Below are 114776 nucleotides of genomic sequence, written 5' to 3' on the forward strand. Positions count from 1 at the left end.
CTGGGCCGTCCCCGTCGTCGACGAGGCGGGCAGCGCCCTCGACATCAGCGCCGGCTCGCCCACCGCCTCGGCCGAGAAGGTCGGAGGCGTCGGCGGCCAGTTGGTCAACGCCTCCGCCAGCCTCGGCGACAGCTACACGATCCATGCCGCCTTCGCCGCCGACGCGCTCTCCGTCGGACGCTGGAGGGTGCAGACCTGGCTGGAGCTGGGCGGCGAGCCGCAGATGCTCGACCAGTTCGAGATCCGGGTTCAGGAGGCCAACGGCTGAGAGGGTTTCAAGGCCCGTTCAAGGGCCGGAAAAGTGCTGACACTTTCCTTGCGCGCTTCGGCCAACAATTTTTGCGCGCTACACCGCGCTTGCGCGGGCTTGTCCTTGACCGGGGCGGGCGAGTCGCTCAGGCATCTTCAGCGAGAGACGGATCCGGAGGACAGGCGCGGGCCCTGTTCTCTGGTGAGTCAGGAGCGTCCTGCGCGTCTCCCGCGCGCCGCCCGCCCCAAGGCCCCCGTCCCCCACGCGCCCCCGCCCGCCCCGCGCCGCGGGCGAGCCCTTGCCCCCGGCGCGACGCCCGACGCGGCGCCCTCCTCGAACGAGCGACGGCGCGCCCCTGCCGCAGGGCGCGCCGCCTGGCCTCCCGTCCGCGGCCGCTCCTGGCGCCCCGGACATCCCCGCGGGAGGCCCCCCCTCGGAGGGGTCCCGACGGGTCACACCGTCAGGTGTCTGCGGACCTCCGGATCGTCCAGGCTCTCGGCGGGGCCGGAGTGCACGATCTCGCCGCGGTCCATGATGTAGATGTGGTCCGCGAGCTCCCGGCAGAAATCGAGGTATTGCTCGATCAACAGGATGGTCAGGCCGTGCTCGTCGCGCAGGAACTGGATGGCGCGGCCGATGTCCTTGATGATCGAGGGCTGGATGCCCTCGGTCGGCTCGTCGAAGGCGATCAGCTTGGGGCGCATCACCAGGGCCCGGCCGATGGCGAGCTGCTGCTGCTGGCCGCCGGAGAGGTCGCCGCCGCGGCGATGCAGCATGGTCTTGAGGATCGGGAACAGCTCGAACACGTAGTCGGGGATGGTGCGGTCTTTCGACGGCAGGCCCGCGTAGCCGGTCTGCAGGTTCTCCTTCACCGTCAGCAACGGGAAGATCTCGCGGCCCTGGGGGACGAGGCCGATGCCGGCCCGCGCCCGGTCGTGGGACGAGCGCTTTCCCAGCGCCGTCCCCTCGAAGGTGATCGAGCCGCCCGAGGGCGGGTGCTGGCCCACGATCGAGCGGATCAGCGAGGTCTTGCCGACCCCGTTGCGGCCGAGCAGGCAGGTGATCTTGCCCTGCTCGACGGTGAGGTTCACGCCGCGAAGGGCCTGGGCCGCGCCGTAGTGGAGGGTGACGTTCTCGACGGTCAGCATCTCAGCGCCCCAGATAGACTTCGATGACCTGGGGATCGGCCGACACGTGGTCGAGCGATCCCTCGGACAGGACATGGCCTTCGTGCAGGCAGGTGACCTTCACGCCGAGGTCGCGCACGAAGCCCATGTCGTGCTCGACCACCACCACCGAGTGATCGACGGCGATGTCGCGCAGGAGACGCGCGGTCTCCTCGGTCTCGGCGTCGGTCATGCCGGCGACGGGCTCGTCGACCAGCAGCAGCTTGGGGTCCTGGGCGAGCAGCATGCCGATCTCGAGCCACTGCTTCTGGCCGTGGGAGAGGAAGGCCGCCAGTTCGTTGCGGCGGCGCTCCAGGCGGATGACCTCGAGGATCTCGTCGATGCGCTGCCGGTCGGGCTTGTTGGAGCGGTAGAAGAGCGCGGGGATGCCGCGGCGCTCGCCCTTCAGCGACAGGAGCAGGTTGTCGGCGACGGTCTGCGTCTCGAACACCGTGGGCTTCTGGAACTTCCGGCCGATGCCCATCTGGGCGATGGTGGGCTCGTCGTGCTTGGTGAGGTCCACGTCGCCCATGAAGAAGACGTCGCCTTTGTCGGGGCGGGTCTTGCCGGTGATGATGTCCATCATCGTGGTCTTGCCGGCGCCGTTGGGGCCGATGATGGCGCGCATCTCGCCCTTCATCAGCACGAAGCTCAGCTCGTTGATCGCCTTGAACCCGTCGAAGCTGCGGGAGACGCCGTCGAGGTAGAGCAGCGTGTCCTTGCGGGCCGAGGGGACGGGGGCGTGCTTCGGCGGGGCCTTGGGGGCGGATTTCGGCTCTGCGGGGATCTTCACGGGGATCTCGGTCATGGCGCTCACTCCCCGGCGGTCGCGTCGGCGACGGGCTGGTCGGTTTCCTCGTCCTTGCCTTTCGGCGCCTTCGCGCGGCGGCCGAAGGCCTTGCGGATCAGGCCGGCGACGCCCTCGGGCAGGAACAGGGTGGTGAGGATGAAGAGGCCGCCCAGCGCGAAGAGCCAGTATTCGGGCAGGACGCCGGTGAACCAGGACTTGGCGGCGTTGACCAGGACCGCGCCGCCGATCGGGCCGACCAGGGTGCCGCGGCCGCCGACGGCGGTCCAGACCACCATCTCGATGGAGTTGGCCGGGGCGAACTCGCCGGGGTTGATGATGCCGACCTGGGGGACGTAGAGGGCGCCGGCGATGCCGGCCATCACCGCCGAGACGACCCAGGCGAACAGCTTGATGTTCTCGGGGCGGTAGCCGAGGAAGCGGGTGCGGGCCTCGGCGTCGCGGACGGCGCGCAGGATCTTGCCGTATTTCGAGCCGGTGATCGCGGCGGCGATCAGCAGGTTGAGCGCCAGGAAGAAGGCCGTGAGGAAGAACAGGGCGGAGCGGACCTGGCCCGATTGCAGGTCATAGCCGAGCACGTCCTTGAAGTCGGTCAGGCCGTTGTTGCCGCCGAAGCCCATGTCGTTGCGGAAGAAGGCCAGCAGCAGGGCGTAGGTCATCGCCTGGGTGATGATCGAGAGATAGACGCCGGTCACGCGGCTGCGGAAGGCGAACCAGCCGAAGATGAAGGCCAGCAGGCCCGGGACCAGCATCACCATCAGGCAGGCGAAGAGGAAGCTGTCGAAGCCGTACCAGAACCACGGCAGCTCCTTCCAGTTCAGGAACACCATGAAGTCGGGCAGGATCGGGTCGCCGTAGACGCCCCGGGTCCCGATCTCGCGCATCAGGTGCATGCCCATGGCGTAGCCGCCCAGCGCGAAGAAGGCCCCGTGGCCAAGCGAGAGGATCCCGCAGTAGCCCCACACCAGGTCCAGCGCCAAGGCGGCCATGCCGTAGCAGAGGTACTTGCCGTAGAGGGGGACCAGGTGGTCGGCGACATGGAACGGCGAGGAGGGCGGCACCGCCAGGTTCAGCACCGGCACCAGCACGCCGATGCCGAGGATCACCAGCATCGAGATGAGGATCACGGGGGACTTCAGACCCCCGGCGAGGAAACGTCCGAGGATCATTCGACCGCCCTTCCCTTCAGCGCGAACAGGCCGCGCGGCCGGCGCTGGATGAAGAGGATGATGAAGACGAGGATCAGGATTTTTCCCAATACCGCGCCCGCATAGGGTTCAAGGAACTTGTTGGCGACGCCCAGCGTCAGGCCGCCCACCAGCGTCCCCCACAGGTTTCCGACGCCGCCGAACACCACGACCATGAAGCTGTCGATGATGTAGCCGCGCCCGAGGTTGGGGGAGACGTTGTCGATCTGGCTCAGCGCCACCCCGGCGATGCCCGCGATGCCCGAGCCGAGCGCGAAGGTCAGCGCGTCCACCCAGGGCGTGCGGATGCCCATGGCGGAGGCCATGCGCCGGTTCTGGGTGACGGCGCGCATCTGCAGGCCCAGCGAGGAGCGGTTGATCGCGAACAGCAGCGCCACGAACACGAACAGCGCGAAGCACACGATCCACAGGCGCGACCAGGTGATCGACATCTCGCCCAGCTCGAAGGCGCCCGACATCCACGAGGGGTTGCCGACCTCGCGGTTGTTGGGGCCGAAGATCGTGCGCACCGCCTGCTGGAGGATCAGGCTGACGCCCCAGGTGGCCAGCAGCGTCTCCAGCGGGCGGCCGTAGAGGTGGCGGATGATGCCCCGCTCCATGATCAGGCCCACGAAGCCCGCGACCAGGAAGGCCAGCGGCAGGGCGATCAGGAGCGACCAGTCGAAGAGCCAGGGGAAGCTGTTCCGGATCGTCTCCTGCACCACGAAGGTGGTGTAGGCGCCCAGCATCACCATCTCGCCATGGGCCATGTTGATCACGCCCATCACGCCGAAGGTGATGGCGAGGCCGATGGCCGCCAGGAACAGGACCGAGCCCAGCGAGATGCCGTACCAGATGTTCTGGCCCGCCTGCCACATGGCGAGCCTGGTCTCGATCGCCTCGATGCCCTCGTCCGCGGCGTCGGCCATCTCGCCGGTCGCCTGGTTGCGGTAGCCCAGCAGCACGCCCAGCGCCGCCTGGTCGCCGCGCTGGGAGATGACCTCGATCGAGGCGCGGATGATCTCGGGATCGTCGGAGGAGGCGAGCTGGATCGCGGCGACGGCCTGCTCCAGCCGCCGGCGCACGTCGGGGTCCTGCTCGGCCGCGAGCGCGGCCTGGACGGGCTCGAGCTGCTCGGGGTCGGCGGCGGCGAAGATGGTGTCGGCGGCGGACATGCGCACGACCGGGTCGGCGGCGCGCAGGGTCAGCGCCGAGATCGTCTCGTCGATCATCGAGCGGATCGAGTTCTTGATCCGGATGCGCTCGAGGCGCGGGCCCTTCTCGGCGACCGTCTCGCCGGTGACCGGGTCGAGCAGCGCGTCGGCGCCCTCGATCACCACCGCCCCGTCGGGCGTGACCTTCAGCTCGTTCTCGCCCAGCGCCCTCAGCGCCCGGACGGCGAGCGGATCGCCGATCGCGCCCAGCTCCTGGATCGTCGCCTCGACGCCGGAGAAGCCGTCGGCGGTCGCGAATTTCTGAATGGCGGCGGAGACCTGCGCCTCGTCGGCGGAGGCGCGCTCGGCCGCCAGCGCGCCGAGCGCAAGCGTGACGGCGAGAGCGAGAATGCGAAGCAGCGGCATGGGGTGCGGCCCTGGATCAATCGGCCCCCGGGGGACGGCGCGGGGATGACGCGCCGGGGGCGGGCGGAGAGGGCGGGCCGAAGCCCGCCCTCCCACTGCTCGACGGGTTCAGGCGAGGGCGCTCACGAGCCCTTGCCGCCGCACTTGCCGGTGGCGACGTTGAAGTTCCCGCACTCCATGGGCTTGCGCCAGTCGGAGATCAGGTCCTTGGAGTCGGGCAGGAAGTCCGACCAGGCGTCGCCGGGAACCAGGCCCGGGGTCTCGTAGACGATCGAGAACTGACCGTCGTCCATGATCTCGCCGATCAGGACGGGCTTGGTGATGTGGTGGTTGGGCATCATCGCCGAGTAGCCGCCCGAGAGGTTGGGGACGGTCACGCCGATCAGGCTGTCGATCACCGCGTCGGCGTCGGTGGTGCCGGCCGCCTCGACGGCCTTCAGCCACATGTTGAAGCCGATGTAGTGGGCCTCCATCGGGTCGTTGGTCACGCGCTCGGCGCCGGCGAAGGTCTTCCAGGCCTCGATGAACTCGGCGTTGACGTCGGCCTCGACGGACTGGAAGTAGTTCCAGGCGGCCAGGTGGCCCTCCAGCGGCGCGGTGTCGAGACCGGCCAGCTCCTCCTCGCCCACCGAGAAGGCGACGACGGGGATGTCGGTGGCCGCGACGCCCTGGTTGCCGAGCTCCTTGTAGAACGGCACGTTGGCGTCGCCGTTGATGGTCGAGACCACCGCGGTCTTCTTGCCGGCCGAGCCGAAGGCCTTGATGTCGGACACGATCGTCTGCCAGTCGGCGTGGCCGAAGGGCGTGTAGTTGATCATGATGTCCTCGGGCGCCACGCCCTTGGCCTGCAGGTAGGCCTCGAGGATCTTGTTGGTCGTGCGCGGGTAGACGTAGTCGGTGCCGGCCAGCACCCAGCGCTCGACGCCTTCCTCGTTCATCAGGTAGTCGACGGCGGGGATCGCCTGCTGGTTCGGGGCGGCGCCGGTGTAGAAGACGTTGCGCTGGCTCTCCTCGCCCTCGTACTGGACGGGGTAGAAGAGGATCGAGTTCAGCTCCTCGAACACCGGCAGCACGGACTTGCGCGACACCGAGGTCCAGCAGCCGAAGACCACGTCGACGCCGTTGCCCGAGATCAGCTCGCGCGCCTTCTCGGCGAACAGCGGCCAGTCGGAGGCGGGGTCGACCACGACGGCCTCGAGCTGCTTGCCCAGCAGGCCGCCCTTCTTGTTCTGCTCCTCGATGAGCATCAGCATGACGTCTTTGAGCGTCGTCTCCGAGATCGCCATCGTGCCGGACAGCGAATGCAGGATGCCGACCTTGATGGTCTCCTGCGCCTGGGCCGAGAGGGCCAGGGTCAGGGTGGACAGGGCCGTGGCCGCGGCGAGCGCGGTCTTGCGGACGGAAATCATTGGCATCTCCCTCTGGTGGTCCCCGGATTGGGTTGCGTAGGCGCCGCCGCACCTGTTGCAAGCGCCGGGCCAAGTCGCGCCGGACCCGTCGGTTCATGGCGATTTCGCGACATCCACGCGGCAGGGGTTGGGCCCGCGCGGGCGGCGGCGCCGCCAGGCGGGATGACGCTTCGACGACGACGGATTAGCTGAGGTTGCGCAAAGGTTAGGCACTGTTCAGATTTCCGGCAGGTCAGCCGCCCATCGTATCGGCGCCGGGCGGGCCGGCGCCCTCCATCGCGATACGACGCAGGGTCGGCGCGCCCTCTTGCGCCGCGCGTGTTGCGGCGCAACACTCGGCCCGAAACGAAGGGGACCCCGCACCTTGGCCAAGACGCTGAAGATCGCCGTGGTGGAGCGCGACCGCGACCGCGCCGTGATGATCGTCGACGGGCTGCGCGACGCCGGCGACCACGAGGTGATCGTGATCGGGGACGAGACGGGCCTCTCGCGCCGCCTGTCGGAGATCAATCCCGACGTGGTGCTGATCGACCTCGAGAACCCGTCCCGCGACGTGCTGGAAGAACTGGCGCTGGCCTCCGGGCCGATGGAGCGGCCGGTGGCGATGTTCGTGGATCGCTCCGACCTGGCGCTGACCCAGGCGGCGATCGAGGCGGGCGTCAGCGCCTACATCGTCGACGGGCTCCAGAAACAGCGCATCAAACCGATCATTGACGCCGCGGTGGCGCGGTTTCAGATGTTCGCACGCGTTCGATCGGAGCTCGCCGCCACCAAGGCCGCGCTGGCCGAGCGCAAGACGCTCGATCGCGCCAAGGGCATCCTGATGAAGTCCCGCGGCATCTCGGAGGACGAGGCCTACGCGCTGATCCGGCGCGCGGCGATGGACCAGGGACGGAAGGTGGCGGAAGTGGCGCAGGCCCTGATCACGGCGGCGGAGCTGCTGAAATGAACCGCGACGCCATCGAGGTAGGGTTCATCCCGCTCGTCGACTGCGCGCCGCTGGTCGTCGCCAAGGAGATCGGTTTCGCCGAGGAGGAGGGGCTGGACCTGTCCCTGCGCAAGGCGCCGAGCTGGTCGAGCCTGCGCGACCGCCTGGCGCTGGGGGCGCTCGACGCGGCCCACATGCTGGCGCCGATGCCGGTGGCGATGAGCCTCGGGCTCGGCGGCATCCCCGCGCCGCTGGACGCGCTGGCGATGATTTCGGTCAACGGCGACGTGATCGGCGTCTCCACCGCGCTCGCCGCGCGGATGAACGCGCTGGGCGAGCGGCCGGGCTTCATGGACGCGCAGGCCGTGGGCCGGCGCCTGATCGAGGCCGCCGAGGGCCGCCTGCGCCTGGGCGTGCCGTTCCCGTTCTCGATGCACGCGGAGCTGCTCTACTACTGGCTCGACGCGCTGGGGCTGCGCTCGCCCCAGGAGCTCGACGTGCGCACCGTGCCGCCCCCGCAGATGGCCGAGGCGATGGCCGCGGGCGAGATCGACGCCTTCTGCGTGGGCGAGCCCTGGGGCTCGGTCGCGGTCGAGACCGGGGTCGCCGAGATCATCCTGCCCGGCTGCGCGATCTGGCGCTTCGCGCCGGAGAAGGTGCTCGCCGTGCGCCGCGGCTGGGCGGAGGAGCAGCCGGCGCGGGCCGAGCAGCTGATGCGCGCGGTCTGGCGGGCGGGCAAGTGGCTGTCGGATCCCGCGCACCGGCTGGCCGCGTCGGAGCTGCTGGCCCGGCCCGACTACGTCGACGTCCCCTCAGAGATCATCGAGCGGGCGCTGAACGGGCGCCTGGTGATCGCGGCCACGGGCGAGGAGCGGCGCGCCCCGCGCTTCGTCGAGTTCTTCGACGCCGCCGCCACCTTTCCCTGGCGCAGCCAGGCGGTGTGGATGGCGACGCGGCTGGCGGAGCGCAACGGGCTCGACCGGGCGGAGGCCGCGAAGGCCGCGCGGGCCTGCTTCCGCACCGACCTCTACCGGCGCAACCTCGGGCCCGCGGGCGCCGACCTGCCCGGCGCGTCGGAGAAGCTGGAGGGCGCGCTCGACCAGCCGACCGCCGTGGCCTCGGCCGCGGGGCGGATGATCCTGGGGCCGGACCTGTTCTTCGACGGCCGGGTCTTCGATCCCTCGGAAGCTGCGTGAAGCGCGCGCGCGTGGTCGCGGCCTACGCCGCCGCCTATCCCGATCCGATCCGCCTGCGGGCCGGCGAGGCGATGGTCCTGACCGGGGCCGAGGACCTGTGGGACGGCTGGCGCTGGCTGTGGGCGCGGGCCCCCGACGGGCGCGAGGGCTGGGTCCCCGACGACCTGCCCCGCCCCGGCCCCGTCGCCGCGCGCGACTACGACGCCCGCGAGCTGAGCTGCGAGGCCGGAGAGGTCCTGCCGGTCGAGGAGCTGCGCCACGGCTGGGCCCGCCTGCGCCGGGGCGAGGCGACGGGCTGGGTCCCCCTGCGCTGCCTGGAGGCGGCGGACCCGGACTGAGTGCCGGATTTCTGGGCGCCCGCTGATCCATGCCTCCTGTTTCATCCATGGAACCGCTTTTCGGCTTGCGCGACGCCTCGGATTCGCGCTAGATGGATCCCAGCGCAGGGCAATGGAGTCCGGCGCGCCACTCACCCAAAGCACGGGTAACGCGGGCAAGGCTGCTCGATCGTCTCGGACCTCTCTTCCGGTCCCGGGAACAGATCGTGCGGCCTTTTTTCGTTTTTCACCCCTGCCGACCGGCGACGGCGCGCAGGGGACGGACTGGAGACAGACCATGACCCTCGTGAAAGGCGCGGCCGCCCTCCTCGGCGCCGCCTCGCTCCTCCCTCTCGCCTCGCCGGCCGTCGCCGAGTTCCACGACGTCGAGAAGGACGAGCTGAAGTTCGGCTTCATCAAGCTGACCGACATGGCCCCGCTGGCCATCGCCTACGAGAAGGGCTTCTTCGAGGACGAGGGCCTGTTCGTGACGCTGGAGCCGCAGGCCAACTGGAAGGTGCTGCTGGATCGCGTGATCGACGGACAGCTCGACGGCGCCCACATGCTGGCGGGCCAGCCGCTGGCCGCCACCATCGGCTATGGCACGCAGGCGCATATCATCACCCCCTTCTCGATGGACCTGAACGGCAACGGCATCACCGTGTCGAACGAGGTCTGGGCGGAGATGAAAAAGCACATCCCCACCGGCGCCGACGGCAAGCCGGTGCATCCGATCCCGGCCAGCGCGCTGAAGCCGGTGATCGACAAGTACAAGGCCGAGGGAAAGCCCTTCAACATGGGCATGGTGTTCCCCGTCTCGACCCACAATTACGAGCTGCGCTACTGGCTGGCCGCCGGCGGCGTGAAGCCCGGCTACTACTCGCCCGAGAACGTCACCGGCCAGATCGACGCCGACGCGCTGCTGTCGGTGACGCCCCCGCCGCAGATGCCCGCGACGCTCGAGGCCGGGACGATCTACGGCTACTGCGTGGGCGAGCCGTGGAACCAGGCGGCGGTGTTCAAGGGCATCGGCGTGCCGGTGATCACCGACTACGAGATCTGGAAGAACAACCCCGAGAAGGTGTTCGGCATCACCGCCGCCTTCGCGCAGGAGAACCCCCAGACCGCCATCGCCGTGACCAAGGCGCTGATCCGGGCGGCCATGTGGCTCGACGAGAACGACAACGCCAACCGCGCCGAGGCGGTGGAGATCCTGAGCCGGCCCGAATACGTGGGCGCCGACGCCGAGGTCATCGCCGCCTCGATGACCGGGACGTTCGAGTACGAGAAGGGCGACGTGCGCGAGATCCCCGACTTCAACGTCTTCTTCCGCCACCACGCGACCTATCCCTACTACTCGGACGCGGTCTGGTACCTGACCCAGATGCGCCGCTGGGGACAGATCGCCGAGGCCAAGGCCGACGGCTGGTACGACGAGACCGCGAAGTCGGTCTATCGCCCGGACATCTACCTCGAGGCCGCAAAGTCGCTGATCGACGACGGGCTCGCCTCGGAGGCGGACTTCGACTTCGCCACCGACGGCTACAAGGCGCCCCAGTCCGAGTTCATCGACGGGATCACCTACGACGGCCGCGCCCCCAACGCCTATCTGGAGCAGTTCCCGATCGGCCTGAAGGGCGAGCAGAAGGTCGTCGGCTCCAACGTCGAGGGCTGAGCCCCGCCCCGTCCGGGGGGCGCGTTCCCCGCCCCCCGGCGCCTCGGGCCCCGGCCGCGCGCCCCTCGCGCGCGGCGCCCCGGCCCGAGGCCGCGTCCGACGGTTTCCCCCCTGTCCCCGTCGGACGCCCCCCGAGACGCACGGCACCCCAAAGGCACCTGGCGCGACGCGCGCCGCCTCATCTCGAAAGGCCCTTCCAGATGACCGCGATCCCCGACGCGAACCTCGAGCGCGACGCCGCCCGCGCGGAGCGCAAGGCGCGCCTGTTCACCCGGATCAACAAGGCCTCCGGCTGGCTCGACATCCTCGGCCTGAGCTTCCTGACCCCGCTGGCCAGGATCGCCGCGGGCGACGATCCCCGCGCGCAGGGCAAGGAGCTGTGGCGCCTGCTGGGCGTGCCGCTGGTCGCCATCGGCGCCTTCCTGCTGGCCTGGGCCTGGCTCGCGCCGCAGGTCGAGACCTCGCTCGGCGCCGTGCCCGGCCCGGTGCAGGTGTGGACCGAGGCGGTGGAGCTGAACGCGGACGCCGCGCGCAAGGCCGCCGACGAGGCCGACTTCTACGCCCGCCAGGACGAGCGCAACGCCAGGTTCGAGGCCGCCGGCAAGGCCGACCGCATCAAGTGGCGCGACTACACCGGGGCGCCGAGCTACTACGACCAGATCTGGACCTCGATCCAGACGGTGTTCTTCGGCTTCCTGATCGGCACGGCCGTGGCGGTGCCGATGGGGATCGTGATGGGGCTGTCGCCCTATGCGGCCGCGGGGCTCAACCCGCTGATCCAGATCTTCAAGCCGGTGTCGCCGCTGGCCTGGCTTCCGATCGTGACGATGATCGTCTCGGCGGTCTACGTGACCAACGACGGCCTGTTCTCGAAGTCGTTCCTGAACTCGGCGATCACGGTGACGCTGTGCTCGCTGTGGCCGACGCTGATCAACACCTCGCTGGGCGTCGCCTCGGTCGACAAGGACCTGGTGAACGTGGGCCGCGTGCTGAAGCTCTCGACCTGGACCAAGGTCACCAAGCTGATCCTGCCCTCGGCGCTGCCGCTGATCTTCACCGGCCTGCGGCTGTCGCTGGGCGTGGGCTGGATGGTGCTGATCGCGGCCGAGATGCTGGCGCAGAACCCGGGCCTTGGGAAGTTCGTGTGGGACGAGTTCCAGAACGGGTCTTCGTCCTCGCTCGCCAAGATCATGGTCGCGGTCTTCACCATCGGGATCATCGGCTTCCTGCTGGACCGGCTGATGTACGCGATCCAGTCGATGTTCACCTACTCGACCAACCGCTGAGCCCGAACTGGAGGACATGGCCATGACCCCCATTCTCGAATTCAAGGGCGTCTCCAAGGGCTTCGGCGAAGGGCTGAGCCGGGACGAGATCCTGACCAACATCAACCTCTCGGTGCGCGACGGCGAGTTCCTGGCGATCCTGGGCTTCTCGGGGACCGGCAAGACCACGCTGATCAACCTGATGGCGGGGCTGGAACATCCCGACCGCGGCGAGGTCCTGTTCGCCGGCCGCAGGATCGAGGGGCCGGGGCCGGAGCGGGGGCTGGTGTTCCAGTCCTACTCGCTGATGCCCTGGCTGACGGTGCGCGGCAACGTGAGCCTGGCGGTGGATGCGGTCCACAAGGGCAAGTCGCGCGCCCAGCGGACCGAGCTGGTCGAGAAGTATGTGCGCATGGTCGGCCTGGGCCATGCCTTCGACCGGCGGCCGGCGGAGCTGTCGGGCGGCATGCGCCAGCGGGTCTCGGTGGCCCGCGCGCTGGCGATGCAGCCGCAGGTGCTGCTGATGGACGAGCCGCTGTCGGCGCTGGATGCGCTGACGCGGGCCAATCTGGCCGACGAGATCGAGCGGATCAGCCAGGTCGAGAAGAAGACCGTGGTCCTGATCACCAACGACGTGGACGAGGCGATCATCCTCGCCGACCGGATCGTGTGCCTGAACCCCGACGGGACGCTGGGCGCGCAGTATGACGTGACCCTGCCCCGGCCCCGCGACCGGGCGGCGATGAACCATGACGAGGCCTTCAAGCGCCTGCGCGGCGAGGTCACCCAGTACCTGATGGACGTGGGCATCAATGCGAAGTCCGCCGAGACGCGGAGCCTGCCCAACGTGACGCCGCTCCACGCCCTGCCCAGCGCCTATGCGAAGGCGGCGGCGGAGACGAGTTCGGACGAGCGCTATCTGCAGTATTCGCAGCTCCACAAGATCTATCCCACGCCGAAGGGGCCGCTGACGGTGGTCGAGGATTTCGAATTGACCCTGAAGAAGGGGGAGTTCGTCTCGCTGATCGGCCATTCCGGCTGCGGCAAGTCCACGGTGCTGACGATGACGGCGGGGCTCAACGACATCTCCAAGGGCGCCATCGTGCTCGACGGGCGGCATGTCGAGGGCGCGGACCCCGAGCGGGCGGTGGTGTTCCAGAGCCCCAGCCTGTTCCCCTGGCTGACCGCCAAGCAGAACGTCGCGGTGGGCGTGGACCGGGTCTATCCCAAGGCCAGCCAGGCCGAGCGGCAGGACGTGGTGGAATACTACCTCGAGCGGGTGGGGCTGGGCGACGCGATGGACAAGCCCGCCGCCGAGATGTCGAACGGCATGCGCCAGCGGGTGGGGATCGCGCGGGCCTTCGCGCTGTCGCCGAAGCTGCTGCTCCTCGACGAGCCCTTCGGAATGCTGGACAGCCTGACGCGCTGGGAACTCCAGGAAGTGCTGATGGAGGTGTGGTCGCGCACCCAGGTCACCGCGGTCTGCGTCACCCATGACGTGGACGAGGCGATCCTGCTCGCCGACCGGGTGGTGATGATGACCAACGGTCCCCGCGCCACCATCGGCAGGATCATGGAGGTCGACCTGCCCCGCCCGCGCACCCGCAAGGCGCTGCTGGAGCATCCCGACTACTACCGCTACCGCGAGCAGCTGCTCTCGTTCCTCGAGGAATACGAGCATGGCCGCAAGCCGGCGGCAGCCCCGGCCCCCTCCTCGCCGCGGAGCGAGGCCGCGTAAGCGGCCCCTCCCGTCCCCAAGGAGAGACGAGATGCTCACCCCCTCCCCGGCGGATGCGGCGCAGGCGGCCATGGCCCCCCTGCCCGCCGACCGCCCCTTCATCCGGGCCACCGAGGTCTGGGTCCCCGACGCCCACGGCGCGCGGCTGCGGCTGGCCTCTGGGCTTTACGGCGACATGGCGGAGTTCGCCGCCGTCTCCGGCGCCGAGAGCTTCGGCGTCGCCGAGGGCCTGCCCGGCAAGGCCTGGGCCGAGGGCCGGCCGGTGGTCCTCAAGGGCTTCCGCGGCAGCTACTTCAAGCGCACCGAGGCGGCCGAGGCCGCCGGCCTGACCGCCGCCGTCGCGGTCCCCGTCTTCGCCGGCCGCACGCTGAAGGGCGTGGTGGTGTTCCTGTTCGGCGACGACGCCGCGCATGTCGGCGCGGTCGAGGTCTGGCGCGCCTCCCAGGAGCCGGGGGCGGTGATGCGCCTGCTCGACGGCTACTACGGCGCCGCCGAGCATTTCGAGTGGATCAGCCGGCGCAGCCAGTTTCCCCGCCGCGCAGGCCTGCCGGGAACGGTCTGGGCCAGCGGCTCGGCGGCGCTGTTCCGCAACCTGGGGGCCAGCCACCGCTTCATCCGCGCCGAGGGCGCGGCGCAGGCGGGACTGACCACCGGGCTGGGCCTGCCCGTGCCCTCGCCGACCGAGAGCGCCTATGTGCTGACCCTGCTCAGCGCCCTGGGCACGCCCATCGCCCGGCGCTTCGAGATCTGGGAGCGCGAGGGCGACGGGCCGGCCGCGCTGGTCGACGCGGTCGGCGACGGGGGCGAGAGCCTCTTCGACGGCGCGGCCCCGCCGGTCGTGGCCCCGGGCGAGGGCCTGATCGGCCAGGCGCTGGCGACCGGGGTCCCCGCGGCCTCGGACGCCTTCGCCGGCGCCCCGGCCAACGCCGCCGAGCGCGCCGCCGCCGCCGCCGGGTTCGGCGCGACGGTGGTCTTCCCCATTCACTCAGGCGACCGCGCGACGCAGGTCGCCGCCTGGTATTTCCGAGGAGGCGAGGCATGACGCAGAAACTGGTCGTCATCGGGGCCGGCATGGCCTCGGGCCGGGCGCTGGAGGAGCTGTTCGCCCTCTCGCCCGACGCCTGGGAGGTGACGCTGTTCGGGGCGGAGCCGCGCGGCAACTACAACCGCCTGATGCTCTCCCCCGTGCTGGCGGGCGAAAAGACCTATGAGGAGATCGTCACCCACGACGACGCCTGGTATCGCGACAACCGCGTGACCTGCCGCTTCGGCGAGAAGGTGACGGGCATCGACCGGGCGCGGAAGGTGGTGATCTCGGAGGGGGGCGAGACCCCCTACGACAAGCTGATCGTGGCCACCGGCTCGCAGCCCTTCATCATCCCGGTGCCGGGCAAGGATCTGCCGGGGGTGATCACCTTCCGGGACCTCGACGACGTGAACCGGATGCGCGCGGCCGCGGCGAAGCCGGGCGCGAAGGCGGTGGTGATCGGCGGCGGTCTGCTGGGGCTCGAGGCCGCGGCGGGGCTGCAGGTGCAGGGGATGGAGGTCACCGTCCTCCACCTGATGCCCCACCTGATGGAGCGGCAGCTGGATCCCGCCGCCGCCTACCTCCTGCAGAAGGAGCTGGAAGGCCGCGGCATCCGCGTGATGTGCAAGGCCGACACCGGCGAGATCATGGGCGAGACCCAGGTCGAGGGCGTCCGGCTGAAGGACGGGACCGAGATCCCCGCCGACATCGTGGTGATGGCGGTGGGCATCCGCCCGGACACGGCGCTCGCGAAAGAAGCCGGCCTCGCCGTCGGGCGGGGCATCCATGTCGACGACCAGATGGTGACCTCGGACGAGGACATCCTCGCGGTCGGCGAGTGCGTGGAGCATGACGGGAACGTCTACGGCCTCGTCGCCCCGCTCTACGAGATGGGCAAGGTGCTGGCGAAGACCCTGATGGGGGAGGCGGCGGCCTACAAGGGCTCGGTCATGTCGACCAAGCTGAAGGTGACCGGCGTCGACCTGTTCTCGGCCGGCGACTTCGCCGAGGGCGAGGACCGCGACGAGATCGTGTTCCGCGACCCCTCCCGCGGGGTCTACAAGCGCCTGGTGCTGCGCGAGGACCGCATCATCGGCGCGGTGATGTACGGCGAGACCGCCGACGGGAACTGGTATTTCGGCCTGCTCAAGGACAAGGCCGACGTCTCGGAGATGCGCGACACGCTCGTCTTCGGCGCCGCCTTCCAGGGAGGGGCCAGGCTGGACCCTATGGCGGCCGTTGCAGCCTTGCCGGATGATGCGGAGATCTGCGGCTGCAACGGCGTGTGCAAGGGGCAGATCGTCTCCGCCATCACCGAGAAGGGGCTGACCGGCCTCGACGCGGTGAAGGCGCACACCAAGGCGTCCTCGTCCTGCGGGACGTGTTCGGGGCTGGTCGAGCAGATCCTGCAGATGACGCTCGGCGGCGACTACCAGGCCCAGACGGTCAAGCCGATGTGCCCCTGCACCGAGCTGACCCACATGGACGTCCGCCGCCTGATCAAGAGCCAGCAGCTCAAGTCGATCCCCGCGGTGATGCAGGAGCTGGGCTGGAAGACGTCCTGCGGCTGCGCGTCGTGCCGGCCGGCGTTGAACTACTACCTGCTCTGCGACTGGCCCGGCGAGTATGAGGACGACTACCAGTCCCGCTTCATCAACGAGCGGGTGCATTCCAACATCCAGAAGGACGGCACCTTCTCCGTCGTCCCGCGGATGTGGGGCGGCATCACCAACCCCGCCGAGCTGCGGGCGATCGCGGACGCGGCCGAGAAATACAACGTCCCCACCGTGAAGGTCACCGGCGGCCAGCGCATCGACCTGCTGGGCGTGAAGAAGGACGATCTTCCGAAGATCTGGAAGGATCTGAACGCGGCAGGCCTCGTCTCGGGCCAGGCCTACGCGAAAGGGCTGCGGACCGTGAAGACCTGCGTGGGGACCGACCATTGCCGGTTCGGCACGCAGGACTCGGTGGGGCTGGGGATCGAGCTCGAGAAGAAGCTCTGGGGCTCCTGGACGCCGCACAAGGTGAAGATGGCGGTGACCGGCTGCCCGCGGAACTGCGCCGAGGCGACCTGCAAGGACCTGGGGGTCGTGTGCGTGGACTCGGGCTTCGAGGTGCATATCGGCGGCGCCGCCGGCCTGCACGTGAAGGCGACCGAGCTGCTGTGCAAGCTGACCTCGGAGGAGGCGGTGGTCGAGCACTGCGCGGCGGCCATCCAGCTCTACCGCGAGGAAGCCCAGTACCTGCACCGGATGTACAAGTGGATCGACGCCGTCGGCCTCGATCACGTGAAGGCCCGGGTGGTGGAGGACGCCGAGAGCCGCAGGGCGCTGGCCGACCGCTTCTACTACGCGCAGCGCTTCATGCAGCAGGACCCGTGGAGCGAGCGGGCGAGCGAGGGCGTGCACGCCCACGAATTCGCCCCCCTCGCCGAGATCGCCTGAGGAGGCCGCAACCATGACCGAATGGGTGGACATCGGCGCGCTGGAGGACATCCCCGTGCGCGGCGCGCGCAAGCTCAAGACCCCGATCGGCTGCGTGGGCGTGTTCCGCACCGCCGCCAACGAGGTCTTCGCGCTGGTCGACCGCTGCCCCCACAAGGGCGGCCCGCTGTCGGAGGGCATCGTGCACGGCCGCGCCGTCACCTGCCCGCTGCACAACTGGGTCATCGCGCTCGACACCGGGCTGGCGCAGGGGGCGGACGAGGGCTCGGTCCCCACGGTGCCGGTGAAGCTGGCGGCGGGCCGGGTGCTGGTCGACCGCGGCGCGGTCAGCCTCGCGCAGGCGGCGGAGTGATCCCCGCGCGGTGAAACGCCGGACGGGGAGGGGCCTTCTCCCCGCCCGGCCAGGCGCCCGGCCCGTCCCGTGCAGGCGGGCCGGGCGCCGATCCCCCGCCCCCGGCGGGGTCCAGCAGGAGCGAGAGCGATGAGCGATGCGATCCGGACCGCCTGCCCCTACTGCGGCGTCGGCTGCGGCGTGCTGGCGACCCCCGACGGCCGGGGCGGCGCCGCCATCGCGGGCGATCCGGCGCATCCGGCGAACTTCGGGCGGCTGTGCTCCAAGGGCTCGGCGCTGGGGGAGACGCTGTCGCTCGACGACCGGCTGCTGACGCCGCGCATCGGCGGGCGGGAGGCCACGTGGGACGCGGCGCTGGAGCTGACCGCCCGGCGGTTCCGCGAGGCGATCGAGGAGCACGGGCCGGAGTCGGTCGCGCTCTACGTCTCCGGCCAGCTGCTGACCGAGGACTATTACGTCGCCAACAAGCTGATGAAGGGCTACGTCGGCTCGGCCAACATCGACACCAACTCGCGGCTGTGCATGGCCTCGGCGGTGGCGGCCTATCGGCGGGCCTTCGGGACCGACACGGTGCCCACCTGCTACGAGGACCTCGAGCAGGCGGACCTGGTGGTGCTGGTCGGCTCGAACCTCGCCTGGTGCCACCCGGTGATCTACCAGCGGCTGGCGGCGGCCAAGGCGGCGCGGCCGGAGATGCGGGTGGTGACCATCGACCCGCGGCGCACGGCGACCTCGGACCTCGCGGACCTGCACCTGGGCGTCCGGCCCGGGGCGGACGCGGCCCTGTTCAACGCCCTGCTGGCGCGCATCGAGGCCGACGGCGCCGTCGACTGCGAATACGTCTCCAACCACACCGAGGGGCTGCCCGCCGCCCTGCGCGAGGCGCGCGGCTGGGACGTCGCGCGCACGGCGGAGGCGACCGGCCTCGCGCCCGCGGACGTCGAGGCGTTCCTGTCGCTGTGGGTGCGGCGGGAGAAGGTGGTGACGCTATGGTCCCAGGGGATCAACCAGTCGAGCTCGGGCGCCGACAAGGGCAACGCGATCATCAACTGCCACCTGGCGACGGGGCGGATCGGGCGGCCGGGGATGGGGCCGTTCTCGATGACCGGCCAGCCCAACGCCATGGGCGGGCGCGAGGTGGGGGGGCTTGCGAACATGCTCGCCGCCCATCTCGATCTGGAGGTTCCGGAGCACCGGGCGGCGGTGCAGGGCTTCTGGGCCTCGCCCGCGATGGCCGAGCGGCCGGGGCTGAAGGCGGTGGACCTGTTCCGGGCCTGCGCGGAGGGGCGCATCAAGGCGCTGTGGATCATGTCGACCAACCCCGTGGTCTCGATGCCCGACGCGGACGCGGTGCGCGACGCGATCCGGGCGGTTCCGTTCGTGGCGGTCTCGGAGGTCGTCGCGTCCTCGGACACCGGGAACGAGGCGGACGTGCTGTTTCCGGCGGCGGCCTGGGGGGAGAAGTCGGGGACGGTCACCAATTCCGAGCGGCGGATCACCCGGCAGCGGGCGTTTCTGCCTCCGCCGGGTCAGGCGCGGCCGGACTGGAAGATCGTCTGCGACGTGGCCTCGCGGATGGGGTTCGCCGACGCGTTCGCCTTCGAGAGCGCGGCGGACGTGTTCCGCGAGCATGCGGCCCTGTCGCGGCTGGCCGGAGCGCTGGGGCGGGACTTCGACATCTCGGCCAGGGCCGACGTCGCCGACGCGGCCTATGACGCGATGGAGCCCTTCCAGTGGCCCGCGGGCCCCGAGGGCGGCAAGGCGCGGTTCTTCGCGGACGGGCGGTTCTACACCCCCTCCGGCCGGGCGCGCTTCGTGGCGGTGACGCCGCGGGCCCCGGCCTCGCGCCTGTCGGAGCGGTTCCCGCTGCGCTTCAACACCGGGCGGGTGCGCGACCACTGGCACACGCTGACCCGCACCGCCAAGTCGCCGCGGCTGAGCCAGCACATCGCCGAGCCCTATCTCGAGATCCACCCCGCCGACGCCCGCCGCTGCGGCCTCGCGCCGGCCGACGTCGCCCGGGTGCGGAGCCGCGAGGGCGAGGCCCTGCTGCGGGTGCTGGTCACGTCCCGGACGCCCGAGGGCGCGGTCTTCGCCCCGATGCACTGGACGGGGGAGCTGTCTTCGGCCGGGCGCGTGGACGCGGTGGTGCGCGCGGAGGTGGACCCCGTGTCGGGACAGCCGGAGCTGAAGGGCTCGGCGGTGCGGGTGGAGAAGTTCGAGGCCGGCTGGCACGGCTTCGCCATCTGCCGCGCCCGGCCCGACTGCGGCGCGGCGGACTACTGGGCCGTCGCCCGGGCCACGGGCGGCTGGCGGGCGGAGCTGGCGGGGCGCGAGGCGCCCGACGACTGGACCGCTTTCGCCCGGGCGCTGTTCGGACTGGCGGAGACCGAGGGCGACGCCATGGTGGTCGAGGACCGCGGCCGCGGCGCCGCGCGGGTCGCGCTGTTCGCGGGCGGCCGGCTGGTCGGCGCGCTCTTTGCGGCGCGCGAGCCGGTGGAGGTCGCCCGCGGCCACCTCGCGGGGCTGCTGGCGGCGGCGGAGACGCCGCCCGACCTGCTGGCGGGGCGGCCGGGGGCGGACCGGCCGGATCCCGGCGCGATCGTGTGCTCGTGCTTCTCGGTGGGGGTGAACACGATCCAGGCGGCCATCGCCGAACAGGGGCTGGCCGACGTCGCCGCCATCGGGGCGGCGCTGGGGGCGGGGAGCAACTGCGGCTCCTGCCGGCCGGAGCTTCAGGCGCTGCTTGACAAGGCGAGGGGCGCGCGCACCTTGGCGGCATGACCTTCTCTCAGCTCGTCCGCACCCTTGGCCGCGGCCCCGGCCGCTCCCGCAACCTCGAACGCGGCGAGGCGGCCGAGGCCATGCGCCAGATGCTGGCCGGAACGCCGGCGCCCGAGGCCGTCGGCGCCCTGCTGATGCTGATGCGCTACCGCGGCGAGAACGCCGAGGAGATCGCGGGCTTCTGCGACGGCGCGACCGAGGGGCTGGCGGCGTGGGGCGAGCTGCGCCCGGCCATCGACTGGCCCAGCTACGCCGCCGGCAAGAGCCGTGGGCTGCCGCTGTTCCTGCTGGCCGCGAAGCTGGTCTCGGGCGCGGGCCTGCCGGTTCTGATGCACGGCTGGAACTCGGCCGCCCACATGCGCGAGGCCGCCGACCTGCGCGCCGCCCTGCCCGCGCTCGGCATCCCGGTGGTCGAGACGCCGGCGGCCGCGCGCGAGGCGCTGGACGCCGCCGCCATGGCCTACGTGCCGCTGGAGGCGATGTCGCCCGACCTCTACCGGCTGCTGCGGCTGCGCGACGTGCTGGGGCTGCGCTCGGCGGTGAACACGACGCTGCGGGTGATGAACCCCTCGGGCGCCGCGTGCTCGGTGCAGGGGGTGTTCCACCCGCCCTACCGGCCGCTGCAGGTCGAGGCCTCGATGCTGCGCGGCCAGCCCCGGCAGATGGCGCTGAAGGGCGGCGGCGGGGAGTTCGAGCGCAATCCCGCGAAGTCGGTGACGCTGGAGGGCGTGGTCGGCGGCGAGCGGATCGAGATCGAGGCCGCCCCGATCATCGACGAGACCCGCCGCCTCGCCGACGAGAACCCCGACCCCGCCCGCCTGCCCGCCCTGTGGGCCGGCGAGCTGGAGGACCCGTTCTCCGAGGCGGTGGTGGTCGCGACCGCCGCGGCCGCCCTGCTGGCGGCCGGAGCCTGCACCGACCTGCCCGCCGCCGAGGCCGAGGCCGCGCGCCTCTGGGCCGAGCGCGGGGCGCTGCGGGCGGCCTGATCCCGACATCGACGCAGGCCCGGCGCGGCCGCCCGCGGAGGCGGCGCGACGACGGTCCCGCCCGTGACCGGCGTCCGGCCCGCGCCGCGCCCCGGCCGCGGGGACCGGGGCGGGCGCGGGGCGCGTGGGGCGGGCGTTACTCTGCGGCCCGGGGGAGGCTCGCGTGGTGGCGCTCGAGGGCCGCCTGGGGGTCGGAGAGGAGCTTCTTCACCCCCCGCGCGGCCTGGCGGATGCGCTGCTCGTTCTCCACGAGGCCGAGGCGCACGTAGCCCTCGCCGTATTCGCCGAAGCCGATGCCGGGGGCGACGGCGACCGCGGCCTCCTGCAGCAGGATCTTGGAGAAGGCCATCGAGCCCAGCGCGCGGAAGGGTTCGGGGACCGGGGCCCAGGCGAACATGGTGGCGGGGGGAGAGGGGATCTCCCATCCCGCGCGGGTCATCGCGTCGACCAGCACGTCCCGGCGGCCCTTGTAGAGGGCGCGGATCTCTCCGATGCAGTCCTGCGGGCCGTTGAGCGCGGCGGCGGCGGCCACCTGCACCGGCGTGAAGGCGCCGTAGTCGAGGTAGCTCTTGATCCGCGCCAGCGCGCCGACCAGGCGGGGGTTGCCCACCGCGAAGCCCATGCGCCAGCCGGGCATCGAGTAGGTCTTGGACAGCGAGGTGAACTCCACCGCGATGTCCTTGGCGCCGGGCACCTGCAGGATCGAGGGGGGCGGCGTCTCGTCGAAGTAGATCTCGGCGTAGGCGAGGTCCGAGAGCAGCCAGATGTCATGGCGTTTGGCCAGGCGCACCAGCTCCACGTAGAAGTCGAGGTCGCAGACCTGCGCGGTGGGGTTCGAGGGGAAGTTCACCACCAGCGCGGTCGGGGCCGGCACGGTGTGGATGCAGGCGTTCTCGACGTCGCGCAGGTACTGCTCGGGGTTGAAGGCGCCGCCCGCCACGGGGATGTGGCGCAGCGCGCCGCCCGCGATGATGAAGCCGTAGGGGTGGATCGGGTAGGAGGGCGAGGGCGTCAGCACCACGTCGCCCGGCGCGGTGATCGCCATGGCGAGGTTCGCGAGCCCCTCCTTCGAGCCGAGCGTCGCGACCACCTCCGTCTCGGGGTCGAGGTCGACGCCGAAGCGGCGCTGGTAGTAGGCCGCCTGGGCGCGGCGCAGGCCGGGGATGCCCCTGGAGGCGGAATAGCGGTGGGTGCGCGGGCGCTTCACCGTCTCGACCAGCTTCTCGACGATATGGGCGGGCGTGTCCTGGTCGGGATTGCCCATGCCGAAGTCGATGATGTCCATCCCGTCGGCGCGGCAGGCGGCCTTCAGACGGTTCACCTCGGCGAACACGTAGGGGGGAAGGCGCTTGATGCGGTGGAACTCGTCCGAGGGTCTGGGCATGGCCGGGGGTCTCTGGTCGGGGCGCTCTGGGATTTTCCGGGCCGGCGTTCTTGGGCGCGCCGGGAGAGGCGTTATAGGCGCGAACCGCGGCGGAATGAAGGGCGTATCGGAAACCGTGCGCGCGGCGGAAACGCAGGGGCCGCGCGGGCTTGCGCCGTCGCTCAGAGCGGCTGGATGCCGGCGAGGTAGTGGGCGAGGCTGCGGTCGGCCTGAACCGGAAACGCCTCCGCGAGGGTCTCCATCGCCTCGATCCGGTCGAAGCGGAAATTGCGGTAGGCCCGGCGCGTCTCGCACCACGCCAGCAGGGTCCAGCGCCCGGTCCAGGCGATCAGCCCCAGCGGCCAGACGATGCGCGAGCTCGCGACGCCGGCCGCGTCCCGGTAGTCGAGGCGCAGTTTCCGGCGGGCCTCGCAGGCCTCGCGGATCGCCTGGTGGCGGGCGCGCATCGGCTCGTCGGCGGGGATCACCGGGGCGCGGTAGGGCAGCGCGTCGGCCTCGGCGAGCAGGCGGTCGTCGAGGATGGCGCGGATCTTGGCCTCGGCCGAGCGGGCGGCGGCGGCGAGCGCGGGGTCGGTGACCGCCTGCACCAGCCGCCCCCCCACCAGCAGGGCCAGGACCTCGTGGCGGTCGAACATCAGCGGCGGCAGGTCGAAGTCGGGCGAGAGGCGGTAGCCCACCCCCGCCTCGCCCGCGATGGGCACGCCCTGGGCCTGCAGGTCGGCGATGTCGCGATAGACCGTGCGCAGACTGACCTCGAGCGCCTCGGCCAGCGCCCGCCCCGTGACCGCGAAGCGGCGGCCGCGCAGCAGCGTGACCAGCTCGAACAGGCGGTCAGCGCGGCGCATGGGCGGGCGGAGGAGCCCCGGCGGGGAGGCGGATCATGGCGCGGGGGTCCTTCCCGGCTGGGGGCGCGAGGGGCGGTCATGAGCTGACGTCTCGCACGGGGCTGCTGTCAACCTCCTGTCAGCAGCGCCCTGCCCCGCCCGCCACGCCTCCCGCCCTGCGCCCTTCCCGCGGCGAGCCGTCGGCCCGCCCCGGGCGGAGGTCGCAGCGCCGCGGGGCCGGCCGCAGGCCCGCCTCCTCTCCGGCGGGCGCCGCCGCCCGGCCGCCGGGCCCCGCCCGCCGCAAGGCGCGCCCGGGGCCCCGCCGCGGCGGGCCCAAGGCCAGCCCCGGGCGCGGAGCGTCGCGCCGCGGCCCGGCCGAAGGCCGGCTCAGGAGGCGCGGATCAGCGTGCCCGCGCCGTGGGAGGTGAACAGCTCCAGCAGGCAGGCGTGGGGCGCGCGGCCGTCGAGGATCACCACCGCGTCCACCCCCGCCGCGATCGCGTCCAGCGCCGTGCGGCACTTGGGGATCATGCCCCCCGAGATCACGCCCGAGGCGATCAGCGATTCGGCCTGCGCCTCGGTGATGTCGGTCATCACCTCGCCGTCCGCGCCCTTCACGCCGGCCACGTCGGTCAGGAGCAGCAGCCGCTCGGCCTTCAGCGCGCCGGCGATGGCGCCCGCGGCGGTGTCGCCGTTGACGTTGAAGGTCTCGCCGTTGCGGCCCACGCCGACGGGCGCGATGACGGGGATGTAGTCGCTCTCGATGAAGGTCTCGAGCAGGCCGGGGTTCACCTCCACCGGCGTGCCGACGAAGCCGAGGTCGAGGACCTTCTCGATGTTCGACTCCGGGTCGCGGGTCGTCTTCATCGTCTTCTCGCAGATCATCAGGTCCGCGTCCTTGCCCGACAGGCCCACGGCCTTGCCGCCCTGCCGGTTCAGCGCCGTCACGATCGCCTTGTTGATGCGTCCCGCCAGCACCATCTCGACCACCTCCACGGTGGCCTCATCGGTGACCCGCAGGCCGTCCACGAAGTTCGACTGGATGGCGAGCCGCTTGAGCAGCTGCTCGATCTGCGGGCCGCCGCCGTGGACCACGATCGGGTGCACGTTGCACTGCTTCATCAGCACGATGTCGCGCGCGAACCGGGCCAGCGCCTCGTCGTCGCCCATGGCGTGACCGCCGAACTTGATGACCACGCGCGCCCCGTCGTATCGCTGCAGGTGCGGCAGCGCGTCCGAGAGGGTGCGGGCGGTGGCGATCCAGTCGCGTTTCATCAGCAGGACTCCCAAGCAGAGCCGCCCGGCGAGACAGGCCTGCCGGGCGACCGGCAAGGTTCCTAAACGCAAGCGCCCCCCGGGGGAAGGGGGCTGGGCCCTTCGCGCCGCGCGAAATCGCCCGGCGTGGGCCCCCTGCCCCGCTCTTTCGTCCATCCCTGCGGTCGTCGCCCGCGCCTCGCGGCCTGCGGCCGCCCGCCGGCGCCGCCTCCCCGCGCCCGAGCGGGCGGCGACGGATGGTGCAGCCACGTAAACGGTTTCGCCCCCCTTGCGACGGCCGCCGGTCGGGCCGACGCCGGGCGCGGGCGCCTGCGGGCCCGGGGATCCCGTTCAGACGGCCTGCGCCCGCGCCTCGCCCGGGCGGCGGAGGCGCGGCCCGGCGCGGGACCGGCGCGGCGAAGGGCCGGCCTGCGCGCCTGCGCCGCAGCGGGGGCGGCCGCTCGGGCGGCCCGGCCTGCGCCGGGGATTCGCCGGAACGAATTAAGATCCATCCATTCCAGCGCCTTGGACGTGGCGAACCGTTCTGCGGAGTGAAATTCGGAGGCCGCGTCGAGGGGCGCCGCCTCCGCTGCGTCAGGGCGCTTGACGTGTGGGTCAGGCGCCCAGGGAATCTCCCGTCTCCGCAAGGGGTTGGGTCCGCGACGGCCGCTCCCTCCCGGGCGCCCTCCGTTCATCTTGGCCCCTCTGGCGCCCCGCCCCCGCGCCGGGAGCATGGCCGCTTTCCTCCACATGGACGATGACGACGGCGCTTCGGGCCCCTAAGTTGTTCGGCGTTGGGGGGACCCTCTGGACAGGCGCCCCGAGCGCCGGGAGAGAGAGTCTTGAAACGTATTGTCGAGAGAGACCTGCAGGTGGACGAGACGCCGGTCCTGGTGTCGTCCGACAATATGCAGGGCGTGGCGGTGCAGGGCGCGGACGGTCGCAGTCTGGGCCATGTGGACCACGTGATGATCGACAAGCGCGCCGGCCGGCTGGCCTACGTGGTTCTGGCCTACGGCGGCGTGCTGGGCATCGGCGAGCGGCTCTACCCGCTCCCCTTCGAGGCGCTGGCCTACGATCGCGCGATCGACGGCTACCGCGCGGTGGTGACCCGCGACGACGTCGAGGGCGCGCCGCACTCGCTGGCCGACGAGGGCCGCTGGTCCGACCCGGACTGGCGCCGCAAGATCGACCTGCACTTCGCGCTTCCGCCGCTGCGCGCGGACGCCTGAAGCTTCATCCGGACCGAGATCGGGGCGCCCTGCGGGGCGCCCCGCCCGCTCCCCCCGGCCCGCTGCGGAACGGGCCGGGCGCGGCGCGGCCGACCGCCGCCCTCCGTCGGCGCGGCCCGTCGCCGACGCCCCGGCGCGCCCCTTCGGGCGGCGGCGCCGGGGCGTTTTCGTCCGCCTGGCCGTCCGCCGAGCCTGATGTCCGGCGAGGGCCTTCGGGGAGGGGCCGTCCGGGGAGGGGCCGTCGGGAAGGGAGGACGGGCCTTCGGGGAAGGGGGAGGGGCCTTCGGGCGCGAACGCCCTCCGGACCGCCCCCGTCCGCTCCCCCCGTCCGCTCAGAGCTCCAGCAGACCCGCCACCGCGGCGCGCACCCGCTCCAGCCCCTCGTGCTTCTGGGACGAGGTGGTCAGGATCTCGGGGTAGGCCGCGGGGTGGCGGGCGAGGTCGGTCTTCAGCGCCTCGGCCACCTTCTCGATCGTGCCGGCGGCGGGCTTGTCGGCCTTGGTCAGCACCGCCTGGAAGGGCACGGCCGAGCGGTCCAGCAGCTCCATGATCTCGTGATCGACCTTCTTGGCCCCGTGGCGCCCGTCGATCAGCAGGAACACACGGCGCAGGGTCGGGCGCCCGGCCAGGTAGCCCTTGAGCGTCGCCTGCCACTGCTCGACCAGCTTCACCGGCGCCTCGGCGTAGCCGTAGCCCGGCAGGTCCACCAGCCGCAGCCGGTCGCCCATCGAGAAGAAGTTCAGCGCCTGCGTGCGCCCGGGCGTGTTCGAGGCCCGCGCGATGCTCTTGCGCCCGGTCAGCGCGTTGATCAGCGAGGACTTGCCCACGTTCGAGCGGCCGGCGAAGCAGACCTCGATCCGGTCGGCGGGCGGCAGGTGGTGCAGCTCGGGCGCCGAGAGCAGGAAGTCGACCGGGCCCGCGAACAGCAGGCGCCCGGCCTCGGCCAGCTCTGGATCGGGATCGGGGTCGACGACGAAGGGCACGCCGCTCATGCCGCGGCCTCCGTCACGACGACCGCGTCGCCCAGGGCGATCTCGCCGCCCTCGATCACCTCGGCGAAGACGCCGAAGTTCTCGGCCTGGCCCAGCGAGGTCAGCAGCGACAGCATCTCGACGTCGCGCTTGCCGGTCTCCGGGTCGGCGTGGGTGGCCGAGCAGCGGCCGATCGGCTCGGTGATCTTCACGAGGCAGCCGCCGAGGCGCAGCTCCCGGCCGATCCAGCCGGTCTCCTCCCACGGCGCGAGGTCCTCGACCCAGAGGTTGCCGCGGAAGCGGCGGCGGTCCATCGGGCGGCCCGCGGCCTCGGCCACCACGGCGAGCGAGGCGTCCGAGAGGATCGAGATCCACTGCGCGGGCTGGTCGGTCATCCCGCGGCCCGGCGCATGGGCCAGGCGCGAGGGCCGCGGCATCCCCGCGGGGATCAGCGCGTCGGCCCAGGCCACGAAGGCGGCCTCGCCCTCGGGCGTGCCGGGATCGACGGTCAGGTCCGCGAGGTCGGGGTGGCGGAAGGTGATCGGCCCGCCGGGCGCGCCTTCGGCGGTGACCGCCATCAGCGAGGGGAAGGTCGCCCCGCGCAGGAAGGTCGAGCAGCGCGCCCAGGCGGGGGCGTCGAAGTCGAAGCGCGACTTCTCGTGGGCCAGCGCCCAGACGCGGTCGCCGGGCAGGGTGCGACCGGCCTCGAGCGCGACGCGCGCCAGCGCCTCGCTGCCCAGGGCCTTCACCGGGTGGCGATGGATCGCGCTGATCCGGGGCATGTCGCCGGGTCTCCTCTCGGATTGCGGGCGGCCTGGACGGGCGACCTCGGCGCGCAGCGCCGCGATCGCCCGTCCGGCCGCCCGGGGGGGCGTGATCGTGCGAGCATGGCGCGCCGCGCCGCCCGCGTCATCCCCCGGATGCGGAAACGGCCGCGCGCCCTTCTGGCGCGCGGCCGCGGTCGTCTCTCGCCCTTCGGCGGGCCGGGGGCCTCAGCCCTCGGCGTTCTTCTTGCGCTTGAACGATTTCTTGACGTTGCCCAGCACGTCCACGTCGACGCCCTGGCTGCGCATGATGATGTACTGCTGGGTGAAGGTGATGGTGTTGTTGGCCACCCAGTAGATCACCAGGCCCGAGGCGAAGCTGCCCAGCATGAACATGAACACCCAGGGCATCCAGGCGAAGATCATCGCCTGGGTCTTGTCCGTGGGCATCGGGTTCAGCTTCTGCTGCAGCCACATGGTCACGCCCAGCAGGATCGGGAACACGCCGATCGAGACGATCCCGAGCATGGACGAGTGGTCCGGCGCGGCGAAGGGCAGCGCCCCGAAGAGGTTCATCCACGACGTGGGATCCGGCGCCGACAGGTCGTGGATCCACCAGATGAACGGCGCGTGCCGCATCTCGAGCGTGACGAACAGCACCTTGTAGAGCGAGAAGAAGATCGGGATCTGCAGGATGATCGGCAGGCAGCCCGCGGCGGGATTGGCTTTCTCCCGCTTGTAGAGCGCCATCATCTCCTGCTGCATCTTCACGCGGTCGTCGCCGACGCGCTCCTTGATCTTCTCCATCTCCGGCTGGAGCTTCTTCATCTTCGACATGCTGACGTAGGACTTGTAGGCCAGCGGGAAGAGCACGAGCTTGACGCAGAAGGTCATGGCGATGATCGCCCAGCCCATGTTGCCGATCAGCCCCTCGAAGAACACCAGGATGTGGGCGAAGGGTTTCGTCAGGAAGAAGAACCAGCCCCAGTCGATGGCGTCGACGAAGCGGGGGATGCCCGCCTCCTCGTAGGCCTCGATGGTCTTGAGCTCCTTGGCGCCGGCGAAGAGCTGGGTCGCCACCGCCGCCGTCGCGCCCGGCGCCACCGCCTGCACGGGCAGGCGCATCTCGGTGCGGTACTCCGACCCGTCGGGGCGGGCGACGTATTTGAACACCGCGTCGAAGGGCTGGCCCTGCGGCGCGATCAGCGTGGTCATCCAGTACTTGTCGGTGAAGCCCAGCCAGCCGGCCTCGGTCACCGGGATCACCTCCTGGCGCACGCCGGGGCCGCCGGAGCCCTCGAGGTCCTGCAGGGCGTCGTAGTCGAGCTCGTTGAGCACGCCGTCGAACTTGCCCAGCGCGCCCTCGTGCAGGATGTAGAAGTTCACCGTCTCCGGCTCGCCGCGGCGCACCACGTAGGAGTAGGGGGCCAGCGAGACCTCGGCCTCGGTGGTGTTCTCCACGCTCTGCTCGACCGAGAACATGTAGTTGGCGTCGAGCGAGATCTTGCGGCGGAAGATCAGCCCCTCGCCGTTGTCCCAGGCCAGCGTGATCGGGGACGAGGAGGTCAGGACCTCGCCCTCCTCCAGCGTCCACTCGGTGTTGGGGCCGGGGGTGGCGACGGGGGTCTCGGCGGTCGGCAGCCAGCCGTAGACCGCCAGGAACGGATGCGGCGTGCCCAGCGGGGCCAGCAGCGTGACGTTGGGCGAATTGTCGTCCAGCGTCTCGTGATAGTCGTCGAGCGTCAGCTCGTCGATCCGGCCGCCGCGCAGCGAGATCGAGCCGGTGACCCGGTCGCTGTCGATCTTCACGCGCGGCGCGTCGGCGGCCTGCGCCTCGGCGCCGGTCGCCCCGCCCGCGGTTCCGCCGGCGGGGGCGACCGGAGCGCCGGCGCCGGTCTCGGTCGACGAGACCTGGGCGGCGGGTTCCTGCGGCTGCTCGACCGGTTGGGGCGGGAACAGCACGAACCAGACCGCAATCACCACGAAGCTCAGCACCGCGGCGATGAGCATGTTCTTCTGTTCGGTCATCCAGCGCTCCCGCACGCGCAACTTGGAAGGATCGGCCGCCTTGAACCCGCCGGGGAGGGGAAGGTCAAGGCGTTTCGGGGACGCGCGGCGCGCGTCCTGTCCTGCGGGGCCGGTCGGCGCCCGGCGCCGGCGACGCCCGGGCCGCCCCCGCGACCCGCGCGGGACGGGGGGTGAATGGCGCCCCGGGCGACCCGACGCAAGCCCTTGCGGCCGGCGCGGGACGACAAGGCGCGCCCCCCTCCCCGCCCGAGTCGCCCCGCAGCCCCTCCGCCCCGGTCCCTGCCCGCCCTGCCCCGCCCCGGCGGCGGCGGCCCGGGCGCGCCCCCGGACGATCACGCCTGCGCGAGGCGCGGCGGCCGCCTCGGCGCGGCGCCGGCGGCGGCGCGCCCTGCCCGCCGTCGCAGCCGGCCGCGGCCTGCGCCGGCCCGCGGCCGCCCGGGCGCCGCGCCGATTCCCCCGGCGCCGCGGCATGGCGCCCGGCCCCGCGACGTGGCGCGCCTTGACGTGCGCCCGCCGGGCCGGAACACTCTGCGGTGGAACTGCGTCGCGCCCTTGGGGGGGCGCGGCCGGAAGGAGCAGACGCGATGGTTCCCCGCCCCTTGCGCGGACCGTCCAGCCCGCGGCGCGAGGCCCGACGGCGGGCCCCGAGGCCCTCGTTCCCGCCACGCGAAGGCCTGCGCCCGCGGCGGAGCGCCGGTCCATGAGCGCCGGCCTCGTCGCCGCGCCGGCGCCCCCGCTCTACGAGCTGCGCCGCTTCCGCGATCCCGATGCGCTGGCCCAGGTGGCGGCCGAGCGGATCGCCCAGATCCTGCAGGGCGCCATCGCCCGGCGCGGGCGCGCCGTCGCCGCGCTCTCGGGCGGGGCCACGCCGCAGCGGACCTACGCGCGCCTCGCGCGGAGCGAGCTCGACTGGTCGCGGATCACCATGACGCTGGTCGAGGACCGCTGGGCCCCGCCCTCGGACCCGACGTCCACGCGCAACATCCTCGACCTGTGCCTGTTCATGGACAGCCGGGCGCGGGGGGCGCGTTTCCAGCCCCTCTACACCGGCGACCCGACGCCCGAGGCTGGGCTCGCCACGGCCGAGAGCCGCCTGCGCCGCCTCGGCCGGCCCTTCGACCTGGTGGTGCTGGGCATCGGCCCAGACGGCCACGTCGCGGCCCTGTTCCCGGGGGCCGAGGGGCTGACCGCCGCGCTCGATCCCGACGGCGAGGCGCTGCTCGCCCCGATCCGCGCCCCCGGCCGCGGCGGGCCGCGCGTCACCCTGACGCTTTCGGCGATCCTGCAGGCGCGGCGCATCCTGCTATTGTTCTCGGGACCGGCCAAGTCGCGCGCCTTCGAGCGCGCGCTTCAGCCCGGGCCGGTCGAGGAGATGCCGATCCGCGCCGTCCTCCGCCAGCGACGAACGCCGGTCGAGGTGTTGTGCGCGCAAACCGATGGAGCCGATGTGACCACTCCCATCGCCGCGGCCTGGAAGGCCGTCGAAACCGCCCGCGACCGCCTGGCGGGCCGGCGCATCGCCGACCTGTTCGCCGCCGATCCCGCGCGGTTCGAGACGCTGTCCGCCCGCCTGGACGACATGCTGTTCGACTATTCCAAGACCGGTCTCGACAAGGGCGCGGTCGAGGCGCTGACGGGCCTCGCGCGCGCCGCAGGCGTCGAGGCGCTGCGCGACGCGATGTTCGCCGGCGCCCCGATCAACGCCACCGAGGGCCGCGCCGTCCTGCACCCCGCCCTGCGCGCCGCCGCCGGCGAGGCGTTCTCGGCCGAGGGCGAGGACGTGATGCCCGAGGTGCTGGAGACGCGCGAGCGGTCGCTCGCCTTCGCCGAGGCGGTGCGCACGGGCGCCTACGCCTCGGTCTCCGGCAAGCCTTTCACGGATGTGGTGAACATCGGCATCGGCGGCTCGGACCTCGGCCCGGTGATGGCGGCGGCGGCGCTGGCGCCGGTGCATGACGGGCCGCGGTGCCACTTCGTCTCCAACGTCGACGGGGCGCATGTGCACGACGTGCTGGCGGGGCTGGACCCGGCCACCACGCTGGTGCTGATCGCCTCCAAGACCTTCACCACCATCGAGACGATGACCAACGCCCATACCGCCCGGGCGTGGATGGAGCGGGCGATCGGCGACCGCGCGGGGGCTCATTTCGCCGCCCTCTCCACCGCGCTGGACGAAGTGGCGAAGTTCGGCATCGACGAGAGCCGGGTCTTCGGCTTCTGGGACTGGGTCGGCGGGCGCTACTCCGTGTGGTCCTCCATCGGTCTCAGCCTGATGATCGCCATCGGCCGCCAGCGGTTCGAGGATTTCCTCGCCGGCGCCCGGGCCATGGACGCCCATTTCCGCGAGGCGCCGCTGAGCGCGAACCTGCCGGTGCTGCTGGCGCTGGTGGGCGTGTGGCATCGCGGCGCCCTGGGCCTGCCGAGCCGGGCGGTGATCCCCTACGACCAGCGCCTGCTGCGCCTGCCCGCCTACCTCCAGCAGCTCGACATGGAATCGAACGGCAAGACCGCGCGCCTGCGCGAGGGGCTCGCGGGCGAGACCGGGCCGGTGGTCTGGGGCGAGCCCGGCACCAACGGGCAGCACGCGTTCTTCCAGCTCCTCCACCAGGGGACCACGGTGATCCCGGTGGAGTTCCTGGTGGCCGCCAACGGCTGGGAGCCGGAGCTCGCCCACCACCACACCCTGCTGCTCGCGAACTGCCTCGCCCAGTCCGAGGCGCTGATGGCCGGCCGCACGGAGGCCGAGGCCTACGAGATGATGATCGCCGACGGCAAGCCGGAGGCGGAGGCCCGCCGCCTCGCCCCGCACCGCGCCTTCGCCGGCGACCGGCCCTCGACCACGCTGATGTATCGCAGGCTGGACCCGTTCACGCTGGGCCGGATCGTGGCGCTCTACGAACACCGGGTGTTCGTGGAGGGCGCGATCTGGGGCGTGAACAGCTTCGACCAGTGGGGCGTCGAGCTGGGCAAGACGCTCGCCAAGGCGCTGGAGCCGATGGTGACGGGCGAGACCTCGGCCGAGGGCAAGGACGGCTCCACCGCCGGCCTGATCGCCGCCCTGCACGCCCTGCGCGAGGGCTGAGCGGGCGGCGGGCGGCCACGCCCGCCCGCCCGCCGGAGCGGCCGGGGGGCTATGCGTCCACCCGGCCTTCGCGCACCAGGTGCTCGATGACCGTCGAGACCCGCGCCGGCAGGGCGGCGGCGCGGCCGATGTAGACCACGTGGAATTCCTCGCCCGCCGAGGGGCTGCCGGGGACCAGCTCCAGCCGGCCCTCGGCCAGCGCCTCGCGCACGGTGAAGCGGCCCACCCGGGCGGTCCCGGCGCCATGCCGGGCGAGGGCCGCGAGCGTCGCCCCGTCGCTCGCCCGCACCCGCGCGCCCTCGGCCCGCCAGATCGGGTCGCGGCGCGGGTAGGCGAAGGCCAGCAGCCCCTCCACCGCGCCGGGGGCCCGGACGGTGACGATCTCGCTCACCCCCAGCGAGCGCGCGCGCATCGCGGTGTCGGGCAGCGGCCCCGCGCGCACCGCGAGGTCGATGGGCCGCCCGCCCATGTCCGCCAGCCCGTCGCCGATCAGCAGCTCGATCTCCAGCTCCGCGTGCCGGCGCAGCAGGGCCGGCAGGATCGGCGCGAGGATGTGGTTGGCGTAGGCCGAGCTGGTGGCGATCCGCACCGTGCCCGCCACCGGGCCGGCCCCGACCTCGCGCTCCGCCTGGTCGAGCGCGGCGAGGATGCCGCGGGCCGAGCGGGCGAAGGCCGCGCCCTCGTCGGTGATGCGGATCCTGCGGGTGGTGCGCCGCATCAGCGTCGCGTCCAGCCGCCGCTCGAGCCGGGTCATCATCTTCGAGACCGCCGAGGGGGTCATCCCCCGCGCCAGCGCGGCGGCGGAGAAGCTGCCCTCGTCCACCACGGCCAGGAAGACCTCCATCTCCTGGAGGCGATTGACGTCGCGCACCCGCGTCACCTGTGAATTGACGGCACAACCGCTTTTATCCGGCGCCGGCTTATTTCACAAGCCGGCCGCCGCCATCGTCTCCTGCACAAGGCAAGGAGACCTTCGCATGTCGCTTCTCACCGACTCCGCCCCGGCCGTGCCGCGCCGGCGGTCGGCCCCGCTCGTCGCCCTCGGGATCGGCGCCTTCGGCATCGGGCTCAGCGAGTTCCTGATCATGGGGCTGCTGCCGCAGGTGGCGCGCGACCTGGGCGTGGACCTGCCCTCGGCGGGGCTGCTGATCACCGGCTACGCCCTGGGGGTCACCGTCGGGGGGCCGGCGCTGGCCATCGCCGCGAGCCGCCTGCCCCATCGCACGGTCCTGGTGCTGCTGATGGCGATCTTCACGCTGGGCAACCTGCTCTGCGCCGCGGCGCCGGGCTTCTGGCTGGTGCTCGCGGCCCGGGTGGTCACGGGCTTCGCCCATGGGGTGTTCTTCGGGACCGGCTCGCTGGTGGCGCAGAGCCTGGTTCCGCCGCACCGCAAGGCCTCGGCCATCGCCTTCGTCTTCGCCGGGCTGACGCTGGCCACGGTGCTGGGCGTGCCCTTCGGGGCCTGGCTGGGCCAGATCCACGGCTGGCGCGGGGCGTTCTGGGCGGTGACGGCGATCGGCGCGCTGGGCTTCGTGGCCATCGCCCTCTTCGTGCCGCGCAGCGCCCCCGGCGCGCCGCTGAAAGCGCGCCAGCTCGCGCTGTTCCTGCGGCCCGCGCCGCTGGGGGCGCTGGCGATGACCGCGCTCGGCTACGCGGGGGTGTTCATGGTCTTCACCTACATCGCCCCGCTGCTGACCGAGGTTGCGGGCGTGCCCGGGCCGCGGGTGGCGCTGCATCTGCTGCTGTTCGGGCTGGGCATCGTCGGCGGCAACCTCGCCGGCGGGCGGCTGGCGGACCGCTGGCCCGGGGCGGCGGCGCCGCTGTCGCTGGCGGGGCTGGCGGCGGGCCTGCTGGCGCTGCGCCTCGCGCTGGCCCTGCCCGTGCTCGTGGCGCCGGCGATGCTGCTGTTCGGGCTCACGGCCTTCGCCACCCTCGCCCCGCTGCAGGCGCGGATGATGGCGCGCACGCCCGCCGGCGCGGACATGCTGGGCGCCACGCTGAACATCTCGGCCTTCAACCTCGGCAACGCGCTCGGCGCCTGGCTGGGCGGGCTCGCGCTCGCCGCCGGCGTCGGGCTGCCGGCCCTCGCGCCGCTGGCGGCGCTGCTTCCGCTGGGCGCGCTCGCCCTGGCCTTCGTCCGCGAAAGGACCTGACATGAGACCGATCCCCGCCGCCGCGGCCGCCCTCGCCGCCGCCGCCTTCGCCACGCCCGCCCCCGCGCAGGAGAGCGCCGCCCCCTGGAGCGCCGTCTGGACGGCGAGCCCCCAGGCGGTGTGGCGCGACGAGACGATCTTCCCCACCGGCCTGCCCGCGCGCATCGCCGGCGCGACGATCCGCCAGCCGCTGACGCTGGGCTACCCGGCCGATCGGCTGCGCCTGCTGCTGTCGAACGCGCACGGCGTCCGGCCGCTGCCGATCGAGGCCGCGACGCTGGCCCGCTCCGTCGGCGGCGCGACGGTGGAGGACCCCCAGCCCGTGCGCTTCGGCGGCGAGACGCGGGTGACGATCGCGCCCGGGGCGCAGGCGCTGTCGGATCCGCTGCCGTTCCCGGCCGAGGCCGGGACCCGCGTCGCCGCGACGCTGACCTACGGCCCCGGCGCCGTCGCCGAGGACTTCCACTGGGACGCGCGCGAGACCGGCTACGTGATCGAGGCGGACCGGCCGGACCCCGTGGTCCTGGCCGAGACGCCGGCCCGCGTGACCCTGAGCGCCGTGTTCTCGGACCGGCCTGCGCGCGCGGGGGTGATCGCGATGGGCGACTCGCTCACCGACGGCAACGGCGCGCCGATGGACGCGATGGCCCGCTGGCCCGATTTCCTCGCCCGCGCGATGGCGCCGCAGGGGATCGCGGTGGTCAACGCGGGCATCTCCGGCGGGCGCCTGCTGAGCGACGGGATGGGCCGCAGCGTGCTGGCGCGGCTCGAGCGCGACGTGCTGGCGTCGCCGGGCGCCGACACGCTGGTACTGCTGATCGGGACCAACGACATCGCCTGGCCGGGCACGATCTTCGCCCCCGACGAGGCGCCGATGACCCTCGCGCGGCTTCAGGCCGGGCTGCTGCAGGCGGCGGCGCGGGTCCGCGCGGCCGGGCTGCGCCTGATCGTGGGGACCGCGCCCCCGTTCCGCGGCGCCCTGCCCGGGACGCCGCTGGAGGGCGCCTACTGGAGCCCCGCCAAGGACGCGCTGCGCCGGGAGCTCAACGCCTGGCTGCGCGCCGCGACCTTCCACGACGGGCTGGCGGACTTCGATCGGGCGCTGAGCGATCCGGCCGACGACGCCCGCCTGAACCCGCTCCACGACAGCGGCGACCACCTGCATCCGAGCCCCGAGGGCAACCGCGCCATGGCCCGCGTCGTCGAGGCCCTGCTGACCGAGGCCCCGGACCCGCGCTGATCCCCCCGCGCCGCCCCCGCCCGCGCGCCCCGCCGGCGGCGGCGCGCCCCCCAGGCCCGGGCGGCGCCAGGGCGGCGCCGGGGCGAGACCGCCCCGAAGCGCGCCCCCCGGGCCGAGGCCGAATCGGCGCGAGCTCGCCCCGCCGCGCCCCTTCGCCCCGGCGCCGCACGGCGCGCCGCGGCGGCCCCGCAGGCGGCGGGGCGAGACGACGTCGCGGCCGCACCGGCGCCGAGAGCCAGGATCAGTCCCCGACCATCTCCGACAGGGCCATCATCTGTCGCGGCGGGTGGATGCCCAGCCGCTCCAGCGCGGCGGCGTTGAGCACGAGCGTCGGCTCGGGGTCGCGGCCGACGGGAACCTCGCGGATCGGCCGGCCGTCGCGCAACACCGCAACGACGCGGTCGGCCAGCATCCGGCCCAGCCTGTGGTCGTCGGCGGTCATGCTCGCGACCGCCCCCATCTCCACGGGCTTGGCGTTCAGCGCGAACACCGCGCGCTCGCCCGCGGCCTCCAGCGCCTGCGCGAAGACCGCGGGGTCGTCGTAGAGCGGCGCCTGGTTGCCGATCAGGAAGGCCTCGGCCTGCGAGCGGCGGATCGCTTCGGGCAGCTCCGCCCCGGCGCCGAGCGCGGTCATCGTGCAGGTCAGGTAGAGCGCCCCGCAGGCCTCCTCGATCCCGTCGGCGTCGATCGGGGCGGCGGGGTGGCCGGCCTGGGTGAAGACCTCCCAGCTCAGGGCCTGGGGGAACATGGCCACGAAGATCTCCATCACGATCCGGTGGTCGAGGAAGTAGGTGACGCCGGTCACGTTCCCCTCCGGCGCGTCCATGTTCATCACCGAGCCCAGCGTCGGCGGATGGTTGCCCCCGGCGGTGAAGGCCGGGACGGGCAAGGCGTTCTCCGCCAGCCACTCCGACCCGTTGGAGCGCATCACGATCACCCCGTCGTGGCGCGCGGCGAGCGCGGCCGCCGCGGCGCCCAGCGCCTCGGCGTCGGCGAGGTCCGAGATCCGCTCGGTCTTCATCGCCGGCGCGATCTCCTTCATCCGCTCGAAGAAGCCGTCGAGCGTCCGCTCCGCCTGGCTCGACTTGCCGATGAAGGCGATGCCGACGCTGGGCGGGCCGCCCGGCGGGGAGGCGACCGAGACCGGATCCGCCGCGCCCGCCTGCGCGAGGACCGGGCCCGCGCCCGGAAACAGGGCGGCGAGCGTGCACAGAAGGGGAACGATCAACCGGCGCATGTCTCGCCTCCGCATCCGCGAGGGGTCTCGGCGCCCCGGACGGCGGCGAGTTTCCTCGAACCCGGGCAGAAATGGCCGCCGCGCATTTACATGCGGTTAAGACCGCTTGGTTAGGGAGACGCGCCGAGAGGGCTTCAACGTCGATCGGGGAACCACATGCTGGACCGTCTACGCATCGGGACGCGGATCGGGGGCGGCTTCGCCGTCCTGGTGGCGCTGGTCGCCGTCATCGGCCTCGTGGGGTGGCGCTCGGCGGAGCTGACCACCGCGGGGATGGACGAGCTCGGCGCCCTCAACCAGCAGCGCGACGCCATCGGCGCCGCCGTCTCCGCCACCGCCATCTACGCAAGCCGGGCCGACGCCCCCTCGCGCGAGCAGGCGAGCGCGGCGCTGACCCGGCTGGAGGGCGCGCTGGGCGCGGCGGAGGCCGCCGGCGCCGGACCGTTCGAGCGTCTGCGCCGCTCCTTCGAGACGCTGGGGCGGGTCGACGCCTCCACCTCCCGCCAGGAAGAGGCGCTCGACGCGACCCTGGGCGACCTCGCCGACCGGCTGGCCGAACGGGCGCAGGCCCAGGCCGCCGCCGCCACGCAGGCCGACGCCGTGCTCGAGCGGATCGCGGCCGAGCAGGAGGCGCGCCGCGCCGACGTGGCCGCGGCCGACCGGCTCTCGCGCCTGGCGCTGACCTTCCAGCGCGACGCCAACCGTTATGCCGTCACACGGGAGGATCGCGACCACGCGCGTCTCGACGCCTCGCGCGAGGCGCTGAGCGCGGCGATCGGCGAAGTCGCGGGCCTGGTCGGCGGCGCGCTCGGCCCCGCGCGGGAGGCCCGCCTTCGCCAGACCTCGGAGATCGTGGAGGGCGTCTCGCGCCAATGGGTCGAGCTCAGCAGCGACCCCGAGGCCCCGCCGATGCGCGTCGCCGCGGCCGAGGTGCGCCTGCTGCACGGCGCCGGCATGATCGGCGAGATCGCCGACGCGCTCGCCGCGGTGCAGCGCCAGGCCGCGCAGGACGCGCAGGAGAGCGCGGCCCCCGTGCGGCGCGAGGCGCAGGCCGCCATCGAGGGCGCCCGCCGGCTGGAGGCGGCCGCGGTCGCGCTGGCCCGGCTGGAGCGCGACACCAAGCTGTTCCTGAGCGATCGCGACCCCGCCGCCGCGGCGCCGGTGCAGGCGACCTCGGCCGAGATCGCCCAGCGGCTCGACGCGCTGGGCCCCTCGGTGGCCGATCTCGCCCCCCCGCTGCGCGCCTTCGAGACGCAGGCCGCCCAGCTCGCGCAGGAGTTCGTCACCCGCCGCGCCGCGGAGGCGGAGCTGCAGGCCGCGGCGACGGCGCTGGCCGAGGGCGCCCATGCGCGCCTGTCGAGCGAGCGCGCCGGGATCCTCGCCGGCGGCCACTCGGCCAAGCTGATCCAGATCGCGGTCGCCGCGGCCGCGGTGCTGCTGGGGCTGGGGCTGGGCTACGTCATCGCCCGCTCGATCACCGGCCAGATGGCGGAGCTCGGCGGCGAGATGCAGCAGCTCGCCGAGGGGCGGATCGACCGCCCCCTGCCCGCCTACCCGCCCGCGACCGAGCCCGGGCAGATGTCCGCCGCGCTCGCCGTCTTCCAGCGCAACGCCCGCGAGGTGAAGCGCCTGGACGCGGAGGCCGAGCGCGAACGCGCGCGCGCCGCCGCGGCGCGGGCCGAGATGATGCAGCGGCTGGAGGAGGCCTTCGGCCAGGTCGTGGACGGCGCGCGGCGCGGCGACTTCTCGGGCAAGGTCGGCGAGCGGTTCGAGGATCCGCAGCTCAACGGCCTCGCGGACGGGCTGAACGGTCTGCTGGGCGTGGTGCAGGCCGGGCTGGCGGAGAACCTGCGGGTGATGTCGGCGCTGGCCCACGGCGACCTCGGCCAGCGGATGAGCGGCCGCTTCGAGGGCGCCTTCGCCGAGCTGCAGGGCGACGTGAACGCCACGCTCGACCGCCTGAGCGAGATCGTGACCGCGATCCGCGCCGTGGGCGACGCCATCGGCGCGGACACCGAGGCGATCTCGGGCGGGGCCGCGGACCTCGCCGACCGGGCCACCGGCCAGGCCGCCACGCTGGAGGAGACTTCGGCCACGATGGAGCAGATGGCCGCCACCGTGCAGAGCAACGCCGCCACCGCCGCCGCCATGGCCCAGGCCGCCAACCGCTCGGCCGAGCGGGCCCAGCAGGGCGGGGTCGTGGTCGGCGAGGCGGCGGAGGCGATGGGCCAGATCGACCGCAACGCCGCCGAGATCGGCAGCTTCGCCTCGATGATCGACGCCATCGCCTTCCAGACCAACCTGCTGGCCCTGAACGCGGCGGTGGAGGCGGCGCGCGCAGGCGAGGCGGGCAAGGGCTTCGCGGTGGTGGCCTCCGAGGTGCGCACGCTCTCCCAGCGCGCCAGCGCCGCCTCGACCGACATCCGCTCGGTGATCGACCGCAGCGGGGCGGACGTGCGCAAGGGGGTGGATCTGGTGCGGCAGGCCTCGGAGCTCCTGCGCGAGCTGACCGAATCGGCGGTCGATTTCGCCGAGGCGACGCGCAACATCGACAACGCCAGCCGCGAGCAGTCGGGCGGCGTGCAGCAGATCACCGACGCGGTCGCGCACATGGACGAGACGACCCAGCGCAGCTCCGGCCTCGCCGACGAGAACGCCCGCGCCGCCCGCCGCCTGGCCGACCGCGCGGTGGAGCTGCGCGAGCAGCTCGGCTTCTTCAAGCTCGCCCCCGCCGCTCGCGCCTCTCGCGCCGCCTGAGGGCCGCCCGCCGGCGCCGCCACGGGCGACATGACGCCGAATGGCGGTCGATCCCGACGACGCCGGCGCTCCGGCCGGCGACCTGCATTCGACGCGCCGGGCTTCGCCGCCGCGTGCGCGACCTTCGGCGGCCGAATAGGGCGGACGCAGCGCGGCGCGGCTGGCGGACCGCCGATCGGACGCTTCCATCGGAATTGGAGCGCGGCTCCCGTTCGGCCGCCAAGCGATTTCTCGGGGAACGGCGCGAGGGCGGCGCGCAGCGGCGAAGGAGCGCCCAGGGGCGAGCGATGCAGAGCGCACGGCGCATCGAGCCGCGTCGTCGCAAGCCGGACGTCGCCCGAGCGTTCAGCGGATCCGCGAAGACGCCGCCCAACCCGGCCGGCGCTGGCGGCGCGAACAGGCTCGCCGCGCCGCATCCGCGCCTCGCCCTCCCCGCCGTCGCCGGCAATGGCGGAGATCATGGGGAGGGCCGAGCGGACGAGCGGACTGGACGAGGGTCGCGCCGGTGAAGGGCCTCGGCCCCGGAATCCCGGCGACACCACGCCTGTGGCGTCGATGCTCGCCAGCCCAGCGCGGCGCGCGCAGGCCGACGCAGGGCGCCTGAGAGTCTCGCGCTCTGGACGCGGATCGACGCACAGCCCCGCGCAACCGCGCATCTCGGCGCCGCCCGGGTGCTTGCCGAAAGGGGCGCGAGGCGGCCCGCCAACCGAGCGGGCGTCATGCGTCGCGCGGCGCGGGCCGAAGGCGGAGCGAGCCAGGTCGGGACGCCACGCCGCCAACCGCCCTGTTTCAAGCGGCGGCGGGGATCGCCGCGTTCGTCATCCTCGCGACCCGGGCGCAGGGCCGTCTCGGCCTGCGCCGTCTCGCGACGCGCGAGGACCCTTCGCGCCGACGACGGCCAGCCTGCGCCGGCGGTCGCGCGGGTCGACGCGCTCGACATCTCTCATCGCCAGGGCGGGCGTGAGGGCGCGCACGATACTCGCCGCGCGAGGCCGACAGGAGGTCGAGCCGCCCATGCGCGGCGAGCCCCCGCAGGGACGGCGATGCGCCCGCCTTGGGGCCGCCCGCTCGCCCGGCGGCTCCCGCTCCCGGCGCCACCGGCATCGCACCATCGCGCGACGGCATCACGAGATGCGGCGGGAGCGGGCGCCCCGTGCCAAGGGGCTCGAACGCGTCGGACGCATGATCGGCGACGAAGGGCCGGCCCGGCTTTGGATTGTCCGCAACGCCCCCAGGGTCGCCCGGCCCTCCGGGGCGCTCATGCGGCTGCGGCTCCTGACCGGCCGTCGACGGAGCGAGACGAGCCGTATGCGCGGGAGAGGTCCGGACCTTGAACGTGGCCGGCGGAGGATCGCCGCCGGGGAGGCGCGGAACGACCGGCCGCGCGCAGCGCCGCCTGGCGCGGAGACCTTGGCGGAGATCCGGGCGGCGCCGCGCCAGCCGGACGGTTCCCACGGGCTCGCGACCGACGGCGATGCCGGCATCCGGCCGGTCCCTGCGGCGGCCGCGGCTCCGCCAAGCCGCCTCGCCGGAAGCCCATCGGGCCCCTGCATGGCCTGCGCCGCCGGCTCCGGCCGGAACCGGCGTGCCTGGGCGTGGACGACGGCCTGCTGGGGCTCGTGCCGGACCGGCGGCCGGAGGAACTCCAAGCCGCCGAAGGCCGCCCCCCGCGGATAGTCCGGCGACGACTTCGCCTTCGGCGGACGCCCGCCGGGCGAGGCGGACCCGCCGCGCGGAGGGCCCCCTCGAGGCGGAAGCGGCGCTCCATGACGCGAGAGAGCTGGCACGAACGCGACGCTGAAGCCTGAGGAGGTTCCGCCCGGCATTGCGGCCGCCGGAGAGATCGAGGTCGCGGCGGATCGGAAGCTCGATGGCGCCGGGCATGGCCGGGCCATGCGGGGCGCCTGCCGCTGCGAGTTCGCGGCGCTCATCGACGCATTCGGCGCGACCGATCGCCGGCGCCCGGCGGCGGTCGCGTCTCCAGCCGCCGGGCGCAGGTCGACGGAGCCGGAGAGCTGTCGCCGCGATCCCCGCCCGACGCCCGGGGACCCGACCGTCGCCGCACCTCCCGCGCCGGGCTGGGGGACCATTGGGCAGGCCGGTTCGTTCGACGATGAGCCGCCGGCGCGTCGTTTCGTGCGGTCCGCCTAGCCGGCGGACCGCGAGGACCTGGCGCCGAGGCTTCGCCGCCCTGCTCGGGTTCTGGAACGCGGGCGTGAGGATCCGCGCGCCGCCCGACCCCGGGCGGGGGGGGCGGCAGAGGCTGTTCCCGCCGGGTCTCCCCGTCGCGGCCGCGAGGGGGAGCGACCGCGCCACGGGCCGCGAGGGGGAAGGCGATGCCCGAGCGGCGGCCTGCTCCCATTTGGCGGCCCTGATCGGGCCGGCGAGGGTCCGTGCAGCAGGCGGGCGACGGCTGGCCGGGACGCCATCGCGCGAGCTGCGCGGACGTCGCCTCGCCCCGCGAGCCCGGCGAAGACGCAGACCGAGACCCGGTCCTGCGCCTCGAACCAGCCGGAGCCGGGCCGCGCGGGCTGAATCGGCGGCGGGCCGAAGTCGTCGGGCAGCCGCCAGCCGGCGCGGAAGGCCGCCCCGGCGTCGGCGCAGGTCAGCACGTCGCCCGGCGCGCCGCCGAGCTGGGGCGCGACGTCGAGCTCGACGCCCGCCATCGAGGCCGCCGCCGCCGCGCGCCAGCTTCGCCGGCAGGTCAGGACCACGCCCGGCCCGTCGGCGAGCTGCGTGTCCCAGCCGCGCGGAAGCGGATCGTCGACCAGCCGGAAGAAGGCGTCGTTCTCGAAGGCGAGGGCGAAGGCCCCCCGCTCCTCGCGCGCCTCGCCCCGGACGGGGGCGGGACCGGCGAGGGCGAGGGCCGGCAGCCAGGCGAGGCGGGCCCGCGTCATGCGGGCGGCGGCCGCTCGGAACGTGTCGGCGAAGACCAGGCCGCCCGAGGGCTGCACCGCGTCGCGCGATCGGGCTGTCGGCGGCGTCGCCCAGCAGCCGGCCGACGCCCACGAAGGCGCGGGCCGACCGGCTCTCGGCGAAGCGCCGGTTCAGGGCCGGCGTCGCGTCCACGCGCTGGAAGCCGACCTCGGCCCGGCAGGGGGGCGTAGCCCGAGCGGCGGGCCTGGGCGCCGGTGACGCCGAAACAGGCGGCCATGTGGTCGTCGCTCGCCCAGGGGGTCGAGACGCGGGCGGCCAGCGTGAGGGTCTCGGTCAGCGAGTGCAGGCAGTCGACGCCCGGCACGATCTCGAGGCCCTCGGCCCCGCACGGTCGCCAGCGCGGCCCGTTCAGCGCATGGACGCCGGGCCCGCGCTGCACCTCCAGGAACGCCCGGTCGCGCCAGACGACGTCGAGCTGCGGCAGCGGGCGCACGGGCGAACTCGTCCGAGCCCGCGTATTCGGGAACCACGGCCGCGCCGGCGCCGAGCGTGACGTGCCAGTCCTCGGTCGCCGAATCGATGGTCGGCGCGTCGAGAAGCCGGCGGAGGATGTCGGCGTCCTGCGCCGCGGCGGGCGCCGGCGCAGCCGCGAACGCGAGGCCCGCGAGCAGCCCGCAGGCGCGGCAGGTCCGGCCGGTGCGCGACGGAACGGATGCGGCGCGCGGACGGTCGGCAGGGGCCGCCCGCGTCGCCTTCCTCCCGTTCGTGCTGGCCACCGGCCTCGGCACGCTCGCCAGGAACGCGCCCTTCATCCTGGTCGGCTTCCTGGCGGGGGACGGCGGCCGCCTCGGCCTCGGCGTCGCCGTCCCCCTCGTCACCGCCTTGCGGCTCGCCGGCGCCCGGCTCGGGCGGCGTCCGTTCCGGGCGGGGGAGGCGATCGACCTCGGCCGGTGGACCGCTGGCCCAGACATAGATATACAAAAGGTATCTAAATTGGACGAGGGCGCGCGAGGCCCTCGCGGTCGGGGAGGACGGCGGATGGGCCAGACGAGAACGCTCTGCTCCGGCTGCGACATCTATTGTCAGGTGAGGCTCGAGGTTCCGCGGAGCGGGCGGGTCGGGGACCTGCGGGTGCATGCGCTCGACCCGCGGCCGGGGAACGCCAACATCTGCATGAAGGGCGTCCACGCCCCCGCCGGCTTCGCCCACCCCGACCGGGTGATCCGCCCGCTGAGACGCCTCGGCGCGCGCGGCGAGGGCCGCTGGGCGGAGGTCGGCTGGGACGAGGCGATGGACGAGATCGCCGAGCGCCTTAAGACCGTCGTGGATCGGTACGGACCGGAGGCCCTGGCCGTCTCCACCTCGCAGTGGAACACCCAGACCGACAACGGGCTGGGGCGGCGCTTCATGAACCTGCTGGGCTCGCCCAACTGGATCTCGGGCGTGGCGATCTGCGCGGGCAACACGGCGGCGGTGAACCGGCTGGTCTACGGCTGGTTCCCGTTCCCGGACTACCGCAAGACCGGGTGCATCGCGCTGTTCGGGCACAATCCGAAGACGCACTCCTGGACCCCGATCCACAACCAGATCCGCAAGGCGCAGGCCCGCGGCGCCAGGCTGATCGTGCTGGACCCGCGGCGGTCCGAGAACGCCGAGCTGGCGGACCTGTGGCTGCCTCTGCGTGCGGGCACGGATGCGGCCATGTGCTTCGGCTGGCTGAAGGTGATCCTGGACGAGGGTCTCCACGACCGCGGCTTCGTCGACCGCTGGACCGTCGGCTTCGACGCCTTCCGCCGGCGGGTGGACGAATTCCCGCTGGACCGCGTGGCCTCGATCACCGGCGTGGACCCCGAGCTGATCGCGCAGGCGGCGCGGATCTACGCCGCCTCCGGCCCCTCGGTGATCCCCTGGACGCCGGTGACCGACCAGCAGCGCAATTCGACCTCCGCGATCCGCCTGATGTGCGCCCTGCGCGCCCTGACCGGGAACCTCGACGTCGAGGGCGGCGAGGTGCTGCACGGATTCCACGACCGCATCCGCTCGGAATCCTCCATCGAGCGGCATGACGCGCTGCCGCCCGGACAACGCGGGAAGCAGCTGGGCGCCGGCGCCCACCCCGCCTTCACCTACCGCGCCGCCGAGGCCCTGCGCGAGCCGGCCGCGAAGGTCTGGGGCGAGCCCTGGCCGAACCTGATCAACGGGACCTGCATGGCCAACCCCTCGGCGACGTTCCGCGCCATGGCCGACGGCGATCCCTACCCGGTGAAGGCCTTCTTCACTTTGGGCAACAACACGCTGATGAGCTTCGCCAACATGCAGCTCATCCACCGCGCCTTACTGAACCAGGACCTGCTGGTGGCCTTCGAGCAGTTCCGCACCCCCACCGCGCAGCTCTGCGACTTCATCCTGCCCGGCGACGCCTGGCCGGAGCGCAACGCGCTGTCCGACAGTTTCGGCTGGACCGCGATCCAGCGCCCCTCGCAGAAGGCCGTCGAGCCGCCGGGCGAATGCCGCGGGGTCTTCGACTTCTGGCGGGACCTGGCGCATCGCATGGGGTTCGCCGAACACTTCCCCTGGGCGACGGTCGAGGAGATGCTGGACTGGCGCCTCGAACCCCTCGGCCTGGATTTCGAGAGCTTCGCCGAGGCGCACCCGGTCCATGTCGGCGAGCTGGGCTATCGCAAGTACGAGCGGACCGGCTTCGCCACCCCCTCGGGCAAGGTGGAGCTGTCCTCGGCCCTGCTGGAGAGCTGGGGCTTCGACCCGCTGCCCAACTGGCGCGAGGGGCCGGCGCCCGACCCCGACTATCCCCTGCAGATGTTCACCGGGGTGCGCGAGGACGAGTATTTCCAGACCGGCCACCGCCACATCGCGCCCCTGCGCGCCCGCAAGCCCGAACCGCGGATGTTCCTCGCCCCCGCCGACGCGCAGGCGCTGGACCTGGCCGAGGGCGACCCGGCGCTGATCGAGACCCGCCACGGCGCCTGCCGCATGGCCGTCGCGATCCGCGCCGACATGCCCGCGGGCCTGGTGCGCGTGCCCCACGGCTGGTGGCGGCCCGAGCAGGCGGAGGGCGACGGCTCCCTCTCCGGCGCCTGGGACTGGGCGGATGCGCAGCTCTGCCCCGACGACGAGGCGCATCTCGACCCCGAGCAGGGCGTGCCGCATTTCAAGGGCGTGGCCTGCCGGGTCCGGCGGGCGGAGGGCTGAGCGCGCCTCAGGGCTCTCCGGTCCGCTCGCGGCGGTAGAGGTCGCTGAACACCGAGGTCGCGGCGCCGGCCGCGACCGGCTCGCCGCAGGTCTCGCACACGGCGACGACGCGCAGGGGGTGGTCGTGGCCGCGGTGCAGGTTGCGCACGGGCGGGTCGGCCTCGTCCCAGGGCCCGCACCAGTCGTCGCCCCATTGCTTGAGGTGCATCAGAAGCGGCCAGAGCGCCTCGCCCTTGCGCGTCAGCCGATACTCGGCGCTGCGGGCGTCCGCGGGGTCCGGACGCCGGTCGAGGATGCCGTTGGCGACCATGTCCTTCAGCCGCGCCGAGAGTAGCCGCGGCGCCATGCCGGTCCGGCGCAGAAGGCCGTTGAAGCGGGTGTTGCGGAACAGGATCTCGCGCAGGATCACGAAGGTCCAGCCGTCGGCCAGCTCGGCGCTGGCGCGGGCGATGGGGCAGTGGCGGCTGGACAGATCGGCGCGTTTCATCGCTCGGACCGTTTCATCGCTCGGACTTCGGGGCTCGGACTTCGGGGCCCGGACTTCGGGGCGGCGGGAGACCAGCACTCCCGCCGCCGCCCGCCGGGGTCAAGGCGACGCGGAAACGCGCCGCCCCAGGGCATCTACGCGGCGGTCGCGGCGACGATCGCCTCCTCGACCAGACCGAGGCTGTCCTTGCCGAAGAAGATCTCCTCGCCCACGAAGATCGTGGGGGCGCCGAAGGTTCCGCGCGCGACCGCGGCCTCGGTCTCGGCGACCAGCTCGGCCTTGACCTCCGGATCCTGGGCGGCCGCGATCAACGCCGGGGCGTCGAGCCCGGCGACGGCGAGGCGGCCGGCCAGCACCTCCGGGTCGGCCATGTTCAGGCCCTCGGTCCACATGGCGCGGAACATCTCCTCGACGTAGAGCTCGTAGACGCCCATCCGCCGGGCGGCGACGGCGCCGCGCATCAGGCCCAGGGTGTTGACCGGGAAATGCGGGTTGCGCCGGAAGTCGGCGATGCCGTGGCGGTCGATGAAGCGCCGGTTCTCCAGCGCCAGGTAGGCGAGCTTCGCCTCGCAGCCGGCCTCCTTCTCCATGGGCGAGCGGTTGCCGGTGGCCTTGAAGACGCCCCCCAGAAGGATCGGCGCATAGCGGAAGCGGACGCCGGTGCGCGCCTCGAGCGCGGGCAGCGCGCGGTGGACGAGGAAGCAGTTGGGGCTGCCGAAGTCGAACAGGAACTCGGGCGCGGCGGGGGCGGTCATGGGCTCACCATTTCTCGGCATAGGGCCGCAGCTCGGTCTCGAAGGTCCAGGCGTCGCGGGGCTGGCGGTGGAGCTGCAGGTAGGTCTCGGCGATCGAGGCGGGGTTCATCAGCCGGTCGGGGGCGAGCGTCTCCAGCGCCTGCGGCCCCTCGGCGGCGGCGATGCGGTCGCGCACGAACCGGGTGTCGACGCCCGCGTCGATCACCAGGTGGGCGACGTGGATGCCCTGGGGGCCGAGCTCGCGCGCCGCCGACTGGGCGACCGCGCGCAGGCCGAACTTGGCGGCGGCGAAGGCCGAGAAGCCCGAGCCGCCGCGCAGGCTGGCCGTGGCGCCGGTCAGGAAGATCGAGCCGCGGCCGCGCGGGACCATGATGCGGGCGGCCTCGCGCGCCGCGACGAAGCCGGCGAAGCAGCCCATCTCCCACACCTTGCGGAACACCCGGTCGGTGGTCGCGGTCAGCGGGAAGCGGACGTTGCCGCCGACGTTGAAGAGGCACAGGTCGAGCGGGGCTGCGGCGTCGGCCTCCTCCAGGAAGGCCGTCACGTCCTCGGGCTGGCGGGCGTCGAGGCTGCGGCCGGTGGCCCTGCCGCCGGCGGCGCGGATCTCGTCCAGCAGCGGCGCCAGCTCGTCGCCGTTGCGCCGCCCGAGGTGGACCGCATAGCCCTCCTGCGCGAAGCGCCGCGCGATGGCGGCCCCGATGTAGGAGCCGGCGCCCAGGATGGCGACGGAGGCGGGGAGAGGCGCGGTCATGGCGGCTCCTGCGCAGGCCGGGGATCGATACCTATCGTGTATCGATCCCCGGCCGGCGCCGTCAACCGGAGGGCTTCAGGGATAGCCGTAGTAGCGCAGGACCTCGGCCGGGCGGTCGGGGCCGGGCTCGAAGATCTCCAGCAGCACGCCGTCGGGCGCCTCGACCATGAAATAGCCGCCCCCGTCGCTGCGCTTGATCGGGTTGGGCAGATGCACGCCGCCGGCCTGCATGCGGGCGTAAAGCTCGTCGAGATCCGAGACCTGGATGCCGAGGTGGTGGACCGCCCCCCGACCGCCGTCCCGCGGCGGCTGGTCGTAGAGGTGGATCGCCCCCCGCCCGATCTTCAGGAACACGTTGCGCGCGCCGGCATAGGGGCCGTCATGGGCGACCTCGGCGCCGAACCAGTCGCGCCAGAAGGCGATGGTGGCCTCGATGTCCGAGCAGAACAGGTGCGCATGGTGCATGTGGCACTGGGCGTCGTCCCCGTAGGGGCGCGGGCGGGCGTCGTCCCCGTAGGGGCGCGAGCGGGGGGCGTCCCCGTAGGGGCGCGGGCGGGGAGCGGTCACCTCGATCCCCCTCAGGCCTGGGACAGACGCTGGGCGTCGTCCAGCGAGACGGGGGCGTCGGACAGCAGCAGGTCGATCGCCTCCTCCTCCCAGCGGCGGGCGGAGAGGCTGGGCGGCCCCTGCTCCTTCATCCGGTGCTCGATCACGAAGCGGGCCATCAGCAGGCGGCGGGCGTCGCCGCCGGCCTCGCCCAGCGCCTGGCCCTCGGCGGCCATCAGCGCGGCGGTCGTGGCGTGGTAGAGCCCGCCCGACGCCTCCCGGCAGAAGCGCTCGTGGGCGGGGTCCGAGGCGACCTCGTCGGCGAAGCGGATGGCGCGGTCCACGGCGCCGGCCAGGCGGGTGCGGAACTGGCCGGGCAGGCCCGCGGCCTCGATCCGCTCCGCGAGGTCCTCGGCCAGCGCCTCATGCGCCCGGGACTTGCCGACCGCCCGCTGGATCGCATCCAGCGAGTTGATCGAGGACGTCCCCTCCCACAGCAGCCCCAGGTGGGCGTCGCGCACCAGGCGGGAATTGGGCCAGTCCTCGATATAGCCGTTGCCGCCCCGCGCCTCGAGCGCGGCGGTCGCCACCGGCACGTTGTCCCGGCAGGCCCGGTATTTGACGACCGGCGTCAGGATCCTGAGCACCTTCTGCGCGCGGGGCGACTGGTCCCCCGACACCGCCGCCGCATAGAGCAGGGCCGACAGCGCCTGCTCCGTCGGGATCAGCATCTTCATCAGCTGGCGGCGCATCAGCGGATGCTCGATCACCCGCTTGCCGAAGGCGTCGCGGCCGTTGGCCACCGCCATCGCCTCGTTCCAGCAGCGCCGCATCATCCCTGCGGCCCGGGTCAGGTGCGAGATGCGCGACGAGTTCACCATCACCAGCATCTGCTTGAGACCCTGGTCCAGCTCGCCCAGATGATAGGCCACCGCCCCCTCGAACATGATCTCGCCCGAGGCCATGGACTTCGACCCCATCTTCTCCTTCAGCCGCACGATCCGGTAGGCGTTGCGGGTCCCGTCCGGCAGGGTCTTGGGCATCAGGAACAGCCCGAGCCCCTTCGAACCCTCAGGCCCTCCCTCGGGCCGCGCCAGCAGCACCGCCGCCTCGGCGTCGACGTTGGAGCAGAACCACTTCTCCCCCCACAGCCGCCAGTGATCGCCCTCCGGCACGGCCGTCAGATCCGAGCGGCCGATGTCCGAGCCGCCGGCCTTCTCGGTCATGAACTGCGCCACCCTGGTCAGGCGGGACATGTCCTGGGTCCACATGTCGGGCAGGAACCGCTCGCGCAGCGCGTCCGTCCCGAACAGGTCGACCAGATGCGAGGAACTGTCGGTCAGGTTCACCGGGCACAGCAGGCCGAACTCCGCCTGGCTGAACAGGTAGTGGAAGACGTACTTGGCGATCGGCGGCATCTTCCCGGGCCAGTCCAGCACGCCCGGACGGTTGGTCATCGCGTGCATGCCGAAGCGGCCGAAGGCGATGGCCTCCATCTCGCGATAGGCGGGGTGGAACTCCAGCCACTCCTCGTCGCGGCCGTAGCGGTCGCGGCGGTGCAGCACCGGCTCGTGCCGCTCGCAGGTGTCGGCGAGCTCGCCCAGCCGGCCGCCCGCCAGCGCCCCCAGCTCCGCCATGTGCGGCTCCAGATGCGCCAGCAGCGGCCCGTCCATGTAGAGCGGCAGCAGGCTGCGCAGGGACGGGTCGATCGTCCAGTAGTTCAGGCCGCGGGTGTCCGGCGCGATGCTGCGCGAGCGCTCGGCCGAGGCGGCGCGGGCGGTGCGCGCGCCCGGGTGGATCGGGGTCGGGGCGTTCATGGCGTGTCCTCCGCGGGGGCCGGGCGCGTCTGGGCGCGCCTTCGGGGTCGGGCGCCAGTCTCGGCTTGACGGGGGCGCAAGGGCAAGCGACTTCCTTGCAGCCCATCTTGAGCCTGGCTCAACCCCTGGAGACGCGCCCATGTCCGGCCGCCGGCTGCCGCCCCTCCCCGCCGTGCGCGCCTTCGAGGCCGCGGCCCGCCACCGCTCGATGACCCGCGCGGCCGACGAGCTGGGCGTGACGCCCGGCGCCGTCAGCCGCCAGGTGCGGGAGCTGGAGACGCGGATGGAGACGCCCCTTTTCGTGCGCCGCGCCACCGGCCTCGAGCCCACCGAGGCCGGCGCGGCGCTGGCCGCCGAGCTGGGCGGAGCGCTCGACCGCATCGCCGAGGCCGCCCGCGGCCTGCGCCTGCGCCGCCCCCGGAGACTGTCGATCGGCGTCTACGGCTTCTTCGCCTCCCGCTTCCTGATGCCCCGGTGGGAGGCGATGCGCGCCCTCTGGCCGGAGGTGACGCTGGACCTGCACACCTCCGCCAATCCGCTGGACCTCACGCCCGCCCGCTTCGACGCGGTCATCGCGGTCTCCGACGGCGCGCCCCGCTCGGGCCTCGCCACGCGCCGGCTGCTGCCCATCGCCACCCTGCCCGTCTGCGCGCCCGCGCTGCTGGCGGCCGGGCCGGTGGACTTCGCCTCGGCCCCGCTGCTGCACGCCCGCCCCCGTCCCGACGACTGGCGGCGCTGGCTCGACCATGCGGGCCTGCGCCATGTCCCCGCCGAGGCCGGCTCGACCTTCGAGAGCACGGGCCTCGCCATCGAGGCCGCCGCCCGCGGCCTCGGCGTCGCCATCGGGCTCGAGGCGCTGATCCGCCCCGAGATCGCCCGGGGCGCCCTCGCCGTCGCCCATCCCAGGACCCGGCCGACCAAGCGCTGGTTCGTCCTCCAGCACGCCCGCCGGGCCGAGAGCGACCCCGCCCTCGCCGCCTTCGCCGACTGGCTGGTCGCCGAGGCGGAGGCCGTGCCGGCGGCGTGACCGCCGAGGCGGTCTCCGCCTGCGGGCGAGCGACGGCATGGCGGCGGACGCCGAGGCCCGCAGCGGCGCGGGGCGGGGGACGCGGCCGGGGACGGGAGATCCCGGCGCCGGCCCGCAGCCGGGTCCCGATGGCGTCGCCCGGCGTCTGCGTCGCTTGAAGACGCCGACGCCGGCTGCTATCGCACGGCCTATCCGTTGGGGCGCCCTGCAAGGGCTGAGAGGCGCGAGCCGACCCATCGAACCTGATCCGGGCAATGCCGGCGGAGGGAACGGAGCATGACCTGGCGGCCCTCCCTGCGGCCGTGTCGTCCTCCTCCCCCCTGCGCCGGCGGGAGAAGCACGAGGCCGATGTCATCTGTTCCGAGCATCGCAGGCTCCGACTCCGAGCATCGCAGGCGGCGGCGCAGGCGCCCCGGCGGTTCCGGGGGCGGTCTCCGCGCCCGGAGAGAGCCGATGACGGTCGCCCTCCGCGTCCTCGCCCCGACGCCCGCCGCCGCGCAGGCGGCCCTCGTGGGCGATGGGGCGACGCCCTCCCCGCGCTTCGCCCCGCACCCACGGGCGCCCGACCCCCGGCGATGCGCCCGCCTCGCGGCCCTCGCGCAAGCGGCGGGGGCGATCGGGCGGCTGCGTCCGGCGCAGGACCTTGCGATCGACCTGGAGGCGACATGAGCTACGGCGAAATCTTCCCGATGTGGCGCGCGGCCGCCGGCGAGGTCTGGCCCCGCTACACGCGCCATCCCTTCGTCGAGGGGATGGGCGACGGCACGCTGCCGCGCGAGGCGTTCCTGCGGTATCTGGTGCAGGACTACCTGTTCCTCGTCCATTTCGCGCGAGCCTGGGCGCTGGCCGTCACCAAGACCGAGACGCTGGACGAAATGCGCGTCTGCGCGGCGACCGTCCATGCCCTTCTCGACGAGGAGATGCGGCTGCATGTCGAGACCTGCGCCGCCGAAGGCATCCCCGAGGATGCGCTGTTCGCAAGCCGCGAGGCGCCGCAGACCATCGCCTATACCCGCTACGTGCTCGACGCGGGCCACTCCGGCGACTTCCTCGACCTGCTGGCCGCGCTCGCGCCCTGCGTGCTGGGCTATGGCGAGATCGGCGCGCGGCTGGCGGCGGACGGGCGCGCGACGCCCTATGCCGACTGGATCGCCGCCTATGCCGGCGCGGAGTATCAGGGCGCCTGCCGGGCGGTCGGCGCCCTGATCGACACGGCGGTCGCCCGCCGCCTCGGCCCCTCGCCCGCGAGCAGCCCCCGCTGGCCCAACCTCTGCGCCCGCTTCGAGACGGCGACGCGGCTCGAGGTCGACTTCTGGGGCATGGGCCTCTGCGGGTAGGCGCGGCGAGCGCGCCCGGGCGACCCTTGACGCGCGGTCGCGGGGTCGATTGGCTCGGCCTTCGCGCCGCGGCTGGGTTCCCCGCGAAATCGCCGCCCCCTGCATCCAAGCGCGGTCGATGCCCCGTATCCCTCCAAAACGAGGCTTGCTAGAACGATTGCAGAACCGGTCCGGGCGACAGGCCGGGCCGGGGAGATGGGAGCTGCAATGGTCCGTGAGGACGACGATCTGGAAAGCCTGCTTCAACGCTGCGCGAGCGGCGACGAGCGGGCTCTGAAGGCGCTGTTCGACGCTGAAGCCTCGCGGATGAAAGGCATAGCGATGCGGGTGCTCCACCGGAGCGACATGGCGGAAGAGGCGGTGCAGGAGGCGTTCCTGCAGATCTGGCGCAATGCGGGCCGCTTCGACCCCGCGCTCGGCTCCGCCCGCGCCTGGATGTGCACCATCGTGCGCTTCCGGGCCATCGACCTGCTGCGCTCGCGCCCGCAGGAGGACGCGCTGGCGCCCGAGGATCTCGACCGTCTGCGCGAGGCCGCCGTCGATCACGCCTGGGAGACGCTCGACCGCGAGGGACGGCTGGCGGGATGCCTCCAGGCGATCGAGGCCGCGCCGCGCCGCTCCCTGCTGCTGTCCTATGTGGTCGGCCTGACCCAGGAGGAGATCGCCGGCAAGCTCGGCCGCCCGCTGGGCACGGTCAAGAGCTGGATGCGCCGGGCGCTGCTCTCGCTGCGGGAGTGCCTGGGATGAGCGAGACGCACGATCTCGCCGAAGCCTATGTGCTCGGCCAGCTGGAACCCGAGGCGCGCGCCGAGGTCGAGGCGCGCATCGCCGCGCCCGCCGATGCGGCGGACGCGGCGCTCGCGGCCGAGGTGCGCGCGCTCTCGGCCGACTGGCACGCGCTGGACCTGACCGCCGAGCCCGCGCCGATGGCGCCCGGCGCGTGGGAAAGCCTGCAGACCCGCCTGTCGGCGGAGCGGGGCCGGACGGCGCCGGCCGCCTCCGGGGCCGCGCCGCCGCCGTTGCGCGCCGGCGCCCGCACCGCCGCGCGCCCCGCCGCCGGGACGGGACGGGGCTGGAAGAGGCTGGCGGGCGCGGCCACCGCGGCCTGCATCGCGCTGGCCGCGGCGCTGACGCTGGAGCTGTTCACGCCGCAGCCGGCGGTGATGGCGATCCTGCTCGACGACGACGGCGGCTCGGTGGCGCTGATCGAGGCCTTCGACGACGACAGCCTGCGGGTCACGCCGCTGGAGGACTTCTCGCCCGAGGGCGCGCAGGTGCTGCAGATCTGGACCAAGCCGGATGCGGACGGGCCGCCCGTCTCGCTGGGCGTGTTGGGGCGGGCGATGCGCGCCAGGGTGACCGGGCCCGACCTGCCGCGCCCCGAGAGCGGACAGCTCTACGAGATCACCGTCGAGCCGCCGGGAGGCTCGCCCACCGGCCTTCCCACCGGCCCGATCGTGGGCAAGGGGCTGGCGCAGCGGCCTCTGTGAGCCGGCGGCGCCGGCGGCGATCCGACAGGTCAGGGGGCCCCGCGGGGCCCCCTTTCGTTTTTAGGAAACTTTTTTCGGATCGCTGCATCCAGACCCCTCCTGCCGCCCGTTCTCCTCACGACCCCTCCTGCCGCCCGGGTGCGCCGGCGGACGGGAGCGGGGGAAAACAGAGGAGGAGTTGCCTTGGGCATGCTCGGAAAACTCAATCGCCTGTTCCGCGGGCCTGACAGCGAATTCGAAATCGGCTTCTGGGCGAGCGCCACCGGCGAGCACGCCATGGCTCTGGGCAAGCGCGCGGACGCGTCGGGCGACGACGCCGTCGCCATCGGCAAGCGGGCGTCGGCCTCGGGCGAGGCCTCGGTCGCCATCGGCAAGAAGGCGGACGCCTCGGGCGCCGACGCGCTGGCGCTGGGCAAGAAGAGCATGGCCGCGGGCGACCAGTCCGTCGCCATGGGCATGAAGGCGAGCGCCGACGGCCAGGACGCGCTGGCGCTCGGCGCGAAGGCGGCGGCGATGGGGACCTCCTCGACCGCCGTCGGCGCCCTGAGCACGGCCAGCGGCACGGCGGCGACGGCCTTCGGCTGGCAGGCCTCGGCGGTCGGCGAGCGGGCGCATGCCATCGGCCACCTGGCCTCGGCCACCGGCGAGCGCAGCCTCGCCATCGGCGAGGCGGCGACCGCGGCCTCCGCCAATTCCACCGCCATCGGCAACCTGGCGATGGCCGACGGCGTCGACGCGCTGGCTATCGGCGACAGCGCCATGGCGACCGGGCCGTCCACCACCTCCATCGGCGGCGAGACCGTCACCGAGGGACCGGGCACGACCGCCGTCGGCTGGCAGGCCTCGGCCACCGCCGAGCGGGCGCAGGCCTTCGGGCACCTCGCCTCCGCCGACGGCGTGCGCTCCCTCGCGGTCGGCGAGGCGGCGACGGCGGCCTCGGACAACGCCACCGCCATCGGCAACCTGGCCATGGCCGACGGCGTCGATGCGCTGGCCATCGGCGACAGCGCCATGGCGACGGGGCCGTCCACCACCTCCATCGGCGGCGAGACCGTCACCTCCGGCCCGGGCACGACCGCCGTCGGCTGGCAGGCCTCGGCCACCGCCGAACGGGCGCAGGCCTTCGGGCACCTCGCCTCCGCCGACGGCGTGCGCTCCCTCGCGGTCGGCGAGGCGGCGACGGCGGCCTCGGACAACGCCACCGCCATCGGCAACCTGGCCATGGCCGACGGCGTCGATGCGCTGGCCATCGGCGACAGCGCCATGGCGACGGGGCCGTCCACCACCTCCATCGGCGGCGAGACCGTCACCTCCGGCCCGGGCACGACCGCCGTCGGCTGGCAGGCCTCGGCCACCGCCGAGCGGGCGCAGGCCTTCGGGCATCTCGCCTCCGCCGACGGCGTGCGCTCCCTCGCGGTCGGCGAGGCGGCCAACGCCCAGACCGACAACGCCACCGCCATCGGCAACATGGCCGTCGCCTCGGGCATCGACGCCATCGCGCTGGGCGACGCGGCCATGGCCACGGGTCCCTCGACCACCTCGGTCGGCGGAGAATCCATGACCTCCGGCCCGGGCGCCACCGCCATCGGCTGGCAGGCCTCGGCGGGCGCCGAGCGGGCGCAGGCCTTCGGCCATCTCGCCAACGCCGACGGGGTGCGCAGCCTCGCGGTGGGCGAGGACGCCAACGCGACCTCCGACAACGCCACCGCGATCGGCAACCAGGCCTCGGCCTCGGGGACCGACTCGCTCGCCATCGGCGACAACGCCATGGCGAACGGGACCTCGACCACCGCGGTCGGCGGCGAGAGCGTCGCCTCCAACACCGCCGCCACCGCCTTCGGCTGGCAGGCCGAGGCGACCGGCGAGCGGGCCCATGCGCTCGGCCATCTGGCCGAGGCGGGGGGCGACTTCTCGCTGGCCGTGGGCGAGGCCGCGAGCGCCAACTTCGCCAACTCCGCCGCCATCGGCTACGGCGCCGAGGCGACCGCGGCCAACGAGTTCGTGCTCGGCAACGCCGACAACACCTACACGCTGGCCGGCTTCTCGGACGACGTGGCGGACGGGACGATGGAGTACCTGATGGTCGACGGCGACGGCATGGTGTCGAGCACCTCCGTCGCGCCCCCCGCCATGCTGTCGGCGATGGAGGCCGACATGGAGGCGGCCTCCGCCGAACGCGTCGACCCGTCCGAGGCCGAGACCGTCGAGCCCTTCGTGGCGACGAGCCTGCCGGAGATGCCCGACATGGAGGACGACGTCTCCGCCATGGGCTGACCGCCAATGGCCGAGGCCCCGCGGCCCGAGCCGTCCCGAACCGAGCGCGCGGGGTCCCGCACCCAGCTCCGCGCGCTCGGGATCGGGACGGGCGGGCCGCGCCGGCCGGGCCGGTCGGGCGCCGGCCCGCGCCCCCAGGCCGCGGCGCGCCGGCGCGCCGCGGCCGCCCCCTCCCCCGTCCCGCCGCTCTCAGCCGAACCGGAGATCCAGATGCCCCGCAAACCGCTCGAACAGGACGCCGAGGCGCGCGAGCGCCTGCGCGCGGCGCTGGCCCCGCACCTGGCGCTGGCGATGGTGTTCAGCCTGGCGGTGAACACGCTGTTCCTGGCCTCGCCGCTCTACATGATGCAGCTCTACGGCCGGGTTCTGAATTCCCGCAGCCTCGAGACGCTGGCCTCGCTATCGGTCGTCTTGCTGCTGGCGCTGGCCGCCATGGGCGCCGCCGACGCCGCGCGCGGCCGGCTGCTGGCGCGCGCCGCCGCAAGGGCGGAGCGTCGGCTGGCCGAGGCCGCGCCGGAGGGCCGCCAGGCGGACCGGCTGCGCGATCTGGGCGCGCTGCGCGCCTTCCTGTCGGGCGCCGGCGCGACGACCCTGTGCGACGCGCCCTTCACGCTGCTGTTCCTGGGCCTGCTGTTCCTGCTGCACCCGGCGCTGGGGCTGGTGGCGACGCTGGGCGCCGCGGCGATCCTGGCCGCGGTCCTGGTCGGGCGCTGGCGCTCCCGCGCGCGGGAGCGGCGGATCGCGGCCGGCGAGGCCGAGCTGCGCGAACTGGGCGGCGTGCTGGACGCCGACCGCGGCGACCTCGCGGCCTTCGGCGCGCGCGCGGGCCTGTCCGGCCGGCTGACCGCGGGCGTGCTGGCGCTGGGCGGCCTGCGCCAGTCGGTGGACGAGGGCGCGGCCGCCGTCGGCGCCTTCACCCGCACCGTGCGCATGATCGCCCACAGCGCGGCGCTGGCCGCAGGCGCGGTGCTGACGCTGGAGGGCCAGCTCGCGCCCGCGGCGATGCTGGCGGCCGCGATCCTCGCCGGCCGCGCGCTGGGGCCGATGGAGTCGCTTCTGGGCGCCCTGCGCCAGGCCGCCGCCGCGCGCGAGGCGCTGGACCGCCTGACCCGCCGCCGCCCCGCGCCGACCGCCGCGGCCCCCCTGCGCCTGACCGGCGCGGGCGCCGCGGTCGAGGCGCGCCGCGCGACCGTGATGATCCCCGGCGACCGGCGTCCCGCCCTTCGCGGCGTGTCCGCCGGGATCGCCGCCGGCGAGGTCGTCGCGGTGGTCGGCGAAAGCGGGGCCGGCAAGTCCACCCTGGCCCGGGCGCTGGCCGGGGTCGTCCCGCTCGACGGCGGCCAGGCGCGGGTGGCGGGGGCCGAGCCCGCCGCCATGGACGCGCGCGACCGCGCCCGCCTGATCGGCTGGATGCCCCAGGACGTCGAGCTGCATTCCGGCACGGTGGCGGAGAACATCGCCGGCTTCCGCGAGGCCTCGGACGCCGAGATCGGGGCCGCGGTCGACGCCGCCGGCCTGCGCCAGGCGATCGAGCGTCTTCCCGGGGGCGTCGGCTTCCAGGTCGGCGCCGGCGGGCGCGACCTGACCCCGGGCCTGCGCCAGCGGGTGGCGCTGGCGAGGGCGCTGTTCGGCAAGCCCGCGCTGGTGGTGCTCGACCAGCCCACCTCCCAGGCGGACGCCGAGGGCGAGGTCGCCGCGCTGAACGCGATCCGCGGACTGAAGGCGGCCGGCGTCACCGTGATCGTGATCTCCCACAAGCCGGTGATGGCCGCGCTCGCCGACCGCATCCTGCTGATGCGCGACGGAATGATCGAGCAGTTCGAGCCGCGCGAGCGGGTGATCGGACTGATGCGCCGGACCATCGGGCCGGAGTCCCCGGCCGGAACCGCCCCCGCCGCGCCCCCCGTCGCGCCCCCCGTCCCCGCCCAGCCCCTGAAGGAGGCCGCCCGATGACCGCCGAACGCCCTGCGTCCTCTCCCGTCGCCGCCGACGGCGTCGGCAAGCCGCTGCTGCGCGCCGGCGTCGCGCTGGGTCTCGCCGCGGCCGGCTTCGGGGTCTGGCTGTGGACCGCGCCGCTGTCGGGCGCGGTGATCGCCGAGGGCCGCTTCAAGGTCGAGGGCGACGTGAAGGTCGTGCAGCATCTCGACGGCGGCATCGTCGCGCAGATCGCGGTGCGCGACGGCGACCGGGTCCGCGCCGGCGACACGCTGATCCGCCTCGATTCCTCCCAGGCCGAAGCCACGCTCGCCTCCCTCTCCGCCGAGCGGGACGCGTTGCTCGCCCGCCGCGCCCGGCTGGAGGCCGAGCGCGACGGCGCCCCCGCGCCCGACTTCGCCGCGGCCCGCGCCCAGGGCGCGCCCGAGCGCGGCGCCCTCGTCGCCGCCATCGCCAGCCAGCAGGCGCTGTTCCGCGCCCGCCGGGCGGAGATCGCCGCAGAGGACGAGGTGCTGGACGGCGCGCTGAGGCGCCTGTCCGCCCGCCTGCGGGCGCAGGAGGCCGAGCTGCGCTCGATCCGCACCCAGCGCCGCCTGTCGCAGGAGAACGTCGAGGCCGCGCGGGAGCTCGCCGACCGGGGCCGCCTCGCGCGGCCGCAGCTCAACGCCCGCGAACAGGAGCTGGCCGCCCTGTCGGGCCTGCGCGAGTCGCTCGAGGCCGCCGTCGCCGAGACCGAGGCCGCCGCCGGGGAAATCCGCCTCGACCATGCCCGCGCCCGCTCGAAACGGCTCTCGAGCGTCTCGACCGAGCTGTCGGAGGTGGTGGCGCGGCTGGCGGAGCTGGCGCCGTCGATCGCCGCCGAACAGGCCCGGATCGCCCGGGCCCGGGTGCCGGCGCCGGCCTCCGGCGTGGTGGTGGGGCTGCGCGCCTCCACCGTGGGCGGCGTGGTCGGCGCGGGCGAGCCGCTGATGGAGATCGTGCCCGAAGGCGGCGCCCTCGTGGTCGAGGCGCGCCTCGCCCCGGCCGAGCGGGAGCGGCTGCGCGCCGGGATGCCGGTGGAGCTGCGCCTGCCCGGCGTGCGCTCGCGCCAGCAGAGCGGCTTTCCCGGCGCCATCGTGCTGATCTCGGCCGAGCTGACCGAGGACCCCGAGCGGTCCGAGACCGGGGCGGACCCCAGCTACGCGATGCGCATCGCCTTTCCCGTCGCGCCCGAGGGCGTGGCCCTGGAGCCCGGAATGCCCGTCACCGCCGTCGTGCCGACGCAGGCGCGCACGGCCGTCGACTACCTCGTCGCACCCTTCGCCGACGCGTTGTCGCGGTCCCTGCGGGAGCTTTGAGCCGATGTCCGCTCCTCCCCCCTCCCGCCGCGAGATCGCGCTGGATCTGTTCCGCGACCATCACGACCTGACCCGCCTGTCCCGCGCGATGGCCCTGTCCCGCGCCGAGCGCGAGACCGCCGCGCGCAGGGCGGGGCCCCCTGCCGCGCCCGCGGACCGAGCGGAGGACGAGGGCTCCGGCGACCCGCGCTGACAGGGGCCGACGGCCGCCGCATGCGCTCCGCGCCGCGGGAGGAGGGCCGGCTCGACGGGGTCGTTGCGGCGGCGAGCGGCCAAACGTGGCGACGGAAGCCGTCGCTCGCCCGGGCGCATCCGCGGCGGCGGCGAGGCGGAGGAGCGGCTCCGCGAGCCCCTGCCCCGCGTGGCCCTCATCGAGCGCCGCGGCGCAGCACGGTCCATGCCCGGCGGAGACCCCGCGCAGGCCGATCCTTCGCTTCGCGAGCCGGATCTCAGGACCGGCGAGCGTCCGCTGCGCGCGCCGCCTGGTCCGAGGTCGCGCCGACGCCCAGCCCGGACGGACTGCAGCCCATCCGGACGGAGCCGGACGTCGGCGTCCATCCACGACGCGGCATCGCGACGACGACGGAGACGCGCCGGGGCGGCGGATCTGATTTGATGAGGGTGGTGCCGGTGAAGGGACTCGAACCCCCGACCCCATCATTACGAATGACGTGCTCTACCAGCTGAGCTACACCGGCGACCGGCGGCCGATCTAGCCGAGGCGCCGGGGCTTGGCAAGCCTTGCGAGGGCCCCCCGGACGCAACGTCGCCCCGAATTCGCGCGGCCGCGCCGACGAGGGCCGCAGACGGCGGCCGGGAGCGGTTTCGCGACGCAAGGCAGGCGCGCGATGCGGGATGGAGCTGGCGCGCCCTCCCCCGGGATCTTGTGGGCGAAGCGGGAAGCGGCCGGGTCCTCCGCGGCGAAGGGCCGATGCGGACAGCGCGAAGCCCCGCGGCCGGGCCGCGGGGCTTCGTCGGGACCGGAACCCGGGGGTCCGGTCAGGCGGCGGAGGCGCCTTTCTCGGGCGGGGCCGGCTCGGCCTGGGCCTCGACGGCATCCTCTGCGGCGTCGGGGATATCCTCCCGCGCGGCGGCCTGGCCCTCGAGGCTGGCGAGGATCACCGGCAGCAGGGCCTGCTGGGCGGCAGAGGATTCGCCCGCGCCCGAGGGCTGTTTCCAGGACAGGGAATCGACCGCCCGGCACTCTTCGCAGACCGGCGTCCAGGCCTCGTGCACATGGCCGCAGGCGTCGCAGGTCCAGGCCTCGCCGCGCGGCGCCGAGAGCGCCTTGGCGAGCCAGGCGCGCACCACGTGGTCGTCGGCGCCCGAGCCCCGCTCGACCGCGGCCATGATCGCGAGGGAGCGGGTGGTGGGCCGGGTGGTCGGCAGGTCGCCCAGCGCCCGGCGGGCGCCGGGGAAGTCCTCGGCCGCGAGCGCGAGCTCGGCCTCGAGCATCCTGGCTTCGGGGTGGTCGGGCGTCTCGGCGGTCAGGCCCTTGAAGCGGCGGCGGCGGGCCTCGGGCGTCTCGTCGGGGACGAGGGCGGCGAAGGCGCCGGCGATCTCGGGATGCGGGGAGAGCTTCCAGGCCTGGCGCAGCACCTTCTCGGCCTTGCCGGTCTGCTTCTGGGCGGCGAGCGCGCGGGCGGCGGCCACCGCGGCGGGGGCGAGCGCGGGCGAGCGGCGGTTGGCCTCCAGCGCCGCGTCCTGGGCGCGGGCGTGGTCGCCCGCAGCCTCGGCCACGCGCGCCTCGGCGAGCGCCAGCACGGCGTCGCGGCGGGCGCCGACCTCGCGCGGGAGGGCGCCGGCGCGGACCTCGGCGGCCAGCGTGCGGCGCGCGGCGCCCCAGTCCTCGGCCCCGGTCTGCAGGTCGAAGAGGCGGGTCATCACGCCGGCGTCGCGGGGACGGAGCGCAAAGGCGCGCTCGGCCAGCTTCTGGGCCTTGGCGGTCTCGCCCCGCTCCATCGCCTGGTCGAGCAGGCCGCGCACGCCGATCGCCTGGGTGCGCTTGGTGCGGGCGAGCGCCTTGAAATAGACCTCGGCGCGATCCTCCTGCCCGGCCGCGCGGGCGGCCTGGGCGGCGAGCAGCTCGGCCAGCTCCGGGCGGTCGAGCAGCTTGCCCGCGCGCTCGGCCTTGGCGAGCGCCCGGCGCGGATCGCCCTCGGCCATGGCGATCATGCCGCCCTCGAGCGCCTCGAGCCCGCGCCGCGTGCGCGAGCGGCCGAAGAAGCGGCTGACGGCGGTCTCGTCGCCCGACAGGAACCGCGCGCAGGCCAGCAGCAGCCCGATCAGCTTCCACAGCAGCCACAGCGCCAGGACCGCGCCCAGGAACACGCCCACGAAGGTGAGCGGGTCGAAGAAATAGGCGCGCCCGTCCCAGACGATCTCGATGCCGCCGGGGGTGTCCAGAAGCACCCCGATCCCGTAGGCGATGGCCGCGGCGAGCGCCACGAACAGGCCCGTGCGCACCAGAAGCCAGATCATCCCCTGCATCCTTCTCTCTTGCATCCGGCCCGGCCGGACGTGTCCGCGGCGCGCCGCCCCGGTCCCGCGCGCGACTGCGCGTCGGGCCCGGGGCGGCGCGGCTTCGTCAGTTTCCGCCCAGCAGCTCGGCGCGCCAGGCCTGCGCGGCGGTCATGGCCGCGAGGCGGGCGCGCGCCCGCTCGGTCCAGGGGGCCATGGCCTCGCCGGCGGCGGGGGGCAGCCCCTCCAGCGCCTCCAGCGCGGCGGCGAGCTCGCCCTCGCGCAGGGCGGCGGCGGCGGCGCCGAGCTGGGCGTCGAGCCCCTCGCCCTCGACCCGGTCCACCGGCACGCCCTGGAGGCGGGCGCGCAGGGCGGCCAGCGTCTGGGCGGCGACGGACTCGCCCGCCTCCTCGGTGGCCTGGGCCTCCATCGCGTCATGGGCGGCGGCGGTGAAGCTCTCGCGCAGGTCGGCGAGGCGGGCGACGCCCGCGTCGGCGGGGCCCGCGAGCGCCTCGGGCGCCGGGCCGAAGTCGGCGAGCGCGTTCAGCGGGCCGGCGTAGGGCCGCCCCTCGTCCAGCGACAGGGTCAGCTCGGCGAAGGCCGCGTTGACCTGGGCGCGGCGCTCGGCGTCGGCGGCCTGGGTCCGGGCCTCCTGCGCCGCGCTCTCGGCGGCGGAGGCGCGCTCGTCGAAGCGGGCCTCCGCCTCGTCGAGGCGGGCGGCGAGCGCGTCGACGCGGCCCGAGATCGAGCCCATCTCGGCGCGCAGCGCCTCGGTGGCGGCGGCGAAGCCCGAGAGGCGCTCGGCCGCCTCGGGCGGCAGGTTCCCCGCCTCCTCGCCCAGGTTCGAGAGGCTTCCCGAGAGCGAATCGAGCTGCGCGCGCAGGTTCGACTGGGCCGCGGCCAGGTCCTCGACCTGCTGGGAGAGGCCGGAGCCGTCGCCGGGCGCGGCGCCCAGCGCCTCGAGCCGGCTCTCCAGCTCGGCCACGCGGGTCTCGAGCGCCGAGAGGCCCTCGGCGCCGGCGGCGGCGCCGGCCTCGGCGAGGCGGGCCTCGAGGGCGGCGAAGCGGGTGGCGTTGGCCTCCTCGATCTCGGCGCGCATCGCGGTCAGCTCGGCCTCGGTGATCACGCCGGGGGCCTGCACGGCCTCGGCGATGGGGGCGGGCAGCCAGGGGGCCACGCGGGGCAGCGCCCACAGCGCGATGGCCGCGCCCAGCAGCAGGATCACCAGCGCCTGCAGGGCGCGGGCGGCGAGGCTCGTGCGGGCGTGCTCGTCATGCTCGTCGTGGAACGGGTCGTCCTCGACCGGCGCGGCGCGCTCCTCGCGCGACGCCTCGCGGTCGTCGTAGTCGAGGCCGGCGGCGAGCTCGTCGGGGCGCCCCTCGGGCCAGGTCGAGCCGTCGCCGTGGGGGAAGTCCTCGTCCGGGCGCTCGGCCTGGGGGCGCTCGGCGTCCTGGGCCTCGCGCAGCTCGGTCGAGGCGATGGGGTCGAGGCCGGCCTCGGCGGCGTCGGGATGGACGGTCTCGTCGCCGGGGATCGTGTCGGGGTCGACGCCCGGGCGGGCGGCGGCCAGCTCCGCCTCTTCGGCGGTCATCTCCTCGGGCCGGGGATCGACCGAGGGCTCGTCGGCGGTCGCGGCGTCCTCGATCTCGTCCGGGCGCGGGGGCGCGTCGGCGGGATCGACGGACGGGGTCTCCGTTTCCGTCGCCTCCGTCGCGCCGTCGGGGGTCTTCCCCTTGGCGGGCGTCTGATCGGGGTCCGTCTTGTCGCTCATCTCGCCGTCCTGATCTCCCTCGAAGGGGCCGGGGCCCCCTTGGGACGTTATGGGATGCGCCTGCCGCAGAACAACACCGGCAGGTGCGGCGAACCGCGCGAACGGCCCCCGCGCGGGGTCCGGCGCAGTCGGTGTCTCAGGCCTCGTCGGCCTCGGCCGCGGCCGCTTCCGCGGCCTTGCGGGTGCGGCGGCGGGCGGCCCTGGCGACCGCGTCCATCGCCGCGCGCATGCCCTTGCGGGTCGGCGCCTGCGCGATCTCGACCCGCGCGAAGCCGAGGCCTGCCAGCGGCCGGGCGGCCGCGGGGCTGATCGCGACCGCGACCGTGCGGCCCAGATCGTGCCGCGGCGCCAGCAGACGCGCAAGGATGGCGGCCGATCGCGGCGAGAATACGGGGACCAGCCTCGCCTCGCCCGCGGCGAGGGCGGCGTCCGCCTCGGGGGGCAGCGCCTGCGCCGCGGGCATGGCGTAGACCACCACCTGGCGGGCGCGCAGCCCGGCGGCGGCGAGCGCCTCGTAGAGGTCGTCGGCGCCGTGGCGGCCGCGCAGGTGCAGGATCTCGGCCCCCGCGGGCGCCTCGGCGGCGATCAGGGCGGCGAGCGCGGCGGCGTCGGCGTCGGCCGCGCGCACGTCGCGGAAACCGGCCTCGCGCGCGGCCTCGGCCGTGGCCTCGCCGACGCAGAAGCAGGGCAGCGCGCGCAGCGCCTCCCCGCCCGGCTCGGTGACCAGCGGGGCGGCGCGGGCGGCGGCGGCGGAGGTCAGCGCCATGCCCCAGGCGCCGGCGGGGTCGGCGGTCGCCTCAAGCGCCTCGAAGCGCATCAGCGGCGCGGGCAGCGTGCGCCAGCCCTCGCCCTCCAGCCAGCGGGCCAGCGCCGCGCCCGAGGGCTCGGGCCGGGTGACCAGCGCCAGCGGCGGCGGCGCGGGATCGGCGGCGGGGGCCTCGGCCTCGCTCATGCGAAGAAGTCGGGGCCGCCGAGGCCGCGCAGTTCCGCCGCGGCGTCCGCGCCCATGGCGGCGGCGTCGGAGACGGGGCCCTCGCGTTCGGTGGCGTGGCGCACGGAGCCGTCGGGGCGGATGATCTCGCCGCGCAGGCGCAGGCGCCCGCCCGCCAGCAGCTCGGCCAGCCCCCCGATGGGCGTGCGGCAGGAGCCGTCGAGCCCGGCGAGGAAGGCGCGCTCCGCCGTCAGCCGCAGGTGGGTGTCGGCGTGGTCGAGCGGGGCCAGAAGCGCCGAGACGGCGGCGTCGCCCTCGCGTTGCTCGATGCCGATGGCGCCCTGGGCCACGGCGGGCAGCATGGTCTCGGGCGCGATGGCGCGCTCGGCGAGGTCGTCCATCCCCAGCCGCCGCAGGCCGGCGCAGGCGAGGAAGGTGGCCGCGGCCACCCCGTCGCCGAGCTTGCGCAGCCGGGTCTGCACGTTGCCGCGGAACTCCACCACCTGCAGGTCCGGGCGGCGGTGCAGGGCCTGGGCGCGCCGGCGCAGCGACGAGGAGCCGAGCACCGCGCCCTTCGGCAGATCCTCGAGCCCCTGGAACTCGAGCGAGATGAAGGCGTCGCGCACGTCCTCGCGCGGGAGGTAGCAGGTCAGGGCCAGGCCCTGCGGCTGTTCGACCGGCATGTCCTTCATGGAATGGACGGCGAGGTCGATGGCGCCGGAGGTCAGCGCCTCCTCGATCTCCTTGGTGAACAGGCCCTTGCCGCCGATCTCGGAGAGCGCGCGGTCCTGCACCCGGTCGCCGGTGGTCTTGATCGCCACGATCTCGAAGGCCGCCTGCGGCAGGCCGTGGGCGGCCATCAGGCGGTCGCGCGTCTCCTCGGCCTGGGCGACGGCGAGGGGCGAGCCTCGGGTGCCGAGGCGGAGCGGGCGGTCGGGGCTGAAGGTCGGCTCGGTCATGCTTCGGACTTAACGCCCGGCGCGGGCGGTGTCACGAGACTCCATCGCCGACATCAGCGCGTGGAAGCGCTCGAGGAACCGCTCGCGCGCCTCGCGCGGGGACAGCGGGGTCAGGCGGAAGCCCTCGGCGTCGGGGAACTTGGGCCGCCCGAAGAAGCGATCGGCCTCCTGGGCGGAGAAGCCGGCGAGCTGCGTCGCCTCGAACCAGGCGCAGGCGCGGTCGGCGCGCTTGATCTGGGCCTTCACGCCCCTGGGCGTCTCGGAGGGCAGGCCGAAGCGGACGTGCACGGCCCGCTCCAGCCGCGCCTCGAAGGCCTTGTAGTCGATGCCCAGCGCCGCCTTGAACGGGCTGATCATGTCGCCGATGACGTATTCGGGCGCGTCGTGCAGCAGGGCCAGCAGCCGGTCGCGGGGTTTCGGCGCGGCGGTCAGGCGGGAGAAGATCTCCTCGACCAGCAGCGAGTGCTCGGCGACCGAGAACGCCCAGTCCCCCAGCGTCTGCCCGTTCCAGCGGGCGACGAAGGCGAGGCCATGGGCGATGTCCTCGATCTCCACGTCCATGGGCGAGGGATCGAGCAGGTCGAGCCGGCGGCCCGACAGCATGCGTTGCCAGGCGCGGGGCGGCGTGCCGGACATGGGTCCTCCGAAGCGGCGGCGAGAGGGCGTCGGGGCGGAGGCTTAGAGCGCCCGGGCCCGCCCGTCGAGGGGGTCGCCGCGGCAGGTCCGCGCCACCGGGCCGGGCCGCCCCCTCCGCCGCCGCCGGCTGCGCGGGGCCGGGGCGGCGCGCCGGGACCGGCGGGGAGGCCGCGCGGACGGGGACGCGGCGGGGCGCTTCGGGGCCGCGTCGCGGCCGCGCCGCACACGCCGCGTCTCAACCGGATGTTCACGCCTGCCGGGCATCTCCGGCGCCGCTGCGTCGACAATACGCCGAGCCATTTCGTTGCGATGCAGCGTCGGCGCTGGTAACGATCCCCACAGCACACGCACACCTCCCGGCGCAGCGCCCCCTCCGGCCGCGCCGATCCTCGCGCAGGAGACACGCATGACCGACTATATCGTCAAGGACATCAGCCTGGCCGAGTTCGGCCGCATCGAGCTCGACATCGCCGAGACCGAGATGCCCGGCCTGATGGCCCTGCGCGAGGAGTTCGGGGAGCAGAAGCCCCTGAAGGGCGCGCGCATCGCGGGCTCGCTGCACATGACCATCCAGACGGCGGTGCTGATCGAGACGCTGGCCGCGCTGGGCGCGGACATCCGCTGGGCCTCGTGCAACATCTTCTCGACCCAGGACCATGCCGCGGCCGCCATCGCCAAGGCCGGCATCCCCGTCTTCGCCATCAAGGGCGAGACGCTGGAGGAATACTGGGACTACGCCGACAAGATCTTCCAGTTCCCCGAGGGGGGCTGCAACATGATCCTCGACGACGGCGGCGACGCGACGCTCTACATCCTGCTCGGCGCCCGCGTCGAGGAAGGCGAGACCGGCCTGATCGAGACCCCCCAGTCGGAGGAGGAGGAGGCCCTCTTCGCGCAGATCAGGAAGCGCATGAAGGAGAGCCCCGGCTGGTTCGTCAAACAGCGCCACATGATCAAGGGCGTGTCGGAGGAGACCACCACCGGCGTGCATCGCCTCTACCAGCTGATGGAGAAGGGCCGCCTGCCCTTCCCGGCGATCAACGTCAACGACTCGGTCACCAAGTCCAAGTTCGACAACAAGTACGGCTGCAAGGAGTCGCTGGTCGACGGCATCCGCCGCGCCACCGACGTGATGATGGCCGGCAAGGTCGCGGTGGTGTGCGGCTACGGCGACGTGGGCAAGGGCTCGGCGGCCTCGCTCGCCGGCGCCGGCGCGCGCGTGATGGTCACCGAGATCGACCCGATCTGCGCCCTGCAGGCCGCCATGGACGGCTTCGAGGTGGTGCAGCTCGAGGACGTCGTCTCGCGCGCGGACATCTTCATCACCACCACCGGCAACAAGGACGTCATCCGTCTCGAGCACATGCGCGAGATGAAGGACATGGCGATCGTGGGCAACATCGGCCACTTCGACAACGAGATCCAGGTCGCGGCTCTCAAGAACATGAAGTGGACCAACGTGAAGCCGCAGGTGGACATGATCGAGATGCCCAAGGGCAACCGCATGATCCTGCTGTCGGAGGGCCGGCTGCTGAACCTGGGCAACGCCACCGGCCACCCCAGCTTCGTGATGTCGGCGTCCTTCACCAACCAGACGCTGGCCCAGATCGAGCTGTGGACCAAGGGCGACCAGTACGAGAACAAGGTCTACGTGCTGCCCAAGCACCTCGACGAGAAGGTGGCCAAGCTGCATCTCGACAAGCTGGGCGTGAAGCTGACCCAGCTCTCGACCGCGCAGGCCGACTACATCGGCGTGACCACCGAGGGCCCGTTCAAGCCCGAGCACTACCGCTACTGAGCGCGGGACGCAGCCGCCGGGATCCGCCCGATCCCGGCGCCCCCCTGCCCTCGGGATCGGGCGGCCCCCTTTCGCGAAGCCGCGCCCTCGGACCCCGGGGGCGCGGCTTTCGCGTCTCGGGGGCCGTCTGACGTTTTCGTGATCGGTGCATCCGCGGGCGTCGCCGCCCGCGTTCTCCCCCTTGAAAGCCCGGCGATCCGCCGGGCTCCGAAGGGAGATGAGCATGTTCCGCACCTACGTTCCCGCCGCCGCGCTGGCCGCGACCCTGATCGCCGCCCCGGCGTTCGCCGACACCCCGATGATCGAGGCGATGGACCAGAGCGTCGCCAACGGCGTGGTCTCGGCCGCGATGGTCAGCGCGCCGGAGAACGGCTGGCTGGTCGTCCACCGCACCGACGCCGACATGAAGCCCGGCCCCGTGGTCGCCCACGCGCCCCTGCGCGCCGGCGAGACCGCCGACGTGGCCGCCCTGCTGACCGAGCCGGTGGCGCCGGGCGAGATGCTGATGCTGATGGTTCACTCGGAGGCCGGCGGCATGACGACCGGCCAGTTCGAATACACGCTCGGCGCCGCCGAGGACGGCCCGATCAAGCCCGACGGCAAGCTGGTGATGACGGTCATCACCGCCCAGTGAGGCTCGCGGCCGGGGCCGCAGGGCCCCTCGGCCGACGCGCCCGCGAGATCCCGGCCGGTCCCCCCGTCGGCCGGGGTCTCGCCTCGACGCCCCGCAGGCGCCGCCGCCGCGGGGCGCCCCGCCCCTCCCCTCCCGGCCGAGACGGCGGCGCGCCCCGCTTGCCGGATCTCGACCGGCCGGCAGGTCTTGCGCCCGCCCGCTCCCCCCGCCACTCTCCGCCCCGCCAGGGCCGCAGAGCCCGCGAGGAGGAGCCCCCCATGCCCGAGCGTCTGAGCGACTTCGTCACCTACGAGCTCATCGACGGCGTCGCCGTGATCCGCACCGACAACCCGCCCGTCAACGCGCTGGGCAATGACGTGCGCGCCGGCCTCTTCGCGGGCATGGAGCGGTTCGACGCCGACCCGCAGGCCAAGATCGCCCTGATCCACTGCGAGGGCCGCACCTTCCACGCCGGCGCCGACATCACCGAGTTCGGCACGAAGCGGAAGGACCCCCAGATCTCCGCGCTCTGCGACCGCATCGAGGCCGCCGGAAAACCCGTCGTCGCCACCCTGCACGGCACGGCGCTCGGCGGCGGGCTCGAGGTCGCCATCGCCGCCCACTGGCGCATCGCGCAGGCGGGCTCGAAGGTGGGCCTGCCCGAGGTCCACCTGGGCGTGATCCCCGCCGCCGGCGGCACCCAGCGCGCGCCGCGCCTGATGGGCGCAGCGCAGGCGCTGGAGGCGATCACGTCGGGGCGCCACATCCCCGTCGAAGAGGCCCGCGACCTGGGCCTCGTCGACGAGATCGACGCCAGCGGAGACCCGCTCGCCGCCGGCCTCGCCTACGCCCGCCGCCTCGTCGCCGAGGGCAAGGGCGTGCGCCGCTCGGGCGAGATGACGGTCCCCGACGCCACGCCGGAGCTTTTCGCGCAATGGCGCGAGCGGGCGGTGAAGCAGGGCCGCGGCCTGCATGCCGTCCTCTACTGCGTCGAGGCGGTCGAGGCCTGCACCCTGCCCATCGCCGAGGGCCTGAAGCGAGAGACCGAGGTCTCCGACAAGTCCCACGCCGACCCGCAGCGCGACGCCATGGTCCACGCCTTCTTCGGCGAGCGGGCGGTGGCGAAGATCCCCGAGGCGAAGGCCGCGCCCCGCCCCCTGGCCGCGATCGGCGTGGTCGGCGGCGGCACCATGGGCGCGGGCATCGCCGCGGCCGCCCTGCAGTCGGGTCTCAGCGTCGTGATGGTCGAGCGCGACGCCGAGGCGCTGGCCCGCGGCGAGGCCAACCTGCGGCGCAACTTCGCCTCCTCGGTCGCCAAGGGGCGGATGAGCCAGGGCGATCTCGACGCCCTGCTCGAGAGCCGCTGGACCGGCGCCGCGGACTACGGGGCGCTCAAGGACGCCGACCTGGTGATCGAGGCGGTGTTCGAGACCATGGCCGTCAAGAAGGAGGTCTTCGCGAAGCTCGACGCGGTGATGCGCGAGGGGGCGGTGCTGGCCACCAACACCTCCTATCTCGACGTGAACGAGATCGCCGCCGTCACGCGGCGCCCGCAGGACGTGCTGGGCCTGCATTTCTTCTCCCCCGCCCACATCATGCGGCTGCTGGAGGTGGTGGTTGGCGACAAGACCGCCCCCGAGGTCGTCGCCACCGGCTTCGCGCTGGCGAAACGCATGGGCAAGATCGCCGTGCGCGCGGGCGTCTGCGACGGGTTCATCGGCAACCGGATCCTGGGCGCCTACCTCAAGGCCGCGGACATGATGGTCGAGGACGGGGCCTCCCCCTACGAGATCGACGCGGCGGTGCGGTCCTTCGGCTACCCGATGGGGCCGTTCGAGATGGGGGATCTCGCGGGGCTCGACATCGGCTGGCTCGACCGGCGCGGCAAGGACGCGGCGCGCGACCCGGCCGAGCGCTACGCCGAGGGCTTCCTCGACCGGATGTACGAGAACGGCTGGCTGGGTCAGAAGACCGGCATGGGCTTCTACGACTATTCGGGCGGCGGCCGCTCGGGCCCCCCGAACCCCGGCGTCCTGCCGATGATCGAGGCGGAGCGGCGCCGCCTGGGCATCAACGCCCGCGCCTTCCCGCCCGAGGAGATCCTGCGCCGCTACATCGCCGCCATGGTCAACGAGGCGGCGAAGGTCGTCGAGGAGGGCATCGCCCTGCGCCCGCTCGACGTCGACATGACCGCCATCGCCGGCTACGGCCACCCCCGCTGGCGGGGCGGGCCGATGCACCACGCCGACGCCGTGGGGCTGGCCAGGATCCTCGCGGACCTGCGGGACCTCGCGCAGGAGGACCCGGGCTTCTGGGCCCCCGCCCCGCTGCTGGAGCGGCTGGTGGCGGAGGGGCGCCGCTTCGCCGACCTGAACGCCCCCGCCGCCGGCTGACCGTCGGCCCCCGCGCCGCCTGCGCCCTCGGCCTCGGCGAGGGGGCGGGCGGACGCGGTCCTCAGATCAGGACCATGTCGGGGGCGAGGTCGTCGGGGTCGAGGTCGAGGAGGACCAGCCGCAGCCCCTCGGCCTTCAGCACCGCCCCGGCGTCGCGCGCCTTCAGGTCGGCCTGCACCTCGGCGACCCCGGCGTAGCCGAAGCCGCGCAGGTCGAGGCGGTCGTCGGGGCCGAGGTCCGCCACCGCCGCGCGCCCGTCGCCGGGGCGCAGGACGAAGACGTCGGCGCCCTCGCCCCCCGTCAGCCGGTCCCGGCCCGGGCCGGCGATCAGCCGGTCGTCGCCCTCGCCGCCGAACAGGCGGTCGTTCCCCCCGCCGCCCAGCAGCCGGTCCTCGCCCCCGCCCCCGAACAGGCGGTCGGCGCCGGCCTTGCCCTTCAGGACGTTGTCGGCCGCGTTCCCGATCAGCCGGTCGTCGCCGCGCGCGCCGGAGGCGGCCTCGACGGTCACGCCATGGGCGAGGGTGAAGCCGCCGTGGACGCCCTCGGCGCGGCTCACCCGGCCGGCGCCCCCGTCCTCGAGCTCCAGCGTGGCCGGGCGCAGGTCGATGACCGCGTCGCGGCGGCCGCGGTGGAAGATCAGGTCCTCGCCGCCCGCGTCCCAGATCGCGCGGTAGCCGGTCCCGGCCTCGTTCGCGGCGGGCAGGCGGTAGCGGTCGTCGCCGGCCCCCGTCTCGGGGTTCACGCCGTATTTCGCCTGGATCACCGCGATGTCGAGCGCGGAGGGGCCGAGGTTCCAGCCCCACTTGTGGCTTTCGGGCAGGCCCTCGGGCGCCTCGGGCCAGCCGTCGTTGTAGGTCATCACCGTCCACACGCCCTGGTCGAGGCCCAGCCCCTCGCCGACCTGGGGCATCGCGGTCGAGCCGCCGGTCGCCTCGTGGGGATGGGCGAGGCCGAGGCCGTGGCCGAACTCGTGCAGGAAGATCGTGAACATGTAGCTGCCGGGCGAGAGCAGGCCCCCTCGCCCCCCGCTCCAGTAGGGGCCGGAGTTGAACCAGCCCAGGCCCTGCGCCTCGCCATAGGCGGGGTCCGGCCCGGTCATGAAGCCCAGCGAGGCGCCGCCCGCGTCGGACTTCACCAGCTTGAAGTCGGCCTCGGCGGGGTCGGAGACCTGCGCGAAGCTCAGGCCCGAGACCGCGGCCCAGGCGTCGAGCGCCGCCATCGCCTGCGCGCGGGCGTAGCGGGACCAGCCCCCCTCCTCGGTCGCGAAGTCGATCCGCTCGCCGTCCGTCGCGAAATAGACGGTCACGTGGGGATCGGCGAGGGCGACGCCCTCGTCGATGGAGGCCAGAAGGGGGTTCGCAGTCGCCATGGAGCGCCTCGGCAGCCGGATCGCGCCCGGCGGCCGGCGCGGCGGGGCGCGGCCCGCGGGACGCGCGGGAAAGGGGGGGAGGCTGGCGGCGGAGGCTGGCGTGGGGCGCACGAAGCCGCAGCGGCGTCGCGATGTCAACGCCCTGCCCGCTTGCGGCCCCGCGGGGGCGGCGCGAAGATGCGCCCCATGACAGGGGACCTGCTTCAGGCGCTCGGCGGGCTGGGCCTGTTCCTGCTCGGGATGAGCTGGATGACCGAGAGCCTGCGCGCGCTCTCGGGGCCGGCGCTGCGCGGGGCGCTGGCGCGGTTCACGCGCACCCCGCTGGGGGGCGCGGCGACGGGGGCGGCGGCGACCGCCGTGCTGCAGTCCTCCTCGGCCGTGACCGTGACCGCGGTGGGGTTCGTGGGGGCGGGGCTGCTGACCTTCCCGCAGGCGCTGGGGGTGATCTTCGGGGCCAACGTCGGCACCACCGCCACCGGCTGGATCGTGGCGTTGCTGGGCTTCAAGATGCAGCTCGGCGCGGCCGCCCTGCCGCTGGTGCTGGCCGGCGCGCTGCTGCGCCTCTACGGCGGCGCGCGGGCGGCGCAGGCGGGCTCGGTCGCGGCGGGGTTCGCGCTGCTGTTCATCGGCATCGACGCGATGCAGGCGGGGATGGCGGGGCTGGAGCCGCTGCTCTCGCCCGCGGACCTGCCGGGCGACGACCTGGCGGGACGGCTGAAGCTGGTGGCCTTCGGCGTCGCGCTGACCGTGGTCACGCAGAGCTCCAGCGCCGGCGTCGCCACCGCGCTGGCGGCGCTGGGGGCGGGGGCGATCAGCCTCGAGCAGGCGGCGGCGATGGTGATCGGGATGGACGTGGGCACCACCGCCACCGCGGCGCTCGCCACGCTGGGGCGCGACGTGGCGAGCCGGCGCACCGGCCTGTCGCATGTCGTCTTCAACCTCGCGACCGGGGCGATGGCCTTCGCGCTGCTGGACCTCTTCGCGCGGGCGGCGGCGCCGATGGCGGCGGCGGGCGAGGCGCAGGTGGCCCTCGTCGCCTTCCACACCGGCTTCAACGTGCTGGGCGTGGCGCTGGTGCTGCCCGTGGCCGGCCCTTTCGCGCGGCTGGTGGAATGGTTGATCCCCGACCGCGGCCCCCGCCTGACGCGGCGCCTGTCGCCGGCGCTGCTGGCCGAGCCGGCGCTGGCCATGGACGCCGCCGCCGGCACGCTGGAGGCGGTCGCGCAGGCCCAGTCCCTGTGGCTCGCCCACCGGCTCGACCCCCAGCCCGGCCCCCGCCCCCCGGCGGAGGCGGCGGCCCTCGGCGAGGCGATCGCCGAGCTGCGCGGCTTCGTGGACGGGATCGTCCCGGGCGCGGCCTCGGCCTCGGCCTCGGTCGCGCCCCGGCTCGCGGCGGCGCTGCACGCGCTCGACCATCTGGGGCGTCTGCACTACCGCTGCGCCCAGCTCGAGGGGCGCGAAGGCGCGCAGGCCGGGGCGCTGTCGGGGGACGCGCGGCTGCGCACGCTCGCCCGCGCGCTGGCCGCGGCGGCGCGCGAGCAGGCGGCGGGCGCGGGCGCCCCGGCGGGCGCCGCCCGCCTGCTGGCCCTGATCCACCGCCGGCAGGAGGGGTTCCGCACCCGCGCCCTGACGCTCGCGGCCGAGGGGCGGGTGGCGGACGCGGCGGCGCTCGCGCAGCTCGACGCGCTGCGCTGGCTGCGGCGCACGGTCTACCACCTGCATCGCATCGAGCATCACCTGGGCGCGATGCGCGCAGGCGCCGCGCCCGCCTCGGCCGGGCGCGAGGCCGCGCGCGACGTGCTGGAGGACTGAGGCGACCCCGCGCGCCCCGCCGCGGCGATTTCCCCCCGGCGTTCCGGGGCCGGGCGCCGTCGACCGGAAACGCCGCGAAAGCAGGCCGGATTCGGTCTTGCCCGAGGCGCTCGCATCGGTCACGCTGGTCTCACGCCCGGCCCGATCGGGCGCGGCTTGCATCCTGATGGAGAGCCCTTGGCGCAGACCGTCCTGTCCGCCGAAACCGGTCGCCGGAGCCCCTCCGACGACGGCCCCGCACTGTCGGGAGCCCCGTCCGAGACCCTCCTCGACTTTCCCGACAACCGCCTGCTGATCGATCTGTGCGGCGGCTTCGACCGGAACCTCGCCCAGGTGGAGCACGCGCTGGGCGTGCAGATCCTGCGGCGCGGCAACGTCCTGGCCGTGCATGGCGAGGCCGACGCGATCGACCGCGCCGCCGACGCGTTGCAGGCGCTCTACCGCCGGCTCGAACAGGGCCGGCCGGTGGAGCCCGGCGACGTCGACGCCGCCCTGCGCTTCGGCGCGGCGCCGGCGCCGGAGCCCTCGAAACGCGGCGGGCCCGCGCCCGAGAGCCAGCTCGAGATGTTCGCGGGCGGCCGACTCGAGATCCGCACCCGCAAGAAGACCGTCGAGCCGCGCACGCGCACCCAGCGCGACTACGTCAAGGCGCTGTTCGACAACGAGATGGTCTTCGGCATCGGCCCCGCGGGCACCGGCAAGACCTACCTCGCGGTCGCGGTCGGCGTGTCGATGTGGCTCGAGGGCCGGGTCGACCGCATTCTCCTGAGCCGTCCCGCCGTCGAGGCGGGCGAGCGTCTGGGCTTCCTGCCCGGCGACATGAAGGAGAAGGTCGATCCCTACATGCAGCCGCTCTACGACGCGCTGAACGATCTTCTGCCGCCGGGCCATGTGCAGAAGGCCATCGCCGAGAAGAAGATCGAGATCGCGCCGCTGGCCTTCATGCGCGGACGCACGCTCTCGAACTGCTTCGTGGTGCTGGACGAGGCGCAGAACGCCACCGAGATGCAGATGAAGATGTTCCTCACCCGCCTGGGCGAGGGCGGGCGGATGGCGATCACCGGCGACCTGACCCAGGTCGACCTGCCCCGCGGGGTCCATTCCGGCCTGCGCCAGGCGACCCGCCTGCTGGAGGGCGTGAAGGGCGTGGGCCTGGTGCGCTTCGCCGCCGAGGACGTGGTGCGTCACCCGCTGGTCGCCCGCATCATCGAGGCCTACGACCGCGAGCAGGGCCGCGAGCAGCCCTACGAGCAGGGACGCGACCGCGCCCCGGGCCGCGGCTACGACCGCGCCCGGCCGCGCAACGCGGCGCAGGAGGCGGCGGACGAGGCCGCCCGGGAGACTCCCGGCAAGCGGGAGGAGGGCGATGCCTCCCCCGGCTGACCCTCTCTCCGCGGCCGCCGGGCAGGCCCCGGCGCTTCCCGGCGCGGACCTGCCCGCGCCGGTGGTCGAGCTGGCGCTGGAGGCCGAGGCCTGGGCCGACGCGCTGGGGGGCGAGGACCGGGTGGAATCGCTCGCCGCCCGCGGCGCGGCGATGGCGCTGGCCGCGGCCGGGATCGAGGCCGCCGGGCGTGCGGTGAGCTTCCTCTTCGCCGACGACGCGACCGTCGCGGGGCTGAACGAATTCCACCGCGGCAAGCCGACGCCGACCAACGTGCTGTCATGGCCCGCATGGGAGCTGGGCGCCGGCCCCTCGGGCCTGCCCGACGGGACCCGGCCGCTGGCCCCGCCGGACCCGGAGCCCGCCCCCGACCTCGCCGGCTTCCCGGCGATGGAGGACGAGGGCGAGAGCCTGGGCGACCTCGCGCTCGCCTACGAGACCTGCGCGCGGGAAGCCGAGGCGATGGGCCTTCCCCTGCGCGACCATGCGCTGCATCTGATTTTGCACGGGACGCTCCATCTGTTGGGTTACGATCACGTCAGGGAAGCGGACGCGGCGTTGATGGAAGGCCTGGAGACGCAGGCGATGCTTGCGGCCGGGCTGGCGGACCCCTACAGGTCCGCCGACGATTTCGAGGAGGCCGGGCGCCCTGCCGCGGCCGAACGGACTGGGAGCGATGGACTCTGATCAAGGACGCGGCCGGGAGGCGAAAGCCCCGGCCACGGATGCGGGCGAGCAGGACGACGCGGGCGAAGGCTCGAGTCGCTCGCTGATCTCGCGATTGTTCGGCCGGAAGCCGGCCGACGAGGACGCCTCGGCCGAAGCTCATGCCGAGGAGAGAGCGCGCAGCGCGGGCGAGCGGGCGATGCTGCTCAACGTGCGCCGGCTGCGCGAGCTCAAGGTGCTCGACGTGATGGTGCCGCGCGCCGACGTCGACGCGGTCGAGGTGGACGGCGGGCTCGAGGAGCTGGTGAGCTCCTTCCGCAAGACCCGCCACACCCGCCTGCCGGTGTTCCGCGAGACGCTGGACGACCCGCTGGGCTTCGTGCACCTCAAGGACCTGGCGCTGCGCTTCGGCTTCAACGGGGCGGTGCACGACGACTTCGACCTGCGCCCGCTGCTGCGGCCGATGCTCTACGTGCCGCCGTCGATGCCGATCGACGCGCTTCTGCAGAAGATGCAGGGCGGGCGGATGCACATGGCCCTCGTCATCGACGAATACGGCGGCGTCGACGGTCTGGTGACCATCGAGGACGTGCTGGAGACCATCGTCGGCGACATCGAGGACGAGCACGACGTCGCCGACAGCTTCTCGTTCCGCAAGGAGGCGGAGGGCGTCTACATCTGCGCCGCCCGCCTCGAGATCCCGGAGTTCGAGGGCGAGGCCGGCGTCGACCTGCTGGCCGACGACCTCGACGAGGACGTCGACACGCTCGGCGGCCTCGTCTTCATGCTCGCCGACCGGGTGCCCGAGCGGGGCGAGGTGATCCTGCACCCCGACGGGCACGAGTTCGAGGTGCTCGACGCCGATCCCCGCCGCATCAAGCGGCTGCGGGTGCGCCTGAAGCGGATCGGCGAGGCGAGCGAGGAGGACGAGGCCGCGGCCGAGGCCTTCTCGCCCGCCCCCGCCTCGCGCGCCGCCCCGGCGGAGGCGCGGGCCGCGGAATGAGCGGCCCGGCCCAGCCCGGACGCCGGCGCGCCGCGTCCGGGCGCGGACGCGCGGGCGGAACCCCGCGCCCCGCCCTGCCCCTTCGCCTGGGCCGCGCGCTGCGCGGCTGGCTCGGCCGCCGCGCCGGAAGCCGGCGCGGGCGCCTGGCCCTGGCGGCGGCCTGCGGCGCGGGCCTGACGCTGGCGCAGCCGCCGCTGGGCCTCTGGCCGCTGGCGGTCCTCTGCGTTCCGGCGCTGGCCTGGCTGGCGCTTGCGCGCGGCCAGCGGCGCGAAGCCTTCCGCATCGGCTGGGCCGCGGGAGGCGCCTTCTTCCTCACCGGGCTCTACTGGATCGCCGAGGCCTTCCTGGTCGACGTCGCCCGCCACGGCTGGATGGCGCCCTTCGCGGTGACGGGGCTCGCCGCGGGGCTGGGCCTGTTCTGGGCGCTGGCCTTCTGGGGCGCGCGCCGCCTGGTCGAGCGCTTCGGGGCGCAGGGCGTGCCGGCCGCGCTGGCGCTGGCCGGCGCCTGGGCGCTGGCCGAATTCGCCCGCGCCCATCTGCTGACCGGCTTCCCCTGGGCCCTGCCCGCCTATGCCTTCGCCCAGACCGCGCTGGCGCAGACCCTTTCCGTTTTCGGCCCCCACACGCTGGGGCTGCTGGCGCTGGCGTTCGCGGCGGCGCTGGCCTCGCCCTGGCTGCGGCCGGGGGGCGAGGCCCTGCCGACGCCGCGGAACCGCCTTTCGGCGGCCCTGGGCCGGGCCGGCCTCCGGCCGGATTTCGCCGCCGGCGCGGCGGCGCTGCTGCTCGCGCTCGCGCTCGGCTTCGGCTGGAGCGGCTGGCGGCTCGCCGGCGCCCCCGCCGACCCCGCGCCCGAGAGCGCGCCCGTGGTGCGCCTGGTCCAGCCCAACGCCGCCCAGCGCGCCAAGTGGGACCCCGACGAGATGCCCCGCATCTTCGCGCGGCTGCGCGCGCTCTCGGTCCCAGAGCCGGGCCGGCCCGCGCCCGACGTGGTGATCTGGCCCGAGACCGCGATCCCCTGGATCCTGGAGCGCGAGCCCGCCGTGCGCGAGGCGATCGCCGCCTCCGCCCGCGGCGCGGTCACGCTGCTGGGCGTGCGCCGGATCGTGCCCGGGCCCGACGGCCGCCCCGGCTGGCGCAACGCGATGGAGGCGGTCGGGCCCGACGGGGCGATCCTCGCCGCCTACGACAAGCGCCACCTGGTGCCCTTCGGCGAATACCTGCCCCTGCACGGGCTGATGACGGGCCTCGGCCTCGGGCCCCTGGTGGGCGAGAGCGGCGGCTTCGCGCCCGGCGACGGGCCCGCGCGCATGGACCTGCCCGGCCTGCCCGCCCTGAGCCCGCAGATCTGCTACGAGACGATCTTCCCCCACGAGATGCCGGCCGCGGGTCCCGACGAGCGGCCCCGCTGGCTGGTTCAGGTCACCAACGACGCCTGGTTCGGCGCCTCGGCCGGGCCCTGGCAGCATTTCCACCAGGCCCGGATGCGCGCCATCGAGCAGGGCCTGCCCCTGGCGCGCGCAGCCAACACCGGGATCTCGGCGATGATCGATCCCTGGGGGCGGACGGTGGAGCGGCTGGGCCTGCTCGAGGCGGGCGCGGTGCAGGCCCGACTGCCGATCGCGCTGGCCCCGACGCTCTATTCGCGCACCGGCGACTGGCCGTGGATGACGCTCGCCCTGCTGGCGCTCGCGGCCCCCGCCGGCGCCTCCGGGCTGCGGCGTCTGCGCGCGGACGGCCGCGGAACCGGGTCCTGATCCCCGATTGACGGACCGTCCGCCCGGCGCTCGCCTTGACCGCGCGGAGCCGGGCTGCTTAGAGGTTCCCCCGTTCACGTCGGAAAATCGCCGCGCGCGCTCCCTGCGCGCGGCCCTTGTTCAAGGGAGCGCGCGCTTGGCCCGGAACAACTACCTCTTCACCTCGGAATCCGTGTCCGAGGGTCATCCGGACAAGGTCTGCGACCGGATCTCGGATGCGGTGCTGGATGCGTTCCTGACGGCCGATCCCTACAGCCGCGTCGCCTGCGAGACCTTCGCCACCACCGACCGCGTGATCATCGGCGGCGAGGTGCGCGGGCCGCAGTCGGTCATCGACTCGGTCGAGGAGATCGCCCGCGGCGTGGTCAGGGACATCGGCTACGAGCAGGACGGCTTCCACTGGAAGACGATGAAGGTGCAGAATTACCTGCACGCCCAGTCGGCCGACATCGCCCAGGGCGTGGACGCCGCCGGCGCCAAGGACGAGGGCGCGGGCGACCAGGGCATCATGTTCGGCTACGCCACCGACGAGACCGACGCGCTGATGCCGGCGCCGATCCACTACAGCCACGCCATCCTCAAGAAGCTGGCCGAGGTGCGCAAGTGGGGCGGCGAGACCTGGCTGGGTCCCGACGCCAAGGCGCAGCTGACCCTGCGCTACGAGAACGGGATGCCGGCCGCGATCACCTCGATCGTGCTCTCGACCCAGCATCTCGACCCCGACCTGAGCTCGGCCGAGGTGCGCGAGCGGGTGGAGCCGATCATCCGCGGCGAGATCCCCGACGGCTGGATCGCCGAGGACTGCGTCTGGCACGTGAACCCCACTGGCAAGTTCGTGATCGGCGGGCCCGACGGCGACGCGGGCCTCACGGGGCGCAAGATCATCGTCGACACCTACGGCGGGGCCGCGCCCCACGGCGGCGGCGCCTTCTCGGGCAAGGACCCGACCAAGGTCGACCGCTCGGCGGCCTATGCGGCGCGGTATCTGGCCAAGAACGTGGTGGCCGCGGGTCTCGCCAAGAAATGCGTGATCCAGCTCAGCTACGCCATCGGCGTCAGCCAGCCGCTGTCGATTTACGCCAACACGCTCGACACCGGCGAGGTCGCCGAGGAGGCGATCGAGAAGGCGGTGAACGCGGTGATGGATCTCTCGCCCCGCGGCATCCGCGAGAAGCTGCAGCTCAACAAGCCGATCTACGAGCGCACCGCCGCCTACGGTCATTTCGGCCGGGCCCCCGAGGCGGACGGCGGCTTCTCGTGGGAGGCCACCGACCTCGCCGACGCCATCAAGGCCGCCGTCTGAGGCGCCGCCCGGGGGGCGGGCGCGCCCTCCCCCGGCCGACAGGACCGCGCCGCTCCCCCGGGGGCGGCGCTTTCCTTTGCAGGGGGCCGGGCGGGCGTCTCGCGTCCCCCCGGAAGGCGGACGACCCGCGCCGCGGGCGGCGGAGACCGCCGGGCGGGGGGGCGCGAGACGCCCGCCCCCGGCCGCCCGGCCGCCGCCGGGCGCCGCGTCGACGGTCCCGCCCGCGGCCGAGGATCCGCCCGCGGCGCGTCCCGGCGCTGCGCGCGGGGCGACGGCCGCCCCGGGCGCAGGTCGTCCGACGCGCCGCGGGCGCGCGGGCGGCCCCGGGCGCGCGGGTCGACGCGGCGCCCGGGCGCCTCCGCCGGCGACCGGGCCGCCCTGCGGGCGGCGCCGGCCTTCGGCCGGGCGGGCGCCGCGCGGGCGCGCCTGCGCTGGCGCCGTCGCGGCGCTCGGGGCACAGTGCCCCCCCGACGCCCAGCCCCCGGAGCCCGACGCCATGCCCGACGCCATGCCCGACGCCGACCCCAGCGAGACCGAAGCCGCCGGCTGGGCCCTGCCCTGGGAGGGCGGCTGCCGCTGCGGGGCGCTGCGGCTGCGGGTGCTCGCCCCGCCGCTGCTCTCCGCCGCCTGCCATTGCCGCGGCTGCCAGCGGATGACCGGCTCGGCCTTCTCGCTGAGCCTGATGCTGCCGGAGGACGGGCTGGAGATCGTCGCGGGCGAGACCCGGCGCGGGGGGCTGGGGGGCGCGCTGGAGCTCGGCTGCGCGGGCCCAGCCGGCCGGGCCGAGGCCGGGGCGGGCGGTCCCGGCCTGCCGCCCTCGGCCATCGACCACCGGCTCTGCCCCTGCTGCGGCTCCTGGGTCTTCACCCGCATCGCCGCGCTGGGCGGGATCGTCAACCTGCGCGCCACGATGCTGGACGACGCGGCCTGGGTGGTCCCCTTCCTCGAGACCATGCGGGCCGAGGCCCTGCCCTGGGCCCGCACGCCCGCCCCCCACGCCCACGACCGCTTCCCCGAGCCCGAGGCCTTCCCCCGCCTCGTCGCCGCCTTCGCCGCGCAGGGCGCGCGGCCCGGCGGCGGGGCCTGAGCCGATGGGCCGCCCGCCGGGCCGCGGCGCCGGGACGTGGCGGCCGCATCTCGCGCGGTTCGCGATCTTCTTCGCCGTGGCGCCCCCAGGGCTCTGGGTGATGCTGGCCGGGCCGGATCCCTGGCGCCGGCCGCTGGCGCTAGGCGTCGTCGCGGCGGGGGCGGCGCCGGCCGAGGCCGCCTTCCGCCGGCGGGCGACGCGCGCGCAGATCCTGCGGGACCTGTGCGAAAGGGTCGACAGCCGCGATCGACCTCGCTAGATCGCGCGCCATGACCGAGACACCCATCCGCGAGGACGGCGCCCCCTGGCGCAACTTCCACGGCCGACGGCACGGCAAGAAGCTGCGCCAGGGCCAGGCCGAGCACCTGGAGACCACCCTCCAGCCGCTGCGCCCGCCACGCGTCGGCTGGGACGAGAACCCGGACCGCGAGCCCATCGACCTCGCCGCGCTCTTCGGCGACCCGCCCGGCGCGCCCCGCCCGGTGTGGCTGGAGGTCGGCTTCGGCGGCGGCGAGCACATGCTGGCCCAGGCGGAGGCCGACCCCGGCCTCGGCCTGCTCGGCTGCGAGCCCTTCGTCAACGGGGTGGCGATGTGCGTGGCCGACCTCGCCCGGCGCGGGCTGTCGAACGTGCGCATCCATCCCGGCGACGCGCGCGACCTGATGGACGTGCTGCCCGCGGGCTCGATCGCGCGGGCCTTCGTGCTCTACCCCGACCCCTGGCCCAAGGCGCGCCACCACAAGCGGCGCTTCATCAACCCCGAGGGTCTGGACGCGCTGGCCCGGGTGATGGCGCCGGGGGCCGAGCTGCGGGTCGCGACCGACATCGAGGACTACGTGCGCCACTCCCTGGCGCAGGTGCGCGCCCACCCGGCCTTCGACTGGCTGGCCGAGCGCCCCGCCGACTGGCGCGAGCCCTGGGAGGGCTGGTCGCGCACCCGCTACGAGGCCAAGGCCGTGCGCGAGGGGCGCACGCCCCACTACCTCCGCTTCCGCCGCCTCTGACGCGATCCGACCCGCGCGCGACCCGCGCGGGCGCCGGAAGCGCCGCGGCGACCGCCCCGCCTCCGGCGAGCGGCAGGTCCGCGGCGCGCCGAACGACCTGCGCCCGGCGCGCGCGCAGCGCGTGGCACGACCTGCGCCATCGGCGACCGGGCCCCCGGCGCGACGCCGGAAGGCGCCGCGGGCCTGACGCCGGCCGCGGGCGCGCGGGCCGACGCGGCGCCCCCGCCGCCCGCGCGGGAGGCGCGCGGGCGGCCCGGCCGGTGGACGGAGCCGTCGGGATCGTCTAGGCGTTCCGCGACCCAGACCGGAGCCCGCCCATGTCCGCCCACGGCCAGCCCATCCCCCTGACCGCCCGCGCCCGCGGGCCCCTGCGCGGCGAGGCCGTGATCCCCGGCGACAAGTCCGTCTCCCACCGCGCCCTGATCTTCGGCGCGCTGTCGCTGGGCGAGACCCGGATCGCCGGCCTGCTCGAGGGGCAGGACGTGCTCGACACCGCCCGGGCCATGGCCGCCTTCGGCGCGCAGGTCGAGCGGACGGGAGAGGGCGCCTGGTCCGTCCGCGGCGTCGGCGTCGGCGGCTTCGCCGAACCCGAGGACGTCATCGACTGCGGCAACTCCGGCACCGGCGTGCGGCTGATCATGGGGGCGATGGCCACCACCGCGATCTCGGCCTGCTTCACGGGCGACGCCTCGCTGCGCAAGCGGCCGATGGGGCGGATCACCGAGCCGCTCGCGCTCTTCGGCGCCGAATCGCGCGGCCGCCGCGGCGGGCGCCTGCCGCTGGTGCTGACCGGCGCCGCCGACCCGGTCCCCGTCTCCTACCGCCTGCCGATGGCCTCGGCGCAGGTGAAGTCGGCGGTGCTGCTCGCCGGCCTCAACGCCCCCGGGATCACCGAGGTGATCGAGCCCGAGGCGACCCGCGACCATACCGAGCGGATGCTCGCGGGCTTCGGCGCGACCCTGGAGAGCGAGGCCCTGCCCGAGGGCGGCCGCCGCATCCTGCTGACCGGCCAGCCGGAGCTGACCGGCCGGACCCTGGCGGTCCCGCGCGACCCGTCCTCTGCCGCCTTCCCGATATGCGCGGCGCTGATCGTCGAGGGCTCCGAGGTCCGCCTGCCCGGCATCGCCATGAACCCCACCCGCACCGGCCTGATCGCCACGCTGCAGGAGATGGGCGCCGACCTCGCGCTCGAGAACGCCCGCGAGGAGGGCGGCGAGCCGACCGCCGACGTCGTCGCCCGCTTCTCGGCCCTCCGGGGCGTCGAGGTGCCGCCCGAGCGCGCGCCCTCGATGATCGACGAATACCCGGTGCTCGCCGTCGCCGCCGCCTTCGCCGAGGGCAAGACCGTGATGCGCGGCATCGGCGAACTGCGGGTGAAGGAGAGCGACCGGATCGACGCCGTCGCCCGCGGTCTGGAAGCCTGCGGCGTGCAGGTCGAGGAGACCGAGGACAGCCTGACCGTGCACGGGCTGGGCGCCGGCGGGATGCCCGGCGGCGGCACAGTCGCCACCCATCTCGACCACCGCATCGCCATGTCGTTCCTGGTGGGCGGGCTCGCCTCCCGGCGGCCGGTCTCGGTCGACGACGGCGGGCCGATCGCGACCTCCTTCCCCGACTTCCGCCCGCTGATGGCGCGGCTGGGCGCCGAGATCGGCGAGATGGCGCCCGCATGAGCGCGGCGCAGCCCACGCCCCCGGCGACGCCCGGGACCCGCGCCACCGGCGGCTGCCTCTGCGGGGGCGTGCGCTACCGGGTGACCGGGCCCCTGCGCCCGGTCGTCGGCTGCCATTGCGAGATGTGCCGGCGCACCTCCGGCCACCACGTCGCGGCCACCGCCTGCCTGTCGGAGCACCTGGTGCTGGAGAGCGCGGGGACGCTGACCTGGTACCGCTCGTCGCCGGGCGCGCGCCGCGGCTTCTGCGGGACCTGCGGGGGGAACCTGTTCTGGTCGCCCGACGAAGGGCCCCACGTGGCGATCATGGCCGGCACGCTGGACATGCCCTCGGGCCTGCGGCTGGCGGGGCATATCCACGTGGCGGGCAAGGGCGACTACTTCGACCTCGACCCCGCCCTGCCCGCCTTCGAGGGCGACGAGCCCGAGGGCTGGGTCTGGCCGGACGGGGGCGTGTCGTGATCCTGACGGGCGGATGCCTCTGCGGCGGCGTGCGCTGGCGGGTCGAGAGCGACCCCGTCCCCGTCGTCGCCTGCTATTGCGAGGACTGCCGGCGCACCACCGGCAATCACGTCGCCTGCGCCACCTTCCCGGCCGGGGCGGTGACGATCGAGGAGACCACGCTGCGCTGGTACGCCTCCTCCGCCGAAGGCCGCCGCGGCTTCTGCAGAACCTGCGGCGGGAACCTGTTCTGGACCGCCACGGACTGGGACCGCCTGGAAATCTGGATGGGAACCGCCGACATGCCCACCGGCCTGCGCCTCTCCGCCCACGAGTTCACCGCCTCCGCCGCCGACTGGGACGCGATCCCGCCCGACGGCCTGCCGCGCTTCGAGCGGATCGCGCCGGGCGAGGTCGCGGGCCGATGACCTTCCCCAAGCGCTTCGTCGTCGCCATCGACGGCCCCGCCGCCGCCGGCAAGGGCACGATCTCGCGCGCGCTGGCCGCGCGCTACGGGTTCGCGCATCTCGACACCGGGCTGCTCTACCGCGCGACCGGGCTGAAGGCGCTGCGCGACGGCCATGGGACCATAGACGCCCCCGTCGCCATCGCCGCCGCCCGCGCCCTGCGCCCCGAGGACCTGACCGCCGACGGCCTGCGCACCGGCCCGGTCGGCGAGGCGGCCTCGGTCGTCGCCGCGATCCCCGAGGTCCGCCAGGCGCTGCTCGATTTCCAGCGCGCCTTCGCCGCCCAGCCCTCGGGCGCGGTGCTCGACGGGCGCGACATCGGCACGGTGATCTGCCCGGACGCGGACGTGAAGCTGTTCGTGACCGCCTCGGACGCGGTGCGCGCCCGGCGCCGGCATGCGGAGCTGGCGAAGTCCAACCCCGCGATCACGCTCGAGGAAGTGGCCGGCGACCTCGCGCGGCGCGACGCCCGCGACGCCCAGCGCACCGACGCGCCGCTGAAGCCGGCGGACGACGCCCTCTTGCTGGACACGACGGAATTGACTATAGACGCGGCCATCGCCGAAGCGGCGGCGCTGATAACAAGAAAACGCGAAGGCTGATCGAGCAGGCCTGGGGCACGCCCCCCGGGCCTTTGCGTTTGCGCTACGGTTCCAGCGCTCCGCCCGCCTGAGGTTAACGCAAGACCGCCGGATCCAACCGGCTGGCCCGAATACGCACGAAACGGAGAATGACTGCACATGGCTAATGCCACCATGGAAGACTTCGAGGCCCTGCTCGCAGAGAGCTTCGAGCTCCACATGCCCGATGAGGGCAGCGTCGTCCGCGGCAAGGTGCTCGCGATCGACAACGGCCAGGCGCTGATCGACATCGGCTTCAAGATGGAAGGCCGCGTCGAGATCAAGGAATTCCAGCGTCCCGGCGAGAAAGAGATCGGCGTCGGCGACGAGGTCGAGGTCTATCTGGACCGCGTCGAGAACGCCAAGGGCGAAGCCGTCCTGTCGCGCGACAAGGCCCGCCGCGAGGAAGCCTGGGACCGTCTCGAGTCCGCCGCCTCCCAGAAGGACGCCCGCGTCGAAGGCCAGATCTTCGGCCGCGTCAAGGGCGGCTTCACCGTCGACCTCCGCGGCGCCGTGGCGTTCCTGCCCGGGTCGCAGGTCGATGTGCGCCCCGTGCGCGACATCACCCCGCTGATGGGCGTGCCCCAGCCCTTCCAGATCCTCAAGATGGACCGCCGCCGCGGCAACATCGTCGTGTCGCGCCGCGCCGTTCTCGAAGAGAGCCGCGCCGAGCAGCGCGCCGAAGTGGTGGCCCGCCTGACCGAGGGCGACACCGTCGACGGCGTGGTGAAGAACATCACCGACTACGGCGCGTTCGTGGACTTGGGCGGCGTCGACGGCCTGCTGCACGTCACCGACATGGCGTGGCGCCGGGTCAACCACCCCTCCGAGATCGTGAACATCGGCGAGACCGTGAAGGTCCAGGTGGTCAAGATCAACAAGGAGACGCACCGCATCTCGCTCGGCATGAAGCAGCTTCAGGCCGATCCGTGGGAGGGCGTCGAGGTCAAGTATCCCGCCGGCATGAAGCTGATGGGCCGCGTGACCAACATCACCGACTACGGCGCGTTCGTCGAGCTGGAGCCGGGCGTCGAGGGTCTGGTGCACGTCTCCGAGATGTCCTGGACCAAGAAGAACGTCCATCCGGGCAAGATCGTCTCCACCTCCCAGGAGGTCGAGGTGATGGTGCTGGACGTCGATCCGGTGAAGCGCCGCGTGTCGCTGGGCCTCAAGCAGTGCCTGCGCAACCCGTGGGAGCTGTTCGCCGAGAACTTCCCCGCCGGCACCCATGTCGAGGGCGAGGTCAAGAACATCACCGAGTTCGGTCTGTTCATCGGCCTCGAGGGCGACATCGACGGCATGGTCCACCTGTCCGATCTGGATTGGGACCGTCCCGGCGAGCAGGCCCTGGCGGAGTACCAGAAGGGCGACATCGTCCAGGCCGTGGTTCTCGATGTGGACATCGAGAAGGAGCGGATCTCGCTGGGCGTCAAGCAGCTCTCCGAGGACTCGTTCACCACGACGGCCGGCGGCGTGAAGCGCGGCGAGATCGTCACCGTCACGGTCACCAAGATCGAGGACGGCGGCATCGAGGTGGAGTATGAGGGCATGAAGGCCTTCATCCGCCGCTCGGACCTCGCCCGCGACCGCGGCGACCAGCGCCCCGAGCGCTTCAACGTCGGCGACAAGGTCGACGCCCGCGTGACCAACATCGACAAGAACGCCCGCCGTCTGGGCCTGTCGATCAAGGCGCGCGAGATCGCCGAGGAGCGCGAGGCGGTCGAGCAGTTCGGCTCGTCGGACTCGGGCGCCTCGCTGGGCGACATCCTGGGCGCCGCCCTGAAGACCCGCGAGGATTGATCCTCGCCCCCGCGGGGCCCCGGCCCCGCGGGCGGTCCGCCGCACATGGAAAAGGCGCTCCCGCGAGGGAGCGCCTTTTCTGCATCCGGCCCCTGGCCGTCCCGACGCCCCCCGGCAGGGCAAGGCCCCGGCGACGCCCCGAGGGCGCCGCCGGGGCGCGGATCAGGCCCGCGCCCTGCGCGCCGCCAGGCCCAGCAGGCCCAGCGCTCCGGCTAGCAGGGGCAGCGCCGCGGGCGCCGGCACCGGCGAGGACGTCGCCCCGCCGCTGCCCGAAATGGCCGAGAGACCGTCGACGGTCGCCAGCGCCGTCCCCCCCAGGATCGGGTTGAAGGTGCTCGGCGCGTAGCCGGTCGCGCCCGCCATCAGCGGATCGTCGGCCAGCGTCGCGACGCCGCTCGACATGCTGTGCGTGGCCAGCGACAGACCGGTCCCCAGCTCGGCGAGGAAGTCGTTCACCCCGTCCATGTCGCCGCCGCAGCAGGGCTCGGCGAGGATCGCGACGGTCCCGCCGGCCTGCTCGAAGGCGACGAAGGCGGCCGTCTCGGTCGCGGAGTAGTTGGCGGCGCTGGGGGAGCAGCAGGCGAGGTTGAGGAACAGCAGGTCGACGCCGACCAGGTCGGAGGCCCCCAGTTCGTCGGAGCGCAGGGTCGCGGCGACCCCGTCGAGCCCGTCGTAGAAGGTCGAGAAGACCGACCCGGACGGGTAGCCAGAGACCTTGTCCGAGACGAGGACGCTGTCGCCCCCGCCCAGCAGGTTCGTCAGGATCGCGTCCCGCGGGGCGCTGGTCGAGTCCATGGAATTGACGTCGGAAAACACCACGAACATGGCCGAGGCGGGACTCGTGGCCGCGAGAATGGCGGCCAGGGCTGCGGGCACGATGGCCCGCCAGGACGTGAGACGGCGACGCATGCAGGAACTCCGGAGCGATTCGAAACGAATGAGGGCGAAGGCGGGCGCGTCCGCGCCCGTGACATGACTATAGCTTCATGTTGTTTATGCAAATGAATAGCCGCATGGCCGGCTGAAAGCCGGCGCGCCCTCCGGGCCCCGCCTTTTCGTCCTGCGTCAGTCCCCTTCGCCGGCGGGCGGCCGCCGGCGCGACGGGGCCTGCGCTCTGGCTCCCGGCCCGCTCGCGGTCCATACCGGGCGGCGGCGGCGCGAACGGGCGCCGGCCGGGGCGGCGCGTCGCGCGCGCCCGGGCCCAAGAAACCACGGGAGAGACGCGATGACCCCCAGCCTCGACTCAGCCGCACGAAGACAGGCGACCGGCGTGATCCTGATGTGCGTGGGCGTGGCGAGCCTGAGCGTCAACGACGCCATCGCCAAGCTGCTGACCGAGCGCTATTCGCCCCTGCAGATCCTGTTCCTGCGCAACATCATCGCCCTGCCCGTCGCAGCCCTGCTGGCCTGGCGGATCGGGGGGGCGGGGGCGCTGCGCTCGACCCGGCCCGGGGCGCACCTGGTGCGCGGCGCGCTGTGGATCGTGGCGACGATCCTGTTCTTCACCGCGATCAGCCGGATGGGGCTGGCGGAGGCGACGGCGCTGGTCTTCGTGGCGCCGCTGTTCATCACCGCCCTCTCGGCCCTGTTCTTCGCCGAGCCCGTCGGCTGGCGCCGCTGGGCCGCCGTCCTGGCGGGCTTCGTCGGCGTGCTGATCATGATCCGCCCGGGCGCCGAGAGCTTCCGGCCGATCTCGCTGCTGCCGGTCGCCGTGGCGCTGGTCTACGCGGCGCTGATGCTGGGGGCGCGCTGGCTCGACCCGCGCGAGAGCGTGTGGACCCTGATGCTCTACCTCTCCGGCTCGGCGGCGCTGCTGAGCGGGGTGATCGCGCCGTTCTTCTGGACGCCGATCCTGGCCTCCGACCTGTGGCTCTTCGCGGCCATCGCGGTGTTCGGCACCGGGGGGATGACGATGATGACCCAGGCGTTCCGGCTGGCGCCCGCCTCGGTCGCGGCGCCGCTGGACTACACGGCGCTGATCTGGGCGACGCTGCTGGGCTGGCTGATCTGGCGCGAGACGCCCGACGGCCCCGCGATCCTGGGCGCCGCGGTGATCGTGGGCGCCGGCGGCTTCATCCTGTGGCGGGAGCATCGCCTGCGGGGCTGATCCCGGAACCTGGCCCACCGCAGATTGATGCCCATAAATTCTGGAAACCCTCTCTTCCCCGGATTAGGCTGGGCGCGGGAAACGCAAGAGAAGAGGGGGGTGAAGCCTGTGCTTCGCGTCATCATCACGGCCGCGGCGATCGCGGCCTCGCCGGCGCTCGCCTGCGCGTCGGCGATCTACACCACGACCATCGACTACACGCCCTCGCCGGACGGCGGCTGGCCCGCGGACCCGGGCCTCGGCGACCGGATCGTGATCGAGTGGAGCGTCGGGGCCGGCGCCGCGGGCGTGGTGGACGAGTTCGACCTCGAGTCGCTGACCTTCCACCTCTACGGCGAGGGCGCCCTGCTGTGGAGCGACGTGGCCATCGTGGCGGGCGTGGTCCAGCCCATCGACGGGCAGGCGCGGACGCTGTCGCCCACCGCCGTGCCCAATGGCATCACCTTCGCCTTCGACCTCGACGCCTGGGCCCTGGATCCGGGGGCCGGGCTCTCGGCCTTCGACAACGACGGGCCGCAGGCGCAGGCGGGCGGGTCGGGCGAAACCTGGAACCTCTACGGCGACGCGGGCGACGTGACGGCCCTGCTGATCGACGCCTACGGCCCCTACCCGGCGCAGTCGTCGCGCGGGCCGGTCGACGCGGTCGCGACCACGCTCGCCGCGCCGGTTCCGCTGCCCGGGGCCCTGCCGCTGGCGCTGGTCGGGATCGCGGGGCTGGGGGCGCTGGCCGCCCGCCGCCGCTGAGCGCCGGCTGGCGGGGGTCGGGAGCGCGCCCGCCCCCTCTGGCCCTTCGCCGCCTGCGGGTCCATATCGGGCGCGACGATCCCGACCCGGAGGAGGCCCCGATGTCCGACGCGCGTTCCGACCTGCATGGCGAATACAAGGTGGTCGGCGGCAAGCTGGTGATCGCCGACCTTGGCCTGCGCGACGGCCGCCTCGCCGGCGTGCGCATCTCGGGCGACTTCTTCCTGGAGCCGGACGAGGCGCTCGACGACATCCTCGCGGCCCTCGAGGGCCTGCCCGCCGACGCGCCCGTGGAGCGCATCGCCGCCGAGATCCGTCGCGGCCTGAGGCCGGAGGCGGCGCTGGTGGGCTTCTCGCCCGAGGCGGTGGCCATCGCCGTGCGCCGCGCCCTGGGCGCGGCCAACACCTGGCGCGACCACGAGTGGCGGATCATCGACGAGATCCCGGTGACCCCGCCCGTGCAGATGGCGCTGGACGAGGTGCTGGCGCGCGAGGTCGCCGCCGGCCGCCGCCCCCCCACCCTGCGCTTCTGGGGATGGGAGCGGCCGGCGATCATCATCGGCAACTTCCAGTCCCTGACCAACGAGGTCGACCTGGCCGAGACCGAGCGCCTGGGCATCGAGGTCGTGCGCCGCGCCACCGGCGGCGGCGCGATGTTCGTCGAACCCGGCACGGCGATCACCTATTCGCTCTACGCGCCCGAGGCGCTGGTGGCGGACATGAGCCTCGCCGACAGCTACGGCTTTCTCGACCAATGGGTGATCGCGGCGCTGCAGGAGCTGGGGATCGACGCGGAATACAAGCCCCTGAACGACATCGCCTCCTCGAAGGGCAAGATCGGCGGGGCGGCGCAGCGTCGCTTCGCGGGGGGCGCGGTGCTCCACCACGTGACCATGGCCTACGACATGGACGGCGAGAAGATGGCCCGCGTGCTGCGCATCGGGCGCGAGAAGCTCTCGGACAAGGGCATCGCCAGCGCCGCCAAGCGCGTGGACCCGGTGCGCAGCCAGACGGGCCTGCCGCGCGAGGAGGTGATCGCGCGCCTCACCGCCTCCTTCGTCGCCCGCCACGGCGGCGCCCCCGACGGGGTGACCTCGCAGGAGATGGAAGCCGCCGAGCGCCTGGCCGAGGAGAAATACGCCACGCCGGGATGGCTGCGCCGCCTGCCCTGAGCGGCGCGGAGCAGTCCGCGCAGGCCTCGCCGCAGCCCATTGCGGTCCGGAACCGCGCGAAGCGGCCCCGCCCTCCGCGACCCGGCCCGACCGACGCCGGGCGGGCCGGGGGCCGCGCCTCCGCCCGCATCCCGTTGCGGCATGACGGGGGGCCCCGGGAGGCGGGGCGCCCCGGGCGACTTGACCGGCGGGGCGCGCGCGGCGCAGGGTCGGGCGGCGCCGGGGCCTTTCCCCGCCGTCTCGGCCCCCTGCCCCGGACCCCGACCCTGCCGCGCCCAGCCCCCCGCCCCCGACCGCCCGCGCTGACCGAGGCCCATGTCGCCCGGATCGCGCCCCATGCCGGCGACCCGCCCCCGCCCGGCGGCACGCCGCTGGACGAGGCGGGCCGGCTCGCCGTCGCGCGCGAGCTGCTGGCGGAGAAGGGCGACGGCCCGTTCTGGGTGCTCGCCTACGGCTCGCTGATCTGGAAGCCGGCCTTCGAGCATGTCGAGACCCGCCGCGTCGCCGTCCACGGCTGGCGGCGCGCCTTTTGCATGGACATGCACGACTGGCGCGCCACGCCCCGGCAGCCGGGGCTGATGATGGCGCTCGCCCGCGGCGGGGCCTGCGTGGGCCTCGCCTACCGGATGCCCGACGACGACCCCGAGGGGCGGATGCTGCGGCTGGTCGACCGCGAGGTGGGATACGCCGAGGACCGCCCCTGGCTGCGCTGGGTGCGCGCGCGGGGCGAGGGCGGGCCGATCCGGGCGCTGGCCTTCTACTGCGCGCCGGTCGCGCACCCCACGCTGCTGCATCTGCCGATCGAGACGCAGGCCGCGCGCATCGCCCGCGCCGCCGGTCCGGCGGGGAGCTGCGCGGAGTACCTGCACAACACCGTCGTGCACCTCGAGGCGCTGGGGATCCGCGACCGCTACCTGTGGCGGCTGCAGGCGCTGGTGGCGGCGGAAATCGAGGCGGAGCACGCCGGACGCCGCGGAACCCCGCCGCGGGACGCCGGTTCCGGGGCCCTGCGGACGTGAAACGCGATTTCGCGGGGTGCGAGAAACGCGGTTGGCGCTGGACGCCTGCCGCCGGTCATGAGAAGAGGCGGTCATGAGGCGCATATTCACGTTCTGGCGACTGTTCGCCCTGGCCGTGCTGGGCCTGGCGATCTACGCCGCCGCCAGCACCGACGCCGTGCGCGAGGCGCGCGGCGCGCCGCATGTGGCGCGCTTCGACGTCGCCGGCCTGATCACCGCCGACCCCGCCCGCGACGCGCTGCTGCGCGAGCTGGCCGAGGACGAGGCGGTGGCGGCGGTGATGATCCGCATCGACAGCCCCGGCGGCACCGTGGCGGGGTCGGAGGCGCTCTACGAAGCGATCCGCACCATCGCCGAGGTCAAGCCCGTGGTGGCGCAGATGGAGGAGGTCGCGGCCTCGGGCGGCTACATCGCCGCCATCGCCGCCGACCACATCGTGGCCCGCGGCAACACCCTGACCGGCTCGATCGGCGTGGTGAAGCAGGAGGTGGACGCGCGCGGCCTGCTCGACAGCCTGGGCGTGGCGATCTCCGAGCGGCGCTCGGACGTGTTCAAGGCCCGGCCCTCGCCCTTCTCGGAGACGCCTCCGGAGGTCGCGGCCTGGGAGGAGGAGCTGCTCGACGACGCCTACCAGTGGTTCCGCGCCCTGGTGGCCGAGCGTCGCGGGCTGGAGGGGCCGGCGCTGGAAGACGCCTCGAACGGGCGCGCCTTCTCGGGCCGGCAGGCGCTGGCGCGCGGCCTCGTCGACGAGATCGGCGGGCCCGAGGCGGCGCTGGAGTGGCTCTCGGCCAATGGGGTGGCGCGCGGCCTTCCCGTGCGCCAGGCCGAGGTCGAGCGGGAGCGGGGCTCGCTGCTGGGACGGTTTCTGGGACTGGACCCGTCGGAACTGCGGCGGGCCTCCGCCCAATTCGATCGGTTGACGTCCGGGCCGCGATTCTACTCTATTCTGCAATGACTGCGAACAATGCGGTGGTTTCTACCGTTGAAATGATGTGACATCGATGGATCGACCACCGATAATGAATCGCGAGGCGGGGGATAGGAGGCTTAGCTCCCGCCGCGAGAGGGGACTGGGATGATCAAGTCGGAGCTGATACAGCGCCTGACCGAGGAAAATCCGCATCTTTACCACAGGGACGTCGAGCGCATCGTCTCGACGGTCTTCGACGAAATCGCGTCCGCCCTCTCGGCAGGGGATCGGGTGGAACTGCGCGGCTTCGGCGCCTTCTCTGTGAAGAGGCGGGATGCAAGAATGGGCCGCAATCCCCGCACCGGGGAAGCCGTGCCCGTGCCGGAGAAGCACGTGCCCTTCTTCAAGACGGGCAAGGAACTCCGGATGCGCCTGAACGACGGCGCGGACGGGGACGACGACGACGAGGACTGAGCGAGGGCGCACCGGCTACGGCTCCGGGCGCGTCCCGAAAGCCGAGGGGAGAGCCGGGTGCGCTATCTCAAGTACCTGTTCCTGATCGTGGTCGCGCTGGCGGCCGTGCTGCTGGCGATTGCGAATCGCGGGCCCGTGACCCTGCGCTGGCTGCCGGAAGGCGTGTCCGTGCCAGGGGCCGAGGGCATTCCGACCGAAGTCACCCTGCCGATCTACATCGCGATCTTCCTCGCCGTGTTCCTCGGCATCCTGGTGGGCCTCGTGCTGGAGATGCTGCGCGAGACCGAGCACCGCAAGAAGGAGCGCCTCTACAAGAAGGAGGCCGAGCGGCTGGACGCCGAGAACCGGCGCCTGGCGGCCAAGGCCGGCGAAGAGGACGACGACATCCTCGGCCTGACCCGCAGCTGACGCGGGCGGCCCGGGTTTCGCGCGCGCCCCGGTCCCGGGGCGCGCGCTTTCCATTCCGGGACCGCGCCGGGGCGGCCGCCCGCCCCTCCCCTCGAAGATCCCCCGCCCTTGAAGATCCTCCGCCCTTGAAGATCCTTCGGACGAGCCCCACCCTCGGTCCGACCTGAAGAAGGCCCCTGCCATGAGCGTGCGCGTGAAGATCTGCGGCCTCGACACCGCCGCCAACGTCGCCGCGGCGGCGGAGGCGGGGGCGGCCTACGTCGGGTTCGTCTCGTTCCCCCGCTCGCCCCGCCACCGCTCGCTGGCCGAGATCGCCGACCTCGCCGTCGCCACGCCGCCGGGCGTGTGCAAGGTGGTGCTGACGGTGAACGCCGGGGACGAGACGCTGGACCGGCTGCTGGACGCGGCGCCGATCGACATGATCCAGCTCCACGGCGCCGAGAGCCCGGAGCGGGTGGCCCAGGTGCGCGCCCGCTACGGCCTGCCGGTGATGAAGGCGATCGGGGTGGCGGACGCGGGCGACCTGCCCGCCATCGACGCCTACGCCCGCGTGGCCGACCAGCTGCTGATCGACGCCAAGCCCCCGAAGGGCGCCCCCCTGCCCGGCGGAACCGGCCTGCCCTTCGACTGGCGGCTGATCCAGGGCCGCCGCTGGGCGACGCCGTGGATGCTGGCGGGCGGGCTGACGGCGGCCAACGTGGCCGAGGCGGTGCGCCTGACGGGCGCGCGGCAGGTGGACCTCTCCTCGGGCGTCGAATCGGCGCCCGGCGTGAAGGACCCCGCCCTGATCCGGGCCTTCTGCGCGGCCGCGCAGGCTGCGGCGCTTCCGGCCTAGGCCCGGGCCGCGGCCTCGGCTATCGTCCCGGGCAAAATCCCGGGGAGGGTTCGATGCCGGTCAACGCGGCGATTTCCGAGGCGCTGGAAGCGCATGTCCAGGCCGGCGACACGGTCGGCTGCACCGCCGTCGTCGCCGATCACCACGGCGTCCTGCACCAGAGCGCCCACGGCCTGCGCGCCGCCGGCGGGTCCGAGCCGATGACCCTCGACTCGGTGTTCCAGATCGCCTCGATGACCAAGGCCATCGGCTGCGCGGCGCTGATGAAGCTGGTGGAACAGGGGCGCTGCTCGCTCGACGACGACGCGGGCGCGCTGCTGCCCGACCTCGGCGCGCTGCCGGTGCTCGACGGGTTCGACGGCGAGGTCGCCCGCTTCCGCCCCCGCCGCCGCCCGGTCACGCTGCGCCACCTTGCGACCCACACCGCCGGCCTCGGCTACGAGATGTGGAACCCCGACCAGCTCCGCCTGATGGCTCAGCGCGGCGCGAAGCGGCGCGAGGGCGGGCGCGCGGGGCTGGCGAACTTTCCCTTCCTGCGCGAACCCGGGGAGCGCTGGGAATACTCCGTCTCCATCGACTGGGTGGGGCTGGCGGTGGAGGCGATCTCCGGCCGCCCGATCCGCGAGTTCCTGGCCGACGAGATCCTGGGCCCGCTGGGCATGTCCTCGACCGACGTGGCCCCGACCGAGGCGATGCGCCCGCGGATGGTCTCCAACCACCGCCCCGGGGAGGACGGCCGCCTCGCGCCCACGCCGGGGTTCGGGGAGTATTCCGACGGCTTCTACTCGATGGGCGGCTGCATGTCGGGGACCGCGCCGGACTACGCCCGGTTCGCGCGGATGATCCTGCGCGACGGCGAGCTCGACGGCGTGCGGGTCTTCGCGCCCGAGACGGTGCGCGCGATGTCGCGCAACGCCATCGGCGACCTGCGCATCCGCGAGCTGCCCTCGGCCCTGCCGATGCTGACCGCACCGCTGCAGGTGTTCCCGGGGCTGGAGAAGACCCACACCCCCGTCTTCATGCGCATGGAGCAGGACGTGCCCGGCGGCCGCCGCGCCGGCACGCTGTTCTGGGCCGGCCTCTTCAACACCCATTACTGGATCGACCCCGCCTCCGGCGTGGCGGCGATCCTGATGATGCAGCAGAGCCCGTTCCTCTCGCCCCCCGCCCGCGCGGTCTTCGAGAGCTTCGAGCGGGCCGTCTACCGGGAGCTTTCATGACCGACACGCTGATCGTGCGCCCCGCGCGCGAGACCGACCTCCCCGCCGTCGTGGCCCTTCTCGCCGACGACGAGCTGGGCGCCGCGCGCGAGGCGCCGGCCGACGATCCCCGCTATCTCGCCGCCTTCCACGCTATCGAGGAGCAGCGGGGCAACACGCTCTACGTGGCGGTGACGGGGGATCGGGCGACGGGTCCGGTGGTGGGCTGCTTCCAGCTGATCTTCATGCCCGGCATCGCCTGGGCCGGCGCCACGCGGGCCGAGATCGAGAACGTGCGCATCGCGCGCGACCGGCGCGGCTCGGGCCTGGGCGCGAAGATGATCGCCGAGGCGGTCGCGATCGCCCGCTCGGGCGCCGCGGCGATGGTGCAGCTCACCTCCAACAACGCCCGCCCGGACGCCCACCGCTTCTGGAAGGCGCAGGGCTTCGAGCAGAGCCACCAGGGCTTCAAGATGATGCTCTGAGCGCGGGCGGGCCGTCCCGCCTGGCGCCGTGAAATGCGCCCTGCAGGGGCGGGGCGGCCCCGCGCCCCCTTCACCTCGGCCCCGTCAGGCGTTAAACCGCCTGCCTACGCGCGCGAGAGAGAGTTCCCATGACCGCAGACGGCCTCAACAGCTTCCGCTCCGGCCCCGACGAGCAGGGGCGCTTCGGCATCTTCGGCGGCCGCTTCGTCTCCGAGACGCTGATGCCGCTGATCCTCGACCTCGAGGCGGAGTATACGAAAGCCAAGGACGATCCGTCGTTCTGGGCCGAGATGGACGACCTGTGGGCGAACTACGTGGGCCGGCCCTCGCCGCTCTATTTCGCCCCCCGCCTGACCGAGGAGCTCGGCGGCGCCAAGGTCTACTTCAAGCGCGACGAGCTCAACCACACCGGCGCGCACAAGATCAACAACGTGCTGGGCCAGATCCTGCTGGCGCGGCGCATGGGCAAGACCCGGATCATCGCCGAGACCGGCGCCGGCCAGCACGGCGTGGCGACCGCCACCGTCTGCGCCAAGTTCGGCCTGCAGTGCGTGGTGTTCATGGGCGCCACCGACGTCGAGCGCCAGAAGCCCAACGTGTTCCGCATGCGCCTGCTGGGCGCGCAGGTGGTGCCCGTCACCTCCGGCCGCGGCACGCTGAAGGACGCGATGAACGAGGCGCTGCGCGACTGGGTCACCAACGTCTCCGACACGTTCTACTGCATCGGCACGGTGGCGGGCCCGCACCCCTACCCGGCGATGGTGCGCGACTTCCAGTCGATCATCGGCAAGGAGACCCGCGCCCAGATGCTGGACGCCGAGGGCCGCCTTCCCGACGTGCTGGTCGCCTGCATCGGCGGCGGCTCCAACGCCATGGGGCTGTTCCACCCGTTCCTCGACGACCCCGAGGTGCGCATCGTCGGCGTCGAGGCCGGCGGCCATGGCGTGGACGAGCGCATGGAGCACGCCGCCTCGCTGACCGGCGGGCGGCCGGGGGTGCTGCACGGCAACCGCACCTACCTGCTTCAGGACGAGGACGGCCAGATCCTCGAGGGTCACTCGATCTCGGCCGGCCTCGACTATCCCGGCATCGGGCCGGAGCATTCCTGGCTGCACGACATGGGGCGGGTCGAGTACGTCTCGGTGACGGACCAGGAGGCGCTGGACGCCTTCCAGCTATCCTGCCGCACCGAGGGCATCATCCCGGCGCTTGAACCGGCGCACGCTTTGGCGCATGTGACGAAGCTCGCGCCGACCCTGCCCAGCGACACGTTGCTCGTGATGAACATGTGCGGGCGGGGCGACAAGGACATCTTCACCGTCGCCGAGGCGCTGGGGACGTCCATCTGAGGGAAATTCCGCGCCGGGACGGTCCCGGAGCGGTCGACTGTCTTGCCCGCGCCGAAACCCGGACCGGGCGAATCGAAGGTTACGTTAGGTGGCGAAATTCAGCGCGGGCGACATGGTCGTCCTGATCTCGGGCTCGATGCGCATGGCGGTCGAGAGCGTCGAGGGCGACGATGTGAGCGTGGTCTGGTGCCACGAGGGCCGGATCGGCCGTGACACGTTCAACGACTCCCTGCTGAACAAGTGGGAGTTCCGCGGCGGCGACGACCGCAGCGGCGACCGCGGCGGGTTCCGGGGCGGCGATCGCGGCGGCGACCGCGGCGGGTATCGCGGCGGCGACCGGGGCGGGGATCGCGGCGGCGACCGCGGCGGCTTCGGCGGCGGCCGGTTCAACAACGACCGCAACGACGACGCCGGCGGCTTCGGCGGCAAGCCGGGCCGCGACGACAACCGTCGCGGCAAGACCGGCTGGGACGGCAAGCCCCGCGAGAAGAAGTTCTTCCGCGACGACGATTGATCCGCAGGCCGCCGACCTGACGACCGATCCGCGGGCTCCGGCCCGAAGACCGATCCGAAGGCCCCCGGCCCGGCGATCCATCCACAGGCCCTGCGCCTGACGACCGGGGCCCCGCGCCCCTGACCACCGACCGGCGCCGGGCCTGCGGGCCCGCGCCTTCCCCCCGCCCCCGGGCCCTTCCGCGGCTCGGCGCGGCGCATGAGCAGACCTCCCGCCAGACCCATCAAGACGAGGACCGGCATGACCCGCATCGACCGACGCTTCGCGAAGCTGAAGGCCGAGGGCCGGCCGGCCTTCGTCTCCTACGTGATGGCCGGCGACCCGGACCTCGAGACCTCGCTGGAGATCGTGAAGGGCCTCGCCGGCGCCGGCGTCGACGTGATCGAGCTGGGCCTGCCCTTCACCGACCCGATGGCCGACGGCCCCACCATCCAGCTCGCCGGCCAGCGCGCGCTGGAGGCCGGGATGACCCTGCGCAAGACCCTCGACGTGGTCCGCGCGCTCCGCGAGAGCGACGACGACACCCCGGTCGTGCTGATGGGCTACTACAACCCGATCTATTCGATGGGCGTCGAGACCTTCCTGGCCGAGGCGCAGTCCGCCGGCGTCGACGGCCTGATCGTGGTCGACCTGCCCCCCGAAGAGGACGAGGAGCTGTGTCTCCCCGCCCAGGCCGCGGGGCTGAACTTCATCCGCCTGGCCACGCCCACCACGGACGCCCGGCGCCTGCCCAAGGTGCTCTCGAACACCTCGGGCTTCGTCTACTACGTCTCGATCACCGGCATCACCGGCGCGGCCGAGGCCGCGGCCTCCGCCGTCGGGCCGGAGGTGGCGCGGATCAAGGCCTCGACCCCCCTGCCCGTCTGCGTGGGCTTCGGCATCAAGACCCCGGCCCGCGCCGCCGAGATCGGCCAGGTCGCCGACGGCGTGGTGGTCGGCTCGGCCATCGTCGAGCGCATCGCAGCCGGCGACGCGCCTGCCCAGGTGCTGGCCTTCGTCAAATCGCTCGCCGACGCCGCCCACGCCGCCCGCGGCTGACCCCGCGCCGGCGCGCCCGCCGCGGCGCGCCACGCCCCTCCTGACCGCCCGGCCCCCCGTCGCGCGCGCGCCCTTCCGCGCGGCGCCCGAGGTCCCCTGCCCTCGCCGGCCTGCGCCCGTGGCGCCCCGCCCCGGGTCCTCGCGGAGCGCCTGTTCTCCGGAGCCGTCCGTCGCGGATGCCGCAGGAGCGGCTCGCCCGGCCCCGTCAAGGATCGCGCAGCGACCCCCGAAGGGGGCTTGTCCTTGACGGGGCCGGGCGAGCCGCTCAGGCATCGGACGCGATGGACGGCGCCGGAGAACAGGCGCGGGCCTTGTTCTTTGGCGAGTCAGGAGCCCGCCGGAGGCTCCCCCCTCTCCGGTCCCTGCAAGCCCCGCCCCCGGCGCCCCGCAGCCAGGCCCGCCCGCAGGGCGCCTGTCGATCGCCGGCCTCCCGGACGGTTGCCCGTTCCCGTCCCCCGGCCTAGCCTCGCCCCGGTCCGCCCCTTTCCGGCACGGAGCCCTTCATGGCCACCCAGTACGACCGCATCGAGCCCCCGCTCGCCCGTTTCATCGCCCGCCAGAACATCTTCTTCACCGCCACCGCGACCGGCGACAGCCGCATCAACCTCTCCCCCCGCTCCACCGACGCATTGCGGGTGCTGGACGACAACCGGGTCTGCTACCTGGACCTGACCGGCTCGGGCTCCGAGACCTCGGCCCACCTGCTCGCCGACGGGCGCATGACCATCATGCTCTGCAGCTTCCAGGGTCCGCCGATGATCCTGCGCCTCTACGGCCGCGCCCGCTCGCTGTTCCACGGCACGCCCGAATACGCCGAGCGCCTGGCCGCCTCCTACGACGGCGAGGCCCCGCTGGGCGCCCGCCAGATCGTCGAGCTGACCGCCGACCTGGTGCAGACCTCCTGCGGCTACGCCGTGCCGCTGTTCTCCCACGAGGGCGAGCGCGACGTGCTGACCCGCTGGGCGATGGGCAAGGGCGCCGAGGGCCTCGTCGCCTACCGCGCCGAGAAGAACGCCGTCTCCCTCGACGGTCTTCCGACGGGCATGCCGGCCTGAGCGGGGCGGCGCAGGCGCCCGCACGCCGGGGCCCGCCCGCGCGGCGCGGTCCCGGCCCGGGGCGCCCCCCCTCGCGCCGGGCGGTCCGGCCCCCTATGTTGAGCGAAACCTTAAGGACGCCGAAGCGAAGCGGAGGCTGCGCGATGATCCCCTATTCCCTGCTGGACCTCTCGCCGATCTGCGAGGGCGGAACCGCCGCCGACAGCTTCCGCGCCAGCGCGGCGCTGGCGCAGGCGGCGGAGCGGGCGGGCTACAGCCGCTACTGGCTCGCCGAGCATCACAACATGCCGGGCATCGCCTCGGCCGCGACCTCGATCCTGATCTCCCATGTGGCCTCGAAGACCTCGACGATCCGGGTGGGCTCGGGCGGCATCATGCTGCCCAACCACTCGCCGCTGGTGATCGCCGAGCAGTTCGGGACGCTGGCGACGCTGCACGGGGACCGCATCGACCTCGGGCTCGGGCGGGCGCCGGGGACGGACATGCCGACCGCGCGGGCCCTGCGCCGCGGCATGGACGGGGTCGACCGCTTCCCCCAGGACGTGCTGGAGCTGATGGACTATCTCGGCGAGCCGGAGCCCGGCGTGCACGTGCGCGCGATCCCGGGCACGGGGACGAAGGTGCCGGTGTGGATCCTGGGCAGTTCGCTCTACGGCGCGCAGCTCGCGGCGCATCTGGGCCTGCCCTACGCCTTCGCCTCGCATTTCGCGCCGCAGCTGGTGTTCGAGGCGGCCCAGGTCTACCGCGACGCCTTCCGCGACACCGGCCGGCTGCCGGCGCCGCATTTCATGCTGGCCGCCAACGTCTTCGCCGCGGACACCGAGGCCGAGGCGCGCCGGCTGCGCACGTCCTCCCAGATCACCATGGCGCGGCTGCGCACCGGCAACCCCGGCAAGCTGCCTGCGCCCGTGGACCGGATCGAGGACGTGCTTTCCCCCGCCCAGATCGCGATGGTCGACGAGATCCAGTCGGTCAGCGTGATCGGCGACCCGGGGCAGGTGCGCGACGGGCTCGCCGACCTGATCCGCCGCCACCGCCCGGACGAGCTGATCCTGGCCGGCCACATCCACGACCCCGCCGCGCGCATCCGCAGCTTCGAGATCGCCGCCGACGCGATGCGGGCGATGGCCGCCGCCCCGGCCGCCTGAGGGCCTTTCCGAGGTCGCCGCCCCGCCCGTCGCGCAGACGGCCGGTCGGGGCGGCCCTCGCGTCGGCTGCGCCTCCGCATCGCCCCGCCCGACCGTCCCCGTCGCGGGACGCCGTCGCGGGGCGGCCTCCTCCGGACGACGGCGCGCGCCGGGCCTGCCCCCCGCCGTCGCGACCCGCTTGATGGCGGGAGGGCCCGGGCCACGGCGCCGGCGCCGCGGCGTAGGCGGCGATGGCGCGTCCCCGCGCCTGCCCGCCCCGAAGCCGAAGCGCCCGTGCGGAGGGCGCCCCAGGTCCGCCGGCGCGCTCGCGCCGAGGCCGTCTCACGCCCGGTCCGGCCGCCGGGCCCCGCGAGGGGGACGGCCGGGCGGGGCGATGCGGGCGCGCAGCGCACGCGAGGGCCGCCCGAGCCGGCTCGTGCGCCCCTCCTTGCCAGGCGCGCCCGGCGAGGCTATCGCCCCCCCATGCGCACCCACCTGACCCTGCTGGGCCTCGAGTCCTCCTGCGACGAGACCGCCGCCGCCGTCGTCCGCGCCCCCCTGCGCGACGGCCTGCCGGAGGGCCCGGGCGAGATCCTCTCCTCCGTGGTCATGGACCAGGCGAGCCTGCACGCGGCCTACGGCGGCGTGGTGCCCGAGATCGCCGCCCGCGCCCATGCCGAGCGGCTCGACATCGCCGTCGAGCAGGCGCTGGAGGCGGCGGGGACGCCGCTGCAGGCGCTGGATGCGGTGGCGGCGACGGCGGGGCCCGGGCTGATCGGGGGCGTGCTCTCGGGCGTGATGTGCGCCAAGGGGATCGCGTTGGGGGCGGGGCTGCCCTTCGTGGGGGTCAACCACCTGGCCGGCCACGCGCTGACGCCGCGGCTGACCGAGGGGCTGGCCTATCCCTACCTGATGCTGCTGGTCTCGGGCGGGCACTGCCAGATCCTGGCGGTGCTGGGGCCCGACCGGTTCCGGCGGCTGGGCGGCTCGATCGACGACGCGCCGGGCGAGGCCTTCGACAAGGTCGCGAAGCTGCTGGGGCTGGGCTATCCCGGCGGGCCGGAGGTGGAGCGGGAGGCGCAGGGCGGCGACCCGGGCCGCTTCGACCTGCCCCGGCCGCTGATGGACCGGCCCGGCTGCGACATGAGCTTCTCGGGGCTCAAGACCGCTCTGCGCCGGGCCCGCGACCGGCTGGTGGAGGCGCAGGGCGGGATCACCCGCCAGGACCGCGCCGACCTCTGCGCCGGGTTCCAGGCGGCGGCGGCCGACGTGCTGGCGCAGAAGACCGCCCGCGCGCTGCGCGCCTTCGCCCCCGAGGCCGGCCCCGCCCCCGCCATCGCCGTCGCCGGCGGCGTGGCGGCCAACACCCGGCTGCGCGGCGCGCTGGAGGCGGCGGCAGAGGCCGAGGGCTGGCGGCTGGTCGCGCCGCCCCTGCGGCTCTGCACCGACAACGCGGCGATGATCGCCTGGGCGGGGGCGGAGAAGCTGGCGCGCGAGGGGGCCGATGCGCTCGACCTGCCGGCGCGCCCGCGCTGGCCGCTGGACGCGGGCGCGGCGCCGCTGATCGGGTCGGGGAAGCGGGGCGCGAAGGCCTGAGGGCGGCGCGGCGGGGCTTGCTCCTGGGGGAGCGGTCTACAGGCGCCCTGCGGGCGGGCCTGGCTGGGGCGCGCTGCTGGCGAAGGGCTCTCGAAGACTGCGCAGGGGGAGCCTCCGGCGGGCTCCTGACTCACCCAAGAACAAGCCCCGCGCCTGTTCTCCGCAGCCGTCTCTCGCTGATGGATGCCTGAGCGACTCGGCCCCCGGGGTCAAGGACAAGCCCGGCTTCGCCGGGTCGCTGCGCGATCCTTGACCCTGGGGGCCGAGTCGCTCCGTTCGGCATCCGCGAGTGACGGCTCCGGAGAACAGGCGCTTTGCGAGGCCTGGCAGGCGTCGCGCCGGGGCGCCTGGGGCGAGCCTGGCGCGGGGCTGCGCTTCTTGGGTCGGAGGGGCGAGACGGGAACGCCCCGGGGCCGGGGGGCGCCGGGGCGTTCGGGGTCGGTCGGAGGCGGCCCCGGGGGGGCCGCCGGGGGTCAGTTGACGCCGTCGAGGAGGCGGCGGGCGATGACCTGGGCCTGGATCTCGGCGGCGCCCTCGAAGATGTTGAGGATCCGCGCGTCGCAGAGCACGCGGGAGATCGGGTATTCCAGCGCGAAACCGTTGCCGCCGTGGATCTGCACGCCGTTGTCGGCGCAGGCCCAGGCGACGCGGGCGCCCAGCAGCTTGGCCATGCCGGCCTCGAGGTCGCAGCGGCGGCCCTCGTCCTTCTCGCGCGCCGAGTGGTAGGAGAGCTGGCGGGCGACCATGATCTCGACCGCCATCAGGGCCAGCTTGTCGTAGACGCGCGGGAACTCGACGATCGAGCGGCCGAACTGCTTGCGGTCCTCGGCGTATTTCAGCGCGATCTCCATGGCGCACTGGGCCACGCCCACGGCGCGGGCGGCGGTCTGGATGCGCGCGCCCTCGAAGGTCTTCATCAGCTGCTTGAAGCCCTGGCCCTCGGCCCCGCCCAGCAGGTTCTCGCCCTTCACCACGAAGCCGTCGAAGCCGAGCTCGTATTCCTTCATGCCGCGGTAGCCGAGCACCTCGATCTCGCCGCCGGTCATGCCCTCGGCCGGGAACGGGTTCGCGTCGTCGCCGCGGGGCTTCTCGGCGAGGAACATCGACAGGCCCGAGTAGTTCGAGGTGTCGGGGTCGGTGCGCGCCAGCAGGGTCATCACGTCGGCGCGGGCGGCGTGGGTGATCCAGGTCTTGTTGCCGGTGATCTTCCAGTCGTCGCCGTCCTTCACCGCGCGGGTGCGCAGCGAGCCCAGGTCCGAGCCGGTGTTGGGCTCGGTGAACACGGCCGTCGGCAGGATCTCGGCCGAGGCGATGGCGGGGAGCCACTTGTCCTTCTGCGCCTGGGTGCCGCCGTTGAGGATCAGCTCCGCCGCGATCTCGGAGCGGGTGCCGAGGCTGCCCACGCCGATGTAGCCGCGAGAGAGCTCCTCGGAGACCACGCACATCGCGGTCTTGCCGAGGCCGGAGCCGCCGTATTCCTCGGGCACCGTCAGGCCGAAGACGCCCATCTCGCCCATCTCCTGCACCAGCGGCATGGGGATGAACTCGTCCTTGAGGTGCCACTCGTGGGCGTAGGGCACGACCTTCTCGTCCGCGAAGCGGCGGAACTGGTCGCGGATCATCTCGAAATCCTCGTCGAGCCCGCAGTCGCCGTAGGTCGGGGCGCCGGCGCGCTCGCGCATGATCTCCACCAGGCGGTGGCGCGCGGCGTCGGTGTTGCCCGTGGCGATCAGGGTCGAGACGGCCTTGTCCGACGCCAGCGCCAGACCCTCGGCGGCGAGACCGAGGTCGGCGAGGCGCGCGAACTCGTTCTGGCTCATCATGATGCCGCCGGTCAGCTGGGCGAGGTACTCGCCGAAGCCGATCTGAAGGATCAGCTGCTCGATCTCGCCGAACTTGCCGGCCTCGGCCAGGCGCACGGACCAGGCCTGCATCTGGCGCAGCGACTCGGTGTAGGTCGCGATCCAGCTCAGCGCATGGGCGGCGTGCTGCTCGCGGTCCATCAGCGCGCCCGAGACCTTGCCGTCGACCGTCACCCGCTCCCGCAGGGCGCGGCGGGCGGACATCTCGATCTCCTCGACCGCCGGCATGGCGGCGGCGCAAAGCGCTGCGAGATCGGCGAGAATCGGCTCAGGGGTCTGGATCGCGGTCGCTTCGTTCATCGATGGAACCTCTCCGGTCGGCGGGTCGGCGGGGGAGCAGGCTCCCCGGCCGGCCGCGAGGCGCGCGCAGGCCGTGCTGCATCGCGGAATCTGTCATGTTTCAGGCGCGGACGCTAGTCAGGCCCCGGCGCAGGGTCAATATCGGCGCAAGATCGTTGCGCCCGGACAGGGGGTCGCAGGCGATATCTTGCGCAGCTCCTGACCGGCGGCAGGCGGGCGCGGACGCGCGTTTCTCCTGATACGCGTCCCGGCGGCGCTCGGACCACCTGTCGCCGGGCCGCGGGCGGTGCTATGGGCGCCGTCATGGACTTTGCAGGATTGATCGCGGACCACGGGTGGGTCGCGCTGGCGGCGGCGCTGCTGGGGATGCTCGCGGCGGGTTTCGCCAAGGGCGTGGTCGGATTCGCGCTGCCGATGATCGCGATCTCCTCGATCGGCTCGGTGCTGCCGGCGCCGCTGGCGGTGGCGGCGATCATCCTGCCGGCGGTGATCACCAACATCTGGCAGACCTTCCGCCAGGGCCTGCACGCGGCCTGGGCGAGCCTGCGCCGCTTCTGGCTCCTGAACCTGGTGATGTTCGCGGCCATCGCGGTCACCGCGCAGCTGATCCTGGTGATCCCCGAGCAGGCGCTGTTCGGCATCCTGGGCGTGGGCGTCTGCGGCTTCGCGGGCATCCAGCTTTTCGGCTGGCGGCCGCAGGCCCCGCCGAAGCGCTGGATGAAGCCGGTCGAGGCCGCGGTCGCGCTGGTGGCGGGGTTCTTCGGGGGGCTCTCGGGCGTCTGGGGGCCGCCGATCCTGCTGTATCTCACCGCGCTGGAGCTGCCCAAGACCGACATGGTGCGCGCGCAGGGGGTCAGCTTCCTGCTCGGCTCGCTGATCCTGGTGATCTCGCACCTGCGCTCGGGGCTGCTGCTGGGCGAGGGGGGCGCGATCTCGGTCGCGATGGTCGTGCCGGCGATGGCGGGCATGGCGCTGGGACTGGCGGTGCAGGACCGGCTCGATCAGCAGAAGTTCCGCCGCGCAACGCTGATCGTGCTGGTGGTCGCGGGCCTGAACCTGCTGCGCCGGGCGCTGGCCGGCTGACCGCGCGAACGCCGGGGCCCCGGGCGGGCGGGGAGGCCCCGGGACGCGGAGGGCTCAGCCGAACAGGAAGTCGGCCTCGGTCAGCTCGGCCGGGCTGACGTGGCGCAGCGTGATGGTGGCGCCGCCGTCGATCGTCACCTCGGCATGGTCGCCGACGCTGCGGATCTCGAGGTCGTCGAAGTCCAGCGTCCCGCGCGAGGAGATGCGGATCTGGTCGCGCCCGTTCTGGAAGTCGCGGATCACGTCGTCGCCCGCGCCCCGCCAGAACACGAACACGTCCTCGCCCTGGCCGCCGCGCAGCTTGTCGTCGCCCAGCCCGCCGTTCAGCCGGTCGTCGCCATGGCCGCCGTTCAGCGCGTCGCCGCCCTTGCCGCCCTGGAGCACGTCGTCGCCCGCGCCGCCCAGCAGCCCGTCGCGCCCGCGCCCGGCCTTGAGCAGGTCGTCGCCGCGGAAGCCGTTGAGCGTGTCGCTCTCGCGCGAGCCCAGCAGCCGGTCGTCGTCGTTGAGGATCAGGCGGAAGAACTTGCGGCTGTCGCCCTCGGCCTGCAGGGCGAGGAAGGGCGGGCGCACGGTGCGCGCGAAATCGATCATCACGAAGTGCTGGACGCCCTCGGCCTGCACCGAGACGGCGCGCAGCGTGCCCGAGGGCTCCCAGCCGTAGGGGTGCCAGATGGCGCCGTAGTAGGTGATGTTGTCGTCTTCGCCGCCGAAGCGGACCGCCTCGTTGCTGAAGAAGGTCCGGTCGTCGTGGCGGACGTCGTAACGGTTCATGTCCAGCGCATGATACGCGCGCAAGATCGCCATCGGCGTGTCCCTCTTCGAAATCCCGGGCGGCCCTGGGCGTCTGTCGCGCCATGCGTGCGGGGCCAAGGGGTTGCGCGGTCATGTGAAGATGACTGCGCAGCCCGGCTCAACCCCGCGCGCGCAGGCGCGCTCGGGTTTGCGCGAGGTGTGGGCGCGGCGCTACGCCGGACGCGCCCGGGCGCCGGGGACCGGCAGCGGCGCGCGCGCCGCGACGCTCCCGCCCCCGCCGAGCCGCGGGGCGAGGGCCGCGGCCACCGCCTGCTCGGCAGGGGTCGGCGCATGGCCGGGGAGCAGCGCGGCGAGGCGCGGGTCCGCCAGCCGGTGGGGCGTGGTCCACAGGTAGCGCATCTCCAGCAGCTCGCGCCCCATCGGCCAGACCGGCGCGGCCAGGCGCAGGGCCCACCAGGGGAACGCCCGCAGGCGCAGCGGCCGGCCGGCGGCCTTCGCGGTCAGCGCCATCAGCTCCGCCCCCGTCAGCGCGTGGCCGGGGTGGTTGAAGGCGGCGAAGGCCGGCAGCGCGTCGCGCAGCCCGGCGAGACCGGCCGCGACCGCGGCGAAGTCGGGCAGGAACGACCAGGCGTGCAGCCGGTCGAGGGGCCCGGGATAGGTGAAGCGGCCCTGCGCCAGCCCCGCGGTCATGTGGGCGTCGTACCAGTTGCCCGCGATCTCGGTGTCGAGGAAGTCGCCGCCCCGCAGGACGATGCAGCGGATCTCGCCGGCCTCGGCCGCGGCGCGGAGCGTCATCTCCTGCTGGGCGCGCAGGCGGCCCTTGCGGGTGTCGGGGCGGTAGGGCGTATCGGGCGGGGTCGGCAAGGCGATCGCCGTGCCGTAGCCGTAGACGTTGCCCGGGTGCAGGAGGGTCGCCCCGCTCGCCCGCGCCGCGGCGAGCAGCGCCCGCGTGGTCTTCGGCAGCGCCTTGGGCCAGTCGGGATAGGGGGCGTTGAGCGCGTTGACGATCACGTCCGCGCCCTCCGCCGCCCGGGAGAGCTGGTCGGGATCGAGGGCGTCGCCGCGCACCGGCTCGACGTTCTCGAAACCGGGGGCGCCGGAGCGGGACATCGCCCGCACGGTCCAGCCGGCCTCGGCGAAGGCGGCGGCGGCGTGGCGGCCGAAGCGGCCGCGGGCGCCGGCGATCAGGACGCATCCGGGGGTCATGGCGGGTCTCCTGCTGTGGTGCTGGGGGAAATCTGGGGTATTCTCCGCCGAAGCGGTAGCCGCGCGATTGGATGGGAGCCATTCAGCGATGGATGATCTGGACTGGGCGGAGCTGCAGGCCCTGCTGGCGGTGGCGCGGGCGGGCTCGCTCTCGGCCGCGGCGCGGGCGGGGGGGCTGAGCCAGCCCACCCTGTCGCGCCGGCTGGCGGCGCTGGAGGGCCGGCTGGGCGAGCGGCTGATGGAGCGCGGCGCCGGCGGCGTGCGCCTGACCGACGCGGGCCGCGAGGCGCTGGCCCGCGCCGAGGAGATGGAGGCGGCCGCCCACCGCCTGTCGCGCGCCGCCGCGGGACGGGCGCGCGGCGTCTCGGGCGTGGTGCGGGTGACCGCAAGCCGGGTGGTCGCGACCTACCTTCTGCCGGGCCCGCTCGCCGAGCTGCTGGAGGCGGAGCCGGCGCTGGAGATCGAGCTCGTGGCCTCCGACGCCAGCGCCAACCTGCTGCGGCGGGAGGCGGACATCGCGGTGCGCATGTATCGCCCCGCCCAGGCCGACCTGGTGACGCGCAAGGTCTCGGAGATGGCGCTGGGGCTCTTCGCCTCGCCCGCCTATCTCGCGCGGCACGGCGCGCCCCGGACGGTGGCCGACCTCGCCGCGCACCGGGTGGTGGGCTTCGACCGCTCGGACCTGATCGTCGAGGGGTTCGCCAAGGCCGGCTTCCCCCTGCCCCGCCGCTTCTTCCGCCTGCGCACCGACGACCAGGTGGCCTATTGGGAGGCGGTGGCGGCCGGCGCCGGGATCGGGGCCGGGCAGAAGCCCGTCGCCGCGCGCGATCCGCGCGTGACGCCGGTGCTGCCGGAGGCCGAGCTCGGCGCCCTGCCGGTGTGGCTGACGGCCCATGCGGACCTGAGGGGCTCGGCGCGGGTGCGGCGGGTCTTCGATCACCTGGCCGAAAGCCTGCCCCGGCTGGCGCGCGGAGGGGCGGCGGAGCCCTCCCCGGGACCGCTTGCGCGGAGCGTCGCGGTCGCAGGCGCGCCCGATCGGCGCTGATTTCGCGCCCGCGTCTTGTCCCGGGCGGCGCGGAGGGTAAAATAGGGGCCGAGAGACGCGACGGGCCGCGACGGCCCGGACGGGCGCGGCCGGAAGGTCGGCTTCGCCCCTGACCGCGGACCGGCGCCCTGGCCTCCAGGACGCGGGGACGCGCGAAAACCATGGAGAACGTCATGTCCTGGACCGACGAGCGGGTCGAGCTGCTCAAGTCCATGTGGGGCGAGGGCAAGAGCGCCAGCCAGATCGCCAAGGCGCTGGGCGGCGTGACCCGCAACGCCGTGATCGGCAAGGTCCACCGCCTGGGCCTGTCGAACCGCACCGCCGCCCCGAAGACCGGCGAGGAGAAGGAGGCGGCCCCCGCGCCCGCCGCCGCCGCGCCCGCGCCGCAGCCGCGCCCGGCCCCCGCGCCGGAGCCCGCCCCGCGCCCGGCCGCCGCCGCGCCCGAGCCGGAGCCCGCGCCGCGCCCGGCCGCGCCGCAGCCGGCCCCCGCCGCGCCGCGCGCCGCCGCCCCGGCGCCCGAGGAGCCCGTCGAGCGTCCCGCCCCCCGGGCGGTCTCGCCGATGCCGCCCAACGGGCCGCAGCCGCCGCAGGTCACGGAGGTCTCCGAGGAGGCCCGCCGCAACCTCGAGGAGGTGGAGAAGAAGGCCAAGCGCCTGAACCTGCTGCAGCTGACCGAGCGCACCTGCAAGTGGCCGATCGGCGATCCGGCGACGGACGACTTCTTCTTCTGCGGCCTGCCCTCGCTGGGCGGCAAGCCCTATTGCGAGGCCCATGTCCAGGTGGCCTTCCAGCCGATGAGCGCGCGGCGCGACCGCTCCCGCTCCCGCTGAGCGGACCTGCGGAGAGGCCCCCGGCCTCTCCGCCCCCCTCTCGCCTGCCGGCCCGCGCCGCCGCGGCCCCCTCCCCTCCCCCGGACGCCCCGCGCCCGGCCCCTCCCCCCGGAGGCGCCGCGTCGACGGCTGCGCCCGGTCCCGCGGGTCCGCGCGCGGCGCGCGGCGGACGCCGCGCCCTGCGCGACGGCCGCGGGCGGGAGACGGAGGGGCCGGGCGCCCCGCCCGCCCCGCGCCGCGGGCGGGGCGCCGGGACCCGCGCGACGCCGGCCGCGGCGCCTCCGCCGCGCGCGTCGGGCGCGGCGGGGCGGGACGGCGCGCCCCCGCCCGCCGGCAGGCGCCGCGGGGCGGGCCGTGCGGCGCGGCGTGCCGGTCAGGTCTCGGGAACCGAGGTCAGGGCTCGGGGGAGACGTCGATCTCCGTGCCGCGCAGCATCCACCAGGTGGCGGCGGCGACGTGGCGGGCCTGGTCGCCGATCCGCTCCAGGTCCTTGGCGATGAACAGGCGCCGGGCGCCGGGGACCACCTGGTCGGCGCCCTCGGCCATGCGCGCCAGCAGCGAGCGGGTCAGGGACTCGTAATGCGCGTCCAGCTCCCCGTCGCGCCGCCAGACCGCCCGGGCGGCCTCGGCGTCGCGGGCCTGGTGGGCGGAGATCGCCGAGGCGAGCTGCGCCAGCGCCCGCTGGCCGAAGCGGCGCAGGGCGGCGTCCATGTCCTCGCCCGGCGCAGGAGCGGGCGCGGCGGGGGCGGGCGCCTCCTCGCGCAGGCGGGCCGCGCCCTCGGCGAGATTGGCCGACAGGTCCCCGCTGCGCGCCAGCGCCGCCAGCGCCCGCAGCGCCGCCAGCAGCTGGCGCAGGTCCCCGCCCATCGGCTGGCGCAGCGCGACCAGCGAGGCGGCCCGGTCGTTGGCCTCGCGCGCCAGCAGCCGCTGGCGGTCGCGCAGCGCGCGCACCTCCGCCGCCTCCGCCGCCCCGCCGCGCAGCAGCAGCGAGAGCGCGGCCGAGAGCAGCTCCTCGGCCATGCCGCCCACCCGCGCGGTCTGCGCCGCGACCTGGCGCAGGTCGTCGTCGAAGGAGCTGACCGTATGGCGGCGCCCGGGCGCCTCCGCCTGCGGGCGGTCGGGCCGCAGGGGGTCGGGGTGCTGAAACATGAGATCCGGCGAAAACGCTGACGTGCGGTCACGTTACAGGCGATGCATGACATGCGTATGTCGCCGCCCGGTGGAACGCGCCGGGATCGGAGGATTTTTCACGCGGTCGCGATCCGTCGCGCCGGCGGGCCGCCGCCGGCCCGCCCCGTCAGCGCGCCTGCGCCCGGGCCGCCGCCCCGCCGCTTGCCGGCTCGCGCCCCGGCTCGCTGGCCGCGCCGGGCTCGGCCGGCAGCCACAGGGTGAAGGCCGCGCCCTCGCCGGGCGCGCTCTCCACGCTCAGCTCGCCGCGGTGGCGCGACATGATGTGCTTGACGATGGCGAGCCCCAGCCCCGTGCCCCCCTGGTTGCGCGAGCGGCGGACGGAGACGCGGTAGAAGCGCTCGGTCAGCCGCGGCAGGTGCTCGCGCGGGATGCCCTCGCCATGGTCGCGCACGGTCAGGCCGATCATGCCGGGATGGCTGGGCGAGGCGGGGGCGGGCAGGATCTCGACCGGGCCCTCGCCGTATTTCATCGCGTTTTCCATCAGGTTGCCGATCGCCTGGATCAGCTGGTCGCGATCCCCGCGCACCATCGGGCCGTGGGCGGGGGCGAGCAGGCGGATCTCCACCCCCCGCTCGGCGGCGACGGGGGCCAGCGCCTCGGCCGTCTCGTGGGCGATCTCGCCCAGGTCCTGGCGCTCGGTCGGGGCCACGTGCTCGTTGAGCTCGATGCGGTTGAGCGACAGCAGGTCGTCGACCAGCCGCTGCATGCGCCCCGCCTGGGCCTGCATGATGCCCAGGAACCGCTCCTGCGCCTCGGGGTCGTCGCGGGCGGGGCCCTGCAGGGTCTCGATGAAGCCGCGGATCGAGGCGAGCGGCGTGCGCAGCTCGTGGCTGGCGTTGGCGATGAAGTCGGTGCGCATCCGCTCCAGCCGCAGGTCCTGGGTGCGCTCGGTGAACAGGCACAGCACGTGGCGGCGACGGGGGCGGCCGGGGGCGTCGGCGCGCGAGGCGCCGTCGACATGGGCCCGGATCACCCGGTTGCGGTCGCCGTGGAGCGTGAAGTCGAAGCTGCGCGGCGGCCCGCCCGCCTGCGCCTCGGCCAGCGCGTCGAGGAAGTCGGGCGCGCGGAACGACATCGAGTGGTGCTCGCCGACCCTCAGCCGCTCGAACAGCTCGCGGGCGGCGGGGTTGGCGTATTCGATCAGGCCGGCGGGATCGATCAGCAGCAGCGGGAACGGCAGCCGGTCGAGCGCGGCGCGCCCCAGCCCGGGCTCGAGCCCCGGCAGGCGCGGCGCGGGCGGGGCGGCGGCGCCGCCGGCGTCGGGGATGCGCAGGGCGAAGGCGAAGAGCGCCGCGCCGAACAGTCCCGCCGCCGCCTGCCCCCAGAACGGCGCGCCCAGCGCCCCCGCGGCCGCCGCCCCGGAGAGCGAGGCGACGGCGACGGCGATTCGGCGGGCGGTCTCGCCGCGGAGGGGCATCGGCGTCCTTTCGGCGGGGCGCGTGGGGCGCGCCGCGCATCGGCGGCCCTGGGGGGCCGCGGGGGTCGTGCGGGCCCGCGCGCGATGGTCGTGCGGGCCCGCGCGGGCAGGTCCGCGCGGGGCGGCGGTTTCCGGGCGCGCGAAGCGGCCGGGAGGTCACGCCCCGATACCATGCGTCGCGGGCGGGGCGAAGGAGGTTTGCCTTCATCGCTCCGTCACATATTTACACCGCGACGGGCCCGAGCGACGGTCCGCCCGACCTCCGGGATTGCGAGCCATGATCCGCTACACCCTGCGCTGCGCCGATGGGCACGAGTTCGAGAGCTGGTTCCAGTCGGCCGAGGCCTTCGACAAGGTCAGGGCCGCGGGCGGGCTGGCCTGCGTGATGTGCGGCTCCGACCAGGTGACCAAGTCGCTGATGGCCCCCGCGCTCGGAGCCGGCACGAAGAAGGGCGCGCCGGAGCCGGCGGCCGAGACCGCGCCGATGCTCTCCGCGCCCGACAGCCCGCTCGAGGCCGCCATGAAGGCGCTGCGCCAGCGGGTCGAGGCCTCGGCCGAGAACGTGGGCCGCGACTTCGCGGCCATGGCCCGCCGGATGCACGAGGGCGAGGTCGAGGACCGGCCGATCTACGGAGAGGCCACCCGCGAGGAGGCCCGCAGCCTGATCGAGGACGGCGTCCCCGTCGCGCCCCTGCCCTGGCGCTCGGGCAAGGACAACTGAGCCCGCCGGCCTGCGCCGGGACGTCGCCCCCTCCCCCTGACGGAACTCCCGCCGCGCGCGCCCCGGCCCTGCGGCGCGCTGCGTCGATCCCGCCCGGGCCCCGCCCGCGCTCGGCGGTGGACAAGCGCCCGCGGCCGTCGAAGAGTTCCGCCTCGGGAAAACCGCAAGGGAGGAGGCGGCGATGCATGTCCTGATCACCGGGGGATCGAGGGGGATCGGCGCGGCCACGGCGCGGCTCTGCGCGGCGCGCGGCTGGGACGTGAGCGTGAACTACGTCGCCAACGCCGAGGCCGCCGCGGCGGTCGTGGCCGAGGTCGAGGCCGCCGGCGCCCGCGCGGTCGCCCTGCAGGCCGACATGGGCGAGATCGACGCGGCCGAGACCCTGTTCGACGCCGCCGAGGCCGCCCTCGGGCCGGTGACGGGCTTCGTCAACAACGCCGGCATCGTGGCGAAGGCCTCGATGCTGGCGGACATGGAGCCGGCGCGGGTGAAGCGGATGATCGACGTCAACGTGA

At 74.1% G+C, this 114776-nt stretch carries 94 protein-coding genes, 1 tRNA gene, 1 pseudogene and 1 riboswitch (1 of these 97 running past the window's edge); of the genes and pseudogenes, 64 read left to right on the forward strand and 32 right to left on the reverse strand.

The genetic code is table 11. The features are described 5' to 3' along the window. Positions 1-268 (forward strand): hypothetical protein (locus BM064_RS27640; protein ID WP_177236362.1); only part of this gene is annotated, 268 nt, incomplete at its 5' end. Positions 269-702: 434 nt separating this feature from the next. Here BM064_RS27640 and urtE read toward each other — a convergent pair. The 5 genes from urtE to urtA form a co-directional block, all read right to left on the reverse strand. After that, the gene (urtE, locus tag BM064_RS21565) at positions 703-1398 is read right to left on the reverse strand and encodes an urea ABC transporter ATP-binding subunit UrtE (RefSeq protein ID WP_092863785.1); all 696 of its coding nucleotides are present in this window, start codon (positions 1396-1398) and stop codon (positions 703-705) included. 1 nt (position 1399) lies between these two features. Further along, on the reverse strand, positions 1400-2224 hold the full coding sequence (gene urtD / locus BM064_RS21570) for an urea ABC transporter ATP-binding protein UrtD (protein WP_092863788.1): 825 nt from the start codon (positions 2222-2224) through the stop codon (positions 1400-1402). A gap of 5 nt (positions 2225-2229) precedes the next feature. Beyond that, complete coding sequence (gene urtC, locus BM064_RS21575; protein ID WP_092863791.1) at positions 2230-3393, reverse strand: urea ABC transporter permease subunit UrtC; 1164 nt, start codon at positions 3391-3393, stop codon at positions 2230-2232. After that, positions 3390-4991: an urea ABC transporter permease subunit UrtB gene (gene urtB / locus BM064_RS21580; RefSeq protein WP_092863794.1), complete on the reverse strand. Its 1602-nt coding sequence runs from the start codon at positions 4989-4991 to the stop codon at positions 3390-3392. Before urtB ends, urtC begins: the two co-directional genes overlap by 4 nt. A 122-nt stretch (positions 4992-5113) precedes the next feature. After that, positions 5114-6400, reverse strand: coding sequence for an urea ABC transporter substrate-binding protein (gene urtA, locus BM064_RS21585; RefSeq protein ID WP_092863797.1), 1287 nt, complete (start codon positions 6398-6400; stop codon positions 5114-5116). Between the two features lie 364 nt (positions 6401-6764). Here urtA and BM064_RS21590 point away from each other — a divergent pair, with 364 nt between their 5' ends. The 11 genes from BM064_RS21590 to BM064_RS21640 all read left to right on the forward strand — a co-directional run bounded on the left by BM064_RS21590 (position 6765) and on the right by BM064_RS21640 (position 21112). Continuing rightward, positions 6765-7349 (forward strand): ANTAR domain-containing response regulator, encoded by a 585-nt coding sequence (locus tag BM064_RS21590; protein WP_092863800.1) that lies wholly within the window; start codon positions 6765-6767, stop codon positions 7347-7349. Then, positions 7346-8524: a CmpA/NrtA family ABC transporter substrate-binding protein gene (locus BM064_RS21595; protein WP_092863803.1), complete on the forward strand. Its 1179-nt coding sequence runs from the start codon at positions 7346-7348 to the stop codon at positions 8522-8524. The genes BM064_RS21590 and BM064_RS21595 overlap by 4 nt, the downstream gene beginning before the upstream one ends. Then, a complete protein-coding gene (locus BM064_RS21600; protein ID WP_092863806.1) occupies positions 8521-8862 on the forward strand; it encodes an SH3 domain-containing protein in 342 nt (113 codons plus the stop codon). Before BM064_RS21595 ends, BM064_RS21600 begins: the two co-directional genes overlap by 4 nt. Positions 8863-9139: 277 nt before the next feature. Next, positions 9140-10516, forward strand: coding sequence for a CmpA/NrtA family ABC transporter substrate-binding protein (locus tag BM064_RS21605; RefSeq protein ID WP_092863809.1), 1377 nt, complete (start codon positions 9140-9142; stop codon positions 10514-10516). 200 nt (positions 10517-10716) lie between these two features. After that, on the forward strand, positions 10717-11802 hold the full coding sequence (locus BM064_RS21610) for an ABC transporter permease (protein ID WP_092863812.1): 1086 nt from the start codon (positions 10717-10719) through the stop codon (positions 11800-11802). A gap of 22 nt (positions 11803-11824) precedes the next feature. After that, complete coding sequence (locus BM064_RS21615; protein WP_092863815.1) at positions 11825-13519, forward strand: ABC transporter ATP-binding protein; 1695 nt, start codon at positions 11825-11827, stop codon at positions 13517-13519. A 31-nt stretch (positions 13520-13550) separates the two neighbouring features. After that, on the forward strand, positions 13551-14561 hold the full coding sequence (locus BM064_RS21620; protein ID WP_245779244.1) for a GAF domain-containing protein: 1011 nt from the start codon (positions 13551-13553) through the stop codon (positions 14559-14561). Further along, positions 14558-16990 (forward strand): nitrite reductase large subunit NirB, encoded by a 2433-nt coding sequence (nirB, locus tag BM064_RS21625; protein WP_092863818.1) that lies wholly within the window; start codon positions 14558-14560, stop codon positions 16988-16990. Before BM064_RS21620 ends, nirB begins: the two co-directional genes overlap by 4 nt. 13 nt (positions 16991-17003) lie before the next feature. Then, entirely contained in the window at positions 17004-17342 is a 339-nt protein-coding gene (nirD, locus tag BM064_RS21630) for a nitrite reductase small subunit NirD (protein ID WP_092863821.1), read from the forward strand. Between the two features lie 129 nt (positions 17343-17471). Then, the gene (locus BM064_RS21635; protein ID WP_092863824.1) at positions 17472-20126 is read left to right on the forward strand and encodes a nitrate reductase; all 2655 of its coding nucleotides are present in this window, start codon (positions 17472-17474) and stop codon (positions 20124-20126) included. Next, a complete protein-coding gene (locus BM064_RS21640) occupies positions 20123-21112 on the forward strand; it encodes a glycosyl transferase family protein (RefSeq protein ID WP_092863827.1) in 990 nt (329 codons plus the stop codon). The genes BM064_RS21635 and BM064_RS21640 overlap by 4 nt, the downstream gene beginning before the upstream one ends. A 136-nt stretch (positions 21113-21248) precedes the next feature. Here BM064_RS21640 and BM064_RS21645 read toward each other — a convergent pair whose 3' ends face one another. The 3 genes from BM064_RS21645 to argB all read right to left on the reverse strand — a co-directional run bounded on the left by BM064_RS21645 (position 21249) and on the right by argB (position 24595). Next, entirely contained in the window at positions 21249-22496 is a 1248-nt protein-coding gene (locus tag BM064_RS21645) for an LL-diaminopimelate aminotransferase (protein WP_092863830.1), read from the reverse strand. Between the two features lie 161 nt (positions 22497-22657). Further along, positions 22658-23341, reverse strand: coding sequence for a helix-turn-helix transcriptional regulator (locus tag BM064_RS21650; protein ID WP_092863833.1), 684 nt, complete (start codon positions 23339-23341; stop codon positions 22658-22660). 366 nt (positions 23342-23707) lie between these two features. Beyond that, entirely contained in the window at positions 23708-24595 is an 888-nt protein-coding gene (argB, locus tag BM064_RS21655; protein WP_092863836.1) for an acetylglutamate kinase, read from the reverse strand. Positions 24596-25416: 821 nt separating this feature from the next. On the opposite strand from argB, the gene BM064_RS21660 reads away from it, so the two are divergent. Next, positions 25417-25806 carry a PRC-barrel domain-containing protein gene (locus BM064_RS21660; RefSeq protein ID WP_143103415.1) on the forward strand — a complete coding sequence of 130 codons (390 nt, stop codon included), beginning with the start codon at positions 25417-25419 and terminating at the stop codon, positions 25804-25806. A 332-nt stretch (positions 25807-26138) separates the two neighbouring features. Here BM064_RS21660 and yihA read toward each other — a convergent pair whose 3' ends face one another. From yihA to yidC, 3 genes are all read right to left on the reverse strand, one after another. Continuing rightward, the gene (gene yihA / locus BM064_RS21665) at positions 26139-26798 is read right to left on the reverse strand and encodes a ribosome biogenesis GTP-binding protein YihA/YsxC (RefSeq protein WP_092863843.1); all 660 of its coding nucleotides are present in this window, start codon (positions 26796-26798) and stop codon (positions 26139-26141) included. After that, positions 26795-27559: an MOSC domain-containing protein gene (locus BM064_RS21670; protein ID WP_092863846.1), complete on the reverse strand. Its 765-nt coding sequence runs from the start codon at positions 27557-27559 to the stop codon at positions 26795-26797. The genes yihA and BM064_RS21670 overlap by 4 nt, the downstream gene beginning before the upstream one ends. Positions 27560-27769: 210 nt before the next feature. After that, positions 27770-29569: a membrane protein insertase YidC gene (gene yidC, locus BM064_RS21675; protein ID WP_092863849.1), complete on the reverse strand. Its 1800-nt coding sequence runs from the start codon at positions 29567-29569 to the stop codon at positions 27770-27772. A gap of 700 nt (positions 29570-30269) precedes the next feature. On the opposite strand from yidC, the pseudogene pgl reads away from it, so the two are divergent. After that, positions 30270-30974, forward strand: a pseudogene (gene pgl / locus BM064_RS28165) (6-phosphogluconolactonase); the annotation flags it as partial. Positions 30975-31028: 54 nt separating this feature from the next. Further along, complete coding sequence (gene pgi, locus BM064_RS21680) at positions 31029-32651, forward strand: glucose-6-phosphate isomerase (protein WP_245779251.1); 1623 nt, start codon at positions 31029-31031, stop codon at positions 32649-32651. Between the two features lie 49 nt (positions 32652-32700). Here pgi and BM064_RS21685 read toward each other — a convergent pair whose 3' ends face one another. After that, positions 32701-33522 carry a LysR family transcriptional regulator gene (locus BM064_RS21685; protein ID WP_143103417.1) on the reverse strand — a complete coding sequence of 274 codons (822 nt, stop codon included), beginning with the start codon at positions 33520-33522 and terminating at the stop codon, positions 32701-32703. A gap of 106 nt (positions 33523-33628) precedes the next feature. Here BM064_RS21685 and BM064_RS21690 point away from each other — a divergent pair, with 106 nt between their 5' ends. Beyond that, on the forward strand, positions 33629-34804 hold the full coding sequence (locus tag BM064_RS21690; protein ID WP_092863858.1) for an MFS transporter: 1176 nt from the start codon (positions 33629-33631) through the stop codon (positions 34802-34804). A gap of 1 nt (position 34805) precedes the next feature. Then, positions 34806-36044: an SGNH/GDSL hydrolase family protein gene (locus tag BM064_RS21695; RefSeq protein ID WP_092863861.1), complete on the forward strand. Its 1239-nt coding sequence runs from the start codon at positions 34806-34808 to the stop codon at positions 36042-36044. Between the two features lie 241 nt (positions 36045-36285). Here the strand turns inward: BM064_RS21695 and BM064_RS21700 are convergent, their stop codons facing one another. Then, entirely contained in the window at positions 36286-37281 is a 996-nt protein-coding gene (locus tag BM064_RS21700; protein WP_177236363.1) for an ABC transporter substrate binding protein, read from the reverse strand. Positions 37282-37437: 156 nt separating this feature from the next. Between BM064_RS21700 and BM064_RS21705 the strand changes: the two genes are divergently transcribed. Further along, a complete protein-coding gene (locus BM064_RS21705) occupies positions 37438-40038 on the forward strand; it encodes a methyl-accepting chemotaxis protein (protein ID WP_092863868.1) in 2601 nt (866 codons plus the stop codon). Positions 40039-42185: 2147 nt separating this feature from the next. On the opposite strand, the gene BM064_RS28525 is transcribed toward BM064_RS21705, so the two are convergent. Next, positions 42186-42935: a lipid A-modifier LpxR family protein gene (locus BM064_RS28525; protein WP_177236364.1), complete on the reverse strand. Its 750-nt coding sequence runs from the start codon at positions 42933-42935 to the stop codon at positions 42186-42188. 1018 nt (positions 42936-43953) lie between these two features. On the opposite strand from BM064_RS28525, the gene BM064_RS21715 reads away from it, so the two are divergent. After that, complete coding sequence (locus BM064_RS21715; protein WP_092863874.1) at positions 43954-46125, forward strand: molybdopterin-containing oxidoreductase family protein; 2172 nt, start codon at positions 43954-43956, stop codon at positions 46123-46125. Between the two features lie 7 nt (positions 46126-46132). Here the strand turns inward: BM064_RS21715 and BM064_RS21720 are convergent, their stop codons facing one another. The 5 genes from BM064_RS21720 to BM064_RS21740 all read right to left on the reverse strand — a co-directional run bounded on the left by BM064_RS21720 (position 46133) and on the right by BM064_RS21740 (position 50481). Then, positions 46133-46612, reverse strand: a complete 480-nt coding sequence (locus tag BM064_RS21720; protein WP_092863878.1) for a winged helix-turn-helix transcriptional regulator — start codon at positions 46610-46612, stop codon at positions 46133-46135. Positions 46613-46746: 134 nt separating this feature from the next. Next, positions 46747-47367 carry a 2-hydroxychromene-2-carboxylate isomerase gene (locus BM064_RS21725; RefSeq protein WP_092863881.1) on the reverse strand — a complete coding sequence of 207 codons (621 nt, stop codon included), beginning with the start codon at positions 47365-47367 and terminating at the stop codon, positions 46747-46749. Positions 47368-47371: 4 nt separating this feature from the next. Further along, positions 47372-48118, reverse strand: coding sequence for an SDR family NAD(P)-dependent oxidoreductase (locus tag BM064_RS21730; RefSeq protein ID WP_092863884.1), 747 nt, complete (start codon positions 48116-48118; stop codon positions 47372-47374). A 75-nt stretch (positions 48119-48193) separates the two neighbouring features. After that, positions 48194-48685 (reverse strand): VOC family protein, encoded by a 492-nt coding sequence (locus BM064_RS21735; protein WP_218161102.1) that lies wholly within the window; start codon positions 48683-48685, stop codon positions 48194-48196. A gap of 11 nt (positions 48686-48696) precedes the next feature. Then, a complete protein-coding gene (locus tag BM064_RS21740) occupies positions 48697-50481 on the reverse strand; it encodes an acyl-CoA dehydrogenase family protein (protein ID WP_092863887.1) in 1785 nt (594 codons plus the stop codon). Positions 50482-50620: 139 nt separating this feature from the next. Between BM064_RS21740 and BM064_RS21745 the strand changes: the two genes are divergently transcribed. The 8 genes from BM064_RS21745 to BM064_RS21785 all read left to right on the forward strand — a co-directional run bounded on the left by BM064_RS21745 (position 50621) and on the right by BM064_RS21785 (position 60074). After that, complete coding sequence (locus BM064_RS21745; RefSeq protein WP_177236365.1) at positions 50621-51508, forward strand: LysR substrate-binding domain-containing protein; 888 nt, start codon at positions 50621-50623, stop codon at positions 51506-51508. Between the two features lie 186 nt (positions 51509-51694). Further along, a riboswitch (TPP riboswitch) is annotated at positions 51695-51794 on the forward strand. A gap of 379 nt (positions 51795-52173) precedes the next feature. Continuing rightward, positions 52174-52845: a TenA family protein gene (locus tag BM064_RS21755; protein ID WP_092863896.1), complete on the forward strand. Its 672-nt coding sequence runs from the start codon at positions 52174-52176 to the stop codon at positions 52843-52845. A 207-nt stretch (positions 52846-53052) separates the two neighbouring features. Next, positions 53053-53592 carry a sigma-70 family RNA polymerase sigma factor gene (locus tag BM064_RS21760; protein WP_092863899.1) on the forward strand — a complete coding sequence of 180 codons (540 nt, stop codon included), beginning with the start codon at positions 53053-53055 and terminating at the stop codon, positions 53590-53592. Then, complete coding sequence (locus tag BM064_RS21765) at positions 53589-54335, forward strand: anti-sigma factor (protein ID WP_092863902.1); 747 nt, start codon at positions 53589-53591, stop codon at positions 54333-54335. Before BM064_RS21760 ends, BM064_RS21765 begins: the two co-directional genes overlap by 4 nt. Before the next feature lie 189 nt (positions 54336-54524). Then, positions 54525-56609, forward strand: a complete 2085-nt coding sequence (locus BM064_RS21770) for a hypothetical protein (protein WP_092863905.1) — start codon at positions 54525-54527, stop codon at positions 56607-56609. 210 nt (positions 56610-56819) lie between these two features. Beyond that, positions 56820-58562 carry an ATP-binding cassette domain-containing protein gene (locus BM064_RS21775; RefSeq protein ID WP_143103419.1) on the forward strand — a complete coding sequence of 581 codons (1743 nt, stop codon included), beginning with the start codon at positions 56820-56822 and terminating at the stop codon, positions 58560-58562. After that, positions 58559-59881 carry an HlyD family type I secretion periplasmic adaptor subunit gene (locus tag BM064_RS21780; protein ID WP_092863911.1) on the forward strand — a complete coding sequence of 441 codons (1323 nt, stop codon included), beginning with the start codon at positions 58559-58561 and terminating at the stop codon, positions 59879-59881. Before BM064_RS21775 ends, BM064_RS21780 begins: the two co-directional genes overlap by 4 nt. Positions 59882-59885: 4 nt before the next feature. Further along, the gene (locus BM064_RS21785; protein ID WP_092863914.1) at positions 59886-60074 is read left to right on the forward strand and encodes a hypothetical protein; all 189 of its coding nucleotides are present in this window, start codon (positions 59886-59888) and stop codon (positions 60072-60074) included. 429 nt (positions 60075-60503) lie between these two features. Here BM064_RS21785 and BM064_RS21790 read toward each other — a convergent pair. The 6 genes from BM064_RS21790 to BM064_RS21815 all read right to left on the reverse strand — a co-directional run bounded on the left by BM064_RS21790 (position 60504) and on the right by BM064_RS21815 (position 66638). Next, positions 60504-60579 (reverse strand) — tRNA-Thr (locus BM064_RS21790). Positions 60580-60880: 301 nt separating this feature from the next. After that, positions 60881-62362, reverse strand: coding sequence for a heme biosynthesis protein HemY (locus tag BM064_RS21795; protein ID WP_092864290.1), 1482 nt, complete (start codon positions 62360-62362; stop codon positions 60881-60883). Positions 62363-62468: 106 nt separating this feature from the next. After that, positions 62469-64112, reverse strand: coding sequence for a COG4223 family protein (locus BM064_RS21800; protein ID WP_092863917.1), 1644 nt, complete (start codon positions 64110-64112; stop codon positions 62469-62471). A 136-nt stretch (positions 64113-64248) separates the two neighbouring features. Beyond that, positions 64249-65064 carry a uroporphyrinogen-III synthase gene (locus tag BM064_RS21805; protein ID WP_092863920.1) on the reverse strand — a complete coding sequence of 272 codons (816 nt, stop codon included), beginning with the start codon at positions 65062-65064 and terminating at the stop codon, positions 64249-64251. Beyond that, positions 65061-66002 (reverse strand): hydroxymethylbilane synthase, encoded by a 942-nt coding sequence (gene hemC / locus BM064_RS21810; RefSeq protein ID WP_092863923.1) that lies wholly within the window; start codon positions 66000-66002, stop codon positions 65061-65063. Before hemC ends, BM064_RS21805 begins: the two co-directional genes overlap by 4 nt. A gap of 9 nt (positions 66003-66011) precedes the next feature. Further along, positions 66012-66638, reverse strand: coding sequence for an HD domain-containing protein (locus BM064_RS21815; protein WP_092863926.1), 627 nt, complete (start codon positions 66636-66638; stop codon positions 66012-66014). 406 nt (positions 66639-67044) lie between these two features. Between BM064_RS21815 and ahcY the strand changes: the two genes are divergently transcribed. The 3 genes from ahcY to BM064_RS21830 all read left to right on the forward strand — a co-directional run bounded on the left by ahcY (position 67045) and on the right by BM064_RS21830 (position 71442). Beyond that, positions 67045-68436, forward strand: coding sequence for an adenosylhomocysteinase (gene ahcY, locus BM064_RS21820; RefSeq protein ID WP_092863929.1), 1392 nt, complete (start codon positions 67045-67047; stop codon positions 68434-68436). 217 nt (positions 68437-68653) lie between these two features. Beyond that, a complete protein-coding gene (locus BM064_RS21825) occupies positions 68654-69070 on the forward strand; it encodes a DUF7282 domain-containing protein (RefSeq protein ID WP_425426188.1) in 417 nt (138 codons plus the stop codon). Positions 69071-69327: 257 nt separating this feature from the next. Beyond that, entirely contained in the window at positions 69328-71442 is a 2115-nt protein-coding gene (locus BM064_RS21830) for a 3-hydroxyacyl-CoA dehydrogenase NAD-binding domain-containing protein (protein WP_092863935.1), read from the forward strand. Positions 71443-71503: 61 nt separating this feature from the next. On the opposite strand, the gene BM064_RS28170 is transcribed toward BM064_RS21830, so the two are convergent. Beyond that, on the reverse strand, positions 71504-72811 hold the full coding sequence (locus tag BM064_RS28170; RefSeq protein ID WP_092863938.1) for a M10 family metallopeptidase: 1308 nt from the start codon (positions 72809-72811) through the stop codon (positions 71504-71506). 186 nt (positions 72812-72997) lie between these two features. Between BM064_RS28170 and BM064_RS21840 the strand changes: the two genes are divergently transcribed. From BM064_RS21840 to rpsA, 13 genes are all read left to right on the forward strand, one after another. Further along, positions 72998-74623: a Na/Pi cotransporter family protein gene (locus BM064_RS21840; protein WP_245779245.1), complete on the forward strand. Its 1626-nt coding sequence runs from the start codon at positions 72998-73000 to the stop codon at positions 74621-74623. A 240-nt stretch (positions 74624-74863) separates the two neighbouring features. Further along, a complete protein-coding gene (locus tag BM064_RS21845) occupies positions 74864-76006 on the forward strand; it encodes a PhoH family protein (protein WP_143103426.1) in 1143 nt (380 codons plus the stop codon). Further along, positions 75990-76691 (forward strand): rRNA maturation RNase YbeY, encoded by a 702-nt coding sequence (gene ybeY / locus BM064_RS21850; RefSeq protein WP_092863944.1) that lies wholly within the window; start codon positions 75990-75992, stop codon positions 76689-76691. The genes BM064_RS21845 and ybeY overlap by 17 nt, the downstream gene beginning before the upstream one ends. After that, a complete protein-coding gene (locus tag BM064_RS21855; protein WP_092863947.1) occupies positions 76681-77673 on the forward strand; it encodes a hemolysin family protein in 993 nt (330 codons plus the stop codon). Before ybeY ends, BM064_RS21855 begins: the two co-directional genes overlap by 11 nt. Then, positions 77670-79427 carry an apolipoprotein N-acyltransferase gene (lnt, locus tag BM064_RS21860; protein ID WP_092863950.1) on the forward strand — a complete coding sequence of 586 codons (1758 nt, stop codon included), beginning with the start codon at positions 77670-77672 and terminating at the stop codon, positions 79425-79427. The genes BM064_RS21855 and lnt overlap by 4 nt, the downstream gene beginning before the upstream one ends. Positions 79428-79563: 136 nt before the next feature. Then, complete coding sequence (metK, locus tag BM064_RS21865) at positions 79564-80730, forward strand: methionine adenosyltransferase (protein WP_092863953.1); 1167 nt, start codon at positions 79564-79566, stop codon at positions 80728-80730. Positions 80731-81226: 496 nt separating this feature from the next. Next, a complete protein-coding gene (locus tag BM064_RS21870; RefSeq protein ID WP_245779246.1) occupies positions 81227-81817 on the forward strand; it encodes a GFA family protein in 591 nt (196 codons plus the stop codon). A gap of 269 nt (positions 81818-82086) precedes the next feature. Next, a complete protein-coding gene (gene trmB, locus BM064_RS21880) occupies positions 82087-82821 on the forward strand; it encodes a tRNA (guanosine(46)-N7)-methyltransferase TrmB (protein ID WP_092863959.1) in 735 nt (244 codons plus the stop codon). Between the two features lie 317 nt (positions 82822-83138). Further along, positions 83139-84494 (forward strand): 3-phosphoshikimate 1-carboxyvinyltransferase, encoded by a 1356-nt coding sequence (gene aroA / locus BM064_RS21885; protein ID WP_092863962.1) that lies wholly within the window; start codon positions 83139-83141, stop codon positions 84492-84494. Then, the gene (locus tag BM064_RS21890) at positions 84491-84955 is read left to right on the forward strand and encodes a GFA family protein (protein ID WP_092863965.1); all 465 of its coding nucleotides are present in this window, start codon (positions 84491-84493) and stop codon (positions 84953-84955) included. Before aroA ends, BM064_RS21890 begins: the two co-directional genes overlap by 4 nt. Then, on the forward strand, positions 84952-85362 hold the full coding sequence (locus BM064_RS27645; RefSeq protein WP_177236366.1) for a GFA family protein: 411 nt from the start codon (positions 84952-84954) through the stop codon (positions 85360-85362). Before BM064_RS21890 ends, BM064_RS27645 begins: the two co-directional genes overlap by 4 nt. Next, positions 85359-86003 (forward strand): (d)CMP kinase, encoded by a 645-nt coding sequence (gene cmk / locus BM064_RS21900; protein WP_092863969.1) that lies wholly within the window; start codon positions 85359-85361, stop codon positions 86001-86003. Before BM064_RS27645 ends, cmk begins: the two co-directional genes overlap by 4 nt. Positions 86004-86141: 138 nt before the next feature. Continuing rightward, entirely contained in the window at positions 86142-87821 is a 1680-nt protein-coding gene (gene rpsA / locus BM064_RS21905) for a 30S ribosomal protein S1 (protein WP_092863972.1), read from the forward strand. 162 nt (positions 87822-87983) lie between these two features. On the opposite strand, the gene BM064_RS21910 is transcribed toward rpsA, so the two are convergent. Further along, the gene (locus BM064_RS21910; protein WP_092863975.1) at positions 87984-88730 is read right to left on the reverse strand and encodes a hypothetical protein; all 747 of its coding nucleotides are present in this window, start codon (positions 88728-88730) and stop codon (positions 87984-87986) included. A gap of 316 nt (positions 88731-89046) precedes the next feature. Between BM064_RS21910 and BM064_RS21915 the strand changes: the two genes are divergently transcribed. The 16 genes from BM064_RS21915 (at position 89047) to tsaD (ending at position 103853) form a co-directional block, all read left to right on the forward strand. Continuing rightward, complete coding sequence (locus BM064_RS21915) at positions 89047-89928, forward strand: DMT family transporter (RefSeq protein WP_092863978.1); 882 nt, start codon at positions 89047-89049, stop codon at positions 89926-89928. A 99-nt stretch (positions 89929-90027) separates the two neighbouring features. After that, a complete protein-coding gene (locus BM064_RS21920; RefSeq protein ID WP_143103421.1) occupies positions 90028-90672 on the forward strand; it encodes a hypothetical protein in 645 nt (214 codons plus the stop codon). A 101-nt stretch (positions 90673-90773) separates the two neighbouring features. Next, the gene (gene lplAB / locus BM064_RS21925) at positions 90774-91844 is read left to right on the forward strand and encodes a lipoate-protein ligase LplAB (RefSeq protein ID WP_245779247.1); all 1071 of its coding nucleotides are present in this window, start codon (positions 90774-90776) and stop codon (positions 91842-91844) included. A gap of 134 nt (positions 91845-91978) precedes the next feature. Further along, positions 91979-92863, forward strand: coding sequence for a gamma-glutamylcyclotransferase (locus BM064_RS21930; RefSeq protein WP_177236367.1), 885 nt, complete (start codon positions 91979-91981; stop codon positions 92861-92863). A 73-nt stretch (positions 92864-92936) separates the two neighbouring features. Beyond that, on the forward strand, positions 92937-93818 hold the full coding sequence (gene sppA, locus BM064_RS21935; RefSeq protein WP_092863987.1) for a signal peptide peptidase SppA: 882 nt from the start codon (positions 92937-92939) through the stop codon (positions 93816-93818). Positions 93819-93938: 120 nt separating this feature from the next. Continuing rightward, positions 93939-94247, forward strand: a complete 309-nt coding sequence (ihfB, locus tag BM064_RS21940) for an integration host factor subunit beta (protein ID WP_092863991.1) — start codon at positions 93939-93941, stop codon at positions 94245-94247. Positions 94248-94304: 57 nt separating this feature from the next. Then, entirely contained in the window at positions 94305-94655 is a 351-nt protein-coding gene (locus tag BM064_RS21945; RefSeq protein ID WP_092863994.1) for a LapA family protein, read from the forward strand. Positions 94656-94836: 181 nt separating this feature from the next. After that, positions 94837-95490: a phosphoribosylanthranilate isomerase gene (locus tag BM064_RS21950; protein WP_092863997.1), complete on the forward strand. Its 654-nt coding sequence runs from the start codon at positions 94837-94839 to the stop codon at positions 95488-95490. Between the two features lie 53 nt (positions 95491-95543). After that, positions 95544-96710 (forward strand): serine hydrolase domain-containing protein, encoded by a 1167-nt coding sequence (locus BM064_RS21955; protein WP_092864000.1) that lies wholly within the window; start codon positions 95544-95546, stop codon positions 96708-96710. Continuing rightward, positions 96707-97174 carry a GNAT family N-acetyltransferase gene (locus tag BM064_RS21960; RefSeq protein WP_092864003.1) on the forward strand — a complete coding sequence of 156 codons (468 nt, stop codon included), beginning with the start codon at positions 96707-96709 and terminating at the stop codon, positions 97172-97174. The genes BM064_RS21955 and BM064_RS21960 overlap by 4 nt, the downstream gene beginning before the upstream one ends. Positions 97175-97302: 128 nt before the next feature. Further along, positions 97303-98523, forward strand: a complete 1221-nt coding sequence (gene trpB, locus BM064_RS21965; RefSeq protein WP_092864006.1) for a tryptophan synthase subunit beta — start codon at positions 97303-97305, stop codon at positions 98521-98523. An 88-nt stretch (positions 98524-98611) separates the two neighbouring features. Further along, the gene (locus BM064_RS21970; RefSeq protein ID WP_218161103.1) at positions 98612-99037 is read left to right on the forward strand and encodes a hypothetical protein; all 426 of its coding nucleotides are present in this window, start codon (positions 98612-98614) and stop codon (positions 99035-99037) included. 240 nt (positions 99038-99277) lie between these two features. Then, positions 99278-100075 carry a tryptophan synthase subunit alpha gene (gene trpA / locus BM064_RS21975; protein ID WP_092864009.1) on the forward strand — a complete coding sequence of 266 codons (798 nt, stop codon included), beginning with the start codon at positions 99278-99280 and terminating at the stop codon, positions 100073-100075. 503 nt (positions 100076-100578) lie between these two features. Then, positions 100579-101130 carry a pyridoxamine 5'-phosphate oxidase family protein gene (locus BM064_RS21980; RefSeq protein ID WP_092864012.1) on the forward strand — a complete coding sequence of 184 codons (552 nt, stop codon included), beginning with the start codon at positions 100579-100581 and terminating at the stop codon, positions 101128-101130. A gap of 143 nt (positions 101131-101273) precedes the next feature. Next, entirely contained in the window at positions 101274-102278 is a 1005-nt protein-coding gene (locus BM064_RS21985) for an LLM class flavin-dependent oxidoreductase (protein WP_092864015.1), read from the forward strand. A 462-nt stretch (positions 102279-102740) separates the two neighbouring features. Further along, a complete protein-coding gene (gene tsaD / locus BM064_RS21990; protein WP_092864018.1) occupies positions 102741-103853 on the forward strand; it encodes a tRNA (adenosine(37)-N6)-threonylcarbamoyltransferase complex transferase subunit TsaD in 1113 nt (370 codons plus the stop codon). 473 nt (positions 103854-104326) lie between these two features. Here the strand turns inward: tsaD and BM064_RS21995 are convergent, their stop codons facing one another. Beyond that, complete coding sequence (locus BM064_RS21995; protein ID WP_092864021.1) at positions 104327-106015, reverse strand: acyl-CoA dehydrogenase family protein; 1689 nt, start codon at positions 106013-106015, stop codon at positions 104327-104329. Between the two features lie 303 nt (positions 106016-106318). On the opposite strand from BM064_RS21995, the gene BM064_RS22000 reads away from it, so the two are divergent. After that, positions 106319-107098, forward strand: coding sequence for a sulfite exporter TauE/SafE family protein (locus BM064_RS22000; RefSeq protein ID WP_092864302.1), 780 nt, complete (start codon positions 106319-106321; stop codon positions 107096-107098). Between the two features lie 54 nt (positions 107099-107152). Here BM064_RS22000 and BM064_RS22005 read toward each other — a convergent pair whose 3' ends face one another. Next, positions 107153-107902: a calcium-binding protein gene (locus BM064_RS22005; protein WP_092864024.1), complete on the reverse strand. Its 750-nt coding sequence runs from the start codon at positions 107900-107902 to the stop codon at positions 107153-107155. A 159-nt stretch (positions 107903-108061) separates the two neighbouring features. Beyond that, on the reverse strand, positions 108062-109057 hold the full coding sequence (locus BM064_RS22010; protein WP_092864027.1) for an NAD(P)H-binding protein: 996 nt from the start codon (positions 109055-109057) through the stop codon (positions 108062-108064). Between the two features lie 88 nt (positions 109058-109145). On the opposite strand from BM064_RS22010, the gene BM064_RS22015 reads away from it, so the two are divergent. Beyond that, positions 109146-110102, forward strand: coding sequence for a LysR family transcriptional regulator (locus BM064_RS22015; RefSeq protein ID WP_092864030.1), 957 nt, complete (start codon positions 109146-109148; stop codon positions 110100-110102). Between the two features lie 173 nt (positions 110103-110275). Further along, complete coding sequence (locus BM064_RS22020; RefSeq protein WP_092864033.1) at positions 110276-110932, forward strand: GcrA family cell cycle regulator; 657 nt, start codon at positions 110276-110278, stop codon at positions 110930-110932. A 393-nt stretch (positions 110933-111325) separates the two neighbouring features. Here BM064_RS22020 and BM064_RS22025 read toward each other — a convergent pair whose 3' ends face one another. Together BM064_RS22025 and BM064_RS22030 are read right to left on the reverse strand one after the other, a co-directional pair. Next, the gene (locus tag BM064_RS22025; protein WP_092864036.1) at positions 111326-112081 is read right to left on the reverse strand and encodes a phosphate signaling complex PhoU family protein; all 756 of its coding nucleotides are present in this window, start codon (positions 112079-112081) and stop codon (positions 111326-111328) included. A gap of 148 nt (positions 112082-112229) precedes the next feature. Next, positions 112230-113540, reverse strand: a complete 1311-nt coding sequence (locus BM064_RS22030; RefSeq protein WP_092864039.1) for an ATP-binding protein — start codon at positions 113538-113540, stop codon at positions 112230-112232. Positions 113541-113817: 277 nt separating this feature from the next. Between BM064_RS22030 and BM064_RS22035 the strand changes: the two genes are divergently transcribed. Then, on the forward strand, positions 113818-114261 hold the full coding sequence (locus tag BM064_RS22035) for a DUF1178 family protein (RefSeq protein ID WP_092864042.1): 444 nt from the start codon (positions 113818-113820) through the stop codon (positions 114259-114261). Positions 114262-114442: 181 nt separating this feature from the next. Beyond that, positions 114443-114776, forward strand: partial view of an SDR family oxidoreductase gene (locus BM064_RS22040; protein WP_092864045.1) — the 5' end (the start) only. It continues 407 nt past the right edge of the window; the window shows 334 of its 741 coding nt (coding positions 1-334); it begins with the start codon at positions 114443-114445; its stop codon lies beyond the right edge, outside the window.

The organism is Albimonas pacifica (assembly GCF_900113695.1).
Taxonomy (GTDB): Bacteria; Pseudomonadota; Alphaproteobacteria; order Rhodobacterales; family Rhodobacteraceae; genus Albimonas; species Albimonas pacifica.

Coding starts and splice junctions, on each gene's coding strand:
- urtE (WP_092863785.1), bottom strand. CDS start 1,398: ATGCTGACCGTCGAGAACGTCACCCTCCACTACGGCGCGGCCCAGGCC.
- urtD (WP_092863788.1), bottom strand. CDS start 2,224: ATGACCGAGATCCCCGTGAAGATCCCCGCAGAGCCGAAATCCGCCCCC.
- urtC (WP_092863791.1), bottom strand. CDS start 3,393: ATGATCCTCGGACGTTTCCTCGCCGGGGGTCTGAAGTCCCCCGTGATC.
- urtB (WP_092863794.1), bottom strand. CDS start 4,991: ATGCCGCTGCTTCGCATTCTCGCTCTCGCCGTCACGCTTGCGCTCGGC.
- urtA (WP_092863797.1), bottom strand. CDS start 6,400: ATGATTTCCGTCCGCAAGACCGCGCTCGCCGCGGCCACGGCCCTGTCC.
- BM064_RS21595 (WP_092863803.1), top strand. CDS start 7,346: ATGAACCGCGACGCCATCGAGGTAGGGTTCATCCCGCTCGTCGACTGC.
- BM064_RS21605 (WP_092863809.1), top strand. CDS start 9,140: ATGACCCTCGTGAAAGGCGCGGCCGCCCTCCTCGGCGCCGCCTCGCTC.
- BM064_RS21610 (WP_092863812.1), top strand. CDS start 10,717: ATGACCGCGATCCCCGACGCGAACCTCGAGCGCGACGCCGCCCGCGCG.
- BM064_RS21615 (WP_092863815.1), top strand. CDS start 11,825: ATGACCCCCATTCTCGAATTCAAGGGCGTCTCCAAGGGCTTCGGCGAA.
- BM064_RS21620 (WP_245779244.1), top strand. CDS start 13,551: ATGCTCACCCCCTCCCCGGCGGATGCGGCGCAGGCGGCCATGGCCCCC.
- nirB (WP_092863818.1), top strand. CDS start 14,558: ATGACGCAGAAACTGGTCGTCATCGGGGCCGGCATGGCCTCGGGCCGG.
- nirD (WP_092863821.1), top strand. CDS start 17,004: ATGACCGAATGGGTGGACATCGGCGCGCTGGAGGACATCCCCGTGCGC.
- BM064_RS21635 (WP_092863824.1), top strand. CDS start 17,472: ATGAGCGATGCGATCCGGACCGCCTGCCCCTACTGCGGCGTCGGCTGC.
- BM064_RS21640 (WP_092863827.1), top strand. CDS start 20,123: ATGACCTTCTCTCAGCTCGTCCGCACCCTTGGCCGCGGCCCCGGCCGC.
- BM064_RS21645 (WP_092863830.1), bottom strand. CDS start 22,496: ATGCCCAGACCCTCGGACGAGTTCCACCGCATCAAGCGCCTTCCCCCC.
- BM064_RS21650 (WP_092863833.1), bottom strand. CDS start 23,341: ATGCGCCGCGCTGACCGCCTGTTCGAGCTGGTCACGCTGCTGCGCGGC.
- argB (WP_092863836.1), bottom strand. CDS start 24,595: ATGAAACGCGACTGGATCGCCACCGCCCGCACCCTCTCGGACGCGCTG.
- yihA (WP_092863843.1), bottom strand. CDS start 26,798: ATGAGCGGCGTGCCCTTCGTCGTCGACCCCGATCCCGATCCAGAGCTG.
- BM064_RS21670 (WP_092863846.1), bottom strand. CDS start 27,559: ATGCCCCGGATCAGCGCGATCCATCGCCACCCGGTGAAGGCCCTGGGC.
- yidC (WP_092863849.1), bottom strand. CDS start 29,569: ATGACCGAACAGAAGAACATGCTCATCGCCGCGGTGCTGAGCTTCGTG.
- BM064_RS21690 (WP_092863858.1), top strand. CDS start 33,629: ATGTCGCTTCTCACCGACTCCGCCCCGGCCGTGCCGCGCCGGCGGTCG.
- BM064_RS21695 (WP_092863861.1), top strand. CDS start 34,806: ATGAGACCGATCCCCGCCGCCGCGGCCGCCCTCGCCGCCGCCGCCTTC.
- BM064_RS21700 (WP_177236363.1), bottom strand. CDS start 37,281: ATGCGCCGGTTGATCGTTCCCCTTCTGTGCACGCTCGCCGCCCTGTTT.
- BM064_RS21705 (WP_092863868.1), top strand. CDS start 37,438: ATGCTGGACCGTCTACGCATCGGGACGCGGATCGGGGGCGGCTTCGCC.
- BM064_RS28525 (WP_177236364.1), bottom strand. CDS start 42,935: ATGACGCGGGCCCGCCTCGCCTGGCTGCCGGCCCTCGCCCTCGCCGGT.
- BM064_RS21715 (WP_092863874.1), top strand. CDS start 43,954: ATGGGCCAGACGAGAACGCTCTGCTCCGGCTGCGACATCTATTGTCAG.
- BM064_RS21720 (WP_092863878.1), bottom strand. CDS start 46,612: ATGAAACGCGCCGATCTGTCCAGCCGCCACTGCCCCATCGCCCGCGCC.
- BM064_RS21725 (WP_092863881.1), bottom strand. CDS start 47,367: ATGACCGCCCCCGCCGCGCCCGAGTTCCTGTTCGACTTCGGCAGCCCC.
- BM064_RS21730 (WP_092863884.1), bottom strand. CDS start 48,118: ATGACCGCGCCTCTCCCCGCCTCCGTCGCCATCCTGGGCGCCGGCTCC.
- BM064_RS21740 (WP_092863887.1), bottom strand. CDS start 50,481: ATGAACGCCCCGACCCCGATCCACCCGGGCGCGCGCACCGCCCGCGCC.
- BM064_RS21745 (WP_177236365.1), top strand. CDS start 50,621: ATGTCCGGCCGCCGGCTGCCGCCCCTCCCCGCCGTGCGCGCCTTCGAG.
- BM064_RS21755 (WP_092863896.1), top strand. CDS start 52,174: ATGAGCTACGGCGAAATCTTCCCGATGTGGCGCGCGGCCGCCGGCGAG.
- BM064_RS21760 (WP_092863899.1), top strand. CDS start 53,053: ATGGTCCGTGAGGACGACGATCTGGAAAGCCTGCTTCAACGCTGCGCG.
- BM064_RS21765 (WP_092863902.1), top strand. CDS start 53,589: ATGAGCGAGACGCACGATCTCGCCGAAGCCTATGTGCTCGGCCAGCTG.
- BM064_RS21770 (WP_092863905.1), top strand. CDS start 54,525: ATGCTCGGAAAACTCAATCGCCTGTTCCGCGGGCCTGACAGCGAATTC.
- BM064_RS21775 (WP_143103419.1), top strand. CDS start 56,820: ATGCCCCGCAAACCGCTCGAACAGGACGCCGAGGCGCGCGAGCGCCTG.
- BM064_RS21780 (WP_092863911.1), top strand. CDS start 58,559: ATGACCGCCGAACGCCCTGCGTCCTCTCCCGTCGCCGCCGACGGCGTC.
- BM064_RS21785 (WP_092863914.1), top strand. CDS start 59,886: ATGTCCGCTCCTCCCCCCTCCCGCCGCGAGATCGCGCTGGATCTGTTC.
- BM064_RS21795 (WP_092864290.1), bottom strand. CDS start 62,362: ATGATCTGGCTTCTGGTGCGCACGGGCCTGTTCGTGGCGCTCGCCGCG.
- BM064_RS21800 (WP_092863917.1), bottom strand. CDS start 64,112: ATGAGCGACAAGACGGACCCCGATCAGACGCCCGCCAAGGGGAAGACC.
- BM064_RS21805 (WP_092863920.1), bottom strand. CDS start 65,064: ATGAGCGAGGCCGAGGCCCCCGCCGCCGATCCCGCGCCGCCGCCGCTG.
- hemC (WP_092863923.1), bottom strand. CDS start 66,002: ATGACCGAGCCGACCTTCAGCCCCGACCGCCCGCTCCGCCTCGGCACC.
- BM064_RS21815 (WP_092863926.1), bottom strand. CDS start 66,638: ATGTCCGGCACGCCGCCCCGCGCCTGGCAACGCATGCTGTCGGGCCGC.
- ahcY (WP_092863929.1), top strand. CDS start 67,045: ATGACCGACTATATCGTCAAGGACATCAGCCTGGCCGAGTTCGGCCGC.
- BM064_RS21825 (WP_425426188.1), top strand. CDS start 68,654: ATGAGCATGTTCCGCACCTACGTTCCCGCCGCCGCGCTGGCCGCGACC.
- BM064_RS21830 (WP_092863935.1), top strand. CDS start 69,328: ATGCCCGAGCGTCTGAGCGACTTCGTCACCTACGAGCTCATCGACGGC.
- BM064_RS28170 (WP_092863938.1), bottom strand. CDS start 72,811: ATGGCGACTGCGAACCCCCTTCTGGCCTCCATCGACGAGGGCGTCGCC.
- BM064_RS21840 (WP_245779245.1), top strand. CDS start 72,998: ATGACAGGGGACCTGCTTCAGGCGCTCGGCGGGCTGGGCCTGTTCCTG.
- ybeY (WP_092863944.1), top strand. CDS start 75,990: ATGCCTCCCCCGGCTGACCCTCTCTCCGCGGCCGCCGGGCAGGCCCCG.
- BM064_RS21855 (WP_092863947.1), top strand. CDS start 76,681: ATGGACTCTGATCAAGGACGCGGCCGGGAGGCGAAAGCCCCGGCCACG.
- lnt (WP_092863950.1), top strand. CDS start 77,670: ATGAGCGGCCCGGCCCAGCCCGGACGCCGGCGCGCCGCGTCCGGGCGC.
- BM064_RS21870 (WP_245779246.1), top strand. CDS start 81,227: ATGCCCGACGCCATGCCCGACGCCGACCCCAGCGAGACCGAAGCCGCC.
- trmB (WP_092863959.1), top strand. CDS start 82,087: ATGACCGAGACACCCATCCGCGAGGACGGCGCCCCCTGGCGCAACTTC.
- aroA (WP_092863962.1), top strand. CDS start 83,139: ATGTCCGCCCACGGCCAGCCCATCCCCCTGACCGCCCGCGCCCGCGGG.
- BM064_RS21890 (WP_092863965.1), top strand. CDS start 84,491: ATGAGCGCGGCGCAGCCCACGCCCCCGGCGACGCCCGGGACCCGCGCC.
- cmk (WP_092863969.1), top strand. CDS start 85,359: ATGACCTTCCCCAAGCGCTTCGTCGTCGCCATCGACGGCCCCGCCGCC.
- rpsA (WP_092863972.1), top strand. CDS start 86,142: ATGGCTAATGCCACCATGGAAGACTTCGAGGCCCTGCTCGCAGAGAGC.
- BM064_RS21910 (WP_092863975.1), bottom strand. CDS start 88,730: ATGCGTCGCCGTCTCACGTCCTGGCGGGCCATCGTGCCCGCAGCCCTG.
- BM064_RS21915 (WP_092863978.1), top strand. CDS start 89,047: ATGACCCCCAGCCTCGACTCAGCCGCACGAAGACAGGCGACCGGCGTG.
- lplAB (WP_245779247.1), top strand. CDS start 90,774: ATGTCCGACGCGCGTTCCGACCTGCATGGCGAATACAAGGTGGTCGGC.
- sppA (WP_092863987.1), top strand. CDS start 92,937: ATGAGGCGCATATTCACGTTCTGGCGACTGTTCGCCCTGGCCGTGCTG.
- ihfB (WP_092863991.1), top strand. CDS start 93,939: ATGATCAAGTCGGAGCTGATACAGCGCCTGACCGAGGAAAATCCGCAT.
- BM064_RS21950 (WP_092863997.1), top strand. CDS start 94,837: ATGAGCGTGCGCGTGAAGATCTGCGGCCTCGACACCGCCGCCAACGTC.
- BM064_RS21955 (WP_092864000.1), top strand. CDS start 95,544: ATGCCGGTCAACGCGGCGATTTCCGAGGCGCTGGAAGCGCATGTCCAG.
- BM064_RS21960 (WP_092864003.1), top strand. CDS start 96,707: ATGACCGACACGCTGATCGTGCGCCCCGCGCGCGAGACCGACCTCCCC.
- trpB (WP_092864006.1), top strand. CDS start 97,303: ATGACCGCAGACGGCCTCAACAGCTTCCGCTCCGGCCCCGACGAGCAG.
- trpA (WP_092864009.1), top strand. CDS start 99,278: ATGACCCGCATCGACCGACGCTTCGCGAAGCTGAAGGCCGAGGGCCGG.
- BM064_RS21980 (WP_092864012.1), top strand. CDS start 100,579: ATGGCCACCCAGTACGACCGCATCGAGCCCCCGCTCGCCCGTTTCATC.
- BM064_RS21985 (WP_092864015.1), top strand. CDS start 101,274: ATGATCCCCTATTCCCTGCTGGACCTCTCGCCGATCTGCGAGGGCGGA.
- tsaD (WP_092864018.1), top strand. CDS start 102,741: ATGCGCACCCACCTGACCCTGCTGGGCCTCGAGTCCTCCTGCGACGAG.
- BM064_RS21995 (WP_092864021.1), bottom strand. CDS start 106,015: ATGAACGAAGCGACCGCGATCCAGACCCCTGAGCCGATTCTCGCCGAT.
- BM064_RS22000 (WP_092864302.1), top strand. CDS start 106,319: ATGGACTTTGCAGGATTGATCGCGGACCACGGGTGGGTCGCGCTGGCG.
- BM064_RS22005 (WP_092864024.1), bottom strand. CDS start 107,902: ATGGCGATCTTGCGCGCGTATCATGCGCTGGACATGAACCGTTACGAC.
- BM064_RS22010 (WP_092864027.1), bottom strand. CDS start 109,057: ATGACCCCCGGATGCGTCCTGATCGCCGGCGCCCGCGGCCGCTTCGGC.
- BM064_RS22015 (WP_092864030.1), top strand. CDS start 109,146: ATGGATGATCTGGACTGGGCGGAGCTGCAGGCCCTGCTGGCGGTGGCG.
- BM064_RS22020 (WP_092864033.1), top strand. CDS start 110,276: ATGTCCTGGACCGACGAGCGGGTCGAGCTGCTCAAGTCCATGTGGGGC.
- BM064_RS22025 (WP_092864036.1), bottom strand. CDS start 112,081: ATGTTTCAGCACCCCGACCCCCTGCGGCCCGACCGCCCGCAGGCGGAG.
- BM064_RS22030 (WP_092864039.1), bottom strand. CDS start 113,540: ATGCCCCTCCGCGGCGAGACCGCCCGCCGAATCGCCGTCGCCGTCGCC.
- BM064_RS22035 (WP_092864042.1), top strand. CDS start 113,818: ATGATCCGCTACACCCTGCGCTGCGCCGATGGGCACGAGTTCGAGAGC.